The following is a 115,343-nucleotide window of genomic DNA, read 5'->3' as shown; positions in this document are numbered from 1 at the left end:
TCTTCGGAGTTATCGGTGCTTCTGTTTACAAGATAATTGTTGCTGAATACCGCATCCGCCCCAGCAATCATAGCAGAAGCCAGCTCTAATGTTGAACGGATCAGGTTATTTTCACTGTCTGCAACAGCCTTATTTCTTAAAGATGTTTCTGCAAAAATATATGGTGTTTCATTTAAACCGTATTCTTTGGAAAGTTGGTTAAAAACTATTTTAAATGCTCTCAGTTTAGCCATTTCAAAGAAATAATTCCCTCCGACGGCTATCCTGAAAATCAGCTTATCCAAAATTTCAGAGCCATAGGCTTCAGCAAGTTCCTTTGTCTTCGCCAGTGCAATTCCCAATTGCTGATAAATTGCCGCTCCGGCATTCTGATGAAGTGAAATATCAATACAGATATTTCTTCTGAAATCTTTGGACAAAAGTTCTTTAGCCAACTGATCATCAATAATACCTTCCTTTTCATTAAAGACATCAATCAGTGAAAAATACTGATCTTCATCTTTCGGACTGATATGACCGGCCAAGTCTTTATTATTAACAAAAAGTGTTTTCTGTTCAAGGTTTTCTACGTTGTGGTCTAAAATAAATGCAAATACATCTTCTTCCAGACTTTCGTGATATCTTGCTACAAGATGGGTATTTTCTTCAACTTTCGGCAGATTTGCCAATGGCTTCTGAACTTCACTGTAAAAAGGTTTCACATCAATTCCTTCCAGGTTTTCTTTATTTAAGATGGAATAAATATCTTCTGTTTTAAGCTGTTTTTTTACTAAATTTTCCCAGTTTGGAAGTATATCTGCTGACATTGGCTGTTTATTATGGGTAAATGGTGAATTTTGAAAAATTGATTGTTAATCATGAAAATTCACTATTTTCAGTTATAATTTTTCATTGTGAATGGTGAATTTTGCTTTGCAAGTCAATGGTGAAGTATTATAATTACTATTGACTATTCACAGCAAAGCTAATTGACTTTCACATTTCAAATCTCTTATTTTTTAGCACTATTTGTGCTGTCTACTACCAGGATGAAGATCTCTTCATCCGGTTTTTTCATGAAATAATTTTCTCTTGCGTATTTTTCTTTCTCCGACTTATTGTTCATCAGCTTTTTATAAAAGGTATCGTTTTTTTCGTACTCTTTTTTATAATATTCCAGCTGGTCTTCATATCGGCTGATCTCGCCGTTCAGTTCATTAATCACAAGGAAAGAGGTTTTATCAAAGAAAATCATCCAGACGAGGAACATACAAATCGTAATAGTGTATTTGTTCAGAACATATTTCTGGATCATTCTGAATGTTTCAGATTTCGGCTGAATGTCTTTAATAAGTTTGTTTTCTTTCATTTTAATGTTTTCTCAACGAATTTTTAATAACAGTAGTTAAAAAATCAATCGCTACGGAATTCTGCCTCATATTCGGAATGATCAAATCTGCTTCATTCTTCGATGGTTCTATGAATTCCTGATGCATTGGCTTCAGTGTGGTCTGGTAACGGTGAAGGACCTCGCCCAGGTCTCTTCCCCTTTCCTGAGTATCTCGCCTGATTCTCCTGATCAGTCTTTCGTCAGAATCTGCATGAACGAATACTTTTAAATCAAATTCTTTCAGCAGTTCTTTGTTCGTCAATACCAGAATACCTTCTACTACCAATACATTTTTAGGTTCTACAGTGACGTGGTCGCCAGTTCGGGAATGGGTAACAAAGCTGTAAATGGGCTGTTCTATAGATTCATTATTTTTTAAAGCTTTTACGTGTTTTATCATTAAATCGAAATCTATAGACTTTGGATGGTCGTAATTAAGCGCCTCTCTCTCGGTCAGTGTCAGATTCTGGTTGTCGTGATAATAATTATCCTGAGAAAGGATATTCATTCCTTCAATATCAAGCTGTTGCAGTATTTTATCAACAACTGTAGTTTTGCCGGATCCTGTTCCTCCGGCAATTCCTATTACAAGCATTCTTTTTTGTTTCTTTATAGTTGGTACAAATATACTATTTTAGATGAATGCAAATAAAAGAATCCCTGCAGAATTTGGGTTAAACCAAAAAAATCCGATACACGAATATTAAATTTTAAAAATTTTCTTTTTGACAAAATTACATTTTCAATAAAAAACTCTGCCATTTGGCAGAGTTTGTTTATACTATTTCGCTTGTTAATTCTCTTGAAAGAAGTTTCTCATGCATCGGCTTTAAAAGGTCCAAAGAACCTGTTTTTACCGTGCATTTGCCTTTGTAATGGACGAGCATTGTACATTGTTCCGCCTGTTCCAGGGTATGCTTACAAATCTCGACCAGGCAGTCTATCACATAATCGAATGTGTGAATATCATCATTATGGAGAACCAGTTTATATACTTCATCTGTATCATCCAAAACCAGCACTTCTTCTTCATACTGACGTTTTGGATCTTCGTAATCTTTTATGCTGTTATAAAAAATCATTACTCCTATTTTAAACTTCCCCTATTTTATCAGCCAGATCATTGATTACATTTGGCCCTTCATACACTAATTCCACGAGCTCCACACTCTTGTTATTCATTTTCAGGATTTTGAAATGATAATTTTCCAGATCAAATTCATCATTCTCTTCGGGAATATCTTCCAGTTCGTGCAGAATGAATCCTGCCAATGAATTGTATTCGCTTTCTTCGGAAAGAGGCAGTCTCTTAGGTAAATATTCATTAATTTCATCCAGCGGCTGTGTAGCCTGGACCCAATAAATATTATCCCCTATTTTATCTACCAGCTTATCTTCATCATCCTCTTCATCCTGAATTTCGCCTACAAGCTCTTCCAGAATGTCTTCTAAAGTAATAATACCTTCTGTTCCTCCAAATTCATCAATAACTATTGCAAGGTGCTGTTTTTTCTGCTGGAAGATCTTCAGAAGATCTGAAATCTTTTTGCTTCCCACCACAAAAAATGCATCACGCATAAGGTCTTTAAGGTCTTCATGGGTAAGATCTCCTTTTCTTTTTACAAATTCCCTGATGATCTCTTTGGTATAGAAAATCCCGATCACATTATCTATTGAATCAAGATACACGGGAATACGGGAATAGCCGCTATCCATGATCTTGTTGATAATTTCATTGATATCTTCTTCAAAGTCAATAGACGTAATATTCTGTCTGGGAACCATGATTTGTTTGGCGGAATGATCTGTAAAATCAAATGCATTCTTGATGATCTCATAGTTCTCTTCTTCAATCTCACCGCTGTCAGCACTCTGTTTTACCAAAAGCTGCAATTCTTCGGTTGAGTGAATTTCCTGTTCGGAAGCCGGATGTATTTTTACTAATCGTAAGAATGTATTAGACATCAAATTCATTAACCAGATAAAAGGCTTGAAAACCGTATAAAAAACCCTTAATGGTACTGCTGTAGCCATTGTAGTCGCTTCCGATTTTCTGATGGCAATGGATTTAGGGATAAGCTCACCAAATACAATATGCATCACTGTAATTAATACAAAGCTTGTCACCACTGAGATTGTGGTAATTGTTGTCTGGGTAAGCTCCACATTCAAAGAGTGGAAAATACTTTCAACCACGTGGTGCAGGGCACTTTCACCCACCCAACCTAAGGCAAGAGATGCCAGGGTAATCCCGAGCTGTGTAGCAGACAAATATTCATCAAGATGCTTGATGATATGCTCTGCCTGTTTTGCCATAGAGTTACCTTCGGCTGCTTTTAACTGGATCTGTGAATAACGAACCTTAACAATTGAGAATTCTGCGGCTACGAAAAAGCCATTTAGTAAAACAAGAAATAAGGCTAGCAAAAGCCTGACTATATCCGAGTCCATTTAGAAGTTGTATAATATTTTAGTTTACAAAGATAGATAAAATATAAATAACAAAAAAAGCATCGACAATATCGATGCTTTTAATATTATGTTAAAATAATTCTTTATGAATTTTTCAAAGCTTCTGCTCCGGAAACGATCTCCAAGATCTCGTTTGTAATGGCAGCCTGTCTCGCTTTGTTGTAGAAGATCACAAGATCGTTCTTTAAAGCCTGGGCGTTGTCTGTAGCTTTGTGCATAGCTGTCATTCTCGCTCCGTGCTCAGATGCTACTGAATCTAAAACCGCTTTGAAAACCTGGGTTTTGATCGCTTTAGGGATCAAGTTGTCAAGAATTTCATTTCTGTTCGGCTCAAAGATGTAATCTGTTTCTACCTGAGTTTCTTCAGCTTTTTCGGCCATAGAAATCGGAAGAAGCTGCTCGGCAGTTACTTCCTGGGTAGCAGCATTTACAAATTTGTTATAGATCAAATAAACTTCGTCAAATTTACCTTCTCTAAAGCTGTTCATTACTCCTTCAGTAACGTGAGATACTGTATCAAAGTTTAAGTTGTCAAAAACAGCACTTTCATTGGAATATACCTTACGGGTTCTTCTTACCGCATCAAAAGCTTTTTTACCAATGGTAAGAACTTCAACTTCGTATTGAGATTTCTCTCTAAACTGGTTGTTAAGCTCTTTAACGATAGATGAGTTGAAAGCTCCTGCAAGACCTCTGTTTGAAGTAACAGCGATGAAAAGAATCCTCTTCACTTCTCTTTTTTGAGCATAGACAGAAACCTGGTCAGGATCAGAGCTAGAATTTACATTCTGGATAAGTTCCTGCAGTTTTTCAGAATAAGGTCTTAGCATTACGATTGCATCCTGTGCTTTTTTAAGCTTCGCTGCGGAAACCATTTTCATAGCACGTGTAATCTGCATCGTAGATGAAATTGACGTAATTCTACCTCGTATTTCTTTTAAGTTTGCCATTAATTTGGGTTCAAAGTTTATGGTCTAAAGTTTAAGGTTTAAAACGGATTTCAAACCTTAAACAATGAAGATTTTAGTTATATTTAGAAGCTAAGTCGTTAGCAGCCTGCTTAAGAACGTTGGTAATATCGTTATCGATTTTACCTGCTTTAATAGCCGCCATTGTGTCAGGGTGCTTAGATCTTAGGAATTCGATATATTCAATCTGGAATTCTTTTACTTTTCTGATAGGAACGTTTCTTAATAAGTTCTCTGTTCCAGCATAGATCATTGCCACCTGGCTGTCTACAGGAAGCGGAGAGTTTACCGGCTGCTTAAGGATCTCAACATTTCTTTCACCTTTAGAGATAACCGCTAAAGTTGAAGCATCAAGGTCAGAACCGAATTTAGCAAACGCTTCTAATTCTTTATATTGAGCCTGGTCTAATTTAAGAGTACCAGAAACTTTTTTCATTGATTTGATCTGAGCGTTACCTCCTACTCTCGATACAGAGATCCCTACGTTGATCGCAGGACGAACCCCTGAGTTGAATAGATCAGACTCCAAGAAGATCTGTCCGTCCGTAATAGAGATTACGTTAGTCGGAATATATGCAGAAACGTCACCAGCCTGAGTTTCGATAATTGGAAGCGCAGTTAATGAACCACCACCTTTTACGATTGGTTTTAAAGAATCAGGTAAATCGTTCATCTGACTAGCAATTTGGTCATCAGCAATAACTTTTGCTGCTCTTTCCAATAGTCTTGAGTGAAGATAGAAAACGTCTCCAGGATAAGCTTCACGGCCCGGTGGTCTTCTCAATAGTAAAGAAAGCTCACGGTACGCAACCGCTTGTTTAGACAAATCATCATAAACGATCAATGCCGGTCTACCAGTATCTCTGAAGAACTCACCGATAGATGCTCCAGCCATAGCAGAATATACCTGCATTGGAACCGGATCGGAAGCGTTAGCCGCAACGATTACAGTATATGCCAAAGCTCCTTTATCAGAAAAGGTTTTAACGATTTGTGCTACAGTAGAAGCTTTCTGACCGATAGCAACATATATACAATATACAGGCTTACCTGCATCAAAGAATTCTTTTTGGTTGATGATCGTATCGATCGCAACAGTAGTTTTACCTGTCTGTCTGTCACCAATGATAAGCTCTCTCTGACCTCTTCCTACAGGGATCATAGAGTCAATCGCAACGATACCTGTCTGTAAAGGCTCAGTTACCGGCTGTCTGAAGATAACTCCAGGAGCTTTTCTTTCTAATGGCATTTCGTATAAATCCCCAGTAATAGGACCTTTACCATCGATAGGGTTACCAAGAGTATCTACTACTCTTCCTAACATGCCTTCTCCTACTTTAATAGAAGAGATTCTTTTTGTTCTTCTTACTGTATCTCCTTCTCTTACTAATTTACTTTCCCCAAGTAGAGCAACACCCACGTTGTCTTCTTCAAGGTTAAGTACAATACCTTCTACATCACTAGAAAATTTCACCAACTCTCCGTATTGTACGTTTTCTAACCCGTATACACGAGCAATACCATCACCGATGGTTAAAACTGTACCTACTTCCTCAACGTTGGATTGAGTGTCGAAGTTGGCCAATTGCTGTTTTAAGATCGCAGATACTTCTGCCGGATTTATTTCTGCCATTGTATGGTTGTTTTTTCTTTAATTTAATTGAAAATCTTTTTAACCTGATTAAGTTTTGTCTTTACAGACGCGTCTACCTGCTGATCACCTACTCTTAAAATATAGCCGCCTAAAATATCAGGCTTTACATTTAAGTTAAGATCAAAATTTGACCCTTCTCTTACAAGACTGGTAGATCTTAGGATCTGATCAAGGTTCTCTTTAGAAAGCTGAGTGGCTGTAGTAAGAGTTATTCTCTGTACACCGTTGATATCCTCTACTTTGTTGATGAACTCCTGAGCGATATTTTTCAGTTGGTTCTCACGTCCGTGCTTGATCACTAATCTGATCAGGTTCTGCGAAGAAACCGAAAAATCTTTAAAGATCTGGTCTGCTACCTCTATTTTCTTTTTTGCATCAATGTAAGGTGTAAGGAAGAATTTATTCAAGTCTGCAGATTGAGACATGATCTTCTTTACATCTTTCATTTCAGAAAATACAGCAGCTGTCTGGCCTGTTTCATTGGTGAAATCAAGCAGTCCCTGTGCGTATCTTTTAGCTACTTTAGATGTAAGCATTCTTAGTTAAGGTTAGATTTGTTTAAATAATTTTGAACTAATTCGTTTTGAGCTTCGTTGTTATCCAACTTCTGCTTAAGGATAGATTCAGCAATGTTTACAGATAAAGCACCGATTTGAGTTTTGATGTCTGCCATAGCAGCATTTTTCTCAGTCTGGATAGTCTGTTTAGCTGCTTCAATCATTTTATCTCCTTCATTTTTAGCAGCATCTTTAGCCTCACCTACGATTCTATCTTTAATTTCTCTGGCTTCTTTAAGGATAGCATCTCTTTCGATTTTAGCTTCACGAATAATTCTTTCGTTATCTTCTTTTAAAGTCTCCATCTCTTTTCTTGCTAATTTAGCTTGATTAAGAGCATCAACAATAGAAGTTTCTCTGTCATTGATTGATTTTAAAATAGGTTTCCAAGCAAATTTGCCTAACAAAAATAATAATGCTAGAAAAATAACAGACTGGATAATAAATAATCCTGATGAAAACTGGTGAATTAATTCCATTATATAAATGTATAAATAATTATTACTTTTTTTCTTAAATAACCATTACCTGTAACCAACCGTTACGGGTAATGGTTTAATTTTAATTAGTTTACTGCGAATAGAGCAGCAAACGCAACACCTTCAACAAGTGCAGCAGCGATAAGCATAGCTGTTTGGATTTTTCCAGATTGCTCAGGTTGTCTAGCGATAGCTTCAAGAGCAGCAGCTCCGATTTTACCAAGACCGATACCTACACCTAGTACTACGATACCAGCACCTACAATTTTAGGGATTTCCATAATATATAATTTTAAAAAATTTGTTTTACTTTAATTTACAATTTCAATTAGTGAGCAGCATGGTGTTCATGCTCATGCTCTTGTACTGCCATTCCGATAAACAAAGCTGATAACATTGTGAAGATATAAGCCTGTAAGAATGCTACCAATACTTCCAATAAGTAAATCACTAATGTTAAGAATGGGAATGCAACACCTGCTGCAAAGTTCTTAAACACATAGATCAATCCAATTAAGCTCATTACTACGATGTGTCCTGCAGTCATGTTAGCAAAAAGACGAATCATCAATGCGAAAGGCTTAGTAATTGTTCCTAATAATTCGATTGGCAACATGATCAGTTTCATTGGTACAGGAACGCCCGGCATCCAGAAGATATGCTTCCAGTAATCTTTGTTAGCAGAGAACGTAGTGATTAAATAAGTAAGGATCGCAAGGAAGAATGTCATGGTAATATTACCTGTAACATTAATTCCGAAAGGCATCAATCCTAATACGTTAAGGAACAATATAAAGAAGAATACAGTTAATAAATACCCCATAAATCTTTTGTATTTATGCCCGATGTTTGGGATCGCTACTTCATCTCTTACGAAAATAATCAAAGGCTCTAAGAATCTTGCAGCTCCCGTAGGCACAGCAGACTTCTTGTAAGATTTAGCCATTCCTCCAAACAATACCAGCATAAAGATTGATACCAATAAAATGATAAGCACACTCTTTGTAATAGAAAGATCCAAAGGCTTCTCATTCGTAGGATGACCATCTTCACCCAGTGTTAAAGTTCCCGCTGCATCTGTTTTATAAATTTTCTCGTGGTGCAGTTTATAATAAGAACCGTCTACTTCAGTCGGCTCACCGTGCATGAAGCCTTCTTTGTTGCTCATAAAGCTATGGAATCCGTTATCATAAAAAATAACAGGAAGAGGAAAACCGATATGGTGACCTTCTTTGTCTACCATCAATGTAAAATCGTGAGCATCCAACAAGTGATGATCGATGAACTCCTTGTTTTCTTTACTTGTTTTGTCTTTCTCCGAAAGCTCTTGAGCAGGAGCCGCCTCAGCAGTAGCCTCACCGTGCTGTGCAGACACTAAGTTTAATACAAAAATACTGTAGAATAAAACTGCGAATTTCTTAAACATTGATAGGTTTTTTTCGTTGTGCAAAAATATAATATTTTTTCTAGTTTCAATAAATAATTTTACTGTTTTTTGTCATGATTAATCAGCTTAATTGCATAGTATGTAAGCAGCGTTGTCAGGACGAAATATGGAATAATAAAATGAAATTTATAGCCCGGAATCACTTCAAAGTTCAATTTTTTCCTGATTAAGTACATTAAACCGAATTTTAAAAGGATCAGCCCAATCACAGACAGTCCTAAAAATTCAGGCACTACCCTATTAATTAAAACAATCATTGTAATCATCAGCATGAACATGACACTTAAAAAAAGATAAAACTTAACAATAATAATCTCATCTAAGTGAAAAACAAATTTCCAGAGGGAAAAATGAATCAGAAATGTTAAAAAGAATAATACCGTAACCAGGATATTAGGATTTAATTTCATTGTAAATACTATGGTTTATTTTAAGTGATCACAAAAATAGACTTTTTCTATCGAATTTCACATGAATTGATTTTATCATTTTTTCTATATATATAATATTACGTATCCTAAGACTTTGGATATGCCTAAAAATTCCTTATTTTTGCAAACCTATAATTTACAATACATATGTTTAATAGTTTACAGGATAAATTAGACAAGGCTCTACATAATATTTCCGGACGCGGGAAAATCACAGAAATCAACGTGGCGGAAACCGTAAAGGAAATCCGTAGAGCGCTGGTAGATGCCGATGTTAACTATAAAGTTGCAAAAGATCTTACCAAAAGAGTTCAGGATAAAGCTTTAGGACAGAACGTTCTTACTTCCCTTACGCCGGGACAGCTGATGACGAAGATCGTTCATGACGAATTAGTGGATCTGATGGGAGGTTCTCAGGAAGGAATCAATCTTTCAGGAAAGCCAACCGTAATCCTTATTGCAGGTCTTCAGGGTTCGGGTAAGACTACTTTCTCCGGAAAACTTGCCAATTATTTAAAAACAAAAAGAACTAAAAAACCTTTATTGGTTGCTTGTGACGTTTACCGTCCTGCAGCAATCGACCAGCTTAAAGTATTGGGTGGTCAGATCGGGGTTCCTGTATTTACAGAAGAAGGTTCTACCAATCCCTCTACCATTGCTGAAAATGCGATTAATTTCGCAAAAGCAAACGGTCATGATGTAGTAATCGTCGATACAGCAGGACGTCTTGCTATTGATGAGCATATGATGAACGAGATCAAATCCGTACATTATTTCATCAAGCCTCAGGAAACCTTATTCGTAGTAGATTCCATGACAGGTCAGGATGCTGTAAATACAGCTAAAGCATTCAACGATGCGCTGAACTTTGACGGTGTAGTTCTTACCAAATTAGACGGTGATACGAGAGGTGGTGCTGCTTTAACGATCCGTTCTGTAGTGGAAAAACCAATCAAATTCATCTCTACCGGTGAGAAAATGGAAGCTTTAGACCTCTTCTACCCGGAAAGGATGGCAGACAGAATCCTGGGAATGGGAGACGTTGTTTCCTTAGTGGAAAGAGCTCAGGAGCAATTTGATGAGGAAGAAGCTAAGAAACTTCACAAAAAGATTGCTAAAAACGAGTTCGGATTTGATGATTTCCTTAAGCAGATCAACCAGATCAAGAAGATGGGTAATATGAAAGACCTTATGGGAATGATTCCAGGGGTTGGAAAAGCGATCAAAGATGTTGAGATCAGCGATGATGCCTTCAAACATATTGAAGCGATTATTTACTCTATGACGCCGGACGAAAGAAGAAGACCATCTATTATCAATACTCAGAGAAAACAGAGAATTGCAAAAGGTGCCGGAAGAAAAATTGAAGATGTGAATCAACTGATGAAGCAGTTCGAGCAGATGGGGAAAATGATGAAGATGATGCAGGGACCTCAGGGAAAACAGATGATGCAGATGATGAGCAAAATGCCGAATATGCCGGGCATGGGCGGAATGATGGGGAAATAACTCAGATTAAAACAATAAGACATAAAAAAACTCTCAGAAATTCTGAGAGTTTTTGTTTTTATTTGAATTTGTATCCCAATCCTAACTGGAAGAAATTCATTTTCATTTTTTCGTCATTTACGGGATCCTTGATCATATTAGTCAACCCGAAACTATAGCGTGCATCTACAAACAATCCTTTGTATACATTATAATCAGCACCAAAGAAAAGTCCGAAATCTGTAGATTTAAGATTGTCGTTAAAAGCTTTTTCAAGGTACTCTTCCCCGGCATTAATTCCCTGTGGATTAGATGCAGTCCCACTTACTTCAATTTTTGCTGTTGTGCTGGCCTTAAAACTTACGTATGGGCCCGCGTAGATTCCTAACTCCGGAGTTGCATAATATCTTGCAGATACAGGAATTACAATTCTGTTAAAATTTAATTTTTCAGTCACTGTAATACCACCGGGCAATGATACTTTTGCTTTTCCTCCTAAATTGGCATATTCTACTTCTCCCTGAACAGCAAATTTATCATTAAGTTTGTGCTCAACCAAAGCACCGACATAGAATCCTGATTTTGATTTCAAGCTGCCTTCAATTCCACCAAATTCAATATCATTCTCGTTAGAATTCAATTTCGATAAAGCATAACCGGCTTTTACTCCGAATTGTGTCTGTGCATTCATTCCTGCACAAAAAGCAAGAGCTGATGCGAATAAGATTTTTCTCATGATTATTATATTTTTAAAAAGTTTTTAAAGATAAAAAAAGCCCTAAAACAAATTAGGGCTTCTATTTTTACAAATGCTTTGTTAATTACTTAGCAAATACATATTTAACTCCGAAAGTTACAGCTGATAAATTCAAACCGAACTTGTAGTTGTTTACGCTCTTAGCACCATCAACGTCAAATTTAGAAGTGTTGTATCCAAATTCACCGATAGTAGCTTCAATAGACCAGTTCTTGTTTAAGAAATAATCTAAACCTGGTTTAATGTTAACACCAACTGAAGTGTAATTAGCTTTTGTAGAAGTAGATGCAGTAGTTGTAGTACCTCCAGCATTACTTGTTGAGTTTAATTCAACTTTTTCATTACCAAATTCCATTGGAACCTCTAATTGACCAAAGATATATAATTTGTCAGCTAAAGTCCAGTATTTTCTTACGAAAGGAGCTACAACAAATGCAGATTGAGTTCCGATTCTTTCAGTAACAACAGTAGTGTTTCCTAAAGTTGCAGTTGTAGTTGCAGTCGTTTTATCATTCTTGTAACCAACTCCTAAACCTACAGCTAAGTTTGTTCCTACAAAATAACCTGCAGTAGGGATAATTTTGAAACTTTCTACTTTTCTATCAGTATTGTTGTTTTCTTCCTGAGAATAACCAACTTGTCCTGAAATATATGCAGTTCCTTTTGCAATCTGTGCATTAGATAAACCGAAAAGTGCAACAGCACCCGCTAATAATAATTTTTTCATTTTAAAAAATTTTAATACTTTCTGAGAGCAAATTTACAGTGGCTTCCGCTAATATTAAAATTTGTTAACGTGATTAATATCATCGGTAAATATTGGTGTTTTTCGAAAATAAAACTTATTCATTATAAGGTTTTGATTTTTTCACAATATTTAGAATAAAAAAATTGCAATTTTTCAATAACAGCGGAATATATTTACTTTTTAAAATTTATCATTTTCTTATAAATCTTTTAATATTTGAAATTATCATAATAAGCATAGCTATAAAACGTTAATTTTTAAGATATTAGTTTTAAAAGTTAACCTTTATTATAAAACATATCATTTTCAATCATCAGACCATAGTAATATATATAAGATATTAAATAGTATCAAAAAACTCCGACTTAAAAGCCGGAGTCTAATCTATTATTCTTAATATTCTTTATTTAAGGAAGAAGTTGTATCCAATATTAATGGCACCTACATTCCAGTTGGCTGTATACCATCCGTAATCACGCTTGTTGCTGATCGTCTGATATCCTAAATAAAGCTCACCTGTAGACATCTGATATCCAAATTTAGGCTGTGCATAGAATCCACCGTCTACACCATCTTTTGTAGAAATTCCGTATCCAAGATCTAATCCTACAAAGATAGGCGCTCCTGAGAATTTGTATTTTCCGGAAACTGCTACAGGAATAAATCCGAAATCATCAAAATTATCTTTCCCAAAGAAATGAGAATATCCTGTTGTAACCCCAAGGTCAAGCCCTTTTGTAATGTTCCACATATAGGCAGCATCCACTCCTAATGTAAATGAAGAAGCATCGCCTGCATCACCTACCGGAACACCAATGTGACCTCCTAGCTTAAAACCTTCCTGCGCCTGTGCAACACCGCCCAGCAGTGCAAAAGCACCTAGTAAAAATAGTTTTTTCATTTTTTTAAATAGTTTGATTGATGCTGCAAAATTACTAAATATTTTCATTGTTAACATAAAATTAACGATATTCATTCATGATAACAATAAAAAAGCGGAACAAATTCTGTCCCGCTATATGTTTGTATTCAGTTATAAAGAATTAGTTTCCTCCGAATTTGAAACCAACACCTACTTGTAAGAAGCTGTTCGTCATTTTCCCTGCATTATCTTCTTTTACTAGATTGGAAACACCCATATTATATCTTGCGTCAAAGAACAATCCGTTTTCAAGCATGTATTCAGCACCAATGAAAGGAGCAATATTCAGCTTGTTTACTTCATCTTTAATATCAACTTCATCATCGCCTTCAAGCTCCAGACCAGGAATTCCTATTCCGGCGTCAATAACAGTTTTTTGCTTGGCAGAAAGAATGATTCCAAAACTTGCCCCTGCAGAAACTGATAAACCTTCAGTTATGAAATATTTAGCAGAAACAGGAATTAATAAAGTACCGAAAGTAAGTTTTGTTTTTTCTCTGAAATAAACATCATCCTGGCTTGCATTGTAGTCTTCTTTCCCTCCAAGTGGAGAATATAATAGCTCTCCCTGTAAGCCGAATTTATCACTTATTTTATGCTCAACCAAAGCTCCTACATAAAACGTATGACTAGGATCTGTGCTTCTCGCTTCCAAATCATCCATTTGCCCATCAACCTTAATTGTGGACATTGAATAACCAGCTTTAACACCGAATCTCGTTTCTTGAGCGCTTAGATTAGCGCTCACTACAGCCACTGCTGCAATAAGTAAAATTTTTCTCATGATTATTTTTAGTATTCGGTCACAAAACTAAGTTTTTTTTCCAGAACACCAAATAGTGGCTAAAAAATATTGTCACAAACAATCAATGCCAAATATAAAAATCATTAAAATCCTACGTAACAAAAACAGGTTCAAGTAATTTCAAATTAATCTTTCAGTCTTTTGTCTTCTTCGTTGTACGCCAGAATAATCTTTTTTACAACAGGATGTCTTACAACATCTTCTTCAGTAAGGTGTACAAAACCGATTTCTTTAACATCTCTAAGAATTCTCATGGCTTCCTTCAATCCGGACTGTTGCTTCGGCGGCAGATCGATCTGGGTTGGATCTCCGGTAATGATGAACTTAGCATTCATCCCCATTCTTGTCAAGAACATTTTCATTTGGGCATGGGTTGTATTCTGGGCTTCATCCAGGATCACAAAGGCATCATCCAGCGTACGTCCTCTCATAAAGGCCAACGGAGCGACTTCAATGACTTTTTTCTCCATGAAACCTTCCAGTTTTTCATGAGGAATCATATCTCTGAGCGCATCATATAAAGGCTGCAAATACGGATCCAGCTTTTCTTTAAGGTCTCCCGGTAAAAATCCAAGGCTCTCCCCTGCTTCTACGGCAGGCCTCGTAAGGACAATCCTTTTCACTTGCTTATCTCTCAAAGCTCTTGCTGCTAACGCTACACTGGTGTACGTCTTTCCGGTTCCCGCAGGCCCGATAGCAAAAACCATATCTTTTTTCTCGGTTTCTTTTACCAGTTTCTTAAGATTGGTGGTTTTAGCTTTGATGATCTTACCGTTGACTCCCTTTACAATAATATCCTGGTCGAAAATCAGCTGTTTTTCATTCTCGTCCTTGATATTCAGAACATTTTCAACGTCTTTTAAAGCGATAGAATTGTTTTCGGAGATAAATTTCACAATATCATCCAGTTTCTGTCTGAGTATATCTAAAGCCTCCTGATTGCCCATGGCAAAGACAAAATGGTCTCTTCCGGTGATCTTAAGGGTGGGAAAGCTTGATTTTAATAAGTTGAAATATTGGTTATTAACGCCATAGAAGGTCTTTACATCGATGTCTTCCAAATCATATGTTAATTCAAACATGCAGTATTTTATTTTTATTAGATTTTAAAATTAAAGCTTTTTTTCAAATTTATATCAATTCTTTTCTACAATCTTTTGGGGCTTTCTTTTTATTTTAAATAACTTTGCAGTAAACACTATTTATTCTACCAACGATCCATGTCAATTATTACCCTTACTTCGGATTTCGGAAATTTAGATTACAGAGTTGCTGCTGTGAAGGGCAAAATTCTGTCTTTAAATTCTAAGGTTAATATTGTCGATATAACCCACGATATCCAGGCTTTTAACCTTATACAGACATCGTACATCGTACGCAATGCCTATAAATATTTTCCTAAAGGAACCATCCACATTCTTTCTGTAGACAGTTTTTACAACAGATCAAGGAAAAACATTCTTTATAAGGCAGACGGTTCCTACTTTTTAGCCGCAGATAATGGGCTTTTAAGTCTTGTCTTTTTTGATATAAAACCGGAAGCGATATACGAGATCACCCTGAACAACCGCTTTGATGATGTGGTGAACTTCACCTCCACTGATGTTTTTGTGCCTGCAGCAGTACATTTGGCGAACGGCGGACTTCCAGAAGTAATAGGACGGAAAATAGATTCGGCCAAAGAACTCCTTTTCCCGAAACCTGTCTTCAATGAATCTGAAAAAATGATCATTGGTGAAGTTACTTATATTGATAATTTCGGAAATATAATCTCAAATATCAGTAAAGACTTTTTTGAAAGCACCGGTAAAGGAAATGAAAGTTTTACTATAAAATTCAGAAATTTAACACTTTCAAGGGTTTATTCCAGCCATACGGAAGTGGTTTCCGACTGGGAAAGGGAAACAGAATTCCACGGACAGTCGGCCGCGATCTTCAATGACAGTCAGCTTTTGGAGCTTACAATCTATAAAGGAAGTAAAAAAAACGGGGCCAAAAGCCTGTTTGGGCTCAATGTAGGCGAGAATATCTACGTTGAATTTGTCTAAGATTATATATTCCATAAAAAAACCGATTTTTTTTATATATTTGTCAAAATCTAAAAATTAAAAATGGCAGAATACAAATTATTGCTTCCTTCCATGGGAGAAGGTGTTATGGAAGCGACAATTATCACTTGGTTATTCAATGAAGGTGATAATGTAAAAGAGGATGATTCCGTAGTTGAAATTGCAACAGATAAGGTAGATTCAGACGTTCCGACACCGGTTTCGGGGAAAATTGTAAAAATCCTGAAACAGAAGGACGAAGTTGCTAAAGTTGGTGAAGCCATTGCTATTTTAGAAATTGAAGGAGAAGGCGGGAATACAGCTTCAGAAGAAGTAAAAACAGAGGCTCCAGCATCCGCTCCGGATACAGAAACCTTGAAAGCCATTGAAGAGCCATTACAGGCTGCAGCTTCCAATGTAGAATTTTCAGGAGACCTTTACCTGTCACCACTTGTAAAATCAATTGCACAGCAGGAAAACATTTCCGAATCTGAGCTTAAAACGATTAAAGGAAGCGGTTTAGAAGGAAGAATTACAAAAGAAGATATATTAGCATACGTTTCCAACAGAGGAAACCAGCCGGCTCAGCAAACAGTTTCTGCACAAACGGCAGCTCCGGCAGCACCAAAAGTTCCGGCTTCAGCACCGGTTTCTACGGTTCCTGTAGCAGCAGGTGATGAGATCATTCCAATGGACAGAATGAGAAAGATCATTGCTGAAAACATGGTAAAAGCAAAACAGATTGCTCCCCATGTTACTTCTTTCATCGAAACAGATGTTACCAACGTTGTAAAATGGAGAAACAAGCATAAAGATATTTTCGAAAAACGTGAAGGAGAAAAACTGACTTTCATGCCGATTTTCGTGAAAGCTGTAGTGAAGGCTATCCAGGATTTCCCGATGATCAATGTTTCTATCAACGGTGAAAATATCATTAAAAAGAAAAATATCAATATCGGTATGGCTACTGCTCTACCTGACGGAAACCTTATTGTTCCTGTTATTAAAAATGCTGATCAGCTGTCACTTTCAGGTTTAGCAAAAGCGATCAACGATTTGGCATACAGAGCAAGAAACAAAAAATTAAAACCTGAAGATACTCAGGGAGCAACTTATACTATTTCTAATGTTGGAAGTTTTGGAAACCTTATGGGTACACCAATCATTCCTCAGCCTCAGGTTGCTATTTTAGCGATTGGAGCCATCGTTAAGAAGCCTGCAGTTCTTGAAACCAAAGACGGTGATGTGATTGCTATCCGCCAGCTGATGTTCATGTCTCACTCTTACGATCACAGAGTGGTAGACGGATCTTTAGGCGGAATGATGCTGAAACATGTTCATGATTATCTTCAGAACTGGGATCTGAATACAGAAATTTAATACCTGATGACTGATAAGTGACTCTTTATTTCAAAGGTCATGCGGAACTTATCAAACATCTTACCATACAAAACCTTCGATTTTTTCGGAGGTTTTTTTACTATCAAAGATTATCTGTACATTTGAGCCGAAGACGAAATTTAACCATGTAGCAGAATAATCTCGAATAAAAACATCAACCCTATCTCAAAATATGAAAAGAGTAACTTTAATTGCCATCATTTCCTTATGCCTGATCATAGCAACTTATTTCGTCGAAATTATCATCGGCTTTTTCAACGTTGATGATATCATTTACTTATACCGTTTTTGTAGTGTATTGGGTCTGCTGGGTTACATAGGCATCTTACCATTCTTTATTAAGCTATATCAAAAACAGTGATAATGGATCATGAGTTAAAAGAACTTTTTGAGATCAAAGAAGATGATAACAAAGTATTTGTTTCAGAAGAGAAGCCAAATATTGTAAAGCATATTCTTATTCGTCTTGCTATACTGATAGCCGGAACGATTGGTTTTATTGTGGTGGTATTTAATGCCAACGGCTGGGATGTATTAGGTTACCTAATATTTATGTTTGCTTTTCATGCCGTGTGGTTTGTTTGTATTCTTATTGAAGCATTCATTCTGAACATCAACAAAAAATATATTCTCAGGAATACCAATCTGATATGTACTGCTGTTATACTGGTTCTTTATTGTATAGCATATATTGCTATTTTCAATCCACAGTATTAATCATTGCTTTCATCAATACAATATAAAAGCTTCCTTTTTGGAAGCCCTTATATGTATGTATCTCAAATCCGTGGGAACTTTTTTAATAGGATTTTTTAATACCATCTAATTTCCTTATTTTTCGGTTTAATAAAATGTCACAGTCCACAAATGCTGAAAATTTTCTTTCTCCTCCGAAAAGGTCTTAAAAAGTCTTTTGACAATATCCGCAACGAGCAGCTGAAAAACAATCTGCTACAGGCCATTCCTTTCTGGATTGGTTCTGTGATTACAGGCTTTTTTGCGGTGATGTATGCTAAGATATTCGCATGGGGAGAGCATCTGCTGCATTTCATTATGAACTGGCATTCATGGATGATTTTTATTATTGCTCCTATCGGTTTTGTACTTTCTTGGTGGCTGGTAAAAGAATTTGCACCCAATGCCAAAGGCAGCGGTATCCCGCAGGTAATGGCCGCTGTAGAATTGGCCAATCCGAAAGAACATACGAAGATCAGAAGTCTTTTAAGTCTTAAGATCATTGTTTTTAAAATCATTTCATCTGTCGTTCTCGTGATCGGAGGCGGTGCTGTAGGACGTGAAGGACCTACTATCCAGATTGCCGGTTCTGTGTTCAGAAAGGTCAATGAATATCTTCCGCACTGGTGGCCGAAAATCTCAAAGAAGAATATGATCATGACCGGTGCAGCAGCGGGACTTGCAGCCGCATTTAATACGCCTTTGGGAGGAATTGTATTTGCTGTGGAAGAGCTTTCCAAAACACATATCAATTATTTCAAGACCGCTTTATTTACGGCGGTGATCATCGCGGGTTTAACAGCCCAGACTTTAGCCGGCTCCTATTTATATTTAGGTTATCCCAAAACCAACGACGTATCTCTGATGGTCATGTTTCCTATTATTCTTGTCGCAGGAACTGCCGGAATACTTGCCAGCCAGCTTTCCGTAATAATGCTTAAGATGAGTGACTGGAAAAAGAGAAAACTTAAAACGGATAAAGCCAATATTATTTTCCTGGTATTTTGCGCGTTGTTTATTGCTTCCATAGCCTATTTCATCAACCGCGAGATTCTTGGATCGGGAAAAGAAATTATGGAACGTGTTCTTTTTACTAGCGATAAACATGAAGAATGGTACGTCCCGATCTTAAGAATGCTTGGCCCTGCCCTGTCTTTTACATCTGGTGGCGCAGGTGGGATTTTCGCTCCGGCCCTTACCGCGGGTGCCAGTATAGGATCTGTGATCTCCGGGGTCATTCATCTGACGGCCAACGAAACCAATGTGGTGATTCTCGCAGGAATGGTGGCTTTTCTTACCGGAATTACCAGGGCTCCGTTTACTTCAGCTATTATCGTGCTTGAAATGACGGACAGGCATTCTCTGATATTCCATCTGATGCTGGCGGGAATGGTCTCTTCTATCATTTCTATTTTAGTCAGCAGACATTCTCTGTATGATGTGATCAAGGCGAATTTTTTAACAGAAATTAGGGAGAAAGATTAATTGGACTGTTTTATTTGCCTGCTGGCTTTTGATTATTTTGCCCCTAGCCGCTAGTTTTGGGATTAGATAAACTTCAAAAAAGCAGATCATTTTCAGCAGTAAATTTCTTACTATCAATTTTAAATTAAAAACCAGCAATAAGTAACTGTCAACTATTTCACGCAAATATTGCATATTAGAAATATATTTTCTAATTTTGCACCTCGAAATAATTAACAAATTCATTTAACATTATGAACAATTACGAAACTGTTTTCATTTTAACTCCCGTTCTATCTGATGCTCAGGTAGAGGAAGCAGTGAAAAAATTTGAAGATCTTTTAAAAGAAAAGAACTGTGAAATCGTTGCCAAAGAAAACTGGGGATTAAAAAAACTAGCTTATCCAATTCAATTGAAAAAGAATGGATTCTACACTTTAATCGAGTTTAAAGGTGAAGGTACTGTAGTTGCTGATTTAGAATTAGCATTCAAACGTGACGAAAGAGTAATCCGTTACCTGACTACAAAACTTGACAAGCACGCTGTTGAGTACGCTGTAACTAGAAGAACTAAAATCAAAGCGGCTAGAGCTTAATTATTAACCCTATTTTAAAAAAAGACAAGACATGGCAATAGACGAAATGGCTAAACAAGCCTCAGCTGGAGGAGAATCTGAAGTAAAATTCCTTACTCCACTTGATATCAATACAAAATCTGAAAAGAAATATTGTAGATTCAAAAAATACGGAATTAAGCACGTTGATTACAAAGATGCTGATTTCTTATTACAGTTCGTAAACGAGCAAGGTAAAATCTTACCAAGAAGATACACTGGTACTTCTTTAAAATACCAAAGAAAAGTTTCTGCTGCTATCAAAAGAGCAAGACACCTTTCTTTACTACCTTACGTAGCTGACTTATTGAAATAAGACAAAAAATAAATAAGAGAAGAAGCCACCCTCTTCTTTTGTTGCTGAATAAATAATTTAATTCTAACTTGATTTTAGATAAAAGATCTAAGATTTCAGATAAACAGACATCGTCTCCCATCTAATTTCTAATTTCCAGCATCTAAATTCTAAAAAAAGGACAACAACAATGGATATCATTCTAAAAAAAGACGTAGAAAACTTAGGACTTGAGTTTGATACAGTAAGCGTAAAGCCTGGTTATGCAAGAAACTTCTTACTTCCTCAAGGAATTGCACTTTTAGCAACTCCTAAAAACAAAGCAGCTCTTGAAGCTACTTTAGAAGCTAGAAAAGAAGAAGAAGCTAAATTAATCGCTGCTGCTAACGCTGTAGTAGATCAATTAAAGAAAACTTCTGTTACTATTCCTGCAAAAGTAGGTTCTGGCGACAAGTTATTCGGATCTATCAACAATGCAGATCTTTCTGCTGCTCTAGAAAAAGCTGGAGTTTCTGTAGAGAAGAAATACATCAAAATTCCAGGAAACACTATTAAGAGAACTGGTAAAGTTACTGCAAATATCAGACTACACAGAAATGTTGAGTACAATTTTGAATTCGACATCGTATCTGACGCTCCGGTAGAAGCTCCTAAACCAGCTGCTCCTAAAGCTAAAGTAGTAGAAGAAACTCCTTCTGAAGAAGCTTAAGATTCTAAAGAGATTTTCTCAAATATATAAACCACTTCATTTGAAGTGGTTTTTTGTGATATTTTACATCTACTTTCCTGGACTTTAAGTAATTCATTACTTTTCTTAATTACCCGTCTTTACCTTACTTATCTCCTCTCAGTTTCTGCTGATATTCCGTAGGCGGTACCCCAATTACCTTTTTAAAAATATTACTGAATGAAGACAGGCTGTTATAGCCAACCATCATCGCTATTTCGTACATATTGTATTTTCCTTCCAGCATTAATTCCAGAGAACGGGTGATTCTCAGCGCCCGCAGAAAACGGACGTAATTCATGCCTAAAATCTCTTTAAACTTCCGGGAAAGTGTTCTGGTGCTCATTCCGAATTCTTTTGCCGTAGATTCTATGGTAAGAGGCTTTTCGAGATTAGCATGGATGTATTTTGCAATTTTCAGAAGAGTTTCATCTTTTGGAAACGGGTGCTGAACCGGAAAAGCCAGTTTTTTATCTCTTTTTTCGGGAAGAATTCCTTTTAAAGCTTTAAGGAAATAATATTTGGCACCATCATTTTTTGTGATTTTTCCATTCCAGTCTTTGGTATATAAAATCATTTCCCTAAGCAAGTGACTGACTGAATAGATATTAATTTCATCAAAGAAGCCACTTTCATTCTCCTCTTTTTTAAAATAAAAATTGTATAAATCTACTTTTGGGCTGGTTGAGAAAATATAATGCGGCGTTCCTGCCGGAATCCACATAAAACATCTTGCCGGAAGATACCAATGTTTGAGATCCGTAAAAACATGGACGATTCCGCCCTCTGCATATACCAACTGCGCTGAACTGTGATGATGAATATCTGTGGTAACATCTCCGGTGAGCACATTATAAACATAAAATTCTGCATCATCATCTTCCACTGCTTTAAAATGGCTGTCATTCATTGAATAAAGGTAAGAAGAAAATTTCAGATTGGCGTAAATGAGCAAATCTTTTTCTGCTTTCACAAATCAGGTCCGATACTTCGCACCTTAACTTTGCAGCATCAAAATCATTTTAGCAAAAATCCTTTAAATAAATTATGAATATGACATTTAACGCTGGCAGATATCGGCGCATAGCGTTGTGCTTACTGCTGACAGGCAGCTTTTTACACTCACAAATGATCGACTACCAGCATCTGAGTCTTCAGCAGGCTATAGAGACTGGCTTAAAAAACAACAAAAGCCTACAGATAAGCCATTTAAAAAAGGAAATGTCTGTCACCAGGGAAAAAGATCTTGCCATGGAAAAACTTCCGGATATAGAGTTTCACACCAGCTACAACCAGGTAACTAATCTTTTCCAGCATCAAAACGGCTTTTTCAATAAAGCCACAAAATATGATGTTATTAACGGAATGTATGATTTTACCCTTTCGGCTCAATTCCGGTGTATATGGGCGGAAAAATCAGGAATGCAGAGAAAAAAGCATCTATTGATACCGAAATTTCAGCTTTGAGAACCCATCAGGATGAAAGACAGCTTAAAATGGAGATCATTACCGCTTTTCTTCAGATTCATCATTTAAAGGAGCAGCAAAGTCTTATTAATGATAAAATGAAGGAAGACTCTGTCAATATCAAGCAGGTAAAAGCTTTAAAAGCCAATGGAATTGTTACGGTAAATGAAGTTTTGAGGACGTCTTTGCAGCTTTCCAACCACACCATGAGCTGGACAGAACTGGACAATGATATACAAATTGCTGAACACAAACTTAAAACCATTCTTTCTCTTCCGGAAACCCAGGAAATGCATGTAGATACGGAGGATCTTATCTCCGACAGAACTTCTATTCCCTATATTGATGAACTGACGGAAACTGCTTTAAATAAAAACGAATCCGTAGAAATAACCCATAAAAATCTTTCGTTAAAAGAACTGGATCAGAAAATTACAAAGGCGAATTATTTACCCAAAATTACCGCAGGTGGAGAATATTTTATTAAGTATCCCAACATGATGTTTTTCCCTCCTGAACCTTACGCCTACCGTTTGGGAATGCTGGGAGTCAATCTTACATATCCCATCGAAAATCTGTATAAAAACAAATACAAGATGCAGGAGGCCCGGGAAAGTATTGATCTTGCAAAGCTCCAGATTGAAGAGAATGATGAAAAAGTAAGGCATACCGTCTATGAAGCCTACAAAAAATTCGAAGAAACCGATCAGAAAGTGAAGATTGCCGAAGAAGCCATCAGCCAGGCCAAAGAAAACTACCGTATTGTAAAGACAAAATATGCAAATAAATTAAGCCTGATCACAGAGCTCATCGATGCAGATAATGCTTATCTGGAAGCTGAATCTAATCTTATTTCCGTAAAAATTAACCGACAACTAAAATATTACCAACTCCAATACACAATTGGAAACTTATAAAAACTATGGCAAAGAAACAACTGACACAAAAGGAAAAAAGAATCAACAAGTCGATTACGCTTTTGGCCTGGATCCTGATCATCAGCGGTATTACAGGAATGGTAGGCTTTTATCTTTTCTCAAGGAAAAATGTCACCACGAACGATGCCCAGATCGAACAGTATATTACCCCGGTTTCCAGTAAAGTTTCGGGATTCATTAAAAAGATACAGTTTGAAGAAAACCAGTTTGTCCATAAAGGAGATACCCTGATCGTGATCGACAACAGAGAGTTCATCAACCAGGTAAAAATGGCTGAAGCTGGTCTTCATGCCAATGCAGAAAATATCACAACCATTGAGAGCGGTGTCAATACAAAGGAAAGTGATTCAAAGATCATTGATGCCAAAATAGCTTCAGCAAAAATTGATATATGGAGAACGGAACAGGATTTTAAAAGATATAAAAACCTGGTGTCTGAAGATGCCGCAACCGAACAGCAGTTTGAGAATGTAAAAGCTTCTTATGAACAGGCGAAAGCTAATCTTTTAGCCTTAGAACAGCAAAAAAATGCAGTAAAAGCCGGTGCTAATGAACAGCAGACTAAAGTAGCCCCGGTAAAAAGCCAGATCCAGCAAAGCTCTGCAAGCCTGAACAATGCCAGACTTTTTCTTTCATACACAGTGATCACAGCTCCGTACGATGGCTGGATAGGCAGAAAAACAATCCAGGAAGGACAGCTGATCAAAGAAGGCCAGGCTCTGGTACAAATTGTAAGCAAGGAAAAATGGATCATTGCCAACTATAAGGAGACACAACTCGGGCAAATCGATACGAAACAGGAAGTAACAATTACCGCAGACGCTTATCCTGATATTGAGTTTAAAGGAAAAGTGGTTTCCGTATCGCCTGCATCAGGTTCACAGTTTTCTCTGGTAAAACCTGATAATGCTACAGGAAACTTTGTCAAGATCGAACAGAGATTTCCGGTAAAAATCATTCTCGATACCAATCAAAATAACGAAAAACTGCTTTCCGGCATGAATGTGCTGGTGAGTGCGAAAAAAATATAGAGTTTAGAGTGAAGATAGCCAATATAGGATAACTCAAATCATCACACTAGCATATCCCACATGCATAAACACCTGGATTAGATTTTTTTTTAGCGGAAAGACAGAATTGCAGCGACAGGCTTCTGATTATTCTTTAGCGTTTGTCATTTACCTTTTACTTTTACACTCTGCTCTTTTGCCTTTCCGCATTTTATTTTTGATCAAATAGCGAAAAAACATCTATGCACATTCCCAACAATATATTTTAACAAATCACCCAATTATCATATTTATACATTCTCATGCAACATAATACGGTTTATCATAAATGGGTCCCGCAATGGCTGAAACTGCCGCTTCTGGTGCTGGCATTATTTCCCCACCTGATGTTGTTGTCGCTTTTGCATTCCAACAGTGCCTTCACTTCTTCTTTTATGGATGTAGATTCAGATGACATCCAGTATTTAATGATTTTGATGTATGGAACCTTTGTAGTCACTCTTTTGGTTTTACAGAGATTTATGGCTTATTTCAGTGTTAAATATTATGTTTTGCTGATGTCTTCCATTTCTGTGATTATTCTTTATGTTCTGTCGGTTACCAATAGTTATCCCGTCATTCTGGTCATACGATTTCTGGAAGGAATTTTCGGGCTGCTAGAAGGTGCTATTTTTCTTCCGCTGATCATTGCTGAATTGAAAACCAAACACGCTAAGGTAATCGCCTATCTTTTCATGTATACCATTATGCTGACAGGCGGAACAATCACTACATCATTATTGAAATCAAGCATTGAAAATTATGATTTCCGGCATATGATCTTGATGATGGTTTATTTTCATGTTTTTGTCCTCATTATCGGAATCGCCCTTTTCAATACCAACAGATTTTTCCCTAAAATGCCGCTTTATCAACTGGATATTACAAGTTGGTTCCTGTTATGGGCCTGCCTTCAGTCAGGAGGATATTCCATCATTTACGGAAAAAGACTGATGTGGTTTGAGTCGGATACCATTATCATATGTCTTTTTATATTTCTTCTTTCGGGAGGATTGTTTATGCTCAAGCAGAGAAATTCCAAAAGACCGATCTTTCATTTTGAAGTATTCAGCTCAAAAAATGTCATTGCCGGAATGATCCTGTTTTTCATTTTTTATCTGATCCGCTCAGGACTGAATAATGTATACAGCATTATGGTGACGGTCTGGAAATGGCCATGGGATTATATTGTCAATATTCAATACTGGAATGTTGCCGGAACGCTTATGGGTATTGTTCTCTCCGGAATCTGCCTGATGCGTGGCGTTTCCTCAAGGATCGTTTTCTTTACCGGATTTCTGCTGCTGGCAGCAGACTGTGCATGGTTTACGTACACATTCTATCCTGACACTACCCTTTCCACGATCTGCCCGCCTTTATTCCTGCAGGGAATTGCCCAGGGTTTGCTTTTTACTCCGCTTGTTTTTTTTCTTATTTCCGGAACACCGGAAGAATATGTTGCCAATGCAACAGCTCTGGGAACCACAACCCGTTTCTGGACCACTGCTATTGGGTATGCCTTAATGCAGAACCTGATGCTTTTCTTAACGTTAAAACATTCAGATACTTTAAGCTTTAATCTTACAGATACCAATCCGGTTTTTTACAGTCAATGGAACCAGATATTCGGAGCTCAACTCTCTAAACTACCTGTGAATGAGTCTTTATCAGTGACTGCCGGAGCCTTTAAAGCAAAAATAACAGCCCAGTCTATCCTCCTTTCCAATATGGAAATTTTTACAGGATTGTTCTGGCTTGCTTTGATCACTGCGTTCGCTTTACTGCTGTATCATCCTGTGAAAATTGCAGTGAGAAATATTATGTAATTTTAGGCCGAAAATTTGCTGTACTTTCCGAAATTTGATGGTATGGAAATTCAGGAAATCGTAGATTGTCAGAAAGCTTTTTTCAAGACACAACAAACAAAGAATATCAAGTTCAGGAAAATGTATCTTGAAAAGCTTCGGGATATCATTATAAAGAATGAAGAGCTTTTGTATGAAGCTATTTACAAAGATTTCGGCAAATCTAAATTCGACACTTTTACAACAGAAATTTCCTTTGTTCTGAATGATATTAAGTATTATCTGAAGAACTTAAATATACTTTCAAAACCTAAAAGAGTAAGAACCAATCTGGTCAATCAACCGGGGAAAAGCAAAATTTATCCGGAACCTCTAGGAAATGTTCTTGTTATAGGTGCATGGAATTATCCTTATCAATTGTCGCTTTCTCCTGTAATTGCTGCGCTGGCGGCAGGAAACTGCTGTATTTTAAAGCCAAGTGAAATTGCAGAAAACACGATGAAGGCAATGGCAAAAATCATCAATGAAAATTTTCCTCCCGAATATCTGTATGTGTATGAGGGCGGTATTGATGAAACCACAGAGCTTTTAAAGTTAAAATTCGACAAAATATTCTTTACCGGAAGCACTAAGGTTGGAAAGATCGTTTATCAGGCAGCTGCAGAACATTTAACGCCTGTAGTTCTTGAATTAGGAGGCAAATCGCCTGCAATTGTAACCAAAGATGCAGATCTTGACATAGCAGCCAAAAGAATTGTCTGGGGGAAATTTCTCAACGCCGGACAAACCTGCGTGGCTCCTGACTATCTGCTGGTTGAAGAATCCATCCATGAACAGTTTCTGGAAATGCTGAGAAAATATATTTTAGAATTTAAATACGGCCCGGAATCCGATCAGTATACGAGAATTATCAATCAAAGAAACTTTCAGCGGCTGATAAAACTGATCAATAAAGAAAAAGTTTATTTTGGAGGAAATTTCGACGAAAAGAAACTCTTTGTAGAGCCTACTCTTCTAAATAATGTAAGCTGGGAAGATGATGTCATGCAGGAAGAAATTTTCGGACCGATACTACCTGTCATCAGCTTTACGAATTTCAATCTGGTTCTTACTACTATTCTGGAACTTGAAAAACCACTTGCTGCCTATCTTTTTACCCAAAACCCAGAAGAAAAAGAAGCTTTCACTATGAAACTGTCGTTTGGCGGCGGATGCATTAATGACGTGATCATGCATTTAGGAAATGACCGTCTTCCTTTTGGAGGAGTTGGAAATTCCGGTATTGGAAATTATCACGGGGCTTATGGATTTGAAGCCTTTTCGCATCAGAAATCCATTCTGGAAAAAGCAACCTGGGGTGAACCGAATATTAAATATCCTCCATATTCTGAAAAAAAATTAAGCTGGATCAGGAAACTGTTATAAATAAAAACCGGGAAAAATTTCCCGGTTATATTTTTTATGACTTTGGAGCCCACTGGTCAAAGAACTCTTTTACTTTTTCTTTGCTGTATCCTTTTCCTTCTTCAAGAACAGAACTGTCTTTTAAAACATGAATCATTTTTCCGTTTTTATCCAAAACTATGAAAAAAGGATAGCCAAGCTTTTCTTTAATGTCCACATATTTAGCAAAAACTTTTTCATTTTTATTATCAGGAGAGTAATTCAGGTGATAATACAGATAGTTTTTATCTACGGTTTCCTTCAACTCAGGAGTACTTTGAACAAAATTATTAAAACGCAGACACCAGATACACCAGTTTCCACCTGCCTGGATCAAAATATTTTTACCTTCTTTTTTAGCCTGGGCAATTAGCTTGTTAATATCAGCCTCAGCATTTGCTTTAGGATCATAAGGTTTGGGAAGTTTTGCTTTTTCCTCACCTGCTTTCTTCTTCGCATCCAGCTCTGCATGATCAGGTTTTACCAGAAGGGCATTATCCTGCTTTCTTGTTTCCGGTACATTTTTGGCATCCTGGGAAAAAGCAAGTACGCTTAGTCCAAGGAAGGCTATGATCGACAATTTTTTCATAACATAAAAATAAAAAAAATAATACTTATTGCAAGCAAAAATAGAACCATAATTTTATTATCACTAGATTTGCATGTTTTATGAATTTCCTAATCAAAATATTATATTTCATTTCTAAACTTCCGCTTAAAGTATTGTATATTTTTTCGGACGTTATGTTCTTCTTAAATTACTATCTGGTAGGCTACCGGAAGAAGGTAATCACCCAGAATCTCCGAAACTCTTTTCCTGAAAAGTCTGAGGAAGAAATAAGAAGCATAAGAAAGAAATTTTATCTGAATTTTTCGGATTATCTTGTAGAAACCATTAAATCTTTCAGTATCTCTGAGACGGAATCCCGGGTAAGAATGCAGCATATCAATCAGGAAGCATTCCATGAGGCTAAAGCAGAAGGTAAAAATGTTATCATGCTTGCCGGACATGTCTTTAATTGGGAATGGATGAATGCTTTCGCAAGAATTATTCCGCAGAAGCACTGTCATCCGGTTTACAGAAAAGTGAATAGTGATTTCTGGGAAAATCAGATGAAAAAAGTGAGGAATAGGTTCGGAAATGAAGCTTTGGAGGCCAATGAAGTGATCATGAATATCTTCAGGTCTAAAAATGACGGTGAATCCACTTATATGTTTGTAGCAGACCAAACCCCGCATGTTGCTCACGTCAATTACGGATTAGAATTCCTGAATCAGAGGACTCCCGCATTTATAGGATATGATAAACTGGCTACCAGAATGGACCTTGCCTTCATTTACTGTGAAATGAAGAAAGTAAAACGGGGATATTACCAGGTAAATTATCACAGGATCTATCCTGACGGTGAAAAATTTACAGAACATGAAGTGGTAAGGAAATTTCATAAGCTTCTGGAAAATACTTTACACAAGCACCCGGATAATTATCTTTGGTCTCACAGAAAATGGAAGTACCAGGAATCTATCAAAACGTTTGACGCTGAAAAAATATAATTCTGATGTCTAAAAATTTAGCAGTTGTCATTTTAAACTGGAACGGTAAAAATTGGCTTGAGAAATTTCTTCCCAGTGTTGTCGGTTTTTCTCAGGAGGCGGATATTTATATAATAGATAACCTTTCTACCGATGATTCCACAGAATTTGTACAGACTCATTTCCCTGTGGTAAAAATCGTTAAAAACAATCAGAATTATGGCTTTGCAGGAGGATATAATGAGGGTTTAAAGGAGATAAAAAACGAATATTACTGTCTTCTCAACTCTGATGTGGAGGTTACCGAAAACTGGATCAATCCTGCATTGGATTTACTTCAAAAAAATCCTTCCATTTCAGCTGTACAGCCTAAAATCTTATCTTTCAACAATAAAAAACAGTTTGAATTTGCCGGTGCTGCGGGAGGTCTTATTGACAATCTGGGTTATCCTTACTGCCGCGGACGTGTATTTGACGATCTTGAGGAGGATAATGGCCAATATGATGATGAAACAGAAATTTTCTGGGCCTCAGGATGCTGCTTTTTTGTACGTTCAAAAGATTTTTGGGAGCAAAATGGTTTCGATGAAAGGTTTTTTGCTCATCAGGAAGAGATTGATCTTTGCTGGAGACTGATTAATTCGGGGAAGAAGATCTTCTATACAGGAAAATCAAAAGTATATCATGTTGGCGGCGGAACCCTGAATAAGCAAAGTGCGCAGAAAACTTATTTAAACATCAGAAACAATCTTTCTATGATGTTGAAAAATCTGCCGTTTCCTAAATTGATAGGACTGATATTTTTCAGGCTGTGCCTAGATGGAATTGCCGGAATTTATTTTGGATTAAAGAATGGCTTTCCACACCTTTGGGCTGTTGTGAGGGCTCATTTCGGCTTTTACGGGCAACTTCCGGGAACATGGAAACTACGTCAAAAACACCAGAAAAACACATTCTACCAGTCGGAATGGCTCATCTTCAGACATTTTTTAGGTAGAAAATAAATTCATAACTTCAAACATTTTAAAACTTTAAACCCTGAACATTAAACTACCAAGTCATAACCCACAATTCATAAATTATAACTCAAAAAAATGGATTTCTGCGCAATAGATTTTGAAACAGCCACTCATGAAAAAAGCTCAGCGTGCGAAATGGGTATTTGTGTTGTTCAGGATTCGAAGATTGTGGAAACGAAAACCTGGCTGATTAAACCACCGAGCTTTCCTTATTTCAGCAGATTTAATATTGGTGTTCACGGGATAACTCCGGAAGATGTGAAGGATGCCCCTACTTTTGATGAGATCTGGTATGAAGCTGAAGAAATGATGTACGGAACCCTGATGATTGCACATAATGCAAGTTTTGATGCAGGGGTTTTAAGGGGCTGTTTTGAGCATTACGGGATGTTTGCCCCAAAACTGAATTATCTTTGCAGTATTCAGCTGGCTAAAAAATCATGGAATTATCTTCCGAAATACGGACTGAAACATCTGGCGGAACATCATCAAATCAGCCTTAACCATCACCGGGCCGGAGACGATGCGGAAGCCTGTGCAAAAATTTCGCTGCTGGCTTTTGAAAAATTAATCATCACTGAGAATGAAGAAATACATGATTCTTTCTTAAATAAGTATATTAAAAAACTATAATAAAGCCTTTACTTCCGGCTGTTATTTACAATCAGTATGATTTCCTACACCAATCTCAAAAAGGAATACTCCTAATTACTTAACACTTCAGACAGCAGATTGAACTTTGGAATCTCAATTTCAAAAGTTTCCTGGGTCTCCATGTTTTTAACAAGGTATTTGCCGCTCATATTCCCTACTCCGGACCTAAGCATTACATTAGAGAAATAAGCGAAATTTTCGCTTACAGGAATCTCTGGTGTCAATCCTATTACACCATCTCCTGTAATCTCAGTATATCCAAAACCTACATCGAAGATTAACCATTTTCTTTTCAATACTTTAATTGGAAAGCTGCCGTCATTTTCTATCGTAATATTATACTTGAAGACGTAACGGTTTTCAGATGGATAACTGTTTTTACTATCATATTCAGGTATTACTGAAACTTTGATATTGGAAGTCATTTTTGAGAACATCATCTTAGTATTTCTTTAACAGATACAAAAATCTCGCCTTTTTTAAGGCGAGATTGTAAGTTATAGTATAATTTTAATAAAATCTATAATCCAAGGCCTTTTCTTTCGTCGCCGCCCATTAGTATTTCAACAGGGTTGTCGATACCTTCTTTCACAGCTACAAGGAATCCTACAGATTCTTTTCCGTCAATAATTCTGTGGTCATAAGACATGGCTACGTACATCATTGGTCTAATCACTACCTGCCCGTCAACCGCTACCGGTCTCTGGATGATGTTGTGCATTCCAAGGATAGCAGACTGTGGAGGATTGATGATTGGTGTAGACATCATAGATCCGAAAGTACCACCGTTTGTAATAGTGAATGTACCGCCAGTCATTTCATCAACTGTAATTTTACCGTCTCTTACTTTAGTTGCAAGATCTTTGATATTGGCTTCAACTCCAGCGAAAGACATGTTTTCAGCATTTCTCAATACCGGAACCATTAATCCTTTAGGACCTGAAACTGCAATTGAGATATCACAGAAATCATAATTGATCTTGTAATCTCCGTCGATAGATGCATTTACATCCGGATACATTTGTAACGCTCTTGTTACCGCTTTTGTAAAGAAAGACATAAAGCCTAGTCCTACTCCGTGCTTCTGAGCAAATTCTTCTTTATATAGTTTTCTTAATCTGAAGATTTCAGACATGTCAACTTCGTTGAAAGTCGTCAGCATAGCTGTTTCATTCTTTACAGAAACTAATCTTGAAGCGATTTTTCTTCTTAGAACTGAAAGTTTAGTTGTTGTTGTCGTACGTGCACCTGTTGCAGTAGAAGGGCTTCCTCCTAAAGCAGGAACAGCAGCTAATTCTGCATCAGTCTTAGTGATTCTTCCGTCTCTTCCGCTACCTGAAACCTGTCCAGCCTCAATACCTTTCTCATCAAGAATCTTTTTAGCTGCAGGAGATGGAGCTCCTGTTGCATACGTTTGTGGAGCCGGTGCCGGAGCAGCTGGTTTTGGAGCTTCCTGTTTAGCTGGTTCAGCAGCTTTTGGAGCCTCTTCCTGTTTTGGAGCTTCTGCAGCCGGAGCACTTGCGCCTTCAGGTTTTGCAGCATCCATATCAATTAAACAAACTACCTGGCCAACCTGTACTACATCACCCTCTTCTGCTTTTAACGTGATTACACCGCTTTGTTCTGCAGGCAATTCAAGAGTTGCTTTATCTGAGTCTACTTCTGCGATTGGCTGATCTTTTTCTACATAATCACCATCTTTCACAAGCCAAGTTGCAATTTCAACTTCTGTAATGGATTCTCCCGGTGAAGGAACTTTCATTTCTAAAACTGACATATTGAGTATTTTTTATTTTTTTAATTGGGTATTATTCTTAATTACGCTGTAACGGGTCTTTTTGCAGGAGCATCATCTCTGTCGAAAACTCTGTTGATCACTGCATTCTGGTTTTTCTCAAACATTTTGTGACTTCCCGGAGCCGGAGCACCGCTTGGTACCGGAGCTACTACCTGGATTCCCGTATCTCTGAAGTTTCTCAGGATATAAGACCATGCTCCCATGTTTTCAGGCTCTTCCTGAGCCCAAACCAATTGTGTCCTGTTACCATACTTGCTGAAGATTGTTTCTAATGCATCTGCCTGAAGCGGATACAGCTGCTCCAATCTTACCAGTGCAATATTTTCACAGTTAAGTTCCTCTTTCTTCGCTAATAATTCGAAGTATAATTTACCTGAACACAATACTAATTTTTCAACTTTTTTAGGATCTGCTGTAGGATCGTCCAATATCGGCTGGAATGAACCGTTTGCAAAATCTTCTAGCGGAGAAACCACTTTCGGGTGTCTCAACAGAGATTTAGGGCTCATTACGATCAACGGTTTTCTGAATGTCCATTTCAGCTGTCTTCTTAATAAGTGGAAGTAGTTAGCAGGTGAAGTGATATTGGCTACCACCATATTTTCGTTCGCACAAAGCGTTAAGAATCTTTCTAATCTTGCTGAAGAGTGTTCTGCACCCTGACCTTCTGAACCGTGAGGCAATAGCATTACCAATCCGTCCTGGATCTTCCATTTTTCTTCTGCAGCAGCCAGATATTGGTCAACGATGATCTGAGCACCGTTCACAAAGTCCCCGAACTGAGCTTCCCAGATGGTCAGCGTGTTAGGAGAAGCCATTGCATACCCGTAGTCGAAACCTAAAACTCCGTATTCTGAAAGGTGAGAGTTATATACATCAAATCTGCTTTCGGACACATGTCTTAACGGGATATACTCTTCTTCTGTATCTTCAGTTTTTACCACCGCATGTCTGTGGGAGAATGTTCCTCTCTCTACATCTTCTCCGGAAATTCTCACGTTATGCCCTTCCACAAGAAGCGTTGCATAGGCTAACCATTCTCCAAGAGCCCAGTCTAATGAATTTCCTTCGATAGCCTTAACACGGTTATCAAACAGTCTTGTAATTTTATTGATGAACTTTTTATCAGCAGGAAGAGATGACATTTTAATCGCCAGCTCTTTAAGTTTAGCCAGGTCATATTTTGTATCTACAGGTATCTGAACTGCACCTCTTTTTCCGATTGGATAATTGGTCCAGTCTTCTGCCATGAAAAGATCCATTGCATTTTTTTCGATCTCTTTGGAAGCATCAAAGTCTTTATCTAAAAGCGCTTTGAAATCTGATTCCATTTTTGCAATAAGATCATTGGAAGTAATGCTGTCCTTAAGCAATTTATCTTTATAAATTTCTCTCGGATTCGGGTGTTTAGAAATTAGTTTATACAAATTAGGCTGCGTGAATCTAGGTTCATCACCTTCATTGTGTCCATATTTTCTGTATCCTAATAAATCGATATACACGTCTTTACCAAATTTCGCTCTGAAATCTGCTGCAAAATGCATGGCATGAACTACCGCTTCAGCATCATCAGCATTAACGTGCATTACCGGAGATTCGGTAACTTTCGCAATGTCTGTACAGTATGTTGAAGATCTTGCGTCAGCATAGTTTGTGGTAAATGATACCTGGTTATTAACAACGATGTGAACAGTTCCTCCTGTTCTGTATCCTTCTAAGGTCATCATCTGAGCCACTTCATAAGCAATACCCTGACCAGCAATAGCACCGTCACCATGGATTACGATAGGAAGGATCTTGGAGCCGTCTCCTTTGTATTTGTCGTCTATCTTAGCACGGCAGATCCCTTCTACAAGAGCTGCTACGGTTTCAAGGTGAGACGGGTTCGGCGTAAGGTTGATGGCCACTTCTTCTCCGGAAGCTGTTTTCACTTTTTTAGATGATCCTAAGTGATATTTAACGTCACCTGAGAATACATCTTCTTCAAATTCTTTTCCTTCAAATTCTGAGAAGATCTGCTTGTAAGATTTCCCGAAAATGTTTGATAAAACATTCAGTCTTCCTCTGTGGGCCATTCCCAATACCACTTCATCAACTCCAAGTTGAGAAGATCTTGAGATCAGCTGATCCAATGCCGGAATTAATGTTTCACCTCCTTCCAGAGAGAATCTTTTCTGTCCTACAAATTTTGTGTGAAGATAGTTTTCAAAAGCTACTGCCTGATTCAATTTTAATAAAATCTCAGTTTTCTCATTAGCAGAAAGGCTTGGGTGGTTTTCGTTCACCTGAAGCCACTTCTTAATGAAATCTTTTTCTTCAACATTGTTGATATACGTATACTCTACTCCGATAGAATCGCAGTAGATATTTTCCAAATGCTGGATCAGGTCCTGTAATGTAGCAGGCTCTTTCATTCCTGTTTCAACAGCACAGTTAAATTTTGTATTTAAATCCTCTTTACTCAAACCGAAGTTCTCGATGTCTAAAGTAGGCGTGTAGTGTCTTCTTTCTCTGACAGGATTTGTTTTTGTGAACAGGTGCCCTCTTGTTCTGTAAGCCTCGATAAGGTTTACTACCTTGAACTCTTTTTTGATGTGCTCAGGAACCTCTCCTCCGGCTACTGCCTGAGAGATCTGCTGTACTGCCGGAGCAGCGTTGGCCGGAGCCTGGATATATTGGATGTTATCGTCATCTCCATAGTTCTCCAAAGCAAAATCAAAGCCTTGAAAAAAGGCTTTCCATGATGGCTCTAAAGAATCCGGGAATTTTAAGTACTGTTGGTATAAATCCTCAATTAACTGAGAATGAGCTGCGTTTAGGAATGAAAATCTGTCCATTATTACAGTTTATCTATTATTAAAATTTATTTGTAGAATTAATCTTCAAATTTAATAAAAAAAACCGAGTTAAGACAGCCTGAAACCGTTAAAAAAAATTAAGAAAAAAATAATCTGAAAAAAATTACTTAAACACTGATAATGAGAGCTTAATGTTCACCTCCTGCCCTTCAATGGGACGTTCAATAAAGGTCTGCCGGATATCTCCGAAGCGCATCTCGTCTTTTTTAGCCTTCTGAATCAGCTGCTGAACCGCCCGTATTCTGCCCTCGTAGCTTCCTTTGTAGTACATCACATAATTTTGAGAAGGATTTACAGTCCGGAAATTGAAATTGTTATCCGGAACTCCTATCTTTTTGGAAAGAGGAATTCCCAGGAAATAAGAAACTTCTTTGTCTTTGTAATTATCGGCATCGGTAATCAACACCGGGAAGCCAAATTCGTCGTCTTTTTTACCGAGATCCATTGTGACATAGTTATAAACTTTGCTGTAATTCATAACGATGTTTTTATAGAGAGCTTCTTTCTTGTTTGACGCACTCACGTTGATGCCCAGCAACAGCTTATCTTCCTCGTTTTCCACCATGAGACTGTCATATTTGATGGAAGCCATCTGGTTATCTTTTTCCACTTTATTGCCCAGAACATTTTTCAGATTGACCATGCTTTTATTAATATTTTCGGCAAACCGGTCTTCCGTCCAGAAATTTTCCACTCTTCTGAACACGGAAAGTTTAGGCGTGTGCACATACCACGTAATCTTTGTTTTGTCCGCAGAAACAGGCTTGAACTGAACATCCACCACCGTTGGGCTTTCATTCCTGTCTTCAAAAAGCTGATATCTCAGGCTTTTAGCAGGATTTTCATACCGGATGAACATTTCTCCGTCCGTATCATTTTTCGGATCTACATAGCTTATTGCACTTCCCTGACCTTCGTAAGGGGTATAATAATCGATATCAATTGACGGTGAACTTGTAAAAAAATTGTTCCAGCGGGTAAAGTGCTGAAGATTATTAAACTGGGAAAAGACTTTATCTATGGGATAATCGACTTCTTTTTCTATTTTAAAATCCTTGTTTTCGTCCACGAAAAAATACATGGAAGCAGCATAGGCTCCTACCACAAGAACAAGAATTACGGCTATTATTTTAAAAAAACGCATTACGCAAAAGTAAGACAAATAAAAAAAGTAACCAATATCTCAGTTATTTTGAAAAGATTATTTCAAGAATAGATTCCCAAATTAAAAAGTGAATTATTTAATTATTATTTTTTAAAAAAGCTCATTATAATTGGCAATTTTAATTATTAATATGCTATTTTATAAAAATAACTCCACTTTTAAATAGTGAAATAACGGTATATTTTTTGATGGGTGAAAAGCCTAAAATTAAAAAATTTTTCTATGAAGAAGTTATTTGTATTTCCTTTGATTTTATTTTTCTCAACAGGCTTTTCTCAGTACTCAATTTCAGAAATTCCTGAAGACGGTTATCTCAAAGATTTCGATATTGCAGTTGATATCATTCAAAAACAACATCCTAACCCTTACAGGTTTCACAGCAAAGAAACCATTACCAGAAAGCTGGATTCTCTCCGTAATGAAATTAAAAAAAATCCCGGCTATATCAATTTGCTGATTAACAACCCTACAAGAATAATTGGTGATGGTCACAGTTCTTTTGGCACTGACTCCAATTATTTTGAGGATGTTATGAATTCTGTTTACTATTTTCCTCTTTCAACTTATGTACAAAATGGTATTATATATGTGAACGGAGCTAACAAATATGCTATTGAAACAGGCAGTGAGATCCTTGAAATTAATGGGTTAAGTGCTGATACTATTGTGAAAAAAGTTCCTAAAGCCGCAGACGGAAATATTAAAGTGGAAGATGTGGATATATCTTTCAATATCCCTTTTATTTTAAAAAACCGCACCAATGATTATACCTTAAAATATAAAACTTTAAACGGAACGCAAAAAACGGTGAAAGTAAATGGTATAAAATATCCTCAGTATTATTACGAAACCAAACATGCTGTACTCCCTATTGACTTAGTTTCAGAAAGCTACGGAATTTACGGTTATAAAATAGATCCGGAAACGTATTATTTATCAGTAAAATCATTCTCTTATGACGAAAGTTTTTTTTATGAAAGACTGAAAAAATATTTTCAGGAAATAAGGAATCTAAAATCCAAAAAACTTATTATAGATATCCGTAATAATTCTGGCGGTGCCATCAGTAACGTAGCTTTATTATATTCTTTTATAGCAGCAGATAAAAGCTTTAATAATGAATACAAATACGGAACTAAAGTTATTGACATCAATTATACCAACTATCTGATAGATCCTCAAACTAACCAGTATTACTCAGATAAAGACATTACAGATCTGAATAATTTTATGAGACAAAGGTTTGACAAAGGGGAAAAGGGAGACTATTATTTTGGAAATTCAAGGCTTGATAACACGTATATAAAAAGCTATCCTAGAGACGGATTGTTTTTTGACGGTAAGACTGTATTGCTAACCAATAACCGCACGTTTTCTGCTGCCACCTATTTTGCTTCTTTATTCAAGACCGAAAAAAGAGGAGAAATTGTAGGAAAAGAAACCGGCTCATGCAGTAATTTTACCACTGCTGCATGGTTCCTTTCTTACAGGCTCCCTAATACTAAATCCACCCTTTCCATTCCACGGACGGAAATTTTCTTTAATAGTGGTGACAAGGAAAATGTTGCCAATTGCACAGGTGTAATCCCTGATCATACCATTAAAAGTGACTATTTTTTAAAATCACTCAAGGAACAGAAAGATCCGGAGTTGGAATATTCCCTAAAACTGCTTTCTCAATAAAAGAATGAAGCTTAAATATAGAAAGAGGAAACCTTTGTTGGTTTCCTCTTTTTTATTTAGGACTAATCATATCTTTTTATTAACCTATATGGGTTCCCGAAGGAAGAACAGCTCCTTTTTTCACCACTACAATTCCATCCTGGACTGAATAGGTTCCGTAGTCGCCATCCGGAATATGTTTTCCGCCGATGATTTTCACATTGTCGCCGATATAGCAGTTTTTATCAAGAATAGCCATTTCAATATAGCAGTATTTCCCGATTCCCATGTTCGGATACCCGTTTCTGTCATTGAGTACAATTTCGGTCGTATTCTGGTAGAAATCGGCTCCCATTACGTAAGAATTGACGATAGTGCTTCCTTTATCTATTCTGGTTCTGTTCCCGATCACGGAATTTTCAATCTTATCGGCCATAATGATGCATCCGTCCCCGAAAACAGCTTTGCTTACGTATGAACCGTTAATTTTGGATGGCGGAAGCATCCTCGCTCTTGTATAAATGGGTGAAGAGGAAAACAGGTTGAACTGCGGAAAATCCTGGCACAGATCCAGATTAGCTTCGTAGAAAGACTCTATGGTTCCGATATCTGTCCAGTAGCCTTCATACTGGTAGCTCAGTGTTTTGTATTTTCCGATAGAATTTGGTATAATGTCTTTCCCGAAATCATCTCCGGCTCCATCTTCAAACATTTTTTTAAGAATGGTTCTTGTGAAAATATAAATACCCATGGAGGCCAGATATTCTTTTCCTTTATGCTTATTTTCTTCTGAAACTTCGGATTTTAAGCTGTCCAGGATATCATATTCCGGTTTTTCATAGAAGGATGTGATATTACCATCGTCATCAGACTTTAAAATCCCGAAGCCTGTGGCATCTTTTGCCACCACGGGAATGGTCGCAATTGTCACGTCGCCACCATTTTCAATGTGAAAATCGAGCATTTCCCTGAAATCCATCTGATAAAGCTGGTCACCGGAAAGGATAAGGATATAGTCGTAATCATATTTTTCCAGATGCTTCATCGACTGACGGACAGCGTCTGCTGTTCCCTGATACCAGCTGTCATTTTCCACATTCTGCTCTGCTGCAAGAATATCTACAAATCCTTTGCTGAAAATATCAAAGTGATAGGAATTCTTGATATGTGAGTTTAAGGAAGCTGAATTGAACTGCGTTAAAACCAGGATCTTATTAAGTCCCGAATTCAGACAGTTGGAAATAGGAATATCTACCAGCCTGTATTTTCCTGCAATAGGAACAGCCGGTTTCGATCTTGAATATGTTAACGGGAATAATCTTGTCCCTCTGCCGCCTCCCAAAACAATGGAGATTACATTTCGTTTCATAGGTATCTTGCGTTTTATTGAATTAAATTTACTGTTCTATTCTTAGTGTTTACTGCTAATCTAAAGCACTCTTTATTTTCATATTTGAGTTCATTATTATACACAATGACCCTAAATTCACCTTCATTATTAAGTTCAAATACTTCTTTGTCTACGTTATAGACCTCAATGTAATGCTTTTTAAGCTCTTTCCTGAACAATTTACTCGTGATCAGAACATCCATGACATCTACATTCTTCATGGTGAAATCCTGCATATCTTTATCATATGCTGCATGCCAGTCTTTACCATACTTTCTTTCTATTGCAGCATAGGTCCTTTTGTTAATGGCATTTACAGCTCTTTCTTCTTCAGGGCTTATCATACAGCCTGATACAGCATAATGCTTAATTTTCCATTTTTCAGATATTCCATCCATAGTCTCCTGTGCTCCCATATCAGGCAGTCCGTATCCATAAATCCAATAATATCCACCATGATAACTTCCTTCATCTTCTTTACATGAAGAAAGCAGGATCATGATCACAAAAAGAAAACCGGAAACTTTCATCATGTTAGTTATTATATAAAGCTATATATTTTTCCGCAGATTTCTCCCATGCAAAATCAAATTTCATATTTGCATGGATAAGATCTTCCATAACCCCTTTTTGGCTGTAAATGCCCAATGCCCTGTTCATGGCATGCACTATATCATCTACTCCCGGGTAGGTAAAATTCAATCCTGCCCCACCGGTTGAAATATCTTCCACTGTATCTCTGAGGCCTCCGGTATATCTTACAACGGGAACTGTTCCGTATCTCATAGAATACATCTGGTTCAGCCCGCATGGTTCTACCCTGGACGGCATCAGCAGAAAGTCCGCGGATGCATAGATCTTGTGAGAAAGATATTCTTTATACCCAAGATCCACAGCAAAATTGGTATACGTGTATGCATATTCTTTAAGCTTATTTTCAATATAGGCATCTCCGGAACCCAGAATCATAATATTGAGTGCGCCATAACTCTGCTTAATGCTTTTCCAGACTACATCCGGCAGGAAATCAGCCCCTTTTTCGGTGGCAAACCTTCCTATAAATGCAAACAAAGGAAGTTCCGGCTTCAAGCCATATTCTTTGCAGAGCTTTTCTTTATTTTTCTTCTTTTGCGCTACTGCATTTTTAATATTAAAGTTAAAATCCAGCATCGGATCGGTTTCAGGGTTCCATATTTCCGTATCAATCCCGTTGATGATTCCGTATGCTTTTCCGAATTCCTGGCGCACCAGGCTTTCCAGTCCGCGGAAACTGATGAACAGTTCTTCGAGGTAACCTTCAGAAACGGTTGTAAAGGCATCAGCACATTTGATCATGCTTGCCAGTGGATTAATGAGCCCGTTCCAATCCATCAGTCCCCATTTGTAAGAATCAAAAAAAGGCATATAATTCGCCATATTCCAGCTCATCATTCCCTGGTACTCTCCATTGTGGATGGTCCCGATAGTTTTTACTCCTTTTAAAAATTCAAATTCAGGACAGTGCTGGGTCATAAAAGGCACCAACCCTGTATGATAATCGTGGCAATGCAATACATCCGGACGGATCTTCATAGCACTCAGCCAGTGAAGCACCCCATGCTGAAAAGCTAAAAACTGGAAGCTTTCATCCTGATAACCGTAAGGATTTTCCCTGTCTAAAAGTCCGGGAATTTTCACCATATACAATTCAAATCCCAAAGCATCTGTTTTCTCCTTCATGACCTGAACCTGGAGCATATTCTCTCCCTGATGAATAAAACCATCAAAAACTGTGTCAAACTCATGATCATGAATAAAGGATTTATTATACCAGGGCATTACAACCTTGGCTTCTATTCCCTTTATTTTATTCTGATATTTCGGCAGTGCTCCCACAACATCTGCAAGACCGCCTACTTTTGCTACCGGATAACATTCTGTACTTAAATGATATATTACCATAATTTCACTGTCATTTGTATTTCATCAAACCCTCTTTTAGTCCTCAGCATCATAATGATTATTTCTTATGTAGTTTTATTCTCTGTAATTTATATTTTTTATCTTTTTTCTGTCTTAAAATAATTCCTGCCATTGGCGGAAGTTTTATTGTGATGGATTTTGGATGCCTCATCCATTCTTGCTGCCTTTCATTAAGAATATCAGCATCTACACCGCTTCCACCATATTTCTGATCATCAGAGTTAAATATAACCTCCCAATGTGTTCCTGCACTGACTCCGATGGTGTATTCCAAAACCTGCGGAATCATATTGAGAACAACCATCAATACATCATCTCTTTTTCTGCCTTTTCTGAGATACACATACACGGAGTTCTCGAGATCATCTGCTTCTACCCACTCAAATCCGTTTTTATCAAACTGATTTTCGTAAAAAGCAGTTTCATTCCTGTACAAATGATTCAGATCTTTGACTAATGTCTGCATTCCTTTATGAACGGGATACTGCAGCAAATGCCAGTCGAGGCTTCTGGTAAAATTCCATTCACCGGTCTGGGCAAATTCGTCTCCCATAAAAAGAAGCTTAGCTCCCGGATGGCTGTACATATATACATATAATGTGCGGAGATTGGCAAATTTCTGCCATTCATCACCCGGCATTTTATAGATCAGGCTCGCTTTTCCATGCACTACTTCATCATGCGACAGCGGCATCATATAATTTTCATTATACATATATACGGACGCAAAAGTGATTTTATGATGATGATATTTCCTGTTTTCCGGAGCTTCTTTAAAATAATCCAGCGTATCATGCATCCATCCCATCATCCATTTCATTCCGAAGCCTACTCCGCCATCATGAACAGGTTTTGTAAGCAGAGGAAAATCTGAGCTTTCCTCTGCTATCGTAACAATACTGTCCCCAAATTCTTTATAAACTGCTGTATTGAATTCCTGAAGGAAAGCTTTGGCTTCAAGATTTACATTTCCCCCTTCTATATTAGGTTCCCATTCACCTTCATTTCTTGAATAATCAAGATGCAGCATAGATGTGACTGCATCTACACGAAGTCCGTCTGCGTGATAGCGTTCCAGCCAGAACATGGCATTAGAGATCAGGAAAGATTTAACTTCATTCCTCCCATAGTTGAAAATATAGGACTTCCAGTCGGGATGAAACCCTTTTCTGGGATCTTCATGTTCATAAAGATAGGAACCGTCAAAACGGTGAAGCCCATTGGCATCTCCCGGAAAGTGTGACGGCACCCAGTCCAAAATAACACCAATATTATTTTTGTGAAGCTCATTAATCAGAAACATCAGATCCTGTGGCGAACCGAAACGGGAGGTGGCTGCATAGAATCCGGTAATCTGGTATCCCCAGCTCGGATCGTAGGGATATTCCATGACAGGCATGAATTCTACATGGGTAAAATCCATCTCTTTTATATAAGGAACTAATTTCTCAGCAATATCACGGTAATTCAAATATTTATCAGGAGCATCGCCCTGCCTTACCCAGGAACCCAGATGAAGTTCATAAACAGATATCGGGGCATTCAAGCTGTTGTTTTTCCAGCGTTTTTCCATCCAATCATTATCACTCCATTCGTACCAGGTGGTGGAAACCAATGAGGCTGCCTGCAGGTTTTGTTCCCAGCTTAAAGCAAAAGGATCGCTTTTCTCCAGAATTTCACCTCTGGCAGTTTCTACAGCATATTTATACAATGTACCCCAGGTAAGTCCGGAAATAAATCCTTCCCAGATTCCCGATCCGTCCCACCTCGGAAACAGAATATGATCTTTATGATTCCAGTTGTTGAAATTTCCTATAACGGAAACTTTCTTTGCATTGGGAGCCCAAACCGAAAAATAGACACCTTTTACACCCTCTTTTTCAACAGAATGTGCTCCAAATTTCCCATACAGCTTATAATGTCTTCCTTCTTTGAAAAGGTAGACATCATGATCCGTGAACAGCGTATAGGTTTTAACAGAATTCATCAAGATATGGTTATACTTTATTTTTCTCTGAAACTACGAAAATTCCCTGCAATAACGATTAATAATTGATCAAATAATTATTATGTTAATTTCCCCTCTTTTGTGCATATTTATCAAATATATTATTTTTTATATTTATTTTTTTATGATTTTAAAACAATCTTTTTTATAAATTTAGCTTCAAAATTATATTAAACACATAGGATGAGGTTTGAACTTTATACTGAAGAAAGCGACGACAGAACGGTATACATCACCGGAAATTTCAATAACTGGAACCCAAGAGACTATAGTTATCAGCTTAAACAGCTGGATGCACACAATTATTTCATAGAGATTGACAGCGAAATACTTCCAGATGCCGTAGAGTACAAATTTACAAAAGGAGGCTGGGAAAATGTGGAGCTCGATAAGTACGGGAATATCACGCCTAACCGAAAGGCCGAAAAGGTAACCGGAAAAGCATCTGATATCGTAGAAAAATGGAGGCTCAACTGGGGTCCTTTTAAAAAGGAGTTTTTCCCGATTGCAGAGGTTATTTCCGAAGAATTTTATATCCCGCAGCTTGACCGTTACCGGAAGGTTTGGGCCGTGTTGCCTTATGATTACTATGTATCCGATAAAAGCTATCCTGTGCTTTATCTTCAGGATGCCCAAAATCTTTTCAACGAAGGAAGCGGGTACGGAAACTGGGAAATCGATAAAAAGCTGTCTATTCTGGCGGAATATGGCCGTGGAGATGTCATCATCATTGCCATAGAACATGGCAGCGAAGAGCGTATTAAGGAATATATTTTTGACAACGATAATATTGCGAACGGCTCGGAAGGGAAAAAGTATATCCGTTTCATTACAGATACTTTAAAGCCTTTTGTAGATGAGCACTACCGCACAAAAAAAGACCGGGACAATACAGGAATCGGAGGCAGCTCTTTAGGTGCGTTGATCAGTATTTACAGTGGATTCCTTTATCCAGAAGTGTATTCAAAACTGCTGATCTTCTCCCCTTCACTTTGGGTGGAGCCAAACAATAATTTTCCGATGATGAACTTCAGGGTTCCTTTTAAAACAAAAATCTACCTGTATGGTGGTGGCCAGGAAGGTTCCAAAATGGTGAAAAGAATTCATGTTTTTGAACAATATTTAAAGCGTTGGGAAAAGAAGAATCTTTTTGATTTTGAATTCAGGACCAGCATCAATCCTGAAGGGACCCACAGTGAATTTTACTGGTCTCAGGAATTTCCAAGAGCCATTGAGTGGCTGTTTTATGACAACACAGAAAATCCGGTAGAAGTAAAACCACAACAACAAAGCATTAAAAATTAAGCTTATGAAATTAATCAATAAAAAAAATAAAAAATATACACAGATTTTCCAGCTTTTCACGGAGGAAGAATGGATCAAATCCAGTAAAAATTACAATAAAAATATTTCTTCTTTTTTTTCCGGAAAGAAATATGAGGTTTTCATTCATACTGACGACGAAAGCATCATTTATCTGATCGGTTTGGGAAAATCAACACTGCAGAATTTCGAGGTTCAGCAGGTAGCCGTTAAATTCTCCCAAACACAAAAAGACAAGCTTAAGACTGTTCCTACTCTTGTTTTAGCAGATTTCCTGAATGAGAAACAGATCGGAGAGTTCGTAAAAGGGTTACTTTTCGGAACATACAGCTATCCTTTTGATAAAAAACATGCTTTCTGGAACCCAAAATTTGAAATCCACTTCGAAAATCTAAGCCAGAAAAAACTGGATGCAATCAGTTCAAAAGCCGAAGCACTGGCTAACGGACAAATTACCTGTCAGGAATGGCTGAATAAACCAGCCAACCTTAAAAAACCTGATATCCTAAGCCTGTTTCTGAAAAATATGGCCAAGAAATATGACTTAAAATATACCGCATTCAACAGAAAAAAATGTGAAGAACTGGGCCTTGGCGCCTATCTGTCGGTTAACCAGGGAAGTGCTTACGATGCCGCTTTTACCATTATAGAATACAAAACAACCGTTAAAAATGCCAAAACATTCGGGCTGGTAGGAAAATGTGTTCTTTTTGATACAGGAGGTATTTCCCTGAAAAATCCGGACAATATGCATTATATGAAATCTGACATGGGCGGTGCTACGGCAGTTATCGGAACCCTGATCTATGCAGCAGAAATGAAGCTTCCGGTGAATATCGTTGCGGTACTTCCTATCACGGATAATGCCATTTCTGAAAACGCTTTCCTTCCAAGTGATGTTATTACAGCTTATAACGGAAAAACCATTGAAGTCCTTAATACCGATGCAGAAGGCAGAATGATTCTCGCTGACGGACTTTCTTACCTTGCTAAAAACTATAAAACAGATCTTCTGATTGATCTTGCCACTTTAACGGGAAGCTCTGTCAGAATGTTCGGTGATACCTGCGGAGCCATGTTCTCGAATTATGATGAACTGAAAAATCTCCTGATAAAAAGCGGAGACAATACCAACCAAAGGGTATGGAATCTTCCTTTATGGAATGTATGGAAAGAGGATATACAGTCTGATGTCGCGGATCTGAAAAACATCTCTATGAAACCTATCGGTGACTGTATCATAGCCGCTAAATTCCTGGAGCAGTTTATCGAAAACCACCCTAAATGGGCACATCTGGATATTGCAGGAGTTACTTTTGGAAGTGTAGGATATGCAAAGGAAAAAGCAGCAACCGGCTTTGGAGTGCAACTGCTGGCCGATTTAATTGAAAATTATCACTAAAAATTAGTTTTTTAGAAAAAATCTCTGTATACTTGAGTGTATATTTTTCAAAAACGCAGTTTATTGTGATTTTTAACGTTAATTAATCAATAAAGAATTGCTTTTATTTTTGATAATCTACCAAAAGATAAAAAACATTATATGGAGGAGAAAACAATAGTATGTATTTCGTGCTATTACAAGGGCTATGACTTCATGGACGAAATGAAGAAGCTCGGTAATAAAATCATCTTGGTAACATCAGAAGGCCTTAAGGAAAAAAACTGGCCATGGCATGCTATTGATGAGGTATTTTATATGTCTGAATTAAAACCTTCTGTCTGGAATCTGGATCATCTGGTCCAGGGATTTTCACACCTGATGAAAACCAGGAAAGTAGATGCTGTAGTGGCCCTTGACGATTATGATGTAGAAAAGGCAGCGCTGATCAGAGAAACATTCCGCATTCCCGGGATGGGACAAACAACACACCGGTATTTTAGGGATAAACTGGCTATGCGCCAGAAAGCGAAAGATTCGGGAATCAGTGTTCCGGAATTTACAGCAGTTTTTAATAATGATGAAGTGAACAGCTTCGTAGAGAAAGTTCCGGCTCCATGGGTATTAAAACCCCGATCAGAAGCATCAGCATCTGGCATTAAAAAGTTTTCTTCCAAAGATGAGCTTTGGGATGAACTGAATGCTCTGGGTGAAGAACGTCATTTATTTTTACTGGAAAGCTTTAAACCGGGAGATGTTTATCATGTGGACAGCCTGACCTTTAATAAAGAAATTGTATTTACCTCTGCCTCGAAATATCTCGCTCCTCCTATGCAGGTTTCTCATGAAGGCGGTGTTTTCAGGTCTAAGACACTGGGAAGATATTCTGATGAATTTAAAGCTCTCGAAGAAGTCAATGCCAAAGTACTTTTCAGTTTCGGATTGCTTAACGGAGCTACCCATACTGAATTTATCCGTGGAAAAGCGGACGGAAAATGGTATTTCCTTGAAACATCCTCCAGAGTTGGCGGTGCCCACATTCCGGATCTTGTTGAAGCTTCCAGTAATATTAATATCTGGCGGGAATGGGCAAAAATTGAAGATGCTCTTCTGCGTGGAAAAACTTACCTGGCTTCAAAACCTACAGGCTACTATTCAGGTCTCATCATTGCCCTCATCAAGGACAAAGATCCTGATTACAGTGTTTTTGACAGTGAGGAAACTGTAAAGTACCTTCCTATTGATTATCATGTTGGAATTGTCTACAAATCCACCGATCCGGATATTATACAGGAAAGATTAGACAGCGCTGCCGAAAAAATCCAGGCAGAGATGCTGAATATTCTGCCGCCCAAAAGTAAATTGACAAGCTAAACACAGTATAATAAAAGAAATTTATCAATGTCGCATATAGAACATACAGATTATTATTCAAATATATTAGGAACAAGCCTTAAAATAGAAGTTACCGGACATTACGGGCATCCTATTATTATGTTCCCGACCTCTCAGGGGCAATACACTCAAAATCATGATTTCCATCTTAACGGAAGCATCAACTGGTTTATAGAGCAGGGCAAAGTAAAGCTTTATAATGTCCAGACTATTGATGCATGGAGCTTTTATGATGAAAAGATTTCACCACAGAAAAGGATAAAAAATTATGAGCTGTATGTGCAGTTCCTGATCCAGGAATTTATACCATATATCCAGAAGATCCATAAAACCCACCGTGTCGCAGTGGCTGGCGCAAGTTTCGGAGGTTATCATGCTGCGAATTTTGCTTTCAGATTCCCGGATGTGGTTTCGCACCTGTTCTGCCTTTCCGGAGCATTCAGCATCAGAAATTTCATGGACGGATATTCGGATGAGCTTGTTTATTTTAACTGTCCGAAGGAATTTGTAAAGAATGATGAAGCCTGGAAATACAAACATATGCACATTGTCCTGAGCACTTCCGACCAGGATATCTGCAGAGATAAAAACATTGAAATGGCTGAAATCCTAAGCTCGAAAGGAATCGATTTCTGGTACGATGAGAGAAAATGGATCAATCATGACTGGCCGTTATGGAGAATGGTTTTCCCTACATTTATAGGAGCATTTTTCTCCTGAAAACCATACATAAATAAGATAAAATAATAAAACATATACCAATTAAAAACAGAAATTATGGCAAAAAAAGTGGGGATTCTATTCGGTATGGAAGATACATTTCCTTGGGCGTTTATCGACAAGGTAAATGAACTGGGTGGCGGAGAAATCATTGCTGAAGCAGTGAATATCGACAAACTGGAGCAGGGAGCTGATTACGGCTATGCAGTCATTATCGACAGAATTTCGCAGGATGTTCCTTTTTACAGAGCTTATTTGAAAAATGCCGCACTGAACGGAACTTATGTAATCAATAATCCTTTCTGGTGGAGCGCTGATGAAAAGTTCTTCAATAATGCGCTGATGACAAAACTTGGAATTCCACTTCCTAAAACAGTACTGCTTCCTTCGCACGAAAGACCTACAGACACTTCGGAAACATCATTCAGAAACCTGAAGTTTCCTCACGACTGGGAATATATTTTCAATTATGTAGGATTTCCTGCCTATATGAAACCTCATGACGGAGGCGGATGGAAAAGTGTGTACAGAGTCGAAAATCCAGAGGATCTGTGGGAAAAATTAAGCGAAACAGAACAGCTGGTGATGATGGTGCAGGAAGAGATTGTTTTCGATGATTATTACAGGGTTTACTGTCTGGGGAAAAAATACGTTCATATAATGCCGTATGAACCGCGTAATCCACATCACCTAAGGTATGCCACAACGCATCAGACTAAAGGAGACGAACTTGAAAAACTGTTAAAAACGATCCACGATTATACGATTAAAATGAACGAAGCTCTGGGCTACGATTTCAATACGGTAGAATTTGCCATCAGAGACGGAATTCCATACGCAATAGATTTCTGCAATCCTGCTCCTGATGCAGATAAAAACTCGGTAGGTGAAGAAAACTTTGCATGGATTGTAGAGCATTCTGCTAAACTGGCCATTGAAAAAGCAAAAGAATATGTTCCTGGAAAACCTAATATCTCCTGGGGTACTTTTGTAAAAGACTCTGTAAAATAAACGCTAAGAAAAATAAAAAAACACGAAAAAAAAATGCATCAGTTTACTATAGGAATCGAGGAAGAATATCAGATCATTGATGTTGAGAGCAGAGACTTAATATCTCATGTTTCAAAGATCATTGAAGGGGGAAAAGCTGTTTTAAGTGAAAATTTAAAACACGAAATGCATGAATCAATGATTGAAATGGAAACCGGAATCTGCCAGAATATCAAGGAAGCCAGAACGGAACTGACTAACCTGAGAAGACATTTAATCAACACAGCCCATGAACAGGGCCTTCGGGTAGCCGGAGGCGGAACACATCCTTTTTCAAATTGGGAACATAATACCATCACAAACGGTGAACGTTACAACAAAATCGTGGATGATATGGGAGATGTTGCCCGCGGAAATTTAATTTTCGGGCTTCATGTCCATATTGGGATCCCCAATCGTGAAGAAGGGGTAAGGATTCAGAATGTGATGCGTTATTTTCTTCCGCACGTCTATGCACTTTCCACCAACTCTCCTTTCTGGATAGGAAGAAATACAGGTTTCAAGTCCTACAGGCAGGAAATTTTTGTAAAATTCCCAAGAACCGGTATTCCCAGCTACTTCAATTCACTCGCTGAATTCGACAGCTATGTAGAGCTTCTGGTAAAAACCGGAACTATAGATAATGCCAAGAAAATCTGGTGGGATCTGCGTGTCCATCCTTTCTACCCTACTATTGAGTTCAGAATCTGTGATATGCCTTTAAGATTAGAGGAAACGGTTTGCCTGGCTGCTATTATGCAGAGTCTGGTAGCAAAAATCTATAAGCTACATCAACAAAACTTAAGTTTCAGAAGCTACAGAAGGCTGTTACTGAATGAAAACAAATGGAGAGCCTCCAAAAGTGGTATTGAAGCCCATCTGATCGACTTCGGAAAAGAAGAATCCGTTCCTTATCCTCATCTTTTGAAAGAGCTTCTTGAATTTATTGATGACGTTGTAGATGAACTCGACTGCAGAAAAGAGGTTGAATATGCCTGGACCATCCTGGAAAACGGAACAGGAGCCGACCGACAGCTTAAAGTGTTTAATGAAACCGGAGACCTTACCAAAGTGGTGGATTATATGATCTCTGAAACGGAGTATGGCATAACACATGGCGAAACAGCTTCATAATATTTTTGGTAACTTTGGAAAAAATATGAAGTATGAAAGATATTCGAATCGCATTGATAGATATGAACAACAACCATGTCAATCAAGGCTTTAGAAATATTAAAGAGATTTCAGAAGCATTTCAACAAAGCTCTGAAGAAAATGTGATCATCGAAACATTTGATGTAAGGTTTAAGAATGAAATGCCCGACATTGAAGATTTTGATATCTTTATTTCTTCAGGCGGACCTGGAAACCCACACAGAGAAGGTCTGGAATGGGAAGACAAGTATGCCTGCTTTCTGGATAGCGTTTTAGACCACAATAAATATAATGAAGATAAAAAATATCTGTTCCTGATTTGTCATTCATTTCAATTAGCAAGTATCCACTGGAAACTGGGAAATATCTGTAAAAGAAAATCGTATTCTTTTGGGGTAATGCCAGTTCACAAAACAGAGGAAGGCGAGCAGGAATTTTTATTTAAAAATCTTAAGGATCCTTTTTATGCTGTAGATTCCAGAGCGTATCAATTCATTGAGCCGGATATGGACCGTTTTGATGAGTTGGGCATGAAAATCACGGCTATCGAGAAATTCAGACCACATATTAATCTGGAAAGGGCTGTAATGGCTGTACGCTTTTCAGAGGAGATATTCGGAACACAATTTCATCCGGAAGCTGATCCTAAAGGCATGATTGAAAACCTGAAAGACGAAAAAAACAAAACGGCAATGATCGAGAACTTCGGCATGGAGAAATATCTTGAAACAGTAGACAGAATAGATGATGAAGACAAGATCATTCTTACCAGAAGCCAGATCTTACCGAGATTCCTTCAGTCTGCAAAAAAAAACATTTTGAAGGGAAGTGAAATTTTAGCTTAAACTTTATATAATACATGCTTCGACTTTGCTCAGTGTGGCAATACTGAACAAATAACAGTCAGTATCAGAGATGTTATGCTGAGGAAAGTCGAAGCATTATTAATGAGATATTGCAATAATTATAACATTAAATCGGGCATTACTGCTCGATTTTTTAAAATAAAACCACAAAGAAGAAATATGATCCCAAAATACAGAAAACAGTTCAACCAGGAGTTTTCACAGGAAAAATACGAACAGCTTAAAGAACGTCTTGCTCAGAAAGGAGGGATTGCACCTGCATTCAGAATTTCAGAAAGCCCTCTTTTTCTTTCTCATGAATTTAAAAACAAGCTTCTTGACGCCAGCGAGAGCATTATTGACCAGATCAAGGCACTTCCTGCTGAAATACTTTACAAGGCTGTTCCTGATAATTGCAGAGTACCTAATGATACTCTTCAGCCTCACTTTTTTACTATTGATTTTGGGATCTGCCGAAGCGAAAACGGAGAAATTGAACCTCAGCTGATCGAACTGCAGGCTTTTCCTTCATTATATGCTTTTCAAAAGACTTTTGAAGATACATTCTGTGAGGTTTACCCTTTCCTTTCGGAACTCAGGAATACAATGCCCCATTCTGAGTTTAAAAATCATCTAAAAGAACTGATTATCGGAAATGAAAATCCTGAAAATGTCATTCTGCTTGAAATATTCCCGGAGAAACAGAAAACAGCAATTGATTTTGCATTGACTGAAACATTATTGGGAATAAAAACAGTCTGCCTAACCAAAGTAAAAAAAGAAGGCAGAAAGCTGTTTTATGAAAGCAACGGAAAATCTGTTGAGATCAAAAGAATCTATAACCGGGTTATTTTTGATGAACTGGATAGTATTCCGGATCTGAAAGCTGGGTTTGATTTCCGTGATGATATTGAGGTAAAATGGATCACGCACCCTAACTGGTTTTTTAAGATTTCAAAGTTTCTTCTTCCCATGCTGAAGCATCAATTCGTTCCGAAGAGCTACTTCTTAAACGAATTTCCTGAGCATGAGAATCTTGAAAATTTTGTCCTGAAACCGCTATTTTCATTTGCAGGAAGCGGAGTAAATTTAAATCCTACAAAAGAAATAACAGAAGCTATTGAGGATAAGGAAAACTATATTTTACAGAGAAAAGTTACTTATGAACCTATTTTCGAAGATATTAACGGAGAGTTTTCAAAGGCAGAAATCCGTCTGTTGTACATCTGGCACGAAAATGATGAACGCCCTATTCTACTGGAAAACCTGGGAAGAATGACTAAAGCCGCAATGGTAAATGTGGATTTTAACAAGAAAGATGCCATATGGATCGGGAGCTCTAATGCGTTTTTCGGAGAGGAGTAATTTTAAAAATCAAAAAAACAGGTGAATAAAACCCTGGCTAATACAACAAATCCTTCTGAGTTCAGAGGGATTTGCTATTTTTGCAATGTAAGGTTGGATTATGATATTTGTAGAATATAATAAGAAAAAAAGTGATATTTTGTTTAAATAAAAAACGGCTGAAAATTCAGCCGTTTTTGTATAGATGATGTATTCTATGAATTTTTATCGTCTTCCATAAGCTCACGTGCCTGGTAATCCTGTACCAAATCGATTGCATTTGAAATAACATCACTTAAAGCAGTAATAAAGGTTCCTTCTTCAGCCATTCCCATCGCATGTTTTAAAGCTTCGATTTCCTTAGGAATAATCTCATAGCTCACATTTCTTCCGGCTTCATTAATACCGTCAATGATTAACCCGTTGATCTCTTCTTCCGTTCTCCCTCTCAGGTGCTTTTCGTTTCTGATGATGATATAATCGAACATTCTTCCGGCAATTTTTCCGCACTCTCTGATATCACTGTCACGTCTGTCGCCTACTCCTGAAATAATACCTATTTTTTTGGTAGATTCTACATTTTTAAGATAATCTTCGATAGCACCGTAGCCTGAAGGATTATGTGCAAAATCAATAAGAACCTTAAAATTCTTGAATTTGAATATATTAAGTCTTCCCGGTGTAAGCTGTGCACTCGGAATAAAAGTTCTTAAGGAATTGGAAATATCTTCAATCCCGAAGCCATACAGATAACTTGCTAAACTCGCTGCTAAAACGTTTTCGATCATAAATCTAGCCTTTCCTTCCATAGTGATCGGGAAATCTTTAGCCTTTCCTATTCTGATTTTCCAGTCGCCTTTTTTAATGGTTACAAAACCCTCTTCATAGATGCAGGTGATTTTTCCTTCTTTAGCAAATTTTACAATATGGGGATTGTTTTCATTCATGCTGAAGATCGCAACATTGCTGTCAAGATCATTAATGATCTTCATGGAATATTCATTATCAGCATTCAGGACGCTCCAGCCGTTTTTCTTTACGCTGTCCAGAACCACTCTTTTTACTTTCGTCAGATCTTTCAAATTGTGAATGTCATTCATTCCCAAATGATCCTCCTCAATATTAGTCAAAACACCAATATCACACTGTGAAAATCCTAAGCCTGAACGCAGGATTCCGCCTCTTGCTGTTTCAAGAACAGCAAATTCTACCGTAGGGTCTTTCAGAACAAACTCAGCAGAAAGTGGTCCTGTAGTATCTCCTTTTGTCAGCATCGTATTCTGAATATAAATACCGTCAGAAGTAGTAAAGCCTACTCTGTAACCGTTGCTTTTTACGATATGGGAGATCAGTCTTGTTGTCGTTGTTTTGCCATTCGTTCCTGTTACCGCGATAATTGGGATTGTGAATGGTTTTCCCGGAGGATACAACATATCCACCACCGGAGCGGCTACGTTTCTCGGAAGACCCTCACTTGGTGCCAGGTGCATTCTGAATCCGGGTGCAGCGTTCACTTCAATAATCGCTGCACCGCTTTCTTTAAGGGGCTGAGTCAGATTTTCTGCCATGATATCAATACCGCAGACATCCAAACCAATAATTTTTGAAACTCTTTCAGCCATGGTGATATTCTCAGGATGTACCATGTCGGTAACATCTATGGATGTACCTCCCGTAGAAAGATTAGCGGTAGATTTCAAATAGACAATCTCTCCTTTTTGCGGAACGGTTTCAAGGGTATATTGAAGCTTTTCAAGAAGCTCCAGTGTATCTTTGTCTACTTCTATTTCAGTAAGGACATTTTCATGGCCATAGCCTCTTCTCGGATCTTTATTTTCCTTATCTATCAGCTCCTGAAGATTCAGCTCACCATCTCCTACTACATGTGCAGGTACTCTCCTTGCTGCCGCAACCATTTTATTGTTAATGACCAAAACTCTGAAATCATATCCTGTAATATATTTTTCTACAATGACTTTTCTGGAGTACTTCTGAGCATGTTCCAATCCTATTTTTGCTGCTTCCCAATCATTTACATTAATGGAAGAACCCTTTCCGTGATTTCCGTCCAAGGGCTTCAGTACGATGGGATAGCCTATTCTTTTTATAACACTGCTCAGGCCTTCTTCATCCACTATCAGATCTCCAACAGGAACAGGAATAGCAGCATCATGCAGCATTTTTTTCGTCAGTTCTTTATTGCAAGCAATATCTACCGCAATTGAGCTTGTTTTTCCTGTAATGGTTGCCTGAAAACGTTGTTGATTCACACCATAGCCAAGCTGTACCAAAGAGTTCGTTCCCAATCTTATCCAGGGAATCCTTCTGGAAACGGCTTCTTCCACGATGCTTCCGGTAGAAGGTCCCAGGCGGACACGCTCTCTGATCTCTTTCAATTTCTGTATACAGGCATTAATATCGTATTCTTTATTATCAATTAAAGCCTGCGCTATATTTACCGCTTCTTCAGCAGCATAAATACCTGCATTTTCTTCAATATAATTAAAAACAACATTGTATATTCCGGGTGACTTTGTTTCACGGGTTCTTCCGAAACCTACGTCCATCCCTGCCAGTGTCTGTATTTCCAATGCTATGTGTTCGATAACATGCCCCATCCAGGTTCCGGTTTCTATCCTGTGAAAGAATCCTCCTTCCACTCCTTCTGAACATCTGTGAGTGAACAGAGATGGGATCAGTTTTTCGATTCTTTCTCTGAAACCGTCGATTTTATTCGTAGGATAATTTTCCATTTCTTCAAGATCCAATCTCATCTGTATCAGCTTCTTTCTTCTGATGCTCCAGATGTTTGGACCCCGTAATGCCTGTATCTTCTCAATTTTCATAGTCTATTTGCATTTTTATCAGTTAACAATAACTCCTTCAAAAATCAAAGATAATGTAAAACCCTAAACCAAACTATACCACATTTAAAGATTTCTCAAAAAAAAATGAAAAGAAATTAACAATTCTAAAACATTAAAAATCATTAAAATGTGGCATGAATTTCGTCAAATGTTAATTATTTTTTAAATTTGCACACTATGATGAGACCCGTTGGAAAATTAATTATTATCGGAGGAGCTGTAAACAAAGGAAGCTTTGCAGAAACCGATTTCGACCAGAACATTGAAAAAAACCTTAACTTTTTTGAAAGAGGAATCTTAAGAAAGATCATTAATGAATCTAAGCTTAAGGAAAATTCTGTTATCGAAATTGTAACCACAGCCTCCCAAATCCCTCAAATTGTAGGCACAGAATACAAAAAAGCTTTTGAATTTCTTGGCGCCAAAAATGTAAATATCCTTGACATTCACAACCGTGAAGAAGCCAATTCCGATGCTATGGCCGCAAGGGCCAATGCAGCAGATGTCGTGATGTTCACCGGAGGAGATCAGCTTAGGCTGACCTCTATTCTTGGAGGAACAAGATTTCACGACACTATCTTACTGAAATATCAGGAACAGGATTTCATTTATTCAGGCACTTCCGCAGGAGCGGCAGCAGCCTCTGAAAATATGATCTACCAGGGAAGCAGCTCTGAATCTCTTTTAAAGGGAGAAATTAAAACAACACAGGGACTTGGCCTGATTGATAATGTAATTATTGATACACACTTCGTACAGCGTGGCAGAATCGGGCGTCTTTTCCAGGCTGTAGTCAACAATCCGAGAACATTGGGGATAGGACTGGGTGAAGATACCGGGCTTTTTATCCATAATGATATCATGACAGCTGTAGGTTCAGGTCTTGTAATCCTGGTGGACGGAAGGTTCATTAAAGATACTAACCTGACGAATATCAACCTGGGTGAACCTATTTCAATCGATAATCTTACGGTACATGTCATGTCTATGAATGATCATTATGACCTTACCACAAAGAAACTTACGATCGAAAATTCACAGTTCAACCCTATCCCACAGGATAAATAAAAGTTAACTGTCAATGGTGAATAGTGAACAGTGAATTTCACCGGTTAAAATTTTATCGTTATCTTTAAAATTGACCATTGACTTTTCACAATTGGCAAATACAATCTTATGAAAATCATTATCCACGGCGGCTTTTTCTCTGAAAGCGATCAAAGTCATGAAGTAAAAACGGCAAAACAAAATTCTTTAAAACAGATTGCCCAACAGGCTTTTGAATATCTTCAGACGCATTCTGCTTTTGATACGGCAGCTTATGCTGTTTCCCTTCTGGAAGACAATCCGTTGTACAATGCAGGTATCGGGTCCCAGATACAAAGTGACGGTGTGATCCGTATGAGTGCAGCAATTATGGATGGGGAAACGCAGAAATTAAGCGGTGTAATTAATCTTCAGGCTGTAAAGAATCCAATTTTTGTAGCAAAAGAGCTGATCAATGAGGATGACAGAGTTTTGGGCGGTAATGGCGCCAAAATTTATGCCTCTGAACATGGTTTTGAGGATTTCTCAACAGAGATTCCTCAGAGAAGAAATGAATATGAAGCCAAACTTAATAATGGCGGTAAAGGAACGGTAGGCTGTGTTGCTCTTGATAAGGATGGAAAGTTGGCTGTAGCAACCTCTACCGGTGGAAAAGGCTTTGAGATCCCAGGAAGGATTTCAGATTCGGCAACGGTGGCGGGAAATTATGCCAATTCGGTTTGTGCCGTGAGCTGTACGGGTGTAGGAGAAGATATTGTAAGCAATGCTACTGCTGCAAAGATCGTAACAAGAACGACTGACGGAATGAGCCTTGAGCAGGCATTCAATAAAACCTTTGAAGAACTTAAGACCATAGATGGCTTCGCAGGAGCTATCGCTATTGATAAAGACGGAAATATTTATCATCAGGATTCTTATCCTACTATGGTCTTTGCAAGTTTTGACGGAGAAGATTTTCAGGTCTTTCAATAATTTTAACATTTTTTTATTACCCCATTTAATTTTTTGGCACGTATTTTACATGTTTACTAGTAACAAGTTTTAATATAAATCATTAAAAATAAAAATCATGGGAAATAAAACAAAAGGGCTATTGGCCTTACTAGGGGTAGGTGCTTTAGCATATTGGAAATACAAGAATTCTACACCTGAAGAAAAGCAGGCTGTAAAGGATAAAATCAATACTGCAAAGGACAACCTGAACAAATGGGGAAATGAAGTGAAGAACAAAGCCAATGATGTTGCCTCCCAGGTTCAGAACAAAGTAGACGAAGCTAAAACAAAAGCTGAAGACTCTTTAAGCTAAAAGCAGATTAGTTTTTTTAACATTCATATATGAAAAGTCATCGTAATCCCAGGATTATGATGACTTTTTTTATGTTATAATTAATAAGCTAAATTGTTTTTTTCCGGCCTTTTAAAGCATACACCAGCGGCAATTTATTATCGAACTTTGAAATTCTCCATTTACCTTTTTCAAATTCTTCCACATGGTTGAAGCACGGATACGGTGACCAGTCGAATTCCTGAAAGGTCTCCAATTCTATATTATATTTTATAAGACTCTGAAGAACCTCAGCTAAAGAATGATTCCACATCACATATTCCTGAACAATATCTGCAGATTTATCGGCATACGTTCCTTCGTAGGTTTCAACAATAGGCTTTTCATTAAAATAATTGTAGGCAATTTTTGTAAAATTATCATCAAACATCCAGACTGCAGGGTGAAATTCTGCCATTACAATTTTTCCGTCCGGTTTTAAAAAATGACTGATGACGCCTGCCCACTTATTAAGGTCAGGAAGCCAGCCTATCACACCGTAGCTTGTATACACAATATCAAATTTCTGATCAAGAATATCCGGAAGGCTGTACACATCCGAACAGATAAATTGTGTATCTGTACCGCATTTTTGTGCAAGATCTTTTCCGGTTTCAATAGCTTTATCGGATAAATCTATACCGGTGACATAGGCTCCCATTCTTGACAGGGAAATAGAATCCTGCCCGAAATGACATTGCAGATGCAGAATACTTTTGCCTTTTACATCTCCCAAAAGGTCCAACTCTATTGAATTGAGGGAATTTCTTCCATTTAAGAATTCATCTACAAAATAAAAATCCGATTTCAGATGCGGATTTACTTTCGCATTCCAGGAGTTTTTATTGATTTCCAGGTAATTTTTCATGGTGTTTGTTTTATTTTTTAGATTTCTGTATCAGGAACCGACCCTAATTACTTCGAAAAATAAATGGTAGAGCCTTCATATCATTTATTGATTAAGCAGTTTCTTTTTCTGTTCTGCGAATTCTTCTTCACTTAAAATTCCACTTTCTCTGAGTCTTCCCAACTGTTCCAATTGATCTAAAACTGAAGGTTCTGATTTACTTTGAAAATATTCTTTAGGACGGGCCATGAAGTCTCTTACTTTTTCACAAAACAATTCTGCATAATATTTTCCAACATTATCAATTTCCAGAACATTATCCGAGATATGTATATCTATAGAAGCCAGCATTAAGGATTTCTCATATTGTATGGAGCTTACTTTATCGTAAGAAAAATCTTCTACTTTCAGTCCGTACATAAATTCTTTATCCACAAAAATCAATCTTCTTTCGGTTGCCACTAAAATGATATGATGATTGTTCAGTTTATTTCTTCCCTCAATCAGGTACACAATTTTTTCATTCTCCGAAAGGACATCCGGTAATGCATGAATTTCTTTTCTGGCAAAAATAGTAGGATTGATGTCTAATATTTCCAGTTCATCTTTTATTTCGTCAAGTCTTGATTTTTCGCTCATTGTTTGTTTTTATAAATGGTAGATATTACAAATTTAATTTTTTTCTAAAATAAGGAAAGGGATAAGCTTCTTATTTTAAACAAATAAAGTTTACAGTCATTTCTTACAAAAACATACTCGCAAATGTAAAAAAGCATTATCTGTTGATAATGCTTTTCATTTGATATTTTCCAGAATATTATCCTAAAAATTCTTCCAGAGAAACTGTTTTCTGCTCTCCAGCCTCCAAGTCTTTAAAGGTAACTGTTCCGTTTTTAATCTCTTCTTCTCCTAAGAAAACAAGGTTTTTAATTCCTTTCTTTTCAGCGTACGTAAACTGCTTGTTCAGCTTTGCGTTTTCCGGGTACAGCTCAGCGGAAATTCCTTTTTTTCTCAGCTGCATAATCAGTTTTAAAGCTTTTACCGTTTCTTCTCCTCCGAAGTTAGCAAAAAGGTATTCTACTTTCATTGAAGCTTCTTCAGGGAAAAGATTAAGCTCTTCCATTACCAGATAAACCCTGTCTAAACCAAATGAGATCCCGATTCCCGGGATATTTTTAACTCCGAAAACTTCCGTAAGGTTGTCATATCTACCACCACCGCCTATGGATCCCATTGCCACCTCATCCGCTTTCACCTCAAAAATAGCTCCGGTATAATAATCTAAACCTCTGGCCAGCGTGATATTGAATACCAGATTCTGCATATCTACTCCAAGATTCAGAGATTGGGTAAGAACAAATTCCAGCTCCTCCACTCCCTTCAGTCCTATCTCGCTGTCAGCAAATTTTTCTTTTAACTGAAGAAGATTTTCCAAGGCATCATCTGACTGATTAAATAAAAACTCCAATTTATCTATAGATTCCTGAGAAATTTCTCTTTCCAGTAATTCTTTAATAACTCCTTCCTTTCCTATTTTGTCCAGCTTATCCAGAGCTACAGTGAATTCAATCAGTTTATCTGTAATACCTGCATATTCTGCCAGACCGGAAAGAATTTTTCTGTTATTCATATGGATGGTAACAGGAATATTTAAATCGGAAAATGATTTCAGATATAACTGAACCAAATCCACTTCCTGTAATAAGCTTTCGCTTCCTACCACATCGGCATCGCACTGGTAAAATTCTCTGAATCTACCCTTCTGAGGACGGTCGGCTCTCCATACCGGCTGAATTTGGTAACGCTTGTAAGGAAATGTCAGCTTACCATGATTCATCGCAACGAATCGTGCAAAAGGTACAGTAAGGTCATAACGAAGGGCTTTATCTGAAATTTGAGAGATAAGCTTCTGATGATTTTTATTATCCCAGTCTTCCTGATTCACTTTTGAAGCGTACTCTCCTGAATTTAAAATTTTAAAGATCAGGCGGTCACCTTCTTCTCCGTACTTTCCTGTCAAAGTAGAAAGATTTTCAAAGCTTGGGGTTTCTAATGGCTGAAAACCGAATAATTCAAAATTATTCTGTAAAATATTAATAATATATTTTCTTCTTGAAACTTCCTGTGCTGTAAAATCTCTCGTTCCTTTTGCTAAACTTGGCTTCATTTGCTGTATATCATTTTGATGAATGCAAAAATAAGGAATTGAAAGGACTTTTCCGAAGATAAAAAAGCTGAGGAAGATTATTCCCCAGCTCTCGATGCATTATCATTATTACATTCAAAAATCAGACACTTTCAAGAATCTCCAGGATCTCTTCACCATAGTTTTCAATCTTATGTTTTCCGAAACCTTTGATCTCAAGCAGCTCTTCTTTTTTAACAGGCTTATACTTAGCCACAGACATCAGTTCTTTATTGCTCGCGATAAAATAAGTAGGAAGATTCTGTTCTTTAGCCTTCTCAGATCTCCAGCACTTCAGGGCATTTAAAATTTTCTCTTCATCGGAGTTTAAAACATCATTATCTGCAGAGTATTTTACTGTCTTTGGCTCTTTTACTGTATTCCTAGCTACTTTCAGCTCTTCAAAATACAGGATTACGGACCAATAACATTCATCATTTACAAAAGCGGTTTCCACTTTTATAATTTCGTTCACTTCAAGAAAATCATCAAGCATTTTTTGATCTCTAGGGAGAAATTCTTTTGAAAGTCTGATTTTAAAAACTTTTACGTTCATCATTTGTGTTTTTAGAATTATTTGCCTCCTAAAAGCAGGATTTCATCAATCCTGATCTCCGTTATATAACGCTTAATGCCGTCTTTGTCATCATACGATCTGTATGTAAGTTTTCCCTCAATGGCAATTTCCTTTCCTTTAGGTACATATTTCTGAAGGATTTCAGCTGTTTTTCCAAAAGCAATCAAATTGTGCCATTGTGTTTCTTCCACTTTTTCACCTTTTGCATTCGTGTAATGATCGCTGGTAGCTAAAGACACACTTGCTTTTACATTTCCGCTTTCGAAGTTTACTGTTTCAACTTCTTTACCTGTGTAACCAATTAATGTTACTTTGTTTCTTAGTGACATAACTTTTAAATTTTTAGATTAATAATTCAGACAAGAGACGTTCACTGTCTTCTCAAATCTCTGTTACAAAGATTGTTACACCAACTCATCTTAGTCGGTTATAAACTATTTAAATTCATTTGTATTCGTTTGTTGTCGGATGTTTTCTTTAAAAATTTTGTTGCAGCCTGATTTTATTCCTCGTTAAAATACAAGCCATTCTTATCAATCAACAGATAAAAAATTATCCTCAACTTTTACTGTATAAAATTTTAAACATTTTTTTTCTACCAATTTTCCCATTAAATCAATATCTAAAGACTCACTAAAAATATTTCCCTGTTGAATTTATCCGTTTGCAAATGGATAATTCCGTATCTTTGAGAAAACATCACCTATGAAAAGAAACATCAATATTTTTGAGTTTCCTCTCAATCTGGGACTGAAGAAAAAAGAGCATGAAACTGAACCCGGCGTCAGGAAGCTTCCGGAATGGCTCAGAAAATTTAAGTTTCATAAAGAAATCAATCCTGTCAGTATTTTCAGACTAGAAGCTCCAGAATATGCTATGGAACTCGATCATGAATCTGGTGTTTTAAATGCTGATACCATTGTTGACTACGCTCAGAAACAAGCGGATCTTATTCTTAATAATCATCAGGAAAATACTTTTAACATCATGCTTGGAGGTGACTGCAGTATTCTGATAGGAACTTCTCTGGCTTTAAGAAAACTTGGTAATTTCGGTCTTTTCTATCTGGACGGGCATACAGATTTTATTCCGGCTCATCTTTCCGAAACCGCAGCAGCTGCCGGAATGGATCTCGCTATTATCACAGGAAACGGACATGAGAAATTAACCAATATTCAAGGGCTTAAACCTTATTTTTTAGAAGAAAATATCTTCTGTGCAGGAAATGCAGAAACGGATGATGAAGAGTATGTGGAACAGATCATTAATTCTGATATTCAGTATTTTGATGTAGAACTGCTAAGGATAAACGGTTTTAGAAAAACAGCTGAGGATTTTTTACAAATGGTGGAAAAAAAGGGTCTGGATGGCTTTTTTATACATTTTGATGTTGATGTCCTGAAAGATGAGCTGATGCCTGCCGTAGACAGCAGAATGCAAGAAGGAATCGATTATGAAAATCTTAAAGAGATCCTGTGGCCATTAATCCATTCTCACCTATGCTTTGGAATAGAGATCACAATCCTTGATCCGGATTATGATGAAAACGGTATATACACGAAGCCTTTTGTAAAAAATTTAATTCAAATAATAAAAAATAAAGAAGATTAATGAAGAAGACCATAAAAAGAACGTTAAGAGTTTCAAAATATGTGATTTATAAAGAAACTCTGGTTGACTATAAAGAACATTTCTGGTCCTTTTTGGGCGCGTTTGTCGGGATTGGAATTATTGCATTTATTCAGTCCCATTCTTTAGCTGCCACTGAGAACATCTTCCTCATCGGTTCCTTTGGTGCATCAAGTGTTTTGATCTATGGGGCTATCCAGAGCCCTCTTGCACAGCCCAGAAATTTGGTGGGCGGACATGTTATTTCAGCACTTGTTGGTGTTACCGTTTATAAGCTCGTTCCGGATATCATCTGGCTTTCCGCACCTTTAGCTGTAGCTTTTTCCATTGTACTGATGCAGTACACCAAAACACTTCATCCTCCCGGAGGAGCAACAGCACTGATTGCAGTGAGTTCTACAGGGAAAATTCCGGAGCTGGGATATTGGTATGTACTTTCTCCGGTTTTATCGGGCTGCATTATTCTTTTACTGGCAGCCCTTTTATTCAACAATATAACTTCGAACAGAAGCTATCCTTCTCATACGAGGTTTAAACGGTTATTAAGGAAAAAACATGAACATCCACATAAAATGAAAAAATAAAAGTATGAACTGTCTCGAATGTGGCGAAAAAATTATCGGGAGGTCTGATAAAAAATTCTGCAATGATGCCTGCCGGAATGCCTACAATAATAAGCAGAATAAAGATTCTACCAATCTGATGCGGAATGTGAATAACAAGCTTCGCAGAAATTACCGTATCCTCATGGAACTGAATACAGATGGCAAAGCGAAAATTGCAAAATCGAGGATGGATGGCTTGGGTTTTGATTTCGATTATTTTACCAATCTGAAAGTTTATAAGAATGGCTCTGAATACAGGTTTATTTATGACTACGGCTATAAGCTTCTGGAAGATGATTTTATCCTGATCGTAAAGAATCAGAGATAATTTCCCACCTATCCTTAAATATTCAATTATGAAAGAAATTGTTCTTATCACCGGTGCCAGCGGAATGATCGCACAGAAACTCTCAAAAAAGATAGAAAATGATTACACCGTAAGATTCCTGACAAGAAAGAAAAGGCATGACAATGAATTTGAATGGGATATCAAAAACGGAACAATGGATGAGACTGCTCTTGAAAATGTTTCCCATATTATCCATCTTGCCGGTGCCAACATTTCAGAAAAGCGATGGACGAAGGAAAGAAAGCGCGAACTGATATCCAGCCGTGTGGATTCTGCAGGACTTCTTTTAAAAGCCGTAAAAAATAAAAAAATAAAGCTTACATCTTTTATTTCCGCCTCGGGAATCAACTATTACGGAACGGTAACCACAGAAAAGGTTTATACTGAGAAAGATCCTCCGGGAAATGACTTTCTGAGCGAGGTTGTGGTTTTATGGGAAAGATCGGCAGACGATTTCAAAGAGCAAAATCTGGCAGAAAGGGTTGTGAAAATACGGACAGCCGTTGTTCTTTCTAAAGAAGACGGAGCACTGAAAAAAATGGTTCCCACTATAAAATACGGCATCGGGTCTGCTTTAGGAAGCGGAAGACAATATATGCCATGGATTCATATTGATGATATCTGTTCTGTTTATCTCGCAGCTCTGAAAAATTCTGATATGGATGGAGCTTACAACGCAGTTTCTCCTCAGCATACTACCAATGAGAATTTAACGGAAAAAATAGCTGAAGTACTGAAAAAACCTTTATTTATGCCTAATGTCCCTGCATTTGTTTTAAAAATGATATTTGGAGAGCTTGCAGATGCTTTGCTGGAAGGTTCAAGAGCTTCTTCGCAAAAAATACAGGATACAGGATTTCAATTTAAATTTCCTGATCTGAAGGGAGCTTTGGAAGATCTTCTGAAAGAGAATAGCTAATTTAGCAACAGAAAGTATTATATACCTATCTTAATGAACTACATTCAGATCTTCATATTTTCCAGAATTTTTTTAAGCAAAGCTGTTAATGTCACTAATTCTGTTTCGTCTAAGATAGCAGAAGCCTGATCTGCTACTGTTTTTCGGAAATCTTCAGAATTATTGATCAGAAACTTACCTTTTTCTGTCGCTGAAAGATTAAATATTCTTCTGTCTGAAATACTTTGCTTTTGCTCAACAAGATGATTATTGACCAGAAATTTGATCTGTTTTGAAATCGCTGGCTGGCTGACCTTAAATGCTGCTGCAATCTGTTTTCCTGTAACCTGATCCTTCCGGTATATATATTCTATAATATTGTAATGTGTTGCAGTAACACCACTGATATTTCCCTTGTTCATATTAGCCAATATAAAACACTGAAGGTCAGTAAAAGTATTAAAAAATTGATCCTTTTCTATTTCCATAAAAATACTTAACTTAGTTAACTATTAACAAAGTTAATGAAATTATTATGAAAGAAATCATTATCACCCATGCAAAGCAGAATAATCTGAAGAATATTTCATTACGCATTCCAAAAAATAAAATAACGGTCTTCACTGGGGTTTCAGGATCCGGAAAATCGTCGTTGGTATTTGAAACCATAGGTGCCGAGGCTCAACGCCAGATTAATGAGACACAAAACAGTTTCATAAGGAACCGTTTACAGCATTTTGGAGTTCCGAATGTTGAAAAAATCGAAAACCTTAATGTGCCTTTTATCATCAATCAAAAGAGGCTGGGAGGAAATGCACGCTCAACAGTAGGAACAGCAACAGATATTTATGCTTCCCTCCGCCTACTTTTTTCCAGGATAGGTAAACCGTTTGTGGGATATTCCAATGTATTTTCTTTCAACAATCCTCAGGGGATGTGTCCCGAATGTGAAGGTTTAGGATATGTACAGACCGTGAATACGGAAACTCTTTTTGACAAAAATAAATCACTGAACGAGGGTGCCATACAGTTTCCCACATTTCAGCCCGGAGGCTGGCGACTGACACGTTATATTTATTCAGGGTATTTTGACAACGACAAAAAGCTTAAAAACTTTACAGAAAAAGAATGGGAAATGTTACTGAATGCCAAAGAACATATTCCCAAAAATCCGACCAAAGAATGGGGAAAAACAGTCCGGTATAAAGGTGTGATTCCCAGAATTGAAAGTTCATTTCTGAAAAAGGATTCTAAAGAAAATATTACGCGAAAGGATACTTTAAAAAAGGTTATTATTACTAAACCATGTCCGCTTTGCCAGGGGAAACGGCTCAATTCAAAAGTTCTGTCCTGCAAGATTGAAGGTAAAAGCATTGCAGACTGCACATCATTATCCATTGATGAACTGCTTGTTTTTATTCAGAGCTTATCATCTGAAATGTATTCTTCTGTAATTAATGAGTTGACAAAAAAGCTTCAGAATCTTATTGATATAGGCTTGCAGTATCTGACACTGGACAGACAAACTGACACCCTCTCAGGAGGAGAATCCCAACGGATAAAAATGGTAAAACAGCTGGGAAACAGCCTCGTAGATCTGTTGTATATTTTTGATGAACCCAGTATAGGTCTTCATCCTAAAGATATTGACCATATTGTAGATATCATCAAAAAAATAAGGGATAAAGGCAATACCGTCTTAATTGTTGAACATGACCCGGATCTCATCAAAATAGCCAATCTTATTGTTGATATGGGACCTGATTCGGGAAAAAACGGTGGTGAAATTATGTATCAGGGAACTTTTAATAATCTAAAAAATGCGAAAGGTAAAACGGCCGATTATTTTAACAAAACCCGTACTTATAATAAAGCCCCAAGATCAGCTAAAGGTTATCTGGAAATAAAAAATGCCCAACTTCATAACCTAAAAAATATTAGTGTAAAAATACCTACAGGCATAATGAATTTAGTGACCGGTGTGGCAGGATCGGGGAAAAGCACTTTGATCAATAAAGTTTTACCCTTGTCCTATCCGGTAACCGTAGTAGACCAATCAGTTTTTACAGCCAGCATCCGCTCTAATCTGCTTACTTATCTTAATCTGTCAAATACTGTCAGAAAGCTTTTCTCCAATGCCAATAATGTTTCTGAAAAACTTTTCAGCCGCAACGGTGAAGGTGCCTGTTCCAATTGCAGAGGGCTGGGCGTGGAAAAAATAGATCTTGCTTTTATGGATGATATTGAACAGCCTTGTGAAGTATGTCACGGATCAGGATATAAGCCTGAAGTTTTACAATATTTATATCAAGGGAAAAACATCGCTGATATCATGAATATGACCGTTCTGGAAGCCCTGCAGTTTTTTCCCGGGCCCGGATTTGAACATGAACTCAGCCTGCTGATTAAATTAGGGCTGGATTATCTGACCCTGGGGCAGCGGCTGGACAGCTTTTCCGGAGGTGAAAGACAACGTTTAAAGCTAACCAAAGAGCTGAACCGTACAGATAAGATTATTGTTTTGGATGAACCCAGCACAGGACTCCATCCTATTGATAATGAAAAGCTGCTTTCTTTCTTTGATGAACTGGTAAATAATGGGAATACCTTAATCGTTATTGAACATAACCTGGACATTATAGCTCAGGCAGACTGGATCATTGATATTGGCCCTGGAGCCGGAAAACTGGGCGGCAATATTGTATTTGAAGGAACCGTGAAAGACCTTTTATCAACACAATATTCCCAAACTTCTGTTTATTTAAGAAAACATTTGGAAGCATAGGGGTTATAGCATAATTTATTTTTTATAAATCGTGTAGATTTTAAAGGTATTTTAAATGTCTGTTGGAAAAGAAATATTAATTTAGCATTTCATATCACGAGCCTAGTCAGGCATTATCACTTAATATAGAAGCAAGCCCAATGCAGAACCCAAACATTAGTATTCTTAAAACAGAAATTTTATCAGACAACTGGTATACACTCAATAAAGTCACTTACAGCATTACAAAAAAGGACGGAACCACAGAAACCCATAGCAGAGAAGCTTACGACAGAGGAAACGGAGCTGTTATCCTGCTTTATAATAAAATTTCGGGCAATGTGATCTTAACCAGGCAGTTCAGGCTTCCTACTTTCATCAATGGAAATGCCACAGGGATGCTTATTGAAGCGTGCGCCGGCCTTTTGGATAATGACAATCCCGAAGACTGTATAAAAAGAGAGACAGAAGAGGAAACAGGTTATAAAATTTCAAAAGTAGAGAAAGTATTCGAAGCCTACATGTCTCCCGGCTCCGTAACGGAAATTCTGCATTTTTTCATCGCTGAATATTCTTCTGAAATGAAGATCGCAAACGGTGGCGGGCTTGAAGAGGAAGGGGAAAACATTGAAGTTTTAGAACTTTCTTTTGATGATGCTCTTGCCATGATAGACAGCGGAGAAATCATGGATGCCAAAACCATCATGCTGCTGCAGTATTTACGCATCAAACGCATTGTATAGAAATAACAAACGGTGTGAAACATGCTTATAGCCGCCTATTGCTAAAACTATTTTAAAAGGATGACAATTAGGATCATCAGGATATTTGCTGCCGCAGCCATCTTTATTTTCAGTATTCTGATGCTGAAGACGATCTCCCAATATACAGGTTTTGATAAAAATGTGGGTTTTCTCATGTTTAAACAGAAAGTGGTCAGTAATCCGTATTGGATGACATTTTTTTACATTCACATTTTTTCAGTCACGCTTTGTTTATTGGCTGGACTCACTCAGTTTTCAAACCGGTTTTTAAGTGAAAACACAGCACTTCACAGATGGATAGGAAAAATTTATGTTTACAATATTCTGATCATCAATGTTCCGGCATGTTTTGTATTGGGATTATTTTCAAATGGTGGAATCATAGGGATTACAGGGTTTATGCTTCAGGATATTCTCTGGGCTTATTTTACGATTGCTGCCGTTCTCCTCATTAAAAAAGGAAATACTGCAGGGCACAAAAGGTATATGATCCTAAGCTATGCAGTTACAACCACAGCTATCACTTTCAGGATTATAAAGAATCTGTTCTATCAGGAAAATCTGCATGATTATGAGCTGTTTTATGGACTGAATGTCTGGGTTTCCCTGATTCTCAATCTTGCAGCAGCTTATTTTATTATCAGAAGCCAAGCATTATCTCTCAAAACTTACGTTCATCATCAAAATAATAAATGAGATAAACAGCAACAATGCATAGGACACAATGAAGATCAAACCATTCAAGACTATTCTGTGCTGAGATTTTGATGTCCAACGGTTAAAAAACCGCATCACCAGATAAGACAATCCAGCCAGGATCAGTAAAGTAAAAATAAAAAAAACAAAGCCCGAGTCCATTAGATATTAATTTATGTCAAAACTATTATTTTAAAATTAAAAAACATAATAAGATCTCTAAATTAAACTCAGGTTCAGAATATTTCCGAATAAAGTTTATAACAAAATATATGAAAAAATTACTATTTACACTTTCATTTACTTTTTCTGCAATGGTTTTAGGACAGAAAACAGCTGGTAAGACAGCCAATCTGGTACTTTATTCTTACCAGACCTTTAACTGCGATAATAAAGGATATTTCGATCCCCGAAAATATAAAAAAGAAGAAATAGATGGATCTTTCAAACTTCTATATACACTCAATGGGGTTTCTTTTGACAATCATACTGTTTTTAAGCTTTCCGATCTTGAAGATATTCGAAAAAACAAAAATACTTATCTGCAGCAACTTGAAAAACAGTATCAGGAGAAGAAAAAGAAGCTGTATGACCTTAAAGTAATTAATCTTCCGGAATGGAGAAAACTTCACCAGGAAACAATACGGTCTTTTGAAGGTGAATATCAACTCAAAAAAGAAGAACTTAAGGCTTACTCTGATCCGGCATCTCTAAAAAACAGTAAGTTTTACACTACGTGCAAAGAATATATTGATGCAGTTTCTTCTTCCGACAAACAGAAAATGTACGCCGTTTGGAAAAACTTTGTCGAAGCCAAAAGCAAGGATAATGCTGATCCACAATCAGTAATTGATAAGTTCAATGTCCAATTCAACGATCCGAAGAAAGATGATTATGCGCTGATCCAATTGATTGGTTTCGGATTCTACAACTGTGCCAACGGTAGTTTCAGACCTGATCCTAATGATGAGGGAGCACTTTATGAAAAATTTGATAAGATCTTTACTAAGCTGAAACAGGACTGTGATGAGCCGTAATTTTATTTAATGATTCAAAAATTTAATGATTTAAAAAATTAGGCAGCATTCGTTTTCGGGTGCTGTTTTACGTTTCCGTATAAGAAATTTCTGTTATTGAGCTCGAAAAAAATGATTGGCTTTTATTTCAGACAGCTGAACTGATGTGGAAGGAATTCCAAATTTAAGCAACCGGTCGATAATATGTTCAAGATGGGTACTGTCTTTCAACACACATTCAGCAATGAGGCAGTATTCTCCTGTGATTCTTTTATAGCTGATGATCTCTGGGAAATGTTTCAGGTGGTCAATAAATATTCTAAACTCATCATTTTTAAACTTCAGATGAATAATGACTTTCAAGCTGTATCCGAGAAGGCCATAATCAATATCTGCTGTAAAACTTTTAATGACACCGGTATCAGTAAGGTTCTGTACTCTTTCTTTTGTAGCCGATTGAGAAAGAGAAATTTTGCGCCCTATTTCAGCATAGCTTAGCCTGGAATTTTCAGTCAGTAACCGTAAAATTTTATGGTCAAATTCGTCTAAAACGATTTTCATTGTACTTTGAAATTAAATCAGTTGAAATCTTCAAAATTATAAAATTTAACCATGAAATCCATTTTAAAATCACATGAATTAGACAGAAATTTGACATAAAAAATATGACAACAATTGAATTTTCAGACAATGGAAATACACCATTTGAAAAGTTAATCGGGCACAATCCGGAAATACTTGCAAACTGGAATTCTCTTGAAGAGACTTTCTTTAAGAATACAGCATTAGATCCCAATTTACTCGAGCAGGTGCGAAGAACCATGGCTTTTGGCAATGGCTGTGAATACTGTATGGTAAAAGGCGGAAGACCCAATTTCAGTCAGTCAGATCTTAAAATTTCCGTAGCCGTAAGCTTCGCAGAGCTATTCTCTAAAGATCACCGTTCCATACTCAAGAGCCATTTCAGCATGTTGAGAGAATTCTTTTCCGGAAAAGAAATTTCGGAGCTCTGCACCTTTATCAGTTTTATCAGTGCTTCCCAAAAACTGGGGAAAATATTTAATCTGACTGAAGAATATCAACAAAATGCAGTAGTGAGAATGGAGCAGTTAATTTTATTTAAAGATCAAAAAATTTAATGATTTAAAGATTATAATGGCAGTATCCGCTGAGGTACTGCTTTTTATTTTCTATATACTCACTCCGTGAATATTCTTAACCTCAGCCATCACAAAAGTACTGTGTGCACTTCCGATGGAATCCAATGAGCCCAGCTTATTAAATACAAAATCCTGGTAATGTTTCATATCTCTTACCTGAACCTTAAGGAGAAAATCGAAGTCTCCTGAAATATTATAGCATTCAGCAATTTCATCAATCTGTAAAATATCTTCTACAAGCTGATTTCCTACAGAACGGTCATGGATCTTAAGCTTGATTTGGCAAAAAACTGTAAACCCGCGATTCAGTTTCTCTGCTTCCAGAACGGCTGCATAATGCTTGATATATCCTTCTTGCTCAAGTCTTTTCATCCGTTCGAAAACAGGTGAAGGTGAAAGATTGACTTCTTTTGCAATCTCTTTTACAGTCAATTTCGCATTCTTTTGCAGGATTCTAAGCAGTTGAAGATCCCTTTCATCCAGTCTTTCCACAGAATAATATTCTTTTTGAGGTTATATTTTTCAAATGTACAGAATATTTAACTTTAAAAATACAGTCAAACCAAACTATATTCCTAATTATTATAATTCAGCCAATCAATTCACTTTAATTAATACCTTTGACACAGATTTTGTTCTTTAACATACTTCATCAAACAGAAGAGGTTTTACATAACGTAGATTAATAGGGAATCGTGTGAGAATCACGAGCTGTCGCGCAACTGTAAGTAGCACACCAAAAGTTTTTATCCGGGAGATCCACTGCCAACAGCGGGAAGGATGATAAAGACCGTTACAAGCCAGGAGACCTGCCTGTTCTGAATTGACAATGCTTTCGCGGTCTGAAGCTTTAGATCATACAGATGATACTTTTGAATGTATTGGGTTTTAAATTTAATTTTTGATTTAAACGCAAAGTTTTTTTATGTTGGCTTTTTATTATATAAGGAACCCAATTTAAAACTTTGCTTCAAAAATAAACCTTTAAGCCAATTTTTCTTATTTGACAGAAAAATCACGTCCTAATTGTATCTCTTCTATTTCTAAAATTACTTTCTTCGGCGGCATTGTGAAGCATCTCTAGAGAACTTTACCCTTATTATTTAATTAAAAGTTAAAAAGAAAATGCAAACACACCTACTTGGCTATCCGCGTATTGGTAGCAACAGAGAACTCAAAAAAGTCTGCGAGCAGTATTGGTCAGGCAAAGCAACATTAAATGAGCTCCTGGAAACCGGAAAAAACATCAGCCTTCAAAATTGGAAACTTCAACAAGCTGCAAGAATTGATCTTGTTCCCTGCAACGATTTTTCTTATTATGATCAGGTTCTGGATATGACCCTGTCTGTCGGGGCCATTCCGGAGCGCTATAAAGAAATTGCCTCAAGAGCATCCAATTCTGAGCTTGATCTGTATTTTGCAATGGCAAGAGGCTATCAGAAAGACGGTCTCGACATTACCGCCATGGAAATGACAAAATGGTTTGATACGAATTACCATTACATTGTTCCTGAATTTCATAAGAACCAGCAGTTCAGGTTATTTTCCAAAAAGATCATCAGTGAATTCGTCAGTGCAAAACAAGCCGGAATTAATGCCAAGCCAGTCATCATCGGTCCTCTCACCTATCTTCTTCTGGGAAAAGAAAAAGAAGAAGGTTTTGACAAGCTTGATCTGGCTCAAAACCTGCTTCCTGTTTATCTTCAGATTTTAAAAGAACTGGAAAATCACGGTGCCGAATATATTCAGTTTGATGAGCCTTTTCTGGCATTAGATTTAAATGAAAAAGCAAAGGAAACCTATCAATTTATTTACACCGAAATCAGGAAACAGTTTCCCAATTTAAAGTTCATCGTGACCACTTATTTTGATGGATTACAAGATAATCTTTCATTAGCGGCTTCCCTTCCTGTAGATGTCCTGCATATTGATCTGGTACGTTGTCCTGAACAGCTGGATGAAGTTTTAAATGTTATTCCTCAAACATTAAGTTTATCCTTAGGTATTATAGACGGGAGAAACATCTGGAAAAATGATTTTGAAAGATCATTAGGCTTCATCGAAAAAGCAGTATATGCGATTGGTTCAGAAAGAATTTTCATAGCCCCTTCCTGTTCTCTGCTCCACTCACCTTATGACCTGGATCTTGAGACAAACGAAAAGACATTATCTCCTGAAATTAAGCAATGGATGGCTTTTGCCAAACAAAAAGTTGATGAAGTTGTAGCCTTGAAAAAGCTGGCTTCAGGAAAGGCAGATTACCAGGCTTTACAACAATATGCAGAAAATAAAAAGGCCGTTGAAACCCGCAAAACCTCAGCATTGATCCACAATCAGGATGTAAAAGACCGTGTGGATGTAACCACTGAAGATGATGCGAAAAGAAACAGCCCGTTCAGCATAAGGAAAGAGGAACAGCAGAAAATTCTACAGCTTCCTTTGTTTCCTACTACAACAATTGGCTCTTTTCCTCAGACTAAAGAGGTTAGAGCATGGAGGTCGAAGTTTAAAAAAGGTGAACTGACCGCTGAGCAATATGATGATCTTCTTAAAAAAGAGACAGAAAGAACGATCCGCTGGCAGGAAGAAATCGGCATTGATGTGCTGGTTCACGGAGAATTTGAGCGTAATGATATGGTGGAATATTTCGGGGAACAGCTTTCCGGGTTTGCTTTTACTCAAAACGGATGGGTTCAGAGCTACGGCAGCCGATGCGTAAAACCTCCGGTGATCTATGGCGATGTTCACCGTCCGCATCCGATGACGGTTTACTGGTCCCAATATGCCCAATCTTTAACTCAGAAATGGGTAAAAGGAATGCTTACAGGTCCTGTAACGATTCTTCAATGGTCTTTTGTACGTGATGACCAGCCTCGTTCTCTTACCTGTAAACAGATTGCACTGGCAATCCGTGATGAGGTGAATGATCTTGAAAAAGCAGGAATCAGAATCATACAGATCGATGAACCGGCTATCAGAGAAGGGCTTCCGCTCAGACGATCCGAATGGCAGCAATATCTTAAATGGGCTGTAGAAGCGTTCAGGATTTCATCTTCCGGTGTGGAGGATGCAACGCAGATCCATACGCATATGTGCTATTCTGAATTTAATGATATTATCCAGAATATTGCTGATATGGATGCCGATGTGATCACGATAGAATGCTCAAGAAGCCAGATGGAACTGCTGAATGCTTTTGCAGATTTCAAATATCCGAATGAGATTGGTCCGGGAGTTTACGATATCCACTCGCCAAGGGTTCCTTCAAAAGAAGAAATGGTTGAATTGCTGAAAAAAGCGCAAGCCGTTATTCCTGCACAGCAGCTTTGGGTAAACCCTGACTGTGGTTTGAAAACCCGCCATTGGGATGAGACTGAAAAGGCGTTGATTGCCATGGTAGAAGCTTCAAAAGAAGCCGCAAAAATTTTTGATAAAGAAGGAAATTTAGTTAAATAATAGGATTTGTGCAGGAGTTTTTAAGCTCCTGCTTTTTTTGTTTTGGTCAAAAAAATTATAGCATCTTTATGACTACTTTTCCTTTTGCATGGCCACTTTCTACATATTTCACTGCTTCATTAGTATTTTCGAACGAAAAAACTTTGTCGATGACAGGTTTTATTTCTCCTGCTTCTATCAATTTTGTAATTTCTGCTAATTGCTTTCCATCAGCTTTCATAAAGAGAAAAGAATAATTAATATTTTGCTTATCCGCTTTTTTTCTGATTTTACGGCTCAACAATTTTGTCACCAATTTTATATACCAAGGCAGGTTAAATTCATCTGCAAATGCAGGTGTTGGCGGACCGGAAATTGAAATGATTTTTCCTTTTGATTTCAGGATATTGAATGATTTTTCCAGGGTTTTGCTGTCCTGACTGTTCAGTACAACGTCATAATCAATCAGAATATCTTCAAAATTCTGTGTTTTATAATCGATCAGTACGTCTGCGCCAAGGCTCTTCAAAAGTTCAAAACTTTTTTCGCTGGCAGTAGTAGCAACCGTTGCCCCTAAATATTTTGCCAGCTGTATAGCAAAAGTTCCAACACCACCGGACCCGGCCTGAATAAAAACTTTCTGACCGGCCTGAACATTAGATTTTTTAACCAAAGCCTGCCAAGCCGTTAAACCCACCAAAGGAATTGAGGCCGCCTCTTCCATTGTCAGGTTTTTAGGCTTTAAAGCCACATCCTTTTCATTAATAGAAATAAATTCCGCAAAAGTTCCTATATGGAAATCTGCTGCCCTTGCATAAATCTCATCCCCTACTTTAAAGCTTTTTACTTTTGAACCTACTTTTGTGATGACTCCTGCCACATCATGACCTAAAATCAACGGCATTTTATAAGGTAAAATGAGTTTAAATTCACCGCTTTTTATTTTAGAATCCAGAAGATTAACACTTGCTGCATAAATCTGAACTAAAACCTCATTTTCTTTGACAACGGGTTCAGGCAGATCTATAAGTTGAAGCGCACTGTCTTTTTTATAACGATTGATACCGTATGATTTCATAATTTGAGTTTGTTTATGGTTTAAGGTATTGTTCTGACCTCTTGGGGTTTACTAAACCAAATGTGAATTTAGGAAAAAATCTGTGCAGAAAATAAACCAGTTTTGTATCACCTATCCGAATTGTATATTGATCTTTCTGTAATCCTAAAATCAAACCTTTTACGAGTTCTTCCGGTGTCATTTTCTTATCTTTCCTTGCGGCAGTCATTTCCGTATCCACAACCGGAGGAAGTAATTCAAATATCCTGATTTTGCTATCGATAATCCGTAAATGTTCTCTGAGTGATTGGGTGTAAAATGCCAGCGCCGTTTTAGAAGCCGAATAGGTAGCTTCAAGAAGTGACGGTACATACCTCAGGATGGAAGTGGTATTGATAATAGCACTTTCTTTTCTTGATTTCAGCATCTCCAGAAAAAGATTATTTAAACGTATTACCCCTAAATAATTAACTTCCATTTCGTATACAGCATTTTCGATATGTTTTTCGGTGGGAATTCCCAGATTGATGGGCGCCGCACCAACGCCGGCATTGTTGTACAAAATATCAATCCCACCCATTTCTGAGACTTTATCAAAAAGTAGTTTAGCATCTTCAGCAACAGATACATCACTTTGGATGGCAGTGAGATTTGGAAACTGTTTTTTTGCAGCGTCAAGTTTATCCTTACTTCTGCCTGTAATAATAACCTTCGCACCTATTTTTAAAAACTGCTTCGCTGCTTCCAGCCCTATTCCTGAAGCTCCTCCTGTTATCAGAATTGTTTTTCCTTTTAATTCCATGATACTCTATTTAAAATGAAACCCCTCTTTTTGTCAGACGATCTGCTCTTCTTATTATCAGAACCCTCAAAGTCCGATTGTTTCGATCTAAATGGATATTACTGTAAGAGTTAAAAAGAGTATTTTTCATTGTATTGTAAAATTAATTTGTTAAATTCGCTTGCATTTTACAAGTACAAATTTATACAATAACTTTTAAAATGCAAGTTATTTTTTTTAATTATTAAATTTATCTTATGTCAACTTCAAAAAAGAGATCAGATTGTCCTATCAGCTGCTCACTGGATATATGGGGAGACAAATGGTCATTGCTTATTATCAGAGACCTTCTGTATGCCAAACAGTGCACTTATGGAGATTTCTTAAAATCCGAAGAAAAAATAGCCACCAATATTCTGGCTTCCCGCCTTCTCATGCTGGAAGAAAACAAGCTCATCATCAAACTGGACCATCCGGAAAGTAAAGCTAAAGTATTATACAAACTCACCCAAAAAGGTATTGATCTACTCCCTGTCCTGATTGAAGTTAATCTATGGGCCGAAAAATATTCTGACATTCCGGAAGACCAGAAACTGATGTTAAAAGAAGTAAAAAAGGATAAAGAAGCTTTTATAAATAAGCATATTAAAGAGCTGAGTAAAGAAACAAAGATGAAAATCTAGCAAATACTCCAAATAAATTAATACTGAATAACTTACGTTTTTCTCAATTAAAAACCTTAATTTTGCACCCCGAAATAAGGATTCTACAGTTATGAAAAAATTAGGCGAATACAGAAAGCTTCTTGAAGTTGATAAAACCGTTACTTTAAAGGAATTAAAGACCATTTACAGGAATACAATGAAAGATACGCATCCTGATAAATTTGCCAATGACGAAGCTGGAAAGCTGGAAGCAGAGGAAAAAAGCAAATCTGTGATTGAAGCCTACCATTTTTTGGTAAGCATTAACGAAGAAACACAGGAGAAATATAAAGAAGAATATACTGAAACCATTACAAAATCTAATATCCAGGATTTTTATCTGGAGAAAGCGGTTTTAAAAATTCAGCATCTGAACGGAATGATGTACGAATATATTGGAGTTCCGAGAAATACATACATCAAAATGGTTAATTCCGATTCACCGAGCCGTTTTGCAAGAAGACACATTTATGGAAACTTCATCTACAGAAAGTCTGGTGAGGTAATGGCAGATTAATCTGCCACATAAAATAAATACAAGCTTTCGGTTATCCGGAAGCTTTTTTATTTTCAGGAAAATAGGGTTGTATTTAAAACAAAAAGCGCATCAGAAATCTAATGCCTTTTTAATTAATTGAAAATCCGAAACACGGAAAAGATACTTTCTGTTTATAAGGTTACCACTATTTTACCTACTACCCTTTTTGTTTCGAGTTCCAAATGAGCGTTAGCCATTTCCTCAAAAGAAAAAATTCGATGGATATGGGGAATCAGGGATTTATTTCCAAGTAAGTCAGCAATGGCCTCAATTGTTTCTTTTTTAGAAGCTACCATCATAAATTCAAGATTAACATTCTGCTTTTCCGCTTTATCCTGGATATTTTGGGAAATTTCAGGTGAAGGTAAGGTTACAATAATACCTCCGGGACGCACCACATCAACTGATTTCAGCAGTGTTTCTCCCTGAATGGTATCAATAACAATATCGATGTCATCAGCAATATCAAGACTGTCTTTTTGGGTATAATCAATATGCTCATCCGCTCCGATAGACAGAACAAATTCCTTATTATTTGCGGAGGAAGTTCCTATCACATAAGCTCCAAAATATTTAGCGATTTGTACCGCAAAATGCCCAACTCCTCCTGATGCAGCATGAATCAGAACTCTGTCATTTTTTTTGATTTTAGCAACATCCACTAAGGCCTGATAAGCTGTTACTGCCGCTAAAGTAGCTGCTGCTGCCTCTTCAAATGTATGATGTTCAGGAATCAGTGCCAGATGACTTTCAGGAGCAGCTGTATATTCTGCATAGGCTTTTCCGTCCCCGAAAAAGTTTATCATTCCAAAAACCCGGTCTCCAATTTTAAAATCGGTTACTTCCTGTCCTATTTCACTCACTTCACCTGCAATATCCCAGCCTAAAACTACCGGTCTTAGATCACCATATATCCAATTGAGAACATCATCATACGCTCTGGCATTTACATCAACCGGATTGATACTTATTGCTTTTACCTGTACCAATACTTCATTATTTTTTATTTGCGGCTTTACCGTATCAGTTAACTGGAGCTTATCAACGCCTCCGGCTTCATTTAAAATAATTGTTTTCATTATATTTTTTCCTTTAAGGTCAAAACAAAAGTAAATTAATGCTATATTACAGACAAGTATGCACTTTTTTGTACGCTACACACTAAAAACATACTATTACTGATTATCAAAGTATTAATTTTAATAAAATCATGAAAAAATATCTGAATGACGAACCTTCCTGCCCTGTAGACTATGCATTTAAGAGAATTGGCGGAAAATACAAAGGAAGAATACTGTGGTATCTGCATGTAAAGACGATCATGCGCTACGGCGAATTACGAAAAACGCTCTCCGATATCACCCCGAAAATGCTTACCCAGACTTTGCGTGAACTGGAAGATGACAGCCTGATCAACAGAAAAGTATATCATGAAGTTCCCCCAAAGGTAGAATATTCTTTGACCGATGTGGGCCAGCAGCTCATTCCTTTTATTGACTATTTACGGATATGGGGAAATGAACAAATGGAAAAACAAAAGATAAAACAAACAGTATAATATAACCTGAGTCCGGAACAAGAAAATACCTGAAAGAAAGTGGATTTTTCTCGCAAGGCAAACAAAGTAGATTTTTGACATATTAATAAGGAGACAAGGGCATTTCATTCAGCAAAGTAAGACCAATATATTCCCCTATATTGCTTACCAATAAGTGAAACGGCTCCGTCTATCTTAAAAAATCTAATGAATTAAAGCTTTGTCTATCCTTACGTTTAATTTAATCCTTATCCCGAATTCAGGTTAATATGATTATAGATCTGTATTGTAAAATTAAAAAGCGCATCAGAAATCTGGTGCGCTTTTAGGTTAATTAAGGTTAAATATTTTAGTCTATGTGTTTAGGAGTAAATCCGTCTTCACTCAGTTCTTTGTGTACATAGTCAGCTTTCATTTCAGTCTCGTAGTCTACTTTTTCATGTTTACCCATTCTTCTCAGAATTGAATCAAATAATGAATAAACCACCGGTACAATGATCAGCGTCAGGAATAATGATGATGTCAAACCACCGATAATTACCCAGGCTAATCCGTTATTCATCTCTGCTCCTGCTCCTTTTGCAATCGCAATCGGGATCATACCGAAGATCATCGCAATTGTTGTCATCAGGATCGGACGAAGACGTGCGTGGTTCGCCTGAATCAAAGCGTCATGCGTACTTGCTCCTGCTGCTTTTCTCATATTGGCAAAGTCGACAATCATAATCGCATTCTTGGCTACCAAACCAATCAACATAATCATCCCCAGCATCGTAAAGATGTTTAATGAATTTGCGGTGATGGCAAGAATAATCATTACCCCGATCAATGCCAGAGGAATGGAGAATAATACCACGAACGGATATACAAATGAGTCATATAATGAAACCATTACCAGGTAAACCAATACGATAGCAGCCATCAATGCAATTCCTAAGGTACCGAAACCTTCGGTCTGGTTTTCCATATCACCACTCCAGATATAGCTTACTCCTGCCGGTTTGGTCTTTTCATTCTCCATAAACTGAGCCGCCCATTCGTTGGCAACATCTCCTACAGGACGACCTACCACTTTAGATTTCACCTTTACTGAAGGCGATTTATCTCTACGTTCCAATAAACTCGGTCCGGAACCCATTTTTACATCTGCAAACTGACTCAGCCTGATCTGCTCACCCTGAGGATTCGTAAACATCAGGTTTCTTACATCATCAATCGACTGTCTGTTGGCATCACCAAAACGGATGTTGATATCATATTCATATTCTCCGGCTCTGAATTTTCCGTCTGTATTTCCATTGAATGCAGTCTGCATCGTTTGTCCTACACTGGAAAGATTTAAGCCTAAAGATGCCATTTTATCTCTGTCGATATTCACCTGAACCTCCGGATTTCCAGAGTCGGTTGATAATTCTGCATCTACAGAACCGGGAACCTTTTTAAGCAATTCAAGGATTCTGTTCGCTTCTTTGTTTGCCGTTTCATTATCCTGAGCCGTTACTACCATTTCAATTGGTGCATTATCCGCTCCCATTAATCCGATCGGTGCCGTTTTAAATTCAACTCCCGTGAATTTTTCTTCTAACGCTCTCTTGATTTTTGCAGACTTAATATCTGTACTTTCATTACGTTCAGATTTATCGACCAGAATCACCTGGATCTCTGACTGATACAAGGTGGCCTGCGCTCCACCAAATCCTGATGACTGCTGACCAACTGTGGTGATCATATCTACAACATCTTTATCATTTCTAAGGTATCTTTCAACCTCCAATGTCAGCTGGTTGGTCTTTTCTACGGAAGCATCTTTTGGCAGCTCCATCTGAACAAGAAACTGTCCTCTATCCATTTTAGGGAAGAATTCACCACCGATAAATCCGAAAGCCACCAGCATGAATGAAGAAATCAGGATAATGAAAGTTACAATCACTGTCATAATTCTTCTTAATGTTGTTTTTAATGCCCATTCCAGAATCCCTGTAATCCAGTGAGTGAATTTTTCCAATTGCTTTTCAAACCAAAGAATGAATTTCTCAAAAGGATTTTTACCTGTCAAATGCACCAGTTTACCATATCTTGAAGATAACCAAGGAATGATGGTAAATGACGCTAGTAATGAAAATAATGTTGCAATAACCACCGTTACGCAGAACTGCGTCAGGATATCAGAAACCAAACCTGAACTCATCGCGATCGGTAAGAATACCACCACAATTACCAAGGTAATAGCTGTTACCGTAAACCCAATTTCTGAAGCTCCGTCGTACGCTGCACGAATTCTGCTTTTCCCCATCTCCATGTGACGGTAAACGTTCTCCAAAACTACAATCGCATCATCCACAAGGATACCAACTACCAATGAAAGTCCTAATAAACTCATCAGGTTTAAGGTATAGCCCATCAGATACATCCCAATTACCGTTGCAATCAATGACATCGGGATAGAAACCATTACGATGAATGCGTTTCTTATGTTATGAAGGAACAATAACATTACTACCGCTACCAGGATAATCGCTAGGAATAAATCGAAGATTACGTGGTCTGCAGCTTCAAGCGTAAAGTCTGTAGTATCATCTACAATATTGATTTTAATGCCCTGAGTTTTATAGTTGTTCTGAACATCAGCAATTGTTTTCTGAATAGCTTCTGAAACGGAAACCGCATTGGCATCAGACTGTTTTTTAACCTGAAGTAAAATCGTTGAATTCTGGTTGTATCTTGCCACTTTCTCTACATCTTTTTGTGTATCGAAAACGGTTGCAATATCAGACAAACGAACCTGAGCTCCGTTTTTATTGGAAACCACAAGGTTATTCATCTCATCTACACTTTTATACTTTCCGGAAAGCCTGATCGTAGATCTTGAAGTTCTGGTCTTCAAAGCTCCGGTCGGGAAATCCAGATTGGAGGAAAGAATGGCCTGCTGCACATCTGCGATGGCAATACCATATCCCTGCATTTTCTTTTCATCTAAGTTGACCTGAATCTCTCTCTCCTGGCCACCTACAAGGTCAACCTGAGCCACACCGTTTACACGGGAGAAAATAGGCTCTATTTTTTTATCTAAAAGGTCGTAAAGATCTTTACTATTCAGCTTGTCGCTGGAAATACTCAAAGTCATGATCGGGAGATCATCCAGTGAGAACTTTTGCAAAGAAGGAGGGTCTGCATCCTCCGGAAGATCTGCCAAAATAGCATTTACCTTTCTCTGTGCATCATTCAAAGCATAGTTTACATCGGCACCGGTATTCAGCTGAACCATAATAACCGATAAACTTTCGTAAGATGAAGATTCTACTTTTTTTACGTTTTCCAGGGAACCCACGGCATCTTCAATTTTTCGGGTTACCGAAGTTTCCACCTCTGCAGGCGAAGCTCCCGGATATACCGTAGAAATGGTTACCATATTGGTTTCAAACTTCGGAATCAACTCGTACCCCATCATGGAGTAACTTAATAAACCACCCAGTGTAAGTATCGTAAACAATACGATAACAAGGGACGGCCTTTTAATGGATATTTCTGCTAACTTCATCTTCTGTTACTTTACGATATTGATTTTCGAACCGTTATCAAGGTTGATCTGTCCGCTGGTAATTACCTGTTCGCCGCCATTCAGTCCGCTTAAGATCTGAACTTTATCACCGTATACTTTTCCGGTTTGTACTTTGATCAGTTTAGCCGTTCCGTTCTGAACGATAAATATCTGTCCTGAACTTACTCCGTTTGCGAAGGCTTGTGCAGGAACGGTCAGCATATTCTGAGTTTCAGCACCATGATTGGTTTTGAATAAGGCCGTTGCATACATACCTGCTTTTAGGTTTCCTCTGTTCTGAACTTCAATTTCAACCGGGAAATTTAAAGAAGCATCACTTTTAGGAGCAATGAAGGTAATTCTTCCGCTGAAAGATTCTCCAGGTAAAACATTTACATTAATTGGAACTTCCTGACCCAACTGGATTCTTCCAACCTGGCTTTCGTCTACCAATACAGAAAGTTTAAGGCTGTTGATATTAACGATTTCAAACATGGAAGTTCCTACGGAAACCACTGTTCCGGGCTCTACCATCTTTTTATTGATCGTTCCGCTGATCCCTGCACGGATGCTGGTATCATTTACTCTTACTCCCTGCGCTCTTACGGCTGCCTGTGCATTTTTCAGCTGCAGTCTTGAGTTATCAACCTGCTGTTTGGTAACTCCTCCGGTTTTGAAGGCATTTTCGTAACGTTGGTTATCAATAATTGCATTTTGTAAATTATTCTGAGCCTGAGAAACATCCACCTCGATCGCGTCTTTTTTGATCACGGCCAAAGTCTGTCCTGCAGAAACTCTTGATCCTTCTCTTACCAGAACACTTACGATACGTCCGGCGATTTCGGAAGACTGATTCATTTCCTGCTTTGGAATGAAAGTTCCGTTTGCACTATAATCTGTATTGATATTTTCTCTTGCAACAGTAACAACATTTACGTTGATTTTATCAACCTGTTTAGCAACTTCTCTTACTTCTGTTTCCTGTTTCTTCTTATTATCAGCGATTTTATATGCGGCTAAACCTATAAGTACTGCTGCGACGATGATATATATTAAGGTTTTTTTCATAGTTTATTACGGGTTTTGTAGTGTGTTTAATTCTCCTTTAGCCTTGATTAGTTTTATTTCCGCCTGTTTGTAATCCAATAAAGCATTGGCATAGTTCTGTTTCGCCTGGGTAAGAGCATTTTCAGCATCTAAAACCTCTGTAAGCGTTGCCAGACCATACTGGTAGTTGGCCTGCGTATTTTTCTGAACTCTTTCTGCCAATCCTACATTATCTTTCATACTTTCGATATTGATCAATGCATTTTCCATATTGGTAATGGCATTTTTATAATCCAAACTTAAGCTCAGCTGAGTATTTTGGATATCTAAATCTAAATCCTGGATATCAATTTCTGCCTGATTGATTTTGGCTTTGGTAGCTCCTCCTGTGAAAATAGGAATATTCACATTTAAACCAATGGCTGAATAATCACTCCAGAGGACTCCGTTATTCAATCCGTTTGTAAGAGGAAATTTTGCTCCCTGACCGCCCCAGCCGTAATTGGCAACCAAATTCACTGTGGGATATAAATAAGCTTCCGTAGCTTTTTTGTTAAACTGCAGAAGTTCTCTGTTTTTATTTAAAACTTTGATTTCTGTACGGTCATCAAGGTTTACATTGCTTGCTATCAATTCAGGTCTTGGCTCAATTGTTTTCTCTTCAAGCTCAATATCTGTAGAAATCGGAATTCCCATGTAAAACTTCAAAGCATTTTTTGAAAGTTCTACCGAGTTGATTAATGTCTGCTTGTTTGAGCCAATATTGGTCAACTGAACGTTGGTACGATCTAAATCGATAGCTTTTGCCAATCCATTATCAACCAGACTCTTGATTACATTTCTCGTTTTTTCCGTATTGGCATAGCTGGCTTCAACCGTTTTAAGGTTCTCTTCCTGAACAAAAACCTGATAATAAGCTGTTGCTACATTTTCAATGATTTGTTCGTTCGTCAACTGAGCATTTAAAACATAGAATTCTCTTGTAGATTTCGCCGCTTTAAGACCGGTAAAAACTCGCTGATCAAATATTGCCTGCTGTAACTGTACAGAAGCTGTTGAGCTCCATGGCTGTCCCAGCTGCGCTCTGATTCTCTCACCGCCAAATTCAAGCAAAGATTCCTGAATAACCGGATTATAAGTTAGCCCTGCGGTAGCACTTATCTGAGGTAAAGCACCGGCCCTGGCCTCATCAATTTTATATTCAGCTTTTTTGATCTGTAATGCTGCTTTTTTGGCTTCTGCCTTATTTTGCAATGCCTGCTTGATAGCTTCCTGTAGAGAAACCTGCTGCTGGGCTGATACTGATGAAAAGCCGAAAATCATAAATGCTGCAGCTATCCCAATTTTTAGCTTTTTAGCAGTTATACGTTTTCTTTTCATAATTTTATACTTCGTTTATTTTTTTAATGTAGTTTTCTTGTCAATGTTTTTTATTTCTAAAGGACGAATCATTTCATAAAATACTTTAACATTTTTTTAATTTTTGAAAAGCATGTTAATAATGATCTCTTTTCTTTCCGAAATAATTTTATCATATTCTTCATCGCTGATCATCAGATTCTCCATAAACAACGGTCTTATGGCACTTGGAAAGACGAGTAACGAAACCATATTCAGAATAAACTGAACGGGAGCCATTTTTTCAATATTACCCAGTTCCATCTCTTTTTCGATATCCTTATAAAGGGTTTCCAGTACATCTTCTTCAATCTCTCTCTGATGGCAATTCCCCTTATTGATCTGTGAAACGATGTATGTTTCCAGATAGGGATACTGAAGGCTGGTGGAAAGGCTTCCTTCTATAAACTTGCTGATCTTTATTTTAAAAGGAAGATCTGCATTTTGAATAATCTTAGATTTCTCCTGTTCCACCCGCTGAGCCTCATCAAAAATAATCTGGATCAGATTATCCCTTGAGCGGAAATAATAATTAATTAGTGTTCTGTTCACTCCGGCTTCGTCTGCGATCTCCTGGGTAGTAGCATCAAACTTCCCTTTCACAAAGAATAAATTCTTCGCTGTCTCTTTGATTAATTCCTGTGTTTGGTCTTTTTTTGCTTGATTTGACATTATTGTTAAACAATTTTGTGCAAATGTAAATCAAATTCTTTTTTTGACAAAATTGTTAAACAAAATAATTAAACAAATTTGTCATGATTTACATCATGTTTTTAAATTCAGGCTATCAATAATAGCATGCATTTTAAAATTTTGAAAACAATTTTATTTTATCACAAAGGGATAAAGTAAATCTTCAAGGATTTATAATAAGGAAAGCAAAGGCATTCCCTTCAGCGTGGCAGTACAAATACACTTTGCTTTGCCAGCGGAAAGTTAAAGGAATAACGTACGCGGATAACCTTTGGTAAGAGAATAGGGTTTAAATACAAAAACGGACAGAAAATTCTGTCCGTTTTGATATATATTACAATAATTTTATTTTATCTTCTGAAATATCGACGATCTTATCTTTATAAAGTCCGCCGAGCGCTTTTTTAAAGTTCTTTTTACTCATCTGAAGTTCGTCTTTAATTTCTTCAGGAGAAGATTTATCTGACAAATAGAGAAGTCCGTAGTTTTCTTCCAGCTTGTCAAGGATCTTTTGTTTGAACTCATCTATATTCTCGAAGCCTTCCGGCTGAAGGGAAACATCAATTTTACCGTCTTCACGGATAGCTTTGATATAGCCGCTTTCTTCCGATAAAGGATACAGCTTTTTGAATACATCTGATGCGTAAACAAGACCGATATATTTTTTATTGATTACCACATTCCAGCCCAGCTCGCTTTCATTCATCATCAGAAGGTCTACCTTTTCCCCTTTTTCGAAGGGAAGGTCTTGGTACTGTGGATTTCTTTTGAATTTTGTAGTTCCGGTAATCAGATCAAGGTCTTCATCCACGTACAAATATACCAGATATCTTTTTCCTTCAATAATCTTGGATTTCTGCTGTTTGTAAGGAATAAAAAGATCTTTAATAATTCCCCAGTCCATAAACGCTCCACTCGGAAGACTCTGCACACAGCTCATTACGGCATATTCTCCTACTTCAGCCAATGGAATTTCAGTGGTTGCTTTTAATTTGCCGTCATCCTGATAAATAAAAACTTCAACATCATCACCAATTTCTTTTTCATCGCTGGTGAAAACTTTAGGCAAGAAAGCTTTCTCACCTGATTCGTCCGCCAGGATCCATCCTGAATAGTTTTTTTCTGAAATTTTTAAAGTCTGGGTTTTTCCGAGTTGCATTGAATATAAATTAGCCACAAAGGTACGGAAAATTGAAGATTTTAAACTATTGTATCCTGTTTTCCTGTTTTATCCTGTTATCGAAATATAATTTTCAGTCCACAAAAAAAGAGAAGCAAATGCTTCTCTTTAATTTTAAATATTTGAATTTTTAATCTTTCAATCAAAAATTACATATGAATAGGTCTCTTCCCTGTTGCATCCAATGCCGCTTCTTTAATAGCTTCAGCATAGGTTGGATGGGCATGAGAACTTCTTGCAATATCTTCAGCACTTGCACGGAATTCCATAGCAATTACCCCTTCAGCAATAAGGTCTGCAGCTCTTGCTCCGATGATGTGCATTCCTAAAACTTCGTCAGTTTTCTCATCTGCAATAATCTTTACAAGACCGTCGATGTCACCACTTGCACGGCTTCTACCTAACGCTCTCATTGGGAAAGAACCTACTTTGTAAGCTACTCCTTCTTCTTTCAGCTGCTCTTCAGTTTTACCAACTCCGGCAACTTCAGGCCATGTGTACACAACACCAGGGATCAGGTTGTAATTGATGTGAGGTTTCTGGCCTGCTAAGATTTCAGCGACCAAAACTCCTTCTTCTTCCGCTTTGTGAGCAAGCATTGCTCCTTTGATCACGTCACCGATCGCATAGATGTTGGCAACGTTAGTCTGTAAGTGATCGTTTGTTTTTACTCTTCCTCTTTCGTCAAGTTCCACACGTGCTTTTTCAAGAGCAAGACCGTCTGTGTAAGGTCTTCTTCCTACAGATACTAAACAATAATCTCCTTCTACCGTTACTTCTTCTCCCTTTTTGTCTTTAGCGGTGATCTTTACGGTATCTCCGTTTCTTTCAACAGCAGAAACAGCTGTAGAAAGCATAAACTTCATTCCCTGTTTCTTAAGAACTTTAGTCAGTTCCTTGCTTAAAGCACCGTCCATTCCTGGAATAATTTTATCCATGAATTCAACAACAGTTACCTGAGCGCCTAATCTTAAGTATACAGAACCTAATTCAAGACCGATAACTCCTCCACCAATTACTACCAGGTGCTTAGGAATTTCTTTAAGGTTTAAGGCTTCCGTAGAAGTGATCACTCTTTCTTTATCAATAGAGATGAAAGGTAAAGAAGACGGCTTGGAACCGGTTGCAATAATAGTATATTTAGATTCGATGGTTTCAGAAGAACCGTCGTTTTTCGTTACTTTGATCTGAGTAGCAGATTCGAAGCTTCCCAATCCTTCAAAAACAGTGATTTTGTTTTTGCTCATCAGGTAGTTGATTCCATCTGTATTCTGTTTTACCACTTCGTTCTTACGCTCGATCATTCTTGCGATATCAGCTTGTGGCTCATTGATAATTATTCCGTGGCCTGCGAAGTTGTGCTTCGCGTTTTCGAAATGCTCAGAGCTGTCTAAAAGCGCTTTTGACGGAATACATCCAACGTTAAGACAAGTTCCGCCTAAAGTTGAATATTTTTCAATAATTGCTGTTTTGAAACCTAACTGTGCCGCACGGATAGCAGCTACATAACCTCCAGGACCGGAACCTATTACGGTAACATCGAATTGACTCATGTTATTGTATGAATTTGTTTATTATTATCTTTCTTAATTCTCACAAATTTACTGATTAATTGCCACACCCCCAAGTGAGTTTTGTCAAGTTTATGTATGATTTTGGCATTTAAAAAAAATAATTATTATCTATCGGCATTTATCCATACAATTATTGGAATATGATGCTAATAACAGAACGTTTTTCTAAGGTTTTCAGCAAACTAATTTTTATGCTTGTTCTTACTTTTAGCAGAACTCATGCATCTACGTTCAGTTTTCCTTGGCCAAATGTTCCGGTACTTTCAAAAAACGAACCTCCATACACATACCATTCAAGATTTTCCAAATAGTCAACGGCATTTTCAGGGGTTATTTGTGAACGGTCTTTTTTCGAAACGATTCCTTTGTACCATCTTCCAGACTTAGAATAATGTTCAAATTCAACAAAATAGCGAATCCATATTCTTTGACAAAGTTTGCACTGTTGAATCGTTACTTCTGCATATCTTCCGTTGGTATGGTCTATGCCTAATTCAGAACTTCTGTATTCAGTATAGTCCGAAGTAGGTTTTTCACAAGCACATCCAATTTTGGGAATTTTATTCATTGATGAATATTGATTTTAAATAAAATTAATGAAGGTCAAATGTAAAAAAATATGGATCAATAACGCAAATTCAGCAATTATTTCTTCATCAGATCCAGTAACACCTTCTCATATTTATCCAGAATAATATCCTTTGAAAACCTTGACCTTATAGAATTTTTTATCCCGTCACGGTTATAATTTCCCTGTAAAACTTTCATTATTTTCTGAGAAAAATCTTCATAGTTTTCAATATTCGAAACTTCTCCGTTCACCTGATGCTGGATAATCTCATTGATGCCTCCCGGACAGTTATTGGCCAAAGAATAAGTTCCGCAGGCCCCTGCTTCCAAAAGAACATTCGGGAACCCTTCATACCTTGAAGAGAGAATGAAGAGATCTGCATATTTTAAATACTGGTAAGGATTATCCTGTCTGCCATGAAAAATAACATTTTTCAGCCCCAGAAAATCCTTCATCTGGAAAAGTACATCTTTATCCTTACCATCACCCAGGATATGAAGCATAATATTTTCGTTCTTAAGTCTTGAAAACACTTTCAGCAGGTTGTCAAAACCTTTTCTGGCCGATAAGTTTCCTATGGCCACCACGTTTTTATAATTGTATTTAAAACTTTCCGGTTTGGCAGAAGTTCCCAGCTTTTCATTGATAAAATCAAAATCGACAGGGTTGTTTATTTTTACAATTTTCTTTTTCTTAATATTAAAGTTATCTACAAGATCATGCATCATATCATCACTTTGGGCAATGATCCTCTGGTAGTTATTGTAAAAGTTATAGAAGAATTTAATTTCTTTCCGCGTTACATGCTGTGTTACCACATTCGTTTCCCTGGCAATGAACTTCGTCCTTGGGAAAAGCTTAATGAATAAGGCCAGATAAGCATTTACCTCTCCAAAACCCGAAAACACGATATCCGGTTTCCTGCGGTAAATCTCACCTAAAATAGGCTTCAAAGAATGTCTGATTCTTTCAGTGTTGATGTCTATAATTTCAACATCTTTTCTAAGAAAATTAAGATATCCGCCCTGTTTGCGAAGCAATAGGATTTTGGGTTCAAACCGGTCTCTGGAAAGATGATTCGCTATGGTGGTAACAATCCTTTCTGCACCACCAGTTTCCAAATCCGGCAGAATAAATATGACAGATATTTTTTTCATCAGTTAAAGTTAGTAAAAAGTTTTATTAAGTTTCAAATATTGGTATTCGGAACATTTCATAAAAGTTAATAAACATTAGTTATTAGCTTAAAAAAGCCCTTCCAAAGAAGAGCTTTATGTCGTTAAATACATTGAATTTCTTAATTCGCTACATCACTGATGAATTTTATCCTCAGCATTCTTACTTCCTCATCAGAAAGTTCATCACCGAATTCGTCGAGAAGCACTTTCATGCTGTCGCTTTCAGATTCAGTCATGAATTCCATGAAGCCGTCTACGATATCTTCATCAAAATTATCTTCAATATAATAGTCGATATTCAGTTTTGTCCCCTGATAGACAATACTTTCCATTTCTTTTAAAAGTTCATTCATGGAAAGGTTCTTCGCCCTTGCAATATCTTCGAGATCGATTTTTTTATCGGTACTCTGGATAATGAAAACTTTGTGGCTGGATTTGTTGGCCACCTGTTTCAAAATCATATCCTGGGTACGTTCAATATTGTTCTCTTCAACGTAAGCTTTAATGAAGTCTGCGAATTCTTTACCATATTTTTTGGCTTTTCCTTCTCCTACTCCATAAACTTTCACAATTTCATCCAATGAAACAGGGTACTGAACGGTCATATCCTCAAGACTTGGATCCATGAAAACCGTATAAGGCGGAATTCCATGTTTTTTGGCTACTTTTTTCCTCAGATCTTTTAGCTGGCCGAAGAGATTCTGATCCAGGCCTGTACTGGCCTGCATTTGTACCTGTTCGCTCTCCGCTTTGGTTTGTGAAAGGTCAAATTCCCTGTCTTCCGCAATTAAGAATGGTTCTTTAGATTGTTTTTCTAAGAATTTTTTTGCCTTATCAGACATCTTCAAAACACCGTAGGTTTCAATATCTTTTTGCAGAAAGCCCTGAACCGTAGCCTGTCTTAAAATGGTCTTCCAGTAATTGTCTTTTTCATTTTTCCCAAAACCAAAGTGAGAAGTCTGCTCCAACTTATATGATTTCGTAACCGCATTTTCTTTTCCGACAATCACTGAGATCAGATCTTTAGACTTGAATTTCTCTCCTGTATCTTTAATAAGGGTCAAAACTTTATTCAGATCTGATGTTGCTTCTTTTAATTTCGGCGGGTTAGAGGAATTGTCACACATATTGGCACCATCTCCCTTCACAGGATCAAAATTTTCCCCGAAATAATAAAGAATGTATTGTCTTCTACTCATTGAAGTTTCAGCGTAACCCACCACTTCATTTAAAAGCTGCAACCCGATTTCTCTTTCAGAAACAGGCTTTTGGGCGAGAAATTTCTCCAGTTTCTCAATGTCCTTAGGATCATAAAATGCCAGACAATGACCTTCGCCACCGTCTCGTCCCGCTCTGCCTGTTTCCTGATAATAGCTTTCCAGTGACTTAGGGAAATCATAATGGATCACAAAACGCACATCCGGCTTGTCGATTCCCATTCCGAAGGCTATTGTAGCAACAATAACATCTACTTCCTCCATGAGAAATTTATCCTGATTGGCTACTCTTACTTTCTGGTCGAGACCTGCATGGTAAGGAAGCGCATTGATACCGTTTACCTGCAGCAGCTGGGCAAATTCTTCAACTTTTCTCCTGCTTAAACAGTAAACAATTCCTGACTTCCCTTTATGTTGATTGATAAATCTTACAATTTCCTTATCTACATTAACTTTCGGACGTACTTCATAATACAGGTTCGGACGGTTGAAGCTTTCTTTAAAAACCAGCGCATCGCTCATCCCTAAAGTTTTCTGGATGTCATCCTGAACTTTTGGTGTCGCGGTAGCTGTTAAAGCAATCACCGGAACCTCCGCAATCCTGTCAATAATTGATTTTAGATTCCTGTATTCCGGCCTGAAATCATGGCCCCATTCTGAAATACAGTGTGCTTCATCAATAGCTACGAAAGAAATCTTAACTTCTTTAAGAAAATCCAGATAATCGTCTTTGATCAACGATTCCGGAGCTACATACAAAAGCTTGGTTTTGCCGCCCTTGATGTCATCAAAAACCTGTTTTGTCTGTGTCTTATTTAATGATGAATTTAAAACGTGCGCTACCCCGTCATCAGACGAAAGGCCGTTTACCGCATCTACCTGATTCTTCATTAACGCTATTAAGGGCGAAACTACTATTGCCGTACCTTCTGAAATAAGTGCCGGAAGCTGGTAACATAATGATTTACCTCCTCCTGTCGGCATTAAAACAAATATATCCTTCCCACTAAGTAGGTTTTCTATAATTTGTTCCTGCTGGCCTTTAAATGTAGAAAACCCGAAATACTTTTTCAATTCGCCTGATAAATTGGCTTTTTTTGCGTTCATCTAATTTTCTATTGCTAAATTTGCATCCAATCCAAAGTTATAAAAATTCTGCTTAAAATAAAAGCGAACGAATTTATAAAAATAAAACTTATATTAAATATTCTTTTTTAAATATAACGTTTTTCAATGGATTTTTTGTATACCTTAAAATTATAAAATGAAAAGAGCCGATCTTATTTCAATTGCAAAGAGCACTTTAGAGATAGAAATTTCAGAACTTGAAAAATTAAAGAACAGGATAGGTGAAGATTTTGCCAGAGCAGTGGAGATTATTCATTCGGCAAAAGGGAAATTAATTGTTGTGGGAATCGGGAAATCTGCCCATGTAGGTAATAAAATTGTTGCTACGTTAAATTCTACGGGCACTCCGTCACAGTTTCTCCATGCCTCGGAAGCGATTCACGGAGATCTTGGAGTGATCCAGAAGCAGGATGTGGTTTTATGCATTTCAAATTCCGGAAATTCACCTGAAATAGCTAATCTTGTTCCTTATTTAAGAGATTATTCTTCTGCCTTAATCGGGATGACAGGAAACAAAAACAGTAAACTCGCTGAATTCTCCGAAATTGTTCTGGATACTCACGTAGATGTGGAAGCCTGTCCTAATAAACTGGCACCTACGAGCTCTACCACGATTCAGATGGCACTTGGAGATGCTATGGCTGTTGCTTTGATGGAGCTGAATGATTTCAGGGAGAATGATTTTGCTAAATTCCACCCGGGAGGAAGCTTAGGCAAAAATCTTGTTTCAAAAGTAGATCAGTTCTTATCTCCTCAGAAGCCGCAGGTTGAGGAAAATGCACCGGTAAGGGATGTTATTATTTCAATCAGTGCATCGAGTCATGGAATTACAGTGGTGACACAGGACGAAAAGATCATTGGCGTAATCACCGACGGGGATCTGAGAAGAATGCTGATGAAAGGTGACGATATCAGCAAAATTCAGGCAAAAGACATCATGTCTGCCCATCCTAAAACCATTGAAAGAGATATTCTGGCCAAGGAAGCTATGAAAATCTTGAAAGAAAACAATATCGGCCAGCTCATTGTCACAGAAAACGGAAAATATTTCGGAATCATTGATCTTCATACATTACTTGATGAAGGGATCAATTAATTCTATTTAAAATCATTTTTCATTGACCACAATAAATCATCAGACGGTATCTACAAAATACCGTCTGTTTTTTTCTGAAGATTAAATGAAGGTATTCTCTTATAAACTTAGACAAAATCACATTCAATAATTCTAAATACTGATTATTATTTCATAATTTCGCAGACTTAAACGGCTTGCCTTTTACCGGTTTGCTATTTTAGAGAGACTTAGTATATGGACGAAAAAAAAGAAATGTCCTTTTTGGGACATATTGGAGAATTAAGAGGCCACCTTGTCCGCTCAATTATCGCTATTATAATTGTTGCTGTGGCTGTAGGATTCAATATCAACTGGATTATGGACCATATCTTTTTTGGTCCAACCCGAAATGATTTTCCAACTTTCAGGATAGTTAACCATTTTTCAAGAATGCTTTTAGGGGAAGATAGTATTCATCTTCCAAAAGATTTTCCGGTTCGTGTACAGCGGCTTTATCAGCAGTTCAATGTGATGATGGCTGTTTCTGTTTTCGGAGGTCTGATAGGTGCTTTTCCTTATATTGTATGGGAGCTGTGGAGATTTATCGGTCCTGCCCTTCATCCTAAAGAAAGAAAGAATTCTATTTTTATCATCAATGCGGTATGGATCCTGTTTATGACAGGAGTTTTATGCGGTTATTTCCTGATTCTTCCGTTCGCCGTGAATTTCGGGGTTATTTTTAAGATCTCCGATATTATCATACCGCTGTACGACTTAAGTGATTACACCACCCTGTTTTTACAGGTGATTTTAGGTATGGGAGTTATTTTCCTGTTCCCTATCCTCATCTACTTCCTTACAAGTATAGGAATTCTGACTCCCATGTTTATGAAAACCTATCGCCGCCATGCTATTGTTCTGATCATGGTCGTTGCTGCTATTATTACACCGGCAGATGTTTTAAGTATGCTGATGGCTGCTTTTCCACTGCTTATTCTGTATGAATTCAGTATCGTAATGTGTTCCTTCACTTACAAAAAAGTACAGAAGAATGCAGCAAATCTTCCGGCAGTGCAGGAATAATACGGATTAAGATACTTATTGCAAAATCATTGATAAAACTTTATTGTTATTATACCTGAGCCCGGTTTTAACCGGGCTTTTTTTTATGCCGCTATTCTATTCTTCATACAGCCCATTTTATATTTTTTCTCTTATGCATTCCATTATGCCGTTAATTTTTCTATTTTTGATAGAATTTAATTTGATTTTAAATGAAAAAGTTGACGTATACACTTTTATTTGCTTCGGGACTGGTTTTCGGGCAGTTCTTTGAAAAAGATAAAGTCTTCACCAAACAAGATACATTGAAAGGCTCTGACACTCAGTTCAGGAATTTCTGGGATGTCAAAAAATATGATCTTTCCGTAGAACCGGATTTTGCACAGAAAAGCATTAAAGGGTATAATAAGATCAGTTTTGAGATCACCAAAGATATTACCAACCCTGTTTTCCAAATCGATTTGCAGAAGCCGATGAAAGCAGATAAAGTGGAAGGTAATTTCCCAATTGCCAGCTATAAGCAGGATGGTGATTTTATTTTCGTGACAGCCAAAAAGAAATTCAAAAAAGGGGAAAAATATACTATTGATGTAGCCTATTCCGGAAAACCTACGATTGCAAAAAATGCGCCTTGGGACGGAGGCTGGATTTTTACTGAAGACGAAAAAGGAAATCCATGGATCACTGCTGCCGATGAAGGAATCGGAGCCTCCATATGGCTTCCGACAAAAGATATCTGGAGTGATGAACCGGACAACGGTATCGTTATGAAGATCATTACCCCGAATGAGCTTGTAGGTGTAGGAAACGGAAAACTGATCAGCAAAAAAGCGGAAGGCGGTAAAACAGCTTATACCTGGGAAGTGAAAAATCCGATCAATGCCTATTCTATTATTCCGAATATTGGCAAGTATGTCAATTTTAAAGATACATTTAATGGTGAGAAAGGAAAGCTTGATCTTGATTACTGGGTATTGGACTACAATCTGGAAAAAGCAAAAAAGCAGTTTCAGCAGGTAAAACCAATGCTCTCTGCATTTGAATATTGGTTTGGTCCATATCCATTCTATGAAGATTCTTACAAGCTGGTAGAATCTCCTCATTTAGGGATGGAGCACCAAAGTAGTATTGCTTACGGAAACAAATATCAGAACGGTTACCTGGGGCGGGACACTTCAGGAACAGGAGTCGGTTTAAATTTTGATTTTATTATTATTCATGAAAGCGGTCATGAGTGGTTTGCTAATAATATCACAGCAAAGGATCAGGCAGATATGTGGATACATGAAAGTTTTACCAATTATTCCGAAACTCTTTTTACTGAAAAGTATATGGACAAGAAATCTGCAGAGACCTATGTTCAGGGAATCAGAAAAGGGATCAAGAATGACATCCCTATTATCGGGCAATATGGAGTAAGAGAAGAAGGAAGCGGCGATATGTATCCGAAAGGAGCCAATATGCTTCATACTATACGGCAGGTGATCAACAATGATGAGAAATTCAGGCAGATCTTAAGAGGTCTGGGCAAAGACTTCTATCATCAGACGGTTACTACAAAACAGATAGAAGATTATATGTCATCAAAATCAGGAATTGATCTTTCAAGTATCTTCAATCAATATTTAAGAACAGTAAAAATTCCTAGTCTTGAATATTCGCAAAACGGTGATTCCTTAAAATTCCGGTATACGGATGTGGTTAAGGATCTTAAACTACCCATAATCATTAACGGTGACCAGACCATCAATCCCACCGAAAACTGGCAGACGGTAAAACTTAAAAAGACTACACCGGTAGAATTTAACAAGAACTATTATATCCATTATAATCAGGTTCAGTAAATATAAAAGAGACTAAAGGCAAAATCGTTACAGTACGGGGTTGCCTTTTTTATTTCAGCTATGGAACTTTTCTGCAGATTTCCAAAAACAGTAAAGTTCTTTTAAAATTTTAAGAAAAGTTTAATACTGCACGCCGTAACAAAATGATCAAATAAACTACTATTTAACTATAAAGATTTAAACCTAATGAGAAAAACAGCAATCAGCCTGGGTCTTTTCGCCGCTTTTTTGGCCAATGCCCAGTCTATAAAAACAACGATTGATCTTGTAAATGTAAAAGACGACAAGGTAGCCGTTACCATGGAATTTCCGAAAATGAAATCCGGAGATATCAAGTTTCATTTCCCAAAAACCGTTCCCGGTACATATTCTGTAGATGATTACGGCAGATTCGTGGAAGGGATCAAATTTTATGATAACAAAGGACGTGAATTAACGTATACCAAAGTTAATGACAATACGTATTCATTAAAAAATGCGCAGGCATTAAGCAAAGTAACCTATCTGGTTAATGACAGCTTTGATGATGAAATGGACAGTTCAAAGCATAAGGCTGTGTTTTCCCCGTCAGGAACAGATATCGAGGAAGGAAAAATATATATGATCAATACTCATGGCTTTATTGGGTATATCGACAATATGCAGGATGTTCCGTATCAGCTGATCGTTCAGAAACCTGCGGGCTTCTATGGAACAACAGCTTTGGTGGATCAGGATAAGTCTGATGCTACAGATACGTTTACACTGGCCAATTATGCAAAAGTGACAGATTCTCCGCTGATGTACACGAAACCGGATTATATTACCTTCAATGCGGGAGGAATGGATCTGGTACTGGGCGTTTATTCCCCTACCGGAAAGTATAAGGCGGCAGACTTTAAAGATAATCTTGAAAAAATGGTACTGGCCCAGAAGAAATTCCTGGGTGATATGAATACCAATAAAAAATATGCGATCATGCTTTATCTTTCGGGTGGCGACGGACCGCAGATTAAAGGTTTCGGGGCATTGGAACATCACGAGTCAACCAGTGTTGTGCTTCCTGAAATGATGCCGAAGGAAGCGATCGACAAAACGATTACAGATGTCGTTTCCCATGAGTTTTTCCATACCGTAAATCCTTTGAAAACACATTCTGAAGAGATCCATTATTTTGATTACGCTGACCCTAAAATGTCCCAGCACTTATGGATGTATGAAGGAGGAACAGAGTATTTTGCCAATCTTTTCCAGATTCAGGAAGGCCTGATCAACAAAGACGAATTTCTTCAGAGAATCAATGAAAAGATCACCAATTCAAAGAATTATGACGATACGATGCCCTTTACGGTGATGAGTAAAAATGTTCTGAAAGATGAATATAAAGATCAGTACAGAAACGTTTATGAAAAAGGTGCATTGCTTGCTATGTGCCTTGATATTGAGCTGAGAAAACTATCTAACGGAGAGATGGGCTATCGTGATATGATCAGAAAGCTGTCCCAGAGATTCGGAGAGAACAAACCTTTCAAGGATGACAAGCTGATTGATGAATTGGTAACAGTAACCGGCTATCCGCAGGTAAAGGAATTCTACAATAAATATATCGCAGGAAACCAACCGACACCGTATGCCGAATATCTGAATATGGTAGGTGTAGAAGCCAAAAAGCAGGACACACCTCCCCTTTTCTGGTTCATCAAAGATCCAAACCAAACAGGGTATAATGATAAAAATAATACTTTTGTATTTGACGAAAGCTCCGCATTATCTCCTTTTGCAAAGAGTGTAGGATTTAAGATCACTGACGAAATTGTTGCCCTGGATGGGAAAACAATTGATATTCAGAAGATGCAGGAGTTTATAGGGTATACCAAAACAATTAAAGAAGGACAGAATGTTACCGTTACTATTCTCAGAAAAAATGGTGGTAAAACCGATAAGATGGATCTTAAAGGAAAAGCTATTTTAGATAAAATGACGATAGAAACATTGCAGTATAAAGCAAATCCGACTCCGGCAGAACAGAAACTGCAGAATCAGTGGCTGACCGGAAAAAAGTAATGGAAAGTTAAAAATCAACAGATCATAAAAAAGCGGGAAAATTTCCCGCTTTTTCTGTATTTTTTATTGAGCACTTTGCTTATTCAAAAGTTCAAGAGTATGTTTTACATGATCATTGCCTTTCCATTCATCATGTCCGGGAATAACCTTGGCACTGGAAGGATATTTAGCCTGCAGGTTTTTCATCGTTAATGGCCATTGCTGTACATTGGCTTCTCCGGTATAGCCAAGATCTGTTGCAGCACTACTTTTTATCAGGCAGCCACCATCCAGAACATTATATTTTGGAAACCAAACCACCACATTATCTGCCGTGTGACCTTCACCCAGGAAATCTACAATAAATTCTTCTCCTCCTATTTTATATTTCTTTCCTACTTTTATTAAGTTATTTGAAGTTGCTTTTCCTTCTTTTTTCAATAATTCGTTGGTTTTAGCAGTAGCATAAGTCTTGATACCTTTATTATTGTAAAAGCTCAGATCTCCGGCTCTGTCAGCATGTGAATGCGTTGCAAACACAGCAATTACCGGTAGATTATGGCGCTTTTTTATGGTATCCATAAGGCTTTGATACTGGGTTTTCTGCCACGGAACATCAAACAGGACTACTCCTTTTTTGGTGATCAGATAAAGTGCGTTGGTTGAATATTCTTTGCCTCCAAAAACCCCGAAAGTCTTATACAGATAGAGCTTTGAGCTAAGAGGCGGTTCAATAACAAAATCGCGAACCTGAGCATAAAAAAAATTAGTCAGGAATAAAAACAACACTGCAAAAGCCTTAACACTTTTCTTCATAATTTTTTATAGTATTTAATTGATTAGATTAATCGTACGGAATAACTGGAATATTTTGTGTTTTAAGAGAAACAAAGGTATTTATAATTTGTAGAATTAATTCACAATAGAAACGATTTAACTTTTTTTAATACTAGAAAAACAGTTCGCAGGTGGATATTATACCTTAGAAGTAAAGTAAATTTTGACATATTACAGTAAAGATTTAAAACAAAAGTTCAAAGGAATTCATTGTAAAAACAGATAACGAACTAGAGTATGCCAACAGTGAAATATTTTAAGATTTCCTGATTGTTATTCTGAATGTAGTTCCCTTTCCGACTTCAGTTTGGGAAATTTTAATGTCTCCGTTATGATATTCGTGGATAACCCTTCTCGCCAAGGAAAGTCCCAGTCCCCAGCCTCGTTTCTTAGTTGAATAACCGGGTTTAAAAGCATTTCTTGCCTGCTGTTTTGTCATCCCGCTTCCGGAATCTTTTACCTCGATCAGGATATTTTTATTTCTTTCAAAAACGTACATCTCCAATATTCCCTCTCCTTTCATAGCATCCACGGCATTTTTCACAAGGTTTTCAATGACCCAGCTCATCAGGATTTTATTGTGGGGAACAAGAATGGTATATGTTGGAAGGTGAAGGCTGAAATCTATTTTCTTAGAGATCCTTGTTTTCAGGTAATTATAATTCTCTATAATGGTCTCATTGAAATTCATGTCATTCAGCTCAGGAACGGATCCTATTTTAGAAAAACGCTCCGAAATAGTCCTCAGTCTTTCAATATCTTTCTCGATTTCGTAAACACCTTCAGACTCCGGATTATCCAGTTTCATAATTTCCATCCAACCGATCATGGATGACAAAGGCGTTCCGATCTGATGGGCAGTTTCTTTGGCCAGTCCTGCCCAGAGATAACCTTCATCCGTTTTCTTAATCGTTCGGAGGAACCAGAATGAAAACAGAAAATAGCATAAGATAAAAAAGCCCAGTATAAAAGGAGAATACCTTAAATCATTAAGTAACCGTGAGTTATCATAATAAACAAACTGATTATTCCCATCAGGTACTTTTATTTCAATAGGCGGATAGCTTTTCGCCATTTTTTTAGCCAGAAGACTTATCTGAACCGGGTCATTTTCTATTTCCTGCGGAATATTTTTATGAACCATAGGCCGGTCGTCCCTATCCAGCACAATCATTGGAATCGTGTTATTAGAACTGTATATTTTTAGAATCAGTTCCTGAACTTCCAGGCTGGGAGTTACTTCCTGCTGGAATTTTAGTGCACTTACGAGAATATCTACCCGCTTGATTTCCTCCTTCCTGAGAAAATTAATAAGTATCGTTGAGGCAACCACAATAGTGACAACTACCAAAGTCATCAGTAAAAATATAATCCAGTTATTCAGTCTGTTAAGTATGGATTTCCTCAAGCTGTTTTTATTTTAAGACATTCAGAATTTTCTGCAGTTCTGTACTTCCGCTTCCCTGATAGTTATTAATAATGATTGAAAATACATATTTTTTACCGTCTTTGGCCGTATGATATCCTGCAAAAGATTTGGTATCCCTCATTGTTCCGCTTTTCATCTTTATTCCGTCCTGAACCGGAAAACCGTCGTAATAAGCATCAAACCAAGGCTGTTTCTTTGCATACAGCAAAGCCTGAACCTCAGCTTTGGCAGCAACATAATTTTGTGGGGAAAGTCCACTTCCATCGGCAAAATTGATCATATTCGGATTGATTCCTTTAGATTTCCAGAATTCTTTTAAATAGGCAACTCCGTTCTTAAAGCTGGAATTCCCTTTCTTTTCTTTTCCCAAAGTTTTAATTAAAGCTTCACCATAAAGATTGACACTTTTACGGAGAAACCAATAGACTATTTTATCCAAAGTTGGAGACTCATAGGTAAGAATTATATTTTTTGGAGCTTCCGGTATCATTTTTCCTTCCAGTTCGAGCTGTGAACTGGTGGTTATTTTTCCGGAGAGTTCAATGCCTGACTCTTTAAGCCATTGCTGTACTTCTGCTCCCAGCTGCAGCGGCGGATTGGGAACAGCACCCGAAACCGTGACTGTTTTCCCTGCTGGCAGCGTACCGTTAATTAAAGCTACTTCAGAATGTGGTGCAGTAAAAATAAGACTCTGATCAGAACTGCCTCCTGCCTTCAGGTCATTCAGCCATTTTACATTTTCAAGGGGATAAGAAAAGCCTTTAAACTCTGTCCCGTTAATATTGATATCAAACTGGTTTTCTCTCCAGTTGATTCCCCAGATTCCTGCTCCGTAATAGTTGCCGAGGTCATCCCAGGGCCAGCCTCCCGGAATCGTCTGATGGTCAAAATAAGAATCATCAATCACCAGGTTACCGGAGATCTTTACAATTCCTGAACTTTTAAGAGCATCAATGAGCTTCTTTTTAAAGTTTTCAGGCTTGTAGGCATCATACCTCCAGCTTCCCAAAGTAGGGTCACCATTGGAACTGATCACAAAATCCCCGTTCAGAATTCCGACGGATAAACTTCCGGAATAACCTGCTGTTGTTTTATAGGTGTAGTTTTTTCCTAATGTTTCAAGAGCTGCGCCGGCAGTGAAAATCTTCTGCGTAGAAGCTGTTGACAGACCTCTATTACCCTGATATTCGTAAATAAATGTCCCGTTTTCATCGGTAACATAAAATGATAAACCGGATGAAACAGCTCCCGAAGAATCCATAAGATCTTTGGTGGCTTTATCCAGCTTCTGCGCAATATTTTGGGCAGATACTAACTGAACCGACAGTATAAGAACTGCAAGTGTTTTCTTCATTGCAAGGCTTTTAAATCTAAACTTTATAGCTACGCTTACGAATCAGTCTACGAAGCGTCCATTATTCAATTCTTAATCAAATATATAAAAATAAGAGGTTGTTTTCACGGCTTAAAGTATACTTCCCGCCTCTACCTCATAAGGTTCCTTGTCTTTCTCAAAAATTCTTGTCATTTCGCTGCCTTCTACTGTGATCTTATCTCCGATTCTTCGGATCCAGTTTCCTTCACGAAGACCGATTACTTTCGTATCATTCTGGGTCAGGAATTCTCTGATTCTTGTTTCCCTTGTTTCTCCGTTATGCTTTAAATCGGGATTCGGGTCCAGGTAATGCGGATTAAGATTGAAAGGAACAAGACCCATACAGTCGAAGCTTGGCGGATAAACAATCGGCATGTCATTCGTGGTTTTCATATTCTGACCTCCGATATTGCTCCCAGCACTGCTGCCCAGATAAGCTTTCCCGCTTTCAACATTTTTTTTCAGAACAGACATCAGGCCTTCTTCATGCAGTGTTTTTACCAGTAGGAATGTGTTTCCTCCGCCTGTAAAATATCCCTGTGCATTATTCAAACCTTCTGCTTTATTTTCAAATTCATGAAGACCTTTTACTTTAATGTTGATTGTTTCAAAGAAAGCACGTGCCTTTGCTGTATAATCGTCATGGGAAATTCCACCGGGCCTTGCGAAAGGAACGAAAATGATTTCATCAACTCCGTTATATAGTTTAATTAATTCTTCTCTTAAGTATTCTAAATAGTCTCCTCCGAAAAGTGTGGATGTAGACGCTAATATGATATTCATATAGGGAAATTATATTGATTATTAAAAACAGTTCAACTACACAAAGATAAACCCAATCCTTGACGAATCAAAAATTAAGCTAAAAAAAACATTTTATCCGTTAATATTCTCTAAAAAAACTTAAAGGCTCTAAAATTTAAGTTTTTGTGGAATTATTATTGAATTTTAGAGAATAGAATTTTAAAATGTAAGATTATGAAAATGACTAAAATTAATATTAAAAATTTGTTTTTAGGTTTAATTTTTGCTGGAACTGCAAGCCTTGTCAATGCACAAACTACTAAAGTGGACAGTGCAAATAATACGGCAAATACAGCTGCTACAACACAAGCAGGAAGCAACTCAACTATTGACGGTCTTAAAAAGCAGATTGAAGCCAACCCAAAAGATACGGAAGCACTCTCAAAGTTAGCAACAGCTTATCAGGAAGCTTCAGATTGGACCAATGCAGTTGAAACATGGAAAAAAATATCTGTTTTACTACCCGATTGGGCTCCGTCTTATTACAGCCAGGCTTATGCATATCAATCTGCTAAAGATGATGCCAATGCCAAAATTGCTTATGAAAAGTATATTGCCACTGTAAAACCTGCAGAAGTAGAGCAAAATAAGAAAAACCTGGCTTATGCCTATTTTTATCTTGCCTTTACGGAACAGAAAAGTGACCCTAACAAAGCAAAAGAACATATTGCTAAATCTTTAGAATATGATCCTACCAATCAGGATGCTCTAAAACTTAGCAAAGTTTTAAATTCATAATAAAAACAAAATCCGGAAAATATTTTCCGGATTTTGTTTTCCCAATCGGTTTTAGTTCTCACCCGATTATTTTAATCAATTTTTTTACCAAAGAAATCCGTTTCTCCATGGAGATGCCGGATGATCTTTTCAATATTCCTTTCGATACTGGCGTCGGTTTTCAGATTGTTGATATACCGGATCAGTTCATTTTTTCTGGATGGGATCAGGTTTTCAAAATTATGGGTTGCAACAGCACTTCCTTTAATCGCTGCATCCAGCTTGGGATGAATAGAAATTGTCCGGTCTGAGTCATCAAATTCAATAGATACTTCAATCGTTTCTCCTATTCTTTTGGGAGAATTTTTAAGCATGAGAAGATTGATATACAGCCTCCATTCTCCCAGATATTTCATCAGGTTCTGCCTGAATTCTTTTCCGTTTACGGTTCCTTTCACGGGAACAGGGCTTTTATCCTTCCCCGCTGCCTTGAAAATTTCAGTTAAGATCTCTTCAGGAACAAAAACAAAAGGATTGATACCGATAATTTCGAGTACAGCTGTAAAACTATTGTTTTTCATGTTTAACAAAGATAATATTTTATGGTGAAATGAGTTGGGGATATGTGATACGAGGTTGTGATTCGGATTACGGTTATGAGTTACAAGCATTCCTTAATCTTTCCACTTCTAACTTCTAACTTCTAACTTCTAACTTCTAACTTCTAACTTCTAACCAAAATTAAAATTTTCCACTCACAAAGGGAATCATTATCTTTGCAGGAATAAATCTAACGAACGAAATGAAATTTTTTATTGACACAGCCAATTTAGAGCAGATCAAAGAAGCAAGAGACCTTGGAATTTTAGATGGGGTAACCACTAATCCTTCATTAATGGCAAAAGAAGGAATTCAGGGAAATGAAGCGATCAAAAATCATTATAAAACGATCTGTGAACTTGTAGACGGAGATATTTCTGCTGAAGTACTTTCTACTACATATGAAGAAATGATCAAGGAAGGTGATGAATTGGCCGCCATCCACCCGAATATTGTAGTAAAGATTCCAATGATTAAAGACGGAATCAAAGCTTTAAAATATTTTTCCGATAAAGGAATCAAAACAAACTGTACGCTTATTTTCTCTGCAGGACAGGCTCTTTTAGCAGCTAAAGCAGGAGCTACTTATGTTTCTCCTTTCCTGGGAAGACTGGATGATATTTCAACGGACGGATTAAACCTTATCCAGGAAATCAGATTAATTTTTGATAACTATATGTATGAGACTGAAATTCTGGCAGCATCTATCCGTCACTCTATGCACATCATCGACTGTGCTAAAATCGGGGCAGATGTGATCACGTCTCCACTTCCTCCAATCTTGAGCTTGCTAAAGCATCCTTTAACAGACAGCGGATTGGCTCAGTTTGTAGCAGATTCTCAGAAATTAGCCTAATTATTGAAAAGCTATTCAGATATAAAATCCCGGAACTTTTTCGTTCCGGGATTTTCATTTATTTCAACAGATCAAGTTCCAGAATATTATTTTCCTTTTTAATTTGATTAATCAATTGCGTTTCTCTATCATTCCTCTTCGCATTAGAAGTTTTTACCAATTTTCCCGAATCATCAATTTCCAAAATATCACGGCTTTGTGCCTGCATCAGCTTTTCACTTTTCATTGGATCTTTACAGTAGTCTTTAAAAGCTTGTTTATATTTTGTTTCATTTAATTTAATAAGGGGATCAACGCCATGCTTATTCTCTCCGGAACTCTTCCATTCATCTCCTTCCGGAAGCTTTTTAACTCCCTTTAGTTCGAATGAATGTGTCTGGCTGGAATCCTCTAACTTTACAATTAGTCCGGGAAGTCCATAGAATTTATAGGGTCCGTCCTGAATGAATACCTCTGTGGTAAACCATGCAATCCATTTTCTGCCAACAAATTCGCAAACAGCTTTTTGAGCAGCCAGTTCTCCGATCTTTGCTTTGTCAGGAAGAATTTTCCATTTTTGCTTTCTTCCCTCCTTTACCATATACATATCAATACCTAGAGAATTGAAAAAATTTACCGAATAATCAGGATATGACTTTTCAACACTATAACGAATTTTACCTTTGAACTTAATTTTTGAAAAATCCATTTCTATTCCACGCTTAACATGTATATCCATAGCAGCTGCCCAGATAGAATCTGATTCAGAGACATCTTTACTGTAAAACCTGGATCCTTTCGGCATAACATCCAGAAACATTATTTCAGTCTTCTGGACATCTCTTGCTGTAGAATCAATGCTAAACTTATACTCATAAATGAATCTTTGACTCTGAGCACCGACTGAAAGGGTTAATAGGAGAATGAATAAGGTGATTACTTTTTTCATGATAATGATTACTATGATTTTAAATTTTCTTCAACATTTTTAATTACCCTGCAGGGATTTCCCACAGCAACCACATAATCAGGAATATCTTTGGTAACAACACTTCCCGCTCCTATCACTGTATTATTTCCAATGGAAACCCCGGGCAGGACGACTACGTTGCCTCCCAGCCACACATTATCTCCCACGGTGATCGGATGGGCATATTCCAAGCCTTCATTTCGCTGTTTTGCATCCAGCGGGTGTCCTGCAGTGTAGAAGCTGCAATTCGGACCGATAAAAACATTATCTCCAAACTTTACTTTGGCACAGTCTAAAATAGTAAGGTTATGATTGGCGTAAAAATTTTCTCCCACTTCAATATTATAACCGTAATCGCACCAAAAATTAGGCTCGATACAAATGTTTTCTTTCGTGCTTCCGAGAATTCTTCTGATCAGTTCATTTCTGTTTTGGGTATCGGAATTTTTCAGCTGGTTATACTCCAGGCAGAGATCTTTGCATGCCATACGTTCACGGATCAGCTGTTCGTCATAATTGGCGTTGTATAGAAGTCCGGCCTCGCATTTTTCTTTTTCTGTCATAGTATTGATTTAAGGTTTAAAATTACGATAATCACCAAAACGAAAGGATGGTCATTAATAACCATCCTGTATTTATGAAATAGACAAATTTTAATTTAAGCTGAACTCAAATTTATTTATATAAATCCGGTTCTATTTTATTGTTATTTTTTAATATATCTTCCTTCGCCCTTTTTTCAATATTCCTGTACATTTCATTCATATCAATAGATTTCCCGTCCTTATCTTTCATATTGATAACCGCCCCTGCAGGAAGCGTGCTCATTGTTTGCTTCATATCTTTGGTAGGGTCTGTAAGATAATCTTTCCAGGCTTTTTTAAACTGCTTTTTGTTGACTTCTATTTCTTTGCCTCCTATACCGACCATACTAAGCCCGGGTATCTGAAGGCCTTCTTCTGATACGGCTTCCGTTTTCTTATTTCCAATTAAAGTCATAATGTGGGAGCCCGTTGTATCTTCAACTTTTACGATAAGTCCCGGCAGTCCGCAAAATTTATAAGGTCCATCCTGAATGGGAATATCTGTTGCGAACCAGGCTATCCAGTTTCTTCCTCCATAATTGGTAGTTGCTTTTTGAGTATTGTATTCGCCAATTTTTTCCTTTTCAGGTAAAATTTTCCACTCAGGTTTCTGATCTTCTGTTACTTTATAAGTGGTATTCCCTACTTTTTCGGAAAACGATATACTATATTCAGGATACTTCTTCGTAACACTTGAGAAAATAGTTCCCGGTTTTATATTTTTCCTGATATTAATACTACCGCCAAATCCGCCCTTCATTTGCTTGGCTATATCTGCTTTTGTTGTAGAATCCGCAACAAATTTTTCACGGCTGTAATATTTGGAACCGCTTTTGTCAATATCCAGAAGCATAATATCACTTTTCACTTCTGCCTTATTAGTAGAATCCGCAATATATTTATAATCATAAAAGAATCTGTTAACCTGTGCATTGGCAAACACTCCCAGTATAACTAATAAAATCAAATAATTTTTTTTCATAATCTATGTTTCTTTTCCTCTGTTATTAAAAGCTTTGCCAATTCAGAATCACTGGCAAAGCTAATGGTACTTATTTTTTTGTCTGAATTCTTATTTCTCCGCGTCTGATATTCGCTCCATTTTCTTTATTGATAGTAACGCTTGCGATATTTTCAGGTTTTATGGCATCCATTTCACTTTTGGGGATCTCTTTTCCATCAAGGAAAATCTTAGTATCATCCCAGCCATTCACTTTGAGCTTTTTCACTCCATTCATGGCAATGGTTCCGTTGGCATCTTTTTTAATATAATCTGCTTCCAGCTCCATGATTCTGTTTAGTGATCCCGGTTTAGCAGTATTCGTACTTTTGTAAAAATAGACATTTCCTTTTGCTCCTTCCGAAATTCTTTTTAATGCATCCAATCTGGTTTTCTCGCCTGCTTTTCTTGCTTTCTCTCCTTCAAATCTTGCTCTTTCCCCTGCTATTCTTAATGCTTCGCCCTGTATTCTCCTGAATTCTCCTGCTTTCATAGCTTCAATCCTGGCTTTCTCTCCCATCTCTTTGGCCTTTTCACTTAATTTCATGGCTTCGATGCTCGCTTTTTCTGCTCTTTTGCTGGCCGCTTTTCTTTCTCTAATTGCTTTCCTCGATGCTTTTGCATCTCCTGAGTCCCAGTTTTGAAAGACATCATTAAATTTCATTACTCTTACTCTCGGAGCATTGGGAGCTGATGGTGGTTCCGGAGCATCCGGAAAGTCGATATCTAAATCTGGAAGATCCGGCAATTCTACTTCAAGTTCTTCAAGGGCTTTGATTCTGTTTTTCCACTCATCAGATTTGAAAAAATCATTTAATCTTTTTGATTCTGCATTAGGAATGCTAAAAGCCATTTTAAAATCATCAGAATTGGTAATTCTTCCTATTTCTCCTGAAAGCTCACTGATTTCGTCCACCTTTTGCTGAAATTCTTTACTTTCCGGCTTCAGGTTTTTTAAAGCTTTGCTTTTTTCTTCGATTTTCTTTCCAAGTTCTGCGATTTCTTTCTTACCTGAATATTCTTTGAAGAATTTTGGACTTATGATTTCTCTTTTTTCAGTTTTCTGAGGTGTTATCGTATCTTTTTTAATCTGAGAAACGGCTTCCTTAATGGCTATATTCGTTTCTTTAATTTCTTTGTTCTTGGCATTCACCATATAGGCGAAGGCTACTGAAAATAAAACCGGTAATGCAAAAATTCTCCGCGCATATCCGAATTTGGTTTTTGGTTTTTGTAACATTTTGAGTCGTTTTTTTAGATTTGAACTTAGAAACGGACTGGCAGCAGGCAACTGTGTTCCGGAAAAGTGGCTTGCTAAAAGCATCTGCGCAAATGCTTTGGTATCCGATTGTTTTACGGCCTTTTTATCGGCCAGATATTCGTGGATCAGACTGATCTCCTTTTTAATGATATGAAAAAACGGATTGAACCAGAAAACAGAGGTAATGATCTCAATAAAGATCTTATCGAAAGAGTGTTTCTGCTCAATATGAACCATTTCATGTTTTAAAATCTGTTCTCCTATATCGGAATCCAATGTGATGGTGTTTTTCCAGAAAAGATTTTTAAAGTATGAAAACGGAGCTTCTGTCAGGTTTGTACGGTAAAAATTGATACCGTCAAAACTTTCTTTTTGAAACTGTTTCTTAAGCTTCTGGATTTTGAGGATCCCGAAAATTAACTTCCCTAAAAAATAGAGAGAAACCAGTCCCAAAGCTGAAAAAATAATTCTAAAATAAATGTGGCCATTGTCTATGTTTTTATCAGTATTAAAATTCTGTATCTTATCTAGAAGCATATACATATCATTATTCACTTCTATTGTAAAATCATCTACCCTGATCAGGGGCAGCAGCAGTGATGCAACCATTGCAAACAGAAGGTAAAATCTGTTATAATGATGAAACGTCTTGTCTTTTAAAGACAACTGGTAATATAAAAACATTACACCGGAGCATACAATTACTTTTCCCAAGTATAAAAACACAGTTTCCATGATCAGTTAGTTTTTCTTTTTGAGTTCGTTCAGAAGCATTTCCAGGTCTTCTACGGTCATTTCATTCTTTTCTACAAGGAAAGAAACCGCACTTTTATAAGACCCTTTGAAATAATTTTTCACAAGGCTTTTCATAGTTTTCCCGGAATACTGTTCTTTCGTAATTAACGGAAAATATTCATGCTGCCTTCCGTATACATGATAGTCTACAAATTCTTTGTCTTTTAATACTTTTAAAATGGTAGAAACTGTATTGGTATGGGGTTTTGGCTCCGGAAAAAGATCCAGAATATCTTTCAGGAATCCTTTCTCGAGTTTCCATAAATACTGCATCACCTGCTCTTCTGCTTTTGTTAAATTCTGAATTTTCATATCCTGTTCATTTATCATTAAGTGATAGATTATTTTGATAAAATTCTATATCACTAAGAAATTAGTTATACAAATGTAAAAATAAAAACGAATCAAACAACTAATTTTTTAGTGATAAAAATTAAATTAAGGTAATTGACTGATAATCAAAACAATAAATTACACTAAAATATGTTAAATTTTTAATATAGTTAATTTATTGCCTATTTAATATGCATAAAAACTTAGTATTAAGCCATAAATTCTTAAAACATGTTAATTTTTATTAAATAAAATTAAAATGAATTTGTTTAAAGTGAGAAAATATATTTATTTTAGTGCTTTAAAAATTTCTCATGAAAAGATATAACTTATTGATTGTACTATTACTGCTTATTTTTAATGTTACTACAGCTCAAAAGAAAAATTCTCCGGCTGCAGATCTCAGTATCTTAAAGGAAACCAAAACGAAAATCGAAAACACTGTTCCATTGGTAATCAAGCATCTTCAGGCTATTGCTGATAAGGAAGGTGACAACAATATCGTGACCAACGGAAAGACTGCTTTAGGAAAAGAATATGGTATTTTGGAATCCGAATGGTTCCTGTACAGAAATAATATGAAGAACTGTATTCTTAACAATTCATCCAAAAAAGCTAAAAAATGTATGGAATACCATACGCAGTACTTAAGAAATACATTCATCAACTACAACAATTATATCTCAAACCTGACAAGAAAGAACGGATACCTTGGTGTGGAAGGAGATACAAAATTCGATTTCAAACCGGCAGAAATCAGTACAAAACTAAGCGAAGCCTATTTCGGTGCCAGTGATGCCGCAGGAAGAATGAAGGGTGGCCAGAAAAAAGAGTTTTTGGAACAGACCATGTCTGATGATAACAAGCTTACTCCTTACGGTCAATTGGCTCAATAAATATGAATCTAAACGATAATGAATCCTGCTTTTAAGCAGGATTTTTATTTTAATGCAATTCATTATTTTCGATCTTTTGTTGATAATCTTCACAAATTTTAAGTATTGTATTGGGATGTTCTTCAAATTTTCCCAGCCCGATAGAGTAATAATTTCTTCTGAACCTTTCAAAATCAAATGGCCCTCTTTCTTTATTTTTCATCTTAACCATAAGGCTGTACTTCGTTAAAGTAGTATATCCGCCACCTTCAGTCGGTTCCCTACGTTCGTAGGCATCAATCTGAAATCCTGTTATTTTTGTCCAGAGAATTTCATTATCAGGAGGTATGGAAAAACTTCCTTCAAAATGCATAATGTCAACAAAATTTCGCCCGTAGCAAAGCTTTATCCCATCTTTGGATATCATTATTTTCTGCTTTACATCCCAAATATAGCCGGAAATAACCACTACAGGCAGAAACAGGGTTACTATGATTAAAAAAATGATAAATATTCTCCCTTCTTCTGCTAAAATCAGCCATTTGATAAGAAAAAATACGGGGACTGCGCAGAATATGATGAGTATTATGGAATCAGTTACTATTGATTTTTTCTTTTCTGTAATAATAATAGTTTCCATAGGCCCGGAATTTATAATGAAATAATATAAAAATAAACTTTAGGTTTCACTGCACCAAGTTAATCTAAAAACAGTATACCTATTTAAAAATGATAAAAGAGAACCACAGATGCAGTTCTCTTTTTAATTAGAATATATATACATTAATCATTATTATACCCTATGAAAATTAAGGTCCGTTATTAAAAAAGATCTCCGCCGGAAGGCTGTTATGTATTAATCATAAAAACATTCAAAAAAAGTAGAAAATGAAGGCGGAGATCATTAAAAACATAAATAGACTCTTTAATCAGTTTTCTGGCTATTGAGCGATACAAAAGTAAGTTTCAGATCTGTTCCGGTAAAAAATATATTGTAGAATTAAATAAAACATTTTGTAGAAGTAATACTACTATTGAAACAATAGGATGGTACATCAAACTTCCTAACAATTGATCTGATTTTTACACTGGTTAATTAAAAATAACATGTTTCGGATTTTATAAATGCAATTGACTTCAGTAATTTGTACCATACAATGTAAAGTAATGACTGACATCATCAAAAGAATTGAAAGTATAGACTGGCAAATCATCACTGAAGCTCTGCATCAAAACGGATATGCCATTGTCCCCGGTTTATTATCAGACAATGAATGTGAAACATTAAAATCAGACTACGACAACCCGGCTTTGTATCGTAAGACAGTTGTAATGGCCCGCCACCGTTTTGGTCTGGGTGAATACAAATATTTCAATTATCCTCTGCCTGGTTTGATTCAAACAATGAGAACAAATATATATACGCATCTCGTTCCTGTTGCCAATGCGTGGTTTAAGGCATTGCGGATTGATATGAATTTTCCCTTGGAGCATTCAGCATTACTTCAGCAATGTCATAACAACGGCCAGCGGAAAGCGACTCCATTAATCTTAAAATATGGGAAAGGAGGCTTTAATACCTTACATCAGGACCTCTACGGAGATATATACTTTCCAATTCAGCTTGTTTTGATGTTGAGTGAACCTGAAAAAGATTTCACAGGCGGAGAGTTTGTACTTACCCAGCAGATTCCCAGAGCACAATCCAAAGCCATAGTTATCAATCCAAGGAAAGGTGATGCTCTGATATTCACCACTAATTTCAAGCCTGAAAAGGGAGCTAAAGGATATTACAGAGTAAATATGAAGCATGGCGTGAGTGAGGTAAAAGAAGGCAGCCGCTGTACATTGGGAATTATTTTTCATGATGCCGTCAGTTAAGAAAATGAAGCAGCATATTGAACTCTCATCCACCGTCTTAATAAGCCAGATCAAAAGCGGAGAAATTAAATTCGGGGGGAACCGGAAGCTAAAAATTTATGGACTGCTTCACTGTTCCTCCGGTAAAAGGATGAAATGGGAAAACAGGGTCTTTTTTAAATCTGAAAAAGAAGCATTGGAAAATAATTACCGCCCATGCGGACACTGCATGAGGGAAAAATACAAACAATGGAAAATAAAGGAAAATTGCCTGCATCCATAAAAAATATATATAAATTCGGGAATCCTGTAATGATACGTCACATTTTTTTAATACCATTGCATTATCAGAATGTACAGTCATGAAAATTAAAACATTTGGATTTCTCGTTTTAGGTTTTATTTCAATGTATGGCCAAACAGCTGTGATTGAAGTGAATTATGAGACTAAAATCATTCAGGACAGCATCAATAAAAGCCAGATTAATATTTATTCCTCCACTTTATTGTGCAATAATCTGGAATCGTCCTATTACAGCCGGGAGGCTAAAGCCTTTTACAACAGAAATTCTAATGAAACCAAAACTACAGGTACAATCAATATAAATTACGGAGCCATTCCCAAATATCCCAAGTCGGTAAGCAGTGTTTACAGGAACAAAGAAAATTTAATAGTATCCATGCCTGTTGGCAGATATATTTTCACTTATGAAGAACCTCAGCTGAAATGGGAAATACTGAACGATAAAAAAGAAATAAAAGGCTTTAAAAGCCGGCTCGCAAAAACCACAACTGATACCGGCGATACTTTTTTTGCCTGGTTTACTGACGAAATAGCAATTCCTGACGGACCTTTCAGATTCAAAGGTTTATCCGGTCTGGTACTGGAAGTATACAATAAAAACAGGACCATTGAAATTTACGCCACGGATATTAAGAAATCTGAAGAAATAATAGAATCCTTACACTATACAACCAATGTCAAGACAAAATCTAAAAATCAATTTTTGGAAGCTCGAAAAACCTATCAGGAAAACCCATCCATTTACAATGGAAATATGAGAATATTTGACGGAAACGGAAATGAAACCACTAAAAAGATGACCGATCGTATAAAAAGTCATACTACTTTCCTGGATTGAAATCTGATCTTGAAATTGCTTAATATTTAATTGAAAACCTTCTCGTTAATTTGCAGATAGCTCCGATTTCATGTATTAAAGATATAAAACAAAAAGAAGCAATAAATTATTGCTTCTTTTGTTCTAGTAGCGGGAACCGGACTCGAACCGATGACCTTCGGGTTATGAGCCCGACGAGCTACCTACTGCTCCATCCCGCGGTGTATCTTTAGAGTGCTTACCGAAAGCACTTAACTTAGTAGCGGGAACCGGACTCGAACCGATGACCTTCGGGTTATGAGCCCGACGAGCTACCTACTGCTCCATCCCGCGG

Annotated in this window: 110 protein-coding genes, 2 tRNA genes and 1 riboswitch (1 of these 113 running past the window's edge); of the genes, 51 read left to right on the top strand and 61 right to left on the bottom strand. The window is 37.3% G+C overall.

The window, feature by feature from the left end:
* The 12 genes from ACMGDK_RS01605 to ACMGDK_RS01550 all read right to left on the bottom strand — a co-directional run.
* A protein-coding gene (locus ACMGDK_RS01605) for a methylmalonyl-CoA mutase family protein (protein WP_436806312.1) crosses the window boundary here: on the bottom strand, positions 1–806 show its 5' portion. Its footprint begins 355 nt before the window's first position; the window shows 806 of its 1,161 coding nt (coding positions 1–806); it begins with the start codon at positions 804–806; its stop codon lies beyond the left edge, outside the window.
* 185 nt (positions 807–991) lie between these two features.
* Positions 992–1,348, bottom strand: coding sequence for an FtsB family cell division protein (locus tag ACMGDK_RS01600; protein ID WP_436806311.1), 357 nt, complete (start codon positions 1,346–1,348; stop codon positions 992–994).
* A 1-nt stretch (position 1,349) separates the two neighbouring features.
* Positions 1,350–1,964 carry a uridine kinase gene (gene udk, locus ACMGDK_RS01595; RefSeq protein WP_436806310.1) on the bottom strand — a complete coding sequence of 205 codons (615 nt, stop codon included), beginning with the start codon at positions 1,962–1,964 and terminating at the stop codon, positions 1,350–1,352.
* A gap of 181 nt (positions 1,965–2,145) precedes the next feature.
* Entirely contained in the window at positions 2,146–2,451 is a 306-nt protein-coding gene (locus tag ACMGDK_RS01590; protein WP_090021781.1) for an ATP-dependent Clp protease adaptor ClpS, read from the bottom strand.
* Positions 2,452–2,461: 10 nt separating this feature from the next.
* The gene (locus ACMGDK_RS01585) at positions 2,462–3,820 is read right to left on the bottom strand and encodes a hemolysin family protein (RefSeq protein ID WP_436806309.1); all 1,359 of its coding nucleotides are present in this window, start codon (positions 3,818–3,820) and stop codon (positions 2,462–2,464) included.
* A gap of 104 nt (positions 3,821–3,924) precedes the next feature.
* A complete protein-coding gene (atpG, locus tag ACMGDK_RS01580) occupies positions 3,925–4,791 on the bottom strand; it encodes an ATP synthase F1 subunit gamma (protein ID WP_436806308.1) in 867 nt (288 codons plus the stop codon).
* Between the two features lie 73 nt (positions 4,792–4,864).
* On the bottom strand, positions 4,865–6,442 hold the full coding sequence (atpA, locus tag ACMGDK_RS01575; RefSeq protein WP_436806307.1) for a F0F1 ATP synthase subunit alpha: 1,578 nt from the start codon (positions 6,440–6,442) through the stop codon (positions 4,865–4,867).
* A gap of 23 nt (positions 6,443–6,465) precedes the next feature.
* Positions 6,466–6,999 (bottom strand): ATP synthase F1 subunit delta, encoded by a 534-nt coding sequence (atpH, locus tag ACMGDK_RS01570; RefSeq protein WP_436806306.1) that lies wholly within the window; start codon positions 6,997–6,999, stop codon positions 6,466–6,468.
* 2 nt (positions 7,000–7,001) lie between these two features.
* Positions 7,002–7,499: a F0F1 ATP synthase subunit B gene (locus tag ACMGDK_RS01565; RefSeq protein ID WP_034725377.1), complete on the bottom strand. Its 498-nt coding sequence runs from the start codon at positions 7,497–7,499 to the stop codon at positions 7,002–7,004.
* Between the two features lie 86 nt (positions 7,500–7,585).
* A complete protein-coding gene (atpE, locus tag ACMGDK_RS01560) occupies positions 7,586–7,780 on the bottom strand; it encodes an ATP synthase F0 subunit C (RefSeq protein ID WP_002979108.1) in 195 nt (64 codons plus the stop codon).
* Between the two features lie 47 nt (positions 7,781–7,827).
* Positions 7,828–8,925 (bottom strand): F0F1 ATP synthase subunit A, encoded by a 1,098-nt coding sequence (gene atpB, locus ACMGDK_RS01555; RefSeq protein WP_436806305.1) that lies wholly within the window; start codon positions 8,923–8,925, stop codon positions 7,828–7,830.
* A gap of 59 nt (positions 8,926–8,984) precedes the next feature.
* Positions 8,985–9,356 carry a hypothetical protein gene (locus tag ACMGDK_RS01550; RefSeq protein WP_034725372.1) on the bottom strand — a complete coding sequence of 124 codons (372 nt, stop codon included), beginning with the start codon at positions 9,354–9,356 and terminating at the stop codon, positions 8,985–8,987.
* Positions 9,357–9,524: 168 nt separating this feature from the next.
* On the opposite strand from ACMGDK_RS01550, the gene ffh reads away from it, so the two are divergent.
* Entirely contained in the window at positions 9,525–10,886 is a 1,362-nt protein-coding gene (gene ffh, locus ACMGDK_RS01545; RefSeq protein ID WP_436806304.1) for a signal recognition particle protein, read from the top strand.
* A 58-nt stretch (positions 10,887–10,944) separates the two neighbouring features.
* On the opposite strand, the gene ACMGDK_RS01540 is transcribed toward ffh, so the two are convergent.
* From ACMGDK_RS01540 to ACMGDK_RS01520, 5 genes are all read right to left on the bottom strand, one after another.
* Complete coding sequence (locus ACMGDK_RS01540) at positions 10,945–11,601, bottom strand: porin family protein (RefSeq protein WP_436806303.1); 657 nt, start codon at positions 11,599–11,601, stop codon at positions 10,945–10,947.
* Between the two features lie 85 nt (positions 11,602–11,686).
* Entirely contained in the window at positions 11,687–12,349 is a 663-nt protein-coding gene (locus ACMGDK_RS01535; RefSeq protein WP_436806302.1) for an outer membrane beta-barrel protein, read from the bottom strand.
* 424 nt (positions 12,350–12,773) lie between these two features.
* Positions 12,774–13,271 (bottom strand): hypothetical protein, encoded by a 498-nt coding sequence (locus ACMGDK_RS01530; RefSeq protein WP_436806301.1) that lies wholly within the window; start codon positions 13,269–13,271, stop codon positions 12,774–12,776.
* Positions 13,272–13,413: 142 nt separating this feature from the next.
* Positions 13,414–14,076, bottom strand: coding sequence for a porin family protein (locus ACMGDK_RS01525; protein WP_436806300.1), 663 nt, complete (start codon positions 14,074–14,076; stop codon positions 13,414–13,416).
* A gap of 146 nt (positions 14,077–14,222) precedes the next feature.
* Positions 14,223–15,179 (bottom strand): PhoH family protein, encoded by a 957-nt coding sequence (locus tag ACMGDK_RS01520; RefSeq protein ID WP_436806299.1) that lies wholly within the window; start codon positions 15,177–15,179, stop codon positions 14,223–14,225.
* A gap of 138 nt (positions 15,180–15,317) precedes the next feature.
* Between ACMGDK_RS01520 and ACMGDK_RS01515 the strand changes: the two genes are divergently transcribed.
* From ACMGDK_RS01515 to rplI, 7 genes are all read left to right on the top strand, one after another.
* Positions 15,318–16,145: an SAM hydrolase/SAM-dependent halogenase family protein gene (locus ACMGDK_RS01515; RefSeq protein ID WP_436806298.1), complete on the top strand. Its 828-nt coding sequence runs from the start codon at positions 15,318–15,320 to the stop codon at positions 16,143–16,145.
* Between the two features lie 63 nt (positions 16,146–16,208).
* A complete protein-coding gene (locus ACMGDK_RS01510) occupies positions 16,209–17,525 on the top strand; it encodes a dihydrolipoamide acetyltransferase family protein (protein ID WP_436806297.1) in 1,317 nt (438 codons plus the stop codon).
* Positions 17,526–17,909: 384 nt separating this feature from the next.
* The gene (locus ACMGDK_RS01505) at positions 17,910–18,263 is read left to right on the top strand and encodes a hypothetical protein (protein ID WP_436806296.1); all 354 of its coding nucleotides are present in this window, start codon (positions 17,910–17,912) and stop codon (positions 18,261–18,263) included.
* Positions 18,264–18,413: 150 nt separating this feature from the next.
* Positions 18,414–19,766, top strand: a complete 1,353-nt coding sequence (locus tag ACMGDK_RS01500; protein WP_436806295.1) for a chloride channel protein — start codon at positions 18,414–18,416, stop codon at positions 19,764–19,766.
* Positions 19,767–19,999: 233 nt separating this feature from the next.
* The gene (rpsF, locus tag ACMGDK_RS01495; RefSeq protein WP_034706729.1) at positions 20,000–20,341 is read left to right on the top strand and encodes a 30S ribosomal protein S6; all 342 of its coding nucleotides are present in this window, start codon (positions 20,000–20,002) and stop codon (positions 20,339–20,341) included.
* Between the two features lie 31 nt (positions 20,342–20,372).
* Entirely contained in the window at positions 20,373–20,675 is a 303-nt protein-coding gene (gene rpsR, locus ACMGDK_RS01490; RefSeq protein WP_034706728.1) for a 30S ribosomal protein S18, read from the top strand.
* 169 nt (positions 20,676–20,844) lie between these two features.
* Complete coding sequence (gene rplI / locus ACMGDK_RS01485; RefSeq protein ID WP_436806294.1) at positions 20,845–21,363, top strand: 50S ribosomal protein L9; 519 nt, start codon at positions 20,845–20,847, stop codon at positions 21,361–21,363.
* A gap of 124 nt (positions 21,364–21,487) precedes the next feature.
* Here rplI and ACMGDK_RS01480 read toward each other — a convergent pair whose 3' ends face one another.
* Entirely contained in the window at positions 21,488–22,354 is an 867-nt protein-coding gene (locus ACMGDK_RS01480) for a helix-turn-helix domain-containing protein (RefSeq protein ID WP_436806293.1), read from the bottom strand.
* Positions 22,355–22,434: 80 nt separating this feature from the next.
* Between ACMGDK_RS01480 and ACMGDK_RS01475 the strand changes: the two genes are divergently transcribed.
* The 5 genes from ACMGDK_RS01475 (at position 22,435) to ACMGDK_RS01455 (ending at position 28,065) form a co-directional block, all read left to right on the top strand.
* A complete protein-coding gene (locus tag ACMGDK_RS01475) occupies positions 22,435–22,848 on the top strand; it encodes a hypothetical protein (RefSeq protein ID WP_436806292.1) in 414 nt (137 codons plus the stop codon).
* Positions 22,785–23,765 (top strand): TolC family protein, encoded by a 981-nt coding sequence (locus ACMGDK_RS01470; RefSeq protein WP_436806291.1) that lies wholly within the window; start codon positions 22,785–22,787, stop codon positions 23,763–23,765. The genes ACMGDK_RS01475 and ACMGDK_RS01470 overlap by 64 nt, the downstream gene beginning before the upstream one ends.
* A 5-nt stretch (positions 23,766–23,770) precedes the next feature.
* A complete protein-coding gene (locus ACMGDK_RS01465) occupies positions 23,771–24,817 on the top strand; it encodes an HlyD family secretion protein (protein WP_436806290.1) in 1,047 nt (348 codons plus the stop codon).
* A 281-nt stretch (positions 24,818–25,098) separates the two neighbouring features.
* A complete protein-coding gene (locus ACMGDK_RS01460) occupies positions 25,099–26,661 on the top strand; it encodes an MFS transporter (RefSeq protein WP_436806289.1) in 1,563 nt (520 codons plus the stop codon).
* Positions 26,662–26,679: 18 nt separating this feature from the next.
* On the top strand, positions 26,680–28,065 hold the full coding sequence (locus tag ACMGDK_RS01455; RefSeq protein WP_436807243.1) for an aldehyde dehydrogenase: 1,386 nt from the start codon (positions 26,680–26,682) through the stop codon (positions 28,063–28,065).
* 34 nt (positions 28,066–28,099) lie between these two features.
* Here ACMGDK_RS01455 and ACMGDK_RS01450 read toward each other — a convergent pair whose 3' ends face one another.
* Positions 28,100–28,672: a thioredoxin family protein gene (locus ACMGDK_RS01450; RefSeq protein WP_436806288.1), complete on the bottom strand. Its 573-nt coding sequence runs from the start codon at positions 28,670–28,672 to the stop codon at positions 28,100–28,102.
* 80 nt (positions 28,673–28,752) lie between these two features.
* Between ACMGDK_RS01450 and ACMGDK_RS01445 the strand changes: the two genes are divergently transcribed.
* The 3 genes from ACMGDK_RS01445 to ACMGDK_RS01435 all read left to right on the top strand — a co-directional run bounded on the left by ACMGDK_RS01445 (position 28,753) and on the right by ACMGDK_RS01435 (position 31,268).
* Positions 28,753–29,637 (top strand): lysophospholipid acyltransferase family protein, encoded by an 885-nt coding sequence (locus ACMGDK_RS01445; protein WP_436806287.1) that lies wholly within the window; start codon positions 28,753–28,755, stop codon positions 29,635–29,637.
* Positions 29,638–29,642: 5 nt separating this feature from the next.
* Positions 29,643–30,620 (top strand): glycosyltransferase family 2 protein, encoded by a 978-nt coding sequence (locus tag ACMGDK_RS01440; RefSeq protein WP_436806286.1) that lies wholly within the window; start codon positions 29,643–29,645, stop codon positions 30,618–30,620.
* A 90-nt stretch (positions 30,621–30,710) separates the two neighbouring features.
* Complete coding sequence (locus tag ACMGDK_RS01435) at positions 30,711–31,268, top strand: 3'-5' exonuclease (RefSeq protein ID WP_436806285.1); 558 nt, start codon at positions 30,711–30,713, stop codon at positions 31,266–31,268.
* 71 nt (positions 31,269–31,339) lie between these two features.
* Here ACMGDK_RS01435 and apaG read toward each other — a convergent pair whose 3' ends face one another.
* The 4 genes from apaG to ACMGDK_RS01415 form a co-directional block, all read right to left on the bottom strand.
* Positions 31,340–31,714 carry a Co2+/Mg2+ efflux facilitator ApaG/CorD gene (gene apaG / locus ACMGDK_RS01430; protein WP_436806284.1) on the bottom strand — a complete coding sequence of 125 codons (375 nt, stop codon included), beginning with the start codon at positions 31,712–31,714 and terminating at the stop codon, positions 31,340–31,342.
* 95 nt (positions 31,715–31,809) lie between these two features.
* Positions 31,810–33,066, bottom strand: coding sequence for a 2-oxoglutarate dehydrogenase complex dihydrolipoyllysine-residue succinyltransferase (gene odhB / locus ACMGDK_RS01425; RefSeq protein WP_111958135.1), 1,257 nt, complete (start codon positions 33,064–33,066; stop codon positions 31,810–31,812).
* A gap of 41 nt (positions 33,067–33,107) precedes the next feature.
* A complete protein-coding gene (locus tag ACMGDK_RS01420) occupies positions 33,108–35,924 on the bottom strand; it encodes a 2-oxoglutarate dehydrogenase E1 component (protein ID WP_436806283.1) in 2,817 nt (938 codons plus the stop codon).
* Between the two features lie 124 nt (positions 35,925–36,048).
* Positions 36,049–37,089: an SRPBCC domain-containing protein gene (locus ACMGDK_RS01415; RefSeq protein WP_111958139.1), complete on the bottom strand. Its 1,041-nt coding sequence runs from the start codon at positions 37,087–37,089 to the stop codon at positions 36,049–36,051.
* A gap of 243 nt (positions 37,090–37,332) precedes the next feature.
* On the opposite strand from ACMGDK_RS01415, the gene ACMGDK_RS01410 reads away from it, so the two are divergent.
* Positions 37,333–38,793, top strand: a complete 1,461-nt coding sequence (locus ACMGDK_RS01410) for a S41 family peptidase (RefSeq protein WP_436806282.1) — start codon at positions 37,333–37,335, stop codon at positions 38,791–38,793.
* A 79-nt stretch (positions 38,794–38,872) separates the two neighbouring features.
* Here the strand turns inward: ACMGDK_RS01410 and ACMGDK_RS01405 are convergent, their stop codons facing one another.
* The 4 genes from ACMGDK_RS01405 to glgB are packed head-to-tail and all read right to left on the bottom strand — an operon-like array spanning position 38,873 to position 44,111.
* Positions 38,873–40,141 carry a glucose-1-phosphate adenylyltransferase gene (locus ACMGDK_RS01405; RefSeq protein WP_436806281.1) on the bottom strand — a complete coding sequence of 423 codons (1,269 nt, stop codon included), beginning with the start codon at positions 40,139–40,141 and terminating at the stop codon, positions 38,873–38,875.
* Positions 40,142–40,155: 14 nt separating this feature from the next.
* A complete protein-coding gene (locus ACMGDK_RS01400; RefSeq protein ID WP_436806280.1) occupies positions 40,156–40,695 on the bottom strand; it encodes an FEKKY domain-containing protein in 540 nt (179 codons plus the stop codon).
* A gap of 1 nt (position 40,696) precedes the next feature.
* Positions 40,697–42,103 carry a glycogen synthase gene (locus ACMGDK_RS01395; RefSeq protein ID WP_436806279.1) on the bottom strand — a complete coding sequence of 469 codons (1,407 nt, stop codon included), beginning with the start codon at positions 42,101–42,103 and terminating at the stop codon, positions 40,697–40,699.
* A 58-nt stretch (positions 42,104–42,161) separates the two neighbouring features.
* Positions 42,162–44,111 carry a 1,4-alpha-glucan branching protein GlgB gene (gene glgB / locus ACMGDK_RS01390; RefSeq protein ID WP_436806278.1) on the bottom strand — a complete coding sequence of 650 codons (1,950 nt, stop codon included), beginning with the start codon at positions 44,109–44,111 and terminating at the stop codon, positions 42,162–42,164.
* A gap of 204 nt (positions 44,112–44,315) precedes the next feature.
* Here glgB and ACMGDK_RS01385 point away from each other — a divergent pair, with 204 nt between their 5' ends.
* The 8 genes from ACMGDK_RS01385 (at position 44,316) to ACMGDK_RS01350 (ending at position 53,345) form a co-directional block, all read left to right on the top strand.
* Positions 44,316–45,437 (top strand): alpha/beta hydrolase-fold protein, encoded by a 1,122-nt coding sequence (locus ACMGDK_RS01385; protein ID WP_436806277.1) that lies wholly within the window; start codon positions 44,316–44,318, stop codon positions 45,435–45,437.
* Positions 45,438–45,441: 4 nt separating this feature from the next.
* Positions 45,442–46,857: a leucyl aminopeptidase family protein gene (locus ACMGDK_RS01380; protein WP_436806276.1), complete on the top strand. Its 1,416-nt coding sequence runs from the start codon at positions 45,442–45,444 to the stop codon at positions 46,855–46,857.
* A gap of 141 nt (positions 46,858–46,998) precedes the next feature.
* Positions 46,999–48,210: an ATP-grasp domain-containing protein gene (locus tag ACMGDK_RS01375; protein WP_436806275.1), complete on the top strand. Its 1,212-nt coding sequence runs from the start codon at positions 46,999–47,001 to the stop codon at positions 48,208–48,210.
* 27 nt (positions 48,211–48,237) lie between these two features.
* On the top strand, positions 48,238–48,951 hold the full coding sequence (locus ACMGDK_RS01370) for an alpha/beta hydrolase-fold protein (protein WP_436806274.1): 714 nt from the start codon (positions 48,238–48,240) through the stop codon (positions 48,949–48,951).
* A gap of 57 nt (positions 48,952–49,008) precedes the next feature.
* Positions 49,009–49,962, top strand: a complete 954-nt coding sequence (locus tag ACMGDK_RS01365) for an ATP-grasp domain-containing protein (RefSeq protein ID WP_436806273.1) — start codon at positions 49,009–49,011, stop codon at positions 49,960–49,962.
* Positions 49,963–49,995: 33 nt separating this feature from the next.
* Positions 49,996–51,114, top strand: coding sequence for a carboxylate-amine ligase (locus ACMGDK_RS01360; RefSeq protein WP_436806272.1), 1,119 nt, complete (start codon positions 49,996–49,998; stop codon positions 51,112–51,114).
* A 32-nt stretch (positions 51,115–51,146) separates the two neighbouring features.
* A complete protein-coding gene (locus ACMGDK_RS01355) occupies positions 51,147–51,980 on the top strand; it encodes a type 1 glutamine amidotransferase (protein ID WP_436806271.1) in 834 nt (277 codons plus the stop codon).
* A gap of 180 nt (positions 51,981–52,160) precedes the next feature.
* Complete coding sequence (locus ACMGDK_RS01350; protein ID WP_436806270.1) at positions 52,161–53,345, top strand: hypothetical protein; 1,185 nt, start codon at positions 52,161–52,163, stop codon at positions 53,343–53,345.
* 194 nt (positions 53,346–53,539) lie between these two features.
* On the opposite strand, the gene cphA is transcribed toward ACMGDK_RS01350, so the two are convergent.
* Positions 53,540–56,170 carry a cyanophycin synthetase gene (cphA, locus tag ACMGDK_RS01345; RefSeq protein WP_436806269.1) on the bottom strand — a complete coding sequence of 877 codons (2,631 nt, stop codon included), beginning with the start codon at positions 56,168–56,170 and terminating at the stop codon, positions 53,540–53,542.
* Between the two features lie 198 nt (positions 56,171–56,368).
* Between cphA and ACMGDK_RS01340 the strand changes: the two genes are divergently transcribed.
* The 3 genes from ACMGDK_RS01340 (at position 56,369) to ACMGDK_RS01330 (ending at position 58,544) form a co-directional block, all read left to right on the top strand.
* The gene (locus tag ACMGDK_RS01340) at positions 56,369–57,259 is read left to right on the top strand and encodes a cyanophycinase (RefSeq protein WP_373426874.1); all 891 of its coding nucleotides are present in this window, start codon (positions 56,369–56,371) and stop codon (positions 57,257–57,259) included.
* A gap of 108 nt (positions 57,260–57,367) precedes the next feature.
* Positions 57,368–58,210, top strand: a complete 843-nt coding sequence (locus ACMGDK_RS01335; RefSeq protein WP_436806268.1) for an isoaspartyl peptidase/L-asparaginase — start codon at positions 57,368–57,370, stop codon at positions 58,208–58,210.
* A 97-nt stretch (positions 58,211–58,307) separates the two neighbouring features.
* Positions 58,308–58,544 (top strand): YtxH domain-containing protein, encoded by a 237-nt coding sequence (locus ACMGDK_RS01330; RefSeq protein ID WP_436806267.1) that lies wholly within the window; start codon positions 58,308–58,310, stop codon positions 58,542–58,544.
* An 88-nt stretch (positions 58,545–58,632) separates the two neighbouring features.
* Here ACMGDK_RS01330 and ACMGDK_RS01325 read toward each other — a convergent pair whose 3' ends face one another.
* The 5 genes from ACMGDK_RS01325 to ACMGDK_RS01305 form a co-directional block, all read right to left on the bottom strand.
* Positions 58,633–59,430: a class I SAM-dependent methyltransferase gene (locus ACMGDK_RS01325; RefSeq protein ID WP_436806266.1), complete on the bottom strand. Its 798-nt coding sequence runs from the start codon at positions 59,428–59,430 to the stop codon at positions 58,633–58,635.
* 84 nt (positions 59,431–59,514) lie between these two features.
* Complete coding sequence (locus ACMGDK_RS01320) at positions 59,515–60,048, bottom strand: PH domain-containing protein (RefSeq protein ID WP_436806265.1); 534 nt, start codon at positions 60,046–60,048, stop codon at positions 59,515–59,517.
* A gap of 178 nt (positions 60,049–60,226) precedes the next feature.
* Positions 60,227–61,576, bottom strand: a complete 1,350-nt coding sequence (hisS, locus tag ACMGDK_RS01315; RefSeq protein WP_436806264.1) for a histidine--tRNA ligase — start codon at positions 61,574–61,576, stop codon at positions 60,227–60,229.
* 121 nt (positions 61,577–61,697) lie between these two features.
* Positions 61,698–62,153, bottom strand: coding sequence for an HRDC domain-containing protein (locus ACMGDK_RS01310; protein ID WP_436806263.1), 456 nt, complete (start codon positions 62,151–62,153; stop codon positions 61,698–61,700).
* Positions 62,154–62,167: 14 nt separating this feature from the next.
* Positions 62,168–62,500 (bottom strand): single-stranded DNA-binding protein, encoded by a 333-nt coding sequence (locus ACMGDK_RS01305; RefSeq protein WP_436806262.1) that lies wholly within the window; start codon positions 62,498–62,500, stop codon positions 62,168–62,170.
* Positions 62,501–62,876: 376 nt separating this feature from the next.
* Here ACMGDK_RS01305 and ACMGDK_RS01300 point away from each other — a divergent pair, with 376 nt between their 5' ends.
* From ACMGDK_RS01300 to ACMGDK_RS01285, 4 genes are read left to right on the top strand one after another with little or no spacing between them, the layout of a single operon-like run.
* Positions 62,877–63,782 (top strand): arginase family protein, encoded by a 906-nt coding sequence (locus ACMGDK_RS01300; protein ID WP_436806261.1) that lies wholly within the window; start codon positions 62,877–62,879, stop codon positions 63,780–63,782.
* On the top strand, positions 63,782–64,384 hold the full coding sequence (locus tag ACMGDK_RS01295) for an HPP family protein (RefSeq protein ID WP_436806260.1): 603 nt from the start codon (positions 63,782–63,784) through the stop codon (positions 64,382–64,384). The genes ACMGDK_RS01300 and ACMGDK_RS01295 overlap by 1 nt, the downstream gene beginning before the upstream one ends.
* Positions 64,385–64,388: 4 nt before the next feature.
* The gene (locus ACMGDK_RS01290; RefSeq protein WP_436806259.1) at positions 64,389–64,733 is read left to right on the top strand and encodes a hypothetical protein; all 345 of its coding nucleotides are present in this window, start codon (positions 64,389–64,391) and stop codon (positions 64,731–64,733) included.
* A 28-nt stretch (positions 64,734–64,761) separates the two neighbouring features.
* On the top strand, positions 64,762–65,673 hold the full coding sequence (locus ACMGDK_RS01285; protein WP_436806258.1) for a TIGR01777 family oxidoreductase: 912 nt from the start codon (positions 64,762–64,764) through the stop codon (positions 65,671–65,673).
* A gap of 44 nt (positions 65,674–65,717) precedes the next feature.
* Here ACMGDK_RS01285 and ACMGDK_RS01280 read toward each other — a convergent pair whose 3' ends face one another.
* A complete protein-coding gene (locus ACMGDK_RS01280; protein ID WP_436806257.1) occupies positions 65,718–66,074 on the bottom strand; it encodes a MarR family winged helix-turn-helix transcriptional regulator in 357 nt (118 codons plus the stop codon).
* 113 nt (positions 66,075–66,187) lie between these two features.
* Between ACMGDK_RS01280 and ACMGDK_RS01275 the strand changes: the two genes are divergently transcribed.
* The 4 genes from ACMGDK_RS01275 to ACMGDK_RS01260 all read left to right on the top strand — a co-directional run bounded on the left by ACMGDK_RS01275 (position 66,188) and on the right by ACMGDK_RS01260 (position 70,913).
* Positions 66,188–68,437 (top strand): ATP-binding cassette domain-containing protein, encoded by a 2,250-nt coding sequence (locus tag ACMGDK_RS01275; RefSeq protein WP_436806256.1) that lies wholly within the window; start codon positions 66,188–66,190, stop codon positions 68,435–68,437.
* A 140-nt stretch (positions 68,438–68,577) separates the two neighbouring features.
* Positions 68,578–69,159 carry a GDP-mannose pyrophosphatase NudK gene (nudK, locus tag ACMGDK_RS01270; protein WP_436806255.1) on the top strand — a complete coding sequence of 194 codons (582 nt, stop codon included), beginning with the start codon at positions 68,578–68,580 and terminating at the stop codon, positions 69,157–69,159.
* 60 nt (positions 69,160–69,219) lie between these two features.
* Positions 69,220–69,876 carry a DUF2306 domain-containing protein gene (locus tag ACMGDK_RS01265; protein ID WP_436806254.1) on the top strand — a complete coding sequence of 219 codons (657 nt, stop codon included), beginning with the start codon at positions 69,220–69,222 and terminating at the stop codon, positions 69,874–69,876.
* 272 nt (positions 69,877–70,148) lie between these two features.
* Entirely contained in the window at positions 70,149–70,913 is a 765-nt protein-coding gene (locus ACMGDK_RS01260) for a hypothetical protein (RefSeq protein ID WP_436806253.1), read from the top strand.
* Positions 70,914–71,006: 93 nt separating this feature from the next.
* Here the strand turns inward: ACMGDK_RS01260 and ACMGDK_RS01255 are convergent, their stop codons facing one another.
* The gene (locus ACMGDK_RS01255) at positions 71,007–71,453 is read right to left on the bottom strand and encodes an Lrp/AsnC family transcriptional regulator (protein ID WP_436806252.1); all 447 of its coding nucleotides are present in this window, start codon (positions 71,451–71,453) and stop codon (positions 71,007–71,009) included.
* A 104-nt stretch (positions 71,454–71,557) separates the two neighbouring features.
* Between ACMGDK_RS01255 and ACMGDK_RS01250 the strand changes: the two genes are divergently transcribed.
* Entirely contained in the window at positions 71,558–72,031 is a 474-nt protein-coding gene (locus tag ACMGDK_RS01250; protein WP_436806251.1) for a carboxymuconolactone decarboxylase family protein, read from the top strand.
* Positions 72,032–72,082: 51 nt separating this feature from the next.
* Here the strand turns inward: ACMGDK_RS01250 and ACMGDK_RS01245 are convergent, their stop codons facing one another.
* Positions 72,083–72,544 (bottom strand): Lrp/AsnC family transcriptional regulator, encoded by a 462-nt coding sequence (locus tag ACMGDK_RS01245; RefSeq protein WP_436806250.1) that lies wholly within the window; start codon positions 72,542–72,544, stop codon positions 72,083–72,085.
* Positions 72,545–72,698: 154 nt separating this feature from the next.
* A riboswitch (cobalamin riboswitch) is annotated at positions 72,699–72,883 on the top strand.
* 294 nt (positions 72,884–73,177) lie between these two features.
* Between ACMGDK_RS01245 and metE the strand changes: the two genes are divergently transcribed.
* Positions 73,178–75,508 (top strand): 5-methyltetrahydropteroyltriglutamate--homocysteine S-methyltransferase, encoded by a 2,331-nt coding sequence (metE, locus tag ACMGDK_RS01240; protein ID WP_436806249.1) that lies wholly within the window; start codon positions 73,178–73,180, stop codon positions 75,506–75,508.
* Between the two features lie 55 nt (positions 75,509–75,563).
* Here metE and ACMGDK_RS01235 read toward each other — a convergent pair whose 3' ends face one another.
* Positions 75,564–76,565, bottom strand: a complete 1,002-nt coding sequence (locus tag ACMGDK_RS01235; protein WP_436806248.1) for an NADP-dependent oxidoreductase — start codon at positions 76,563–76,565, stop codon at positions 75,564–75,566.
* A 13-nt stretch (positions 76,566–76,578) separates the two neighbouring features.
* On the bottom strand, positions 76,579–77,346 hold the full coding sequence (locus tag ACMGDK_RS01230) for an SDR family oxidoreductase (protein ID WP_436806247.1): 768 nt from the start codon (positions 77,344–77,346) through the stop codon (positions 76,579–76,581).
* Between the two features lie 236 nt (positions 77,347–77,582).
* Here ACMGDK_RS01230 and ACMGDK_RS01225 point away from each other — a divergent pair, with 236 nt between their 5' ends.
* Positions 77,583–78,008 (top strand): winged helix-turn-helix transcriptional regulator, encoded by a 426-nt coding sequence (locus ACMGDK_RS01225; RefSeq protein ID WP_436806246.1) that lies wholly within the window; start codon positions 77,583–77,585, stop codon positions 78,006–78,008.
* 91 nt (positions 78,009–78,099) lie between these two features.
* Entirely contained in the window at positions 78,100–78,546 is a 447-nt protein-coding gene (locus ACMGDK_RS01220) for a KTSC domain-containing protein (protein ID WP_436806245.1), read from the top strand.
* A 152-nt stretch (positions 78,547–78,698) separates the two neighbouring features.
* Here the strand turns inward: ACMGDK_RS01220 and ACMGDK_RS01215 are convergent, their stop codons facing one another.
* Complete coding sequence (locus tag ACMGDK_RS01215; RefSeq protein ID WP_436806244.1) at positions 78,699–79,646, bottom strand: NADP-dependent oxidoreductase; 948 nt, start codon at positions 79,644–79,646, stop codon at positions 78,699–78,701.
* Between the two features lie 131 nt (positions 79,647–79,777).
* Here ACMGDK_RS01215 and ACMGDK_RS01210 point away from each other — a divergent pair, with 131 nt between their 5' ends.
* Complete coding sequence (locus ACMGDK_RS01210) at positions 79,778–80,125, top strand: winged helix-turn-helix transcriptional regulator (RefSeq protein ID WP_436806243.1); 348 nt, start codon at positions 79,778–79,780, stop codon at positions 80,123–80,125.
* A 328-nt stretch (positions 80,126–80,453) separates the two neighbouring features.
* Here the strand turns inward: ACMGDK_RS01210 and ACMGDK_RS01205 are convergent, their stop codons facing one another.
* From ACMGDK_RS01205 to recQ, 9 genes are all read right to left on the bottom strand, one after another.
* Positions 80,454–83,642: an efflux RND transporter permease subunit gene (locus ACMGDK_RS01205; RefSeq protein ID WP_436806242.1), complete on the bottom strand. Its 3,189-nt coding sequence runs from the start codon at positions 83,640–83,642 to the stop codon at positions 80,454–80,456.
* 6 nt (positions 83,643–83,648) lie between these two features.
* The gene (locus tag ACMGDK_RS01200) at positions 83,649–84,710 is read right to left on the bottom strand and encodes an efflux RND transporter periplasmic adaptor subunit (protein WP_436806241.1); all 1,062 of its coding nucleotides are present in this window, start codon (positions 84,708–84,710) and stop codon (positions 83,649–83,651) included.
* A 6-nt stretch (positions 84,711–84,716) separates the two neighbouring features.
* Entirely contained in the window at positions 84,717–86,069 is a 1,353-nt protein-coding gene (locus ACMGDK_RS01195) for a TolC family protein (RefSeq protein WP_436806240.1), read from the bottom strand.
* Positions 86,070–86,165: 96 nt separating this feature from the next.
* Entirely contained in the window at positions 86,166–86,759 is a 594-nt protein-coding gene (locus ACMGDK_RS01190) for a TetR/AcrR family transcriptional regulator (RefSeq protein ID WP_436806239.1), read from the bottom strand.
* Between the two features lie 355 nt (positions 86,760–87,114).
* Entirely contained in the window at positions 87,115–87,939 is an 825-nt protein-coding gene (locus ACMGDK_RS01185) for a CvfB family protein (protein WP_436806238.1), read from the bottom strand.
* 170 nt (positions 87,940–88,109) lie between these two features.
* Positions 88,110–89,513 (bottom strand): dihydrolipoyl dehydrogenase, encoded by a 1,404-nt coding sequence (lpdA, locus tag ACMGDK_RS01180; protein WP_436806237.1) that lies wholly within the window; start codon positions 89,511–89,513, stop codon positions 88,110–88,112.
* A gap of 238 nt (positions 89,514–89,751) precedes the next feature.
* Entirely contained in the window at positions 89,752–90,102 is a 351-nt protein-coding gene (locus ACMGDK_RS01175) for a hypothetical protein (RefSeq protein WP_436806236.1), read from the bottom strand.
* 77 nt (positions 90,103–90,179) lie between these two features.
* Positions 90,180–91,262, bottom strand: coding sequence for a glycosyltransferase (locus ACMGDK_RS01170; protein ID WP_436806235.1), 1,083 nt, complete (start codon positions 91,260–91,262; stop codon positions 90,180–90,182).
* A gap of 140 nt (positions 91,263–91,402) precedes the next feature.
* Complete coding sequence (gene recQ, locus ACMGDK_RS01165) at positions 91,403–93,607, bottom strand: DNA helicase RecQ (RefSeq protein WP_436806234.1); 2,205 nt, start codon at positions 93,605–93,607, stop codon at positions 91,403–91,405.
* A gap of 157 nt (positions 93,608–93,764) precedes the next feature.
* On the opposite strand from recQ, the gene ACMGDK_RS01160 reads away from it, so the two are divergent.
* The 4 genes from ACMGDK_RS01160 (at position 93,765) to ACMGDK_RS01145 (ending at position 99,634) form a co-directional block, all read left to right on the top strand.
* Positions 93,765–94,724: a KpsF/GutQ family sugar-phosphate isomerase gene (locus ACMGDK_RS01160; RefSeq protein ID WP_436806233.1), complete on the top strand. Its 960-nt coding sequence runs from the start codon at positions 93,765–93,767 to the stop codon at positions 94,722–94,724.
* 216 nt (positions 94,725–94,940) lie between these two features.
* A complete protein-coding gene (gene tatC / locus ACMGDK_RS01155) occupies positions 94,941–95,768 on the top strand; it encodes a twin-arginine translocase subunit TatC (RefSeq protein WP_436806232.1) in 828 nt (275 codons plus the stop codon).
* Positions 95,769–95,959: 191 nt separating this feature from the next.
* Positions 95,960–97,591: a M1 family metallopeptidase gene (locus ACMGDK_RS01150; protein ID WP_436806231.1), complete on the top strand. Its 1,632-nt coding sequence runs from the start codon at positions 95,960–95,962 to the stop codon at positions 97,589–97,591.
* A 186-nt stretch (positions 97,592–97,777) separates the two neighbouring features.
* Complete coding sequence (locus ACMGDK_RS01145; protein ID WP_436806230.1) at positions 97,778–99,634, top strand: M61 family metallopeptidase; 1,857 nt, start codon at positions 97,778–97,780, stop codon at positions 99,632–99,634.
* Between the two features lie 63 nt (positions 99,635–99,697).
* On the opposite strand, the gene blaIND is transcribed toward ACMGDK_RS01145, so the two are convergent.
* From blaIND to pepE, 4 genes are all read right to left on the bottom strand, one after another.
* Positions 99,698–100,429, bottom strand: a complete 732-nt coding sequence (blaIND, locus tag ACMGDK_RS01140) for an IND family subclass B1 metallo-beta-lactamase (RefSeq protein WP_436806229.1) — start codon at positions 100,427–100,429, stop codon at positions 99,698–99,700.
* 277 nt (positions 100,430–100,706) lie between these two features.
* The gene (locus ACMGDK_RS01135; RefSeq protein WP_436806228.1) at positions 100,707–101,858 is read right to left on the bottom strand and encodes a sensor histidine kinase; all 1,152 of its coding nucleotides are present in this window, start codon (positions 101,856–101,858) and stop codon (positions 100,707–100,709) included.
* Between the two features lie 7 nt (positions 101,859–101,865).
* Positions 101,866–103,233 (bottom strand): D-alanyl-D-alanine carboxypeptidase/D-alanyl-D-alanine endopeptidase, encoded by a 1,368-nt coding sequence (gene dacB, locus ACMGDK_RS01130; protein ID WP_436806227.1) that lies wholly within the window; start codon positions 103,231–103,233, stop codon positions 101,866–101,868.
* Between the two features lie 111 nt (positions 103,234–103,344).
* The gene (gene pepE / locus ACMGDK_RS01125) at positions 103,345–104,037 is read right to left on the bottom strand and encodes a dipeptidase PepE (protein WP_436806226.1); all 693 of its coding nucleotides are present in this window, start codon (positions 104,035–104,037) and stop codon (positions 103,345–103,347) included.
* A gap of 195 nt (positions 104,038–104,232) precedes the next feature.
* Here pepE and ACMGDK_RS01120 point away from each other — a divergent pair, with 195 nt between their 5' ends.
* Positions 104,233–104,796 (top strand): tetratricopeptide repeat protein, encoded by a 564-nt coding sequence (locus ACMGDK_RS01120; RefSeq protein ID WP_436806225.1) that lies wholly within the window; start codon positions 104,233–104,235, stop codon positions 104,794–104,796.
* Positions 104,797–104,867: 71 nt separating this feature from the next.
* Here the strand turns inward: ACMGDK_RS01120 and ACMGDK_RS01115 are convergent, their stop codons facing one another.
* Entirely contained in the window at positions 104,868–105,356 is a 489-nt protein-coding gene (locus ACMGDK_RS01115) for a DUF1905 domain-containing protein (protein WP_436806224.1), read from the bottom strand.
* A 221-nt stretch (positions 105,357–105,577) separates the two neighbouring features.
* Here ACMGDK_RS01115 and fsa point away from each other — a divergent pair, with 221 nt between their 5' ends.
* Positions 105,578–106,231, top strand: coding sequence for a fructose-6-phosphate aldolase (gene fsa, locus ACMGDK_RS01110; RefSeq protein WP_307209089.1), 654 nt, complete (start codon positions 105,578–105,580; stop codon positions 106,229–106,231).
* A gap of 58 nt (positions 106,232–106,289) precedes the next feature.
* On the opposite strand, the gene ACMGDK_RS01105 is transcribed toward fsa, so the two are convergent.
* From ACMGDK_RS01105 to ACMGDK_RS01085, 5 genes are all read right to left on the bottom strand, one after another.
* Positions 106,290–107,159, bottom strand: coding sequence for a GLPGLI family protein (locus ACMGDK_RS01105; RefSeq protein ID WP_436806223.1), 870 nt, complete (start codon positions 107,157–107,159; stop codon positions 106,290–106,292).
* 11 nt (positions 107,160–107,170) lie between these two features.
* The gene (locus ACMGDK_RS01100; protein ID WP_436806222.1) at positions 107,171–107,743 is read right to left on the bottom strand and encodes a sugar O-acetyltransferase; all 573 of its coding nucleotides are present in this window, start codon (positions 107,741–107,743) and stop codon (positions 107,171–107,173) included.
* A 112-nt stretch (positions 107,744–107,855) separates the two neighbouring features.
* On the bottom strand, positions 107,856–108,746 hold the full coding sequence (locus ACMGDK_RS01095; protein ID WP_436806221.1) for a GLPGLI family protein: 891 nt from the start codon (positions 108,744–108,746) through the stop codon (positions 107,856–107,858).
* A 70-nt stretch (positions 108,747–108,816) separates the two neighbouring features.
* On the bottom strand, positions 108,817–110,760 hold the full coding sequence (locus ACMGDK_RS01090; RefSeq protein ID WP_436806220.1) for a M56 family metallopeptidase: 1,944 nt from the start codon (positions 110,758–110,760) through the stop codon (positions 108,817–108,819).
* Between the two features lie 6 nt (positions 110,761–110,766).
* A complete protein-coding gene (locus tag ACMGDK_RS01085) occupies positions 110,767–111,132 on the bottom strand; it encodes a BlaI/MecI/CopY family transcriptional regulator (protein ID WP_306843065.1) in 366 nt (121 codons plus the stop codon).
* A gap of 335 nt (positions 111,133–111,467) precedes the next feature.
* Between ACMGDK_RS01085 and ACMGDK_RS01080 the strand changes: the two genes are divergently transcribed.
* Entirely contained in the window at positions 111,468–112,049 is a 582-nt protein-coding gene (locus ACMGDK_RS01080; protein WP_436806219.1) for a hypothetical protein, read from the top strand.
* A 49-nt stretch (positions 112,050–112,098) separates the two neighbouring features.
* On the opposite strand, the gene ACMGDK_RS01075 is transcribed toward ACMGDK_RS01080, so the two are convergent.
* Positions 112,099–112,668 (bottom strand): hypothetical protein, encoded by a 570-nt coding sequence (locus ACMGDK_RS01075; protein ID WP_436806218.1) that lies wholly within the window; start codon positions 112,666–112,668, stop codon positions 112,099–112,101.
* 527 nt (positions 112,669–113,195) lie between these two features.
* Between ACMGDK_RS01075 and ACMGDK_RS01070 the strand changes: the two genes are divergently transcribed.
* The 3 genes from ACMGDK_RS01070 (at position 113,196) to ACMGDK_RS01060 (ending at position 115,030) form a co-directional block, all read left to right on the top strand.
* Positions 113,196–113,909, top strand: coding sequence for a 2OG-Fe(II) oxygenase (locus tag ACMGDK_RS01070; protein WP_436806217.1), 714 nt, complete (start codon positions 113,196–113,198; stop codon positions 113,907–113,909).
* Between the two features lie 4 nt (positions 113,910–113,913).
* On the top strand, positions 113,914–114,171 hold the full coding sequence (locus tag ACMGDK_RS01065) for an Ada metal-binding domain-containing protein (RefSeq protein WP_436806216.1): 258 nt from the start codon (positions 113,914–113,916) through the stop codon (positions 114,169–114,171).
* Between the two features lie 79 nt (positions 114,172–114,250).
* Positions 114,251–115,030, top strand: coding sequence for a GLPGLI family protein (locus ACMGDK_RS01060; protein ID WP_436806215.1), 780 nt, complete (start codon positions 114,251–114,253; stop codon positions 115,028–115,030).
* 127 nt (positions 115,031–115,157) lie between these two features.
* Here ACMGDK_RS01060 and ACMGDK_RS01055 read toward each other — a convergent pair.
* Together ACMGDK_RS01055 and ACMGDK_RS01050 are read right to left on the bottom strand one after the other, a co-directional pair.
* Positions 115,158–115,230 (bottom strand) — tRNA-Met (locus tag ACMGDK_RS01055).
* A gap of 39 nt (positions 115,231–115,269) precedes the next feature.
* A tRNA-Met gene (locus ACMGDK_RS01050) sits at positions 115,270–115,342 on the bottom strand.
* Position 115,343 lies beyond the last annotated feature (1 nt).

The organism is Chryseobacterium hilariae (assembly GCF_051400735.1).
Taxonomy (GTDB): Bacteria; Bacteroidota; Bacteroidia; order Flavobacteriales; family Weeksellaceae; genus Chryseobacterium.
The sequence above is the reverse complement of the archived record's forward strand: the minus strand, read 5'-3'. Positions and strand labels throughout refer to the sequence as shown.

Coding starts and splice junctions, on each gene's coding strand:
- ACMGDK_RS01600 (WP_436806311.1), bottom strand. CDS start 1,348: ATGAAAGAAAACAAACTTATTAAAGACATTCAGCCGAAATCTGAAACA.
- udk (WP_436806310.1), bottom strand. CDS start 1,964: ATGCTTGTAATAGGAATTGCCGGAGGAACAGGATCCGGCAAAACTACA.
- ACMGDK_RS01590 (WP_090021781.1), bottom strand. CDS start 2,451: ATGATTTTTTATAACAGCATAAAAGATTACGAAGATCCAAAACGTCAG.
- ACMGDK_RS01585 (WP_436806309.1), bottom strand. CDS start 3,820: ATGGACTCGGATATAGTCAGGCTTTTGCTAGCCTTATTTCTTGTTTTA.
- atpG (WP_436806308.1), bottom strand. CDS start 4,791: ATGGCAAACTTAAAAGAAATACGAGGTAGAATTACGTCAATTTCATCT.
- atpA (WP_436806307.1), bottom strand. CDS start 6,442: ATGGCAGAAATAAATCCGGCAGAAGTATCTGCGATCTTAAAACAGCAA.
- atpH (WP_436806306.1), bottom strand. CDS start 6,999: ATGCTTACATCTAAAGTAGCTAAAAGATACGCACAGGGACTGCTTGAT.
- ACMGDK_RS01565 (WP_034725377.1), bottom strand. CDS start 7,499: ATGGAATTAATTCACCAGTTTTCATCAGGATTATTTATTATCCAGTCT.
- atpE (WP_002979108.1), bottom strand. CDS start 7,780: ATGGAAATCCCTAAAATTGTAGGTGCTGGTATCGTAGTACTAGGTGTA.
- atpB (WP_436806305.1), bottom strand. CDS start 8,925: ATGTTTAAGAAATTCGCAGTTTTATTCTACAGTATTTTTGTATTAAAC.
- ACMGDK_RS01550 (WP_034725372.1), bottom strand. CDS start 9,356: ATGAAATTAAATCCTAATATCCTGGTTACGGTATTATTCTTTTTAACA.
- ffh (WP_436806304.1), top strand. CDS start 9,525: ATGTTTAATAGTTTACAGGATAAATTAGACAAGGCTCTACATAATATT.
- ACMGDK_RS01540 (WP_436806303.1), bottom strand. CDS start 11,601: ATGAGAAAAATCTTATTCGCATCAGCTCTTGCTTTTTGTGCAGGAATG.
- ACMGDK_RS01535 (WP_436806302.1), bottom strand. CDS start 12,349: ATGAAAAAATTATTATTAGCGGGTGCTGTTGCACTTTTCGGTTTATCT.
- ACMGDK_RS01530 (WP_436806301.1), bottom strand. CDS start 13,271: ATGAAAAAACTATTTTTACTAGGTGCTTTTGCACTGCTGGGCGGTGTT.
- ACMGDK_RS01525 (WP_436806300.1), bottom strand. CDS start 14,076: ATGAGAAAAATTTTACTTATTGCAGCAGTGGCTGTAGTGAGCGCTAAT.
- ACMGDK_RS01520 (WP_436806299.1), bottom strand. CDS start 15,179: ATGTTTGAATTAACATATGATTTGGAAGACATCGATGTAAAGACCTTC.
- ACMGDK_RS01515 (WP_436806298.1), top strand. CDS start 15,318: ATGTCAATTATTACCCTTACTTCGGATTTCGGAAATTTAGATTACAGA.
- ACMGDK_RS01510 (WP_436806297.1), top strand. CDS start 16,209: ATGGCAGAATACAAATTATTGCTTCCTTCCATGGGAGAAGGTGTTATG.
- ACMGDK_RS01505 (WP_436806296.1), top strand. CDS start 17,910: ATGGATCATGAGTTAAAAGAACTTTTTGAGATCAAAGAAGATGATAAC.
- ACMGDK_RS01500 (WP_436806295.1), top strand. CDS start 18,414: ATGCTGAAAATTTTCTTTCTCCTCCGAAAAGGTCTTAAAAAGTCTTTT.
- rpsF (WP_034706729.1), top strand. CDS start 20,000: ATGAACAATTACGAAACTGTTTTCATTTTAACTCCCGTTCTATCTGAT.
- rpsR (WP_034706728.1), top strand. CDS start 20,373: ATGGCAATAGACGAAATGGCTAAACAAGCCTCAGCTGGAGGAGAATCT.
- rplI (WP_436806294.1), top strand. CDS start 20,845: ATGGATATCATTCTAAAAAAAGACGTAGAAAACTTAGGACTTGAGTTT.
- ACMGDK_RS01475 (WP_436806292.1), top strand. CDS start 22,435: ATGACATTTAACGCTGGCAGATATCGGCGCATAGCGTTGTGCTTACTG.
- ACMGDK_RS01470 (WP_436806291.1), top strand. CDS start 22,785: ATGGGCGGAAAAATCAGGAATGCAGAGAAAAAAGCATCTATTGATACC.
- ACMGDK_RS01465 (WP_436806290.1), top strand. CDS start 23,771: ATGGCAAAGAAACAACTGACACAAAAGGAAAAAAGAATCAACAAGTCG.
- ACMGDK_RS01460 (WP_436806289.1), top strand. CDS start 25,099: ATGCAACATAATACGGTTTATCATAAATGGGTCCCGCAATGGCTGAAA.
- ACMGDK_RS01450 (WP_436806288.1), bottom strand. CDS start 28,672: ATGAAAAAATTGTCGATCATAGCCTTCCTTGGACTAAGCGTACTTGCT.
- ACMGDK_RS01445 (WP_436806287.1), top strand. CDS start 28,753: ATGAATTTCCTAATCAAAATATTATATTTCATTTCTAAACTTCCGCTT.
- ACMGDK_RS01440 (WP_436806286.1), top strand. CDS start 29,643: ATGTCTAAAAATTTAGCAGTTGTCATTTTAAACTGGAACGGTAAAAAT.
- ACMGDK_RS01435 (WP_436806285.1), top strand. CDS start 30,711: ATGGATTTCTGCGCAATAGATTTTGAAACAGCCACTCATGAAAAAAGC.
- apaG (WP_436806284.1), bottom strand. CDS start 31,714: ATGACTTCCAATATCAAAGTTTCAGTAATACCTGAATATGATAGTAAA.
- odhB (WP_111958135.1), bottom strand. CDS start 33,066: ATGTCAGTTTTAGAAATGAAAGTTCCTTCACCGGGAGAATCCATTACA.
- ACMGDK_RS01420 (WP_436806283.1), bottom strand. CDS start 35,924: ATGGACAGATTTTCATTCCTAAACGCAGCTCATTCTCAGTTAATTGAG.
- ACMGDK_RS01415 (WP_111958139.1), bottom strand. CDS start 37,089: ATGCGTTTTTTTAAAATAATAGCCGTAATTCTTGTTCTTGTGGTAGGA.
- ACMGDK_RS01410 (WP_436806282.1), top strand. CDS start 37,333: ATGAAGAAGTTATTTGTATTTCCTTTGATTTTATTTTTCTCAACAGGC.
- ACMGDK_RS01405 (WP_436806281.1), bottom strand. CDS start 40,141: ATGAAACGAAATGTAATCTCCATTGTTTTGGGAGGCGGCAGAGGGACA.
- ACMGDK_RS01400 (WP_436806280.1), bottom strand. CDS start 40,695: ATGATGAAAGTTTCCGGTTTTCTTTTTGTGATCATGATCCTGCTTTCT.
- ACMGDK_RS01395 (WP_436806279.1), bottom strand. CDS start 42,103: ATGGTAATATATCATTTAAGTACAGAATGTTATCCGGTAGCAAAAGTA.
- glgB (WP_436806278.1), bottom strand. CDS start 44,111: ATGAATTCTGTTAAAACCTATACGCTGTTCACGGATCATGATGTCTAC.
- ACMGDK_RS01385 (WP_436806277.1), top strand. CDS start 44,316: ATGAGGTTTGAACTTTATACTGAAGAAAGCGACGACAGAACGGTATAC.
- ACMGDK_RS01380 (WP_436806276.1), top strand. CDS start 45,442: ATGAAATTAATCAATAAAAAAAATAAAAAATATACACAGATTTTCCAG.
- ACMGDK_RS01375 (WP_436806275.1), top strand. CDS start 46,999: ATGGAGGAGAAAACAATAGTATGTATTTCGTGCTATTACAAGGGCTAT.
- ACMGDK_RS01370 (WP_436806274.1), top strand. CDS start 48,238: ATGTCGCATATAGAACATACAGATTATTATTCAAATATATTAGGAACA.
- ACMGDK_RS01365 (WP_436806273.1), top strand. CDS start 49,009: ATGGCAAAAAAAGTGGGGATTCTATTCGGTATGGAAGATACATTTCCT.
- ACMGDK_RS01360 (WP_436806272.1), top strand. CDS start 49,996: ATGCATCAGTTTACTATAGGAATCGAGGAAGAATATCAGATCATTGAT.
- ACMGDK_RS01355 (WP_436806271.1), top strand. CDS start 51,147: ATGAAAGATATTCGAATCGCATTGATAGATATGAACAACAACCATGTC.
- ACMGDK_RS01350 (WP_436806270.1), top strand. CDS start 52,161: ATGATCCCAAAATACAGAAAACAGTTCAACCAGGAGTTTTCACAGGAA.
- cphA (WP_436806269.1), bottom strand. CDS start 56,170: ATGAAAATTGAGAAGATACAGGCATTACGGGGTCCAAACATCTGGAGC.
- ACMGDK_RS01340 (WP_373426874.1), top strand. CDS start 56,369: ATGATGAGACCCGTTGGAAAATTAATTATTATCGGAGGAGCTGTAAAC.
- ACMGDK_RS01335 (WP_436806268.1), top strand. CDS start 57,368: ATGAAAATCATTATCCACGGCGGCTTTTTCTCTGAAAGCGATCAAAGT.
- ACMGDK_RS01330 (WP_436806267.1), top strand. CDS start 58,308: ATGGGAAATAAAACAAAAGGGCTATTGGCCTTACTAGGGGTAGGTGCT.
- ACMGDK_RS01325 (WP_436806266.1), bottom strand. CDS start 59,430: ATGAAAAATTACCTGGAAATCAATAAAAACTCCTGGAATGCGAAAGTA.
- ACMGDK_RS01320 (WP_436806265.1), bottom strand. CDS start 60,048: ATGAGCGAAAAATCAAGACTTGACGAAATAAAAGATGAACTGGAAATA.
- hisS (WP_436806264.1), bottom strand. CDS start 61,576: ATGAAGCCAAGTTTAGCAAAAGGAACGAGAGATTTTACAGCACAGGAA.
- ACMGDK_RS01310 (WP_436806263.1), bottom strand. CDS start 62,153: ATGATGAACGTAAAAGTTTTTAAAATCAGACTTTCAAAAGAATTTCTC.
- ACMGDK_RS01305 (WP_436806262.1), bottom strand. CDS start 62,500: ATGTCACTAAGAAACAAAGTAACATTAATTGGTTACACAGGTAAAGAA.
- ACMGDK_RS01300 (WP_436806261.1), top strand. CDS start 62,877: ATGAAAAGAAACATCAATATTTTTGAGTTTCCTCTCAATCTGGGACTG.
- ACMGDK_RS01295 (WP_436806260.1), top strand. CDS start 63,782: ATGAAGAAGACCATAAAAAGAACGTTAAGAGTTTCAAAATATGTGATT.
- ACMGDK_RS01290 (WP_436806259.1), top strand. CDS start 64,389: ATGAACTGTCTCGAATGTGGCGAAAAAATTATCGGGAGGTCTGATAAA.
- ACMGDK_RS01285 (WP_436806258.1), top strand. CDS start 64,762: ATGAAAGAAATTGTTCTTATCACCGGTGCCAGCGGAATGATCGCACAG.
- ACMGDK_RS01280 (WP_436806257.1), bottom strand. CDS start 66,074: ATGAACAAGGGAAATATCAGTGGTGTTACTGCAACACATTACAATATT.
- ACMGDK_RS01275 (WP_436806256.1), top strand. CDS start 66,188: ATGAAAGAAATCATTATCACCCATGCAAAGCAGAATAATCTGAAGAAT.
- nudK (WP_436806255.1), top strand. CDS start 68,578: ATGCAGAACCCAAACATTAGTATTCTTAAAACAGAAATTTTATCAGAC.
- ACMGDK_RS01265 (WP_436806254.1), top strand. CDS start 69,220: ATGACAATTAGGATCATCAGGATATTTGCTGCCGCAGCCATCTTTATT.
- ACMGDK_RS01260 (WP_436806253.1), top strand. CDS start 70,149: ATGAAAAAATTACTATTTACACTTTCATTTACTTTTTCTGCAATGGTT.
- ACMGDK_RS01255 (WP_436806252.1), bottom strand. CDS start 71,453: ATGAAAATCGTTTTAGACGAATTTGACCATAAAATTTTACGGTTACTG.
- ACMGDK_RS01250 (WP_436806251.1), top strand. CDS start 71,558: ATGACAACAATTGAATTTTCAGACAATGGAAATACACCATTTGAAAAG.
- metE (WP_436806249.1), top strand. CDS start 73,178: ATGCAAACACACCTACTTGGCTATCCGCGTATTGGTAGCAACAGAGAA.
- ACMGDK_RS01235 (WP_436806248.1), bottom strand. CDS start 76,565: ATGAAATCATACGGTATCAATCGTTATAAAAAAGACAGTGCGCTTCAA.
- ACMGDK_RS01230 (WP_436806247.1), bottom strand. CDS start 77,346: ATGGAATTAAAAGGAAAAACAATTCTGATAACAGGAGGAGCTTCAGGA.
- ACMGDK_RS01225 (WP_436806246.1), top strand. CDS start 77,583: ATGTCAACTTCAAAAAAGAGATCAGATTGTCCTATCAGCTGCTCACTG.
- ACMGDK_RS01220 (WP_436806245.1), top strand. CDS start 78,100: ATGAAAAAATTAGGCGAATACAGAAAGCTTCTTGAAGTTGATAAAACC.
- ACMGDK_RS01215 (WP_436806244.1), bottom strand. CDS start 79,646: ATGAAAACAATTATTTTAAATGAAGCCGGAGGCGTTGATAAGCTCCAG.
- ACMGDK_RS01210 (WP_436806243.1), top strand. CDS start 79,778: ATGAAAAAATATCTGAATGACGAACCTTCCTGCCCTGTAGACTATGCA.
- ACMGDK_RS01205 (WP_436806242.1), bottom strand. CDS start 83,642: ATGAAGTTAGCAGAAATATCCATTAAAAGGCCGTCCCTTGTTATCGTA.
- ACMGDK_RS01200 (WP_436806241.1), bottom strand. CDS start 84,710: ATGAAAAAAACCTTAATATATATCATCGTCGCAGCAGTACTTATAGGT.
- ACMGDK_RS01195 (WP_436806240.1), bottom strand. CDS start 86,069: ATGAAAAGAAAACGTATAACTGCTAAAAAGCTAAAAATTGGGATAGCT.
- ACMGDK_RS01190 (WP_436806239.1), bottom strand. CDS start 86,759: ATGTCAAATCAAGCAAAAAAAGACCAAACACAGGAATTAATCAAAGAG.
- ACMGDK_RS01185 (WP_436806238.1), bottom strand. CDS start 87,939: ATGCAACTCGGAAAAACCCAGACTTTAAAAATTTCAGAAAAAAACTAT.
- lpdA (WP_436806237.1), bottom strand. CDS start 89,513: ATGAGTCAATTCGATGTTACCGTAATAGGTTCCGGTCCTGGAGGTTAT.
- ACMGDK_RS01175 (WP_436806236.1), bottom strand. CDS start 90,102: ATGAATAAAATTCCCAAAATTGGATGTGCTTGTGAAAAACCTACTTCG.
- ACMGDK_RS01170 (WP_436806235.1), bottom strand. CDS start 91,262: ATGAAAAAAATATCTGTCATATTTATTCTGCCGGATTTGGAAACTGGT.
- recQ (WP_436806234.1), bottom strand. CDS start 93,607: ATGAACGCAAAAAAAGCCAATTTATCAGGCGAATTGAAAAAGTATTTC.
- ACMGDK_RS01160 (WP_436806233.1), top strand. CDS start 93,765: ATGAAAAGAGCCGATCTTATTTCAATTGCAAAGAGCACTTTAGAGATA.
- tatC (WP_436806232.1), top strand. CDS start 94,941: ATGGACGAAAAAAAAGAAATGTCCTTTTTGGGACATATTGGAGAATTA.
- ACMGDK_RS01150 (WP_436806231.1), top strand. CDS start 95,960: ATGAAAAAGTTGACGTATACACTTTTATTTGCTTCGGGACTGGTTTTC.
- ACMGDK_RS01145 (WP_436806230.1), top strand. CDS start 97,778: ATGAGAAAAACAGCAATCAGCCTGGGTCTTTTCGCCGCTTTTTTGGCC.
- blaIND (WP_436806229.1), bottom strand. CDS start 100,429: ATGAAGAAAAGTGTTAAGGCTTTTGCAGTGTTGTTTTTATTCCTGACT.
- dacB (WP_436806227.1), bottom strand. CDS start 103,233: ATGAAGAAAACACTTGCAGTTCTTATACTGTCGGTTCAGTTAGTATCT.
- pepE (WP_436806226.1), bottom strand. CDS start 104,037: ATGAATATCATATTAGCGTCTACATCCACACTTTTCGGAGGAGACTAT.
- ACMGDK_RS01120 (WP_436806225.1), top strand. CDS start 104,233: ATGAAAATGACTAAAATTAATATTAAAAATTTGTTTTTAGGTTTAATT.
- ACMGDK_RS01115 (WP_436806224.1), bottom strand. CDS start 105,356: ATGAAAAACAATAGTTTTACAGCTGTACTCGAAATTATCGGTATCAAT.
- fsa (WP_307209089.1), top strand. CDS start 105,578: ATGAAATTTTTTATTGACACAGCCAATTTAGAGCAGATCAAAGAAGCA.
- ACMGDK_RS01105 (WP_436806223.1), bottom strand. CDS start 107,159: ATGAAAAAAGTAATCACCTTATTCATTCTCCTATTAACCCTTTCAGTC.
- ACMGDK_RS01100 (WP_436806222.1), bottom strand. CDS start 107,743: ATGACAGAAAAAGAAAAATGCGAGGCCGGACTTCTATACAACGCCAAT.
- ACMGDK_RS01095 (WP_436806221.1), bottom strand. CDS start 108,746: ATGAAAAAAAATTATTTGATTTTATTAGTTATACTGGGAGTGTTTGCC.
- ACMGDK_RS01090 (WP_436806220.1), bottom strand. CDS start 110,760: ATGGAAACTGTGTTTTTATACTTGGGAAAAGTAATTGTATGCTCCGGT.
- ACMGDK_RS01085 (WP_306843065.1), bottom strand. CDS start 111,132: ATGAAAATTCAGAATTTAACAAAAGCAGAAGAGCAGGTGATGCAGTAT.
- ACMGDK_RS01080 (WP_436806219.1), top strand. CDS start 111,468: ATGAAAAGATATAACTTATTGATTGTACTATTACTGCTTATTTTTAAT.
- ACMGDK_RS01075 (WP_436806218.1), bottom strand. CDS start 112,668: ATGGAAACTATTATTATTACAGAAAAGAAAAAATCAATAGTAACTGAT.
- ACMGDK_RS01070 (WP_436806217.1), top strand. CDS start 113,196: ATGACTGACATCATCAAAAGAATTGAAAGTATAGACTGGCAAATCATC.
- ACMGDK_RS01065 (WP_436806216.1), top strand. CDS start 113,914: ATGAAGCAGCATATTGAACTCTCATCCACCGTCTTAATAAGCCAGATC.
- ACMGDK_RS01060 (WP_436806215.1), top strand. CDS start 114,251: ATGAAAATTAAAACATTTGGATTTCTCGTTTTAGGTTTTATTTCAATG.